This window comes from Aeromonas sp. 130281, assembly GCF_056642115.1.
The window spans coordinates 114227-209691 of record NZ_JBWVQS010000007.1; the positions used below are offsets into that span (position 1 = coordinate 114227).

The following is a 95465-nucleotide window of genomic DNA, read 5'->3' on the forward strand; positions in this document are numbered from 1 at the left end:
CTCCCTGGTGGCCATCATCACCACCATAGGCTGCCTCATCGTCACCGCCCTGTCGGTGGCGCGGGAGCGGGAAGAGGGCACCTTCGATCAGTTGCTGGTCTCCCCCCTCACCCCGGGCTGGATCATGGCGGGCAAGGCGGTACCCGGCATTCTGGTGGCGGTGGGCCAGGGCACCATAGTCGCGCTGGCGGCCCGCTTCCTCTACCAGGTGCCGTTTGGCGGCAGCACCACGCTGCTGATGGCGGGCATGGTCTGCTACGGCCTGGCGCTGGCGGGGATAGGGCTCTTCGTCTCGTCCCTCTGCTCGACCCAGCAGCAGGCGTTTCTCGGGGTCTTCTCCTTCATGGTGCCGGCGGTGATCCTCTCGGGCTATGTCTCCCCCATCGAGAACATGCCGCTGTTGTTCCAGTGGCTGGCGGCCATGGATCCCCTCAGCCACTTCATCCTGCTGCTCAAGGGGGTCTTCCTCAAGGATCTCGGCTGGTCGGCGGCCTGGCCCCTGCTCTGGCCCCTGCTCGCCATCGCCGGTGTCACCCTCTCCCTGGCGCTGGCCATGTTCCGCCGCCATATCGCCTGATGACCCGGCCCCTGCCAGGGGCCGGCCTCTTGCCCGCCAGGCCGGCACTCAACCGGGGCCGCGCCGGGCACGGAAACCGTCAACTGGCATACCCATTTATGTATAAGTTTGAATTTCCTCGAATTACCCCTGAGGAGATATATAAATAGACACTTGATTTGCATCAATCGACCGCCCCCGCCGACTCGGTAGCCTAGCCTCAGAATGATGTTTTATTACTCCAAACTTGAGGCAACTATGAGCAAAGTCAGACTGGTCGTTGTGGGCAACGGCATGGTGGGGCACCGCTTCATCGAAGAGCTGATCGAGCGGGCCGACCCGGGCCGCTACGAGATCACCGTCTTCGGTGCAGAACCCCGTCCCGCCTACGATCGTGTCCATCTCTCCTCCTACTTCTCCCACCACACCAGCGAAGATCTCTCCCTCGTCAAACCCGGCTTCTACGACAAGCACGGCATCCGCCTGCTGCTCGGCGAAGCGGTGAAAAAAATCGACAGGGCCAACCGCGAGGTGCACTCCAACAAGGGCACTGTGGTCGAGTACGACAAGCTGGTGCTGGCCACCGGCTCCTACCCCTGGGTGCCGCCCATCCAGGGCAGCCAGCACCACGAGTGCTTCGTCTATCGCACCATCGAGGATCTCAAAGCCATCCGCAGCGCCGCCAGGAGCGGCAAGAGCGGGGTGGTGATCGGGGGCGGCCTGCTTGGCCTCGAAGCCGCCGGCGCCCTCAAGGCGCTGGGTCTCGAGACCCATGTGGTGGAGTTTGCCCCTGTGCTGATGGCCGAGCAGCTCGACGGTCAGGGCGGCCAGCTGCTGCGCCGCAAGATCGAATCCATGGGCGTGCAGGTTCACACCAGCAAGAGCACCAGCGAGATCCTGATGCACGGCGGCCGCGATGCCCAGCATCGCCTCGCCTTCGCCGATGGCAGCCAGCTTGAAGTAGACGTGGTGGTCTTCTCCACCGGCATCCGCCCGCAGGACACCCTGGGCCGTTATTGCGAACTGGCCATAGCCCCGCGTGGCGGCGTACTGATCGACGATCACTGCCTCACCTCAGACCCCGACATCTACGCCATCGGCGAGTGCGCCGCCTGGCAGGGCCGCTTCTTCGGGCTGGTGGCGCCGGGCTACAAGATGGCCCAGATCACCGTCGACCATCTGCTCGGCGGCGACAGCCGTTTCGAGGGGGCGGACATGAGCGCCAAGCTCAAGCTGCTCGGCGTCTCCGTCGGCTCCATCGGTGATGCCCATGGCCGCACCCCGGGCAGCCACAGCTATGTGTTCCAGGACGACCAGGCCGGCGTCTACAAGAAGATAGTGGTGAGCGAAGACAACAGCCGATTGCTCGGCGCCGTGTTGGTCGGTGACGTGGATGACTACGGCAACCTGCTGCAGCTGATGCTCAACGCCATGCCGCTGCCGAGCCACCCGGATACCCTGATCCTGCCTGCCTACGCCGGTGCCAAGCCGACCCTGGGGGTGGATGCCCTGCCCGCCAGCGCCCAGATCTGCTCCTGCTTCGACGTCTCCAAAGGGGACATAGCCCAGGCGGTCGCCGAGGGTCACACCACCCTGGCCGCCATCAAGCAGCACACCAAGGCCGGTACCGGCTGCGGCGGCTGTGTGCCACTCATCAGCCAGGTGCTCAACGCAGAATTAGTGAAGCAGGGCATCGAGGTCAACAACCACCTCTGCGCCCACTTCCCCCACTCCCGTCAGGAGCTGTTCCACCTGGTCAAGGTGGAGGGGATCAGGAGCTTCGACGAGCTGCTGGCCAAACACGGTCAGGGCCATGGCTGCGAGGTGTGCAAACCGACCGTCGGCTCCATCCTCGCCTCCTGCTGGAACGACTATGTGCTGAGCCCGCTCAATACCCAGCTACAGGACACCAACGACATCTTCCTCGGCAACATGCAAAAGGACGGCAGCTACTCCGTCATCCCGCGCATGGCCGGCGGTGAAGTGACGCCGGAAGGGCTGCTGGCGGTGGCCGAAGTGGCCCGCGACTACAAGCTCTACACCAAGATCACCGGCGCCCAGCGCATCGGCCTGTTCGGTGCCCAGAAGGATGATCTGCCCGCCATCTGGCGCAAGCTGCTGGCGGCGGGTTTCGAGACCGGTCAGGCCTACGCCAAGGCGCTGCGCATGGCCAAGACCTGCGTCGGCAGCACCTGGTGCCGCTTCGGCGTGCAGGACAGCGTCGGCCTCGGGGTCTTCCTCGAGAACCGCTACAAGGGCATTCGCACCCCGCACAAGATGAAGTTCGGCGTCTCCGGCTGTACCCGCGAATGTGCGGAAGCCCAGGGCAAGGACGTCGGTATCATCGCCACCGACGCGGGCTGGAACCTCTATGTGGGCGGCAACGGCGGCATGAAGCCGCGTCACGCCGACCTGCTGGCGTCTGACCTCGACCGCGAGACCCTGATCAAGCTGATCGACCGCTTTATGATGTTCTACGTCACCAGCGCCGACAAACTGCAGCGCACCTCGGTCTGGCTCGGCAACCTGGAAGGGGGGATCGACTACCTGCGCGAGGTGATAGTCCACGACAAGCTGGGGCTGGCCGAGACGCTGGAGCGCGACATCCAGCGCCTTATCGACAGCTACGAATGCGAATGGTCGCGCACCCTCAACGAAGAGGAAGCGCTCAAGCGTTTCAGCCACTTCATCAACAGCGACAAGCGCGACCCGGACGTTCAGTTCGTCGCCGAGCGCGACCAGCATCGACCGGCGACCCCGGCCGAGCGCATCCCCGTCTACCAGATCGAGGTGGAGACCAAATGATGATACTTGCCTGCCAACTCAACGACATCCTGCCGGGAACCGGTGTCTGCGCTCTGATCGAGGGGCGCCAGAATATGCCTGTTTCGCTCGATGTGGAGGTTCAATCATGAAATTCGCCTGCCAACTCAGCGACATCCTGCCGGGAACCGGTGTGTGCGCACTCATTGAAGGTCGCCAGATCGCCCTGTTCCGCCCGAGCGCAGCGGACGAGGTGTTCGCCATCGACAACCGGGATCCCTTCTTCGCCGCCAACGTGCTGTCGCGGGGCATTGTTGGTGAACACGAGGGTGAACTCTGGGTCGCCAGCCCGCTCAAGAAGCAGCACTTCCGCCTGCGCGATGGTCACTGCCTCGAGAACGCCGCCATGTCGGTGCAAAGCTACCCCGTTGAAGTACGCGACCAGCAAGTCTGGGTCGCCGTCTAACACCATGCATATCAAGGGCTGCCCGCGGGCGGCCCTCTTGAAGGAAACAAAGATGTATACAGACACCATCAACAAGTGCGCCGCCAACGCGGCCCGCATCAACCGCTTCGAGCGCAGCGACAAGCTCGGCTTCTGGCTCAGCTCCGCCATGGCGGGGGCCTATGTGGGCCTGGGCATCATCCTGATCTTCACCCTCGGCAACCTGGTGGATCCCAGCGTGCGTCCGCTGGTGATGGGGGCCACCTTCGGCATAGCCCTCACCTTAGTTGTCATCGCCGGCTCCGAGCTGTTCACCGGCCACACCATGTTCCTCACCTTCGGGGTGAAGAGCGGCAAGATCACCATGGCCGATCTGCTGCGCATTCTGCCCCAGACCTGGGCCGGCAACCTGCTCGGCTCCATAGCAGTGGCGCTGATCTACTCCTACGGCGGCAGCCTGCTGCCGGACGCGGGCAGCCTGGCCCACAAGGTGGCGCTGGCCAAGACCCAGGCACCGGCCCTGACCCTGTTTATGAAGGGGATGCTGTGCAACTGGCTGGTCTGCCTCGCCATCTGGATGGCGCTGCGCACCGAGGGTGCCGCCAGGTTCATCGCCATCTGGTGGTGCCTGCTGGCCTTCATCGCCTCCGGCTACGAGCACTCGGTCGCCAACATGACCCTGTTCGCCCTCTCCTGGTTTGGTGCCCACTCCGAGGCCTACACCCTGGGCGGCATCGGCCACAACCTGCTGTGGGTGACGCTCGGCAACACCGTCTCCGGCGCCCTCTTCATGGGCCTCGGCTACTGGTATGCCACCCCCAAGGCGGAGCGCCCGGTGGCGGTGAGCGACGCCAGCGCCAGCCAGCGCAAAGCAGCCTAATCAGGAGGCCCCATGGACTACTTGCCCATCTTTTGCCGACTCGACAACAAACCCGTGCTGCTGGTCGGCGGCGGCGAGGTGGCGGAGCGCAAGGCGCGCCTGCTGCTGGATGCCGGTGCCCAGCTCACCGTGGTCGCCCCCGAGCTCGACCCCGAGCTGGCGGAACTGGCTGCCAACGGCAGCATCGAGTGGCTGGCCGGTGAATTTGCATCGGAACAACTGGCGGGCAAGTGGCTGGTGGTGGCCGCCACCGATCGGCGCGAGGTGAATGCGCTGGTCTACCAGAGCGCCAACCGGGCGCGGATCTTTGCCAACGTGGTGGATGACCCGAAGCGCTCCAGCTTCATCATGCCGTCGATCATCGACCGCTCGCCGCTGATGGTGGCCATCTCCTCCGGCGGCAAGGCGCCGGTGCTGGCCCGGCTGTTGCGGGAAAAACTGGAAGCCCTGCTGCCGCAACATCTGGGGGCCGTGGCGACCTTTGCCGGTAGCCTGCGGGAGCGGGTCAAGGCGCGCTTTGCCAGCATGGGGGAGCGGCGCCGCTTCTGGGAGCGGCTGCTCGGGGCGGATCGGCTCGGTCAGGCGCTGGCGCGGGGGGATGGCGCCTCGGCCAACCAGCTCGCCGACAACCTGTTTGCCGACGAGAGCCAGACCGCTGGCGAGGTGGTGCTGGTGGGGGCTGGCCCCGGCGATCCGGGTCTGCTCACCCTGCACGCCCTGCGCCAGATGCAGCAGGCGGATGTGGTGGTCTATGACCGACTGGTCTCGGACGAGGTGATGGCGCTGGTGCGCCGGGACGCCAAGCGTATCTTCGTCGGCAAGCAGGCGGGCAACCACTGCGTGCCCCAGGAGGGGATCAACCAGCTCTTGCTGGAGGAGGCGAAGAAAGGGCAGCGGGTGGTGCGGCTGAAGGGGGGCGACCCCTTCATCTTCGGCCGTGGCGGCGAGGAGCTGGAGACGCTGGTCGGCAGCGGCATCGGCTTTCAGGTGGTGCCGGGGATCACGGCGGCGAGCGGCTGCGCCGCCTACGCCGGTATTCCCCTGACCCACCGCGATCACGCCCAGAGCGTGCGCTTCGTCACCGCCCACGGCAAGGGTGGGGCCCAGGATCTCGACTGGCCCCTGCTGGCCAAAGACAAGCAGACCCTGGTGTTCTATATGGGGCTTTCATCTTGTGCGGTGATCCGTGAGCAACTGCTGGCCCACGGCAAGGGGGGCGACACCCCGGTGGCGCTGATCGAACGCGGCACCCAGCCGAGCCAGCGGGTCATCCGTGGCACCCTGAATGAGCTGCCCGCGCTGGCGGTGGGGGTCGAGAGTCCGGCCCTTATCATGGTGGGATCCGTGGTGACCCTGGCGGACCAGCTCGCCTGGTTCGGGCAAGGATGTGCCGCAGACGCGGCCCTGGCTTCGGCCTGATATCGCTTCATATGCCAACGCCACCTCAGGGTGGCGTTTCTTTTCCTGCATTTACTGTCATAACCTCTTGTTTTGAATTTGGTATCCTATGGAGCAAGGCCATCCGGCCAACCGAATTCAGGAATCTTGCTGCATGTCTCTCCCCCCCAAGAACAGCGCCAAACAGCGTGAACACGACAGAGCCCGCATCCTCACCCTGCTGCTGGCCGACGATGCCCTCACCGACAGCCTGCTCGATCCCCAAGGGGTGCAGGACGCCGAGCTGCGGGATCAGACCAGCGAGCTGACGCGCCTGGTCAACAGCCTGCCGGCCGCCGACGTCGCCGATGCCCTGGAGTCCCTGCCGCCGGACGAGCGCCACGTGCTCTGGCAGCAGGTAGACCCGGAGCGCCACGGCCAGATCCTGGTGGAGGCGTCGGAGACGGTGTGGGACAGCCTGATCAGCGGCATGAGCGACAAGGAGTTGCTGCATGCCCTGCGCACCCTCGACATCGACGACCAGATCTATCTGGGCCAGTACCTGCCCCGCAACCTGATGGGCCGACTGCTCACCTCCATGGCCCCCGACCAGCGCGACCGGGTGCGGGAGGTGATCCGCTACGGCAAACACACGGTCGGCGCCATGATGGACTTCGAGCTGATCACGGTACGGGCCGACATAAGCCTGGCGACTGTGCAGCGCTATCTGCGCCAGCTCGGCAAGATCCCCGCCAACACCGACAAGCTGTTCGTCACCGACAGGCGCAACCGGCTGCAGGGGGAGCTGCCGCTCACCACAGTGCTGCTGCACAGACCCGAGACCCTGGTAGCCGAGGTGATGGAGAAGGATCCGATCACCTTCGATCCGGAAGACAACGACGAGGCGGCCGCCCGTACCTTCGAGCGGGACGATCTCGTCTCCGCCGCCGTGGTGGATGGCAAGGGCAAGCTGATGGGGCGGCTCACCGTCGCCGAAGTGGTGGACCTGGTCTATGAGGAGAGCGACACCGATCTGCGCCGCATGGGGGGGATCAGCGAGGAAGAAGACGTGTTTGCCCCTGTCGCCAAGGCGGTCAAGACCCGCTGGGCCTGGCTCGCCCTCAACCTCTGCACAGCCTTCGTGGCCTCCAGGGTCATAGGCCTGTTCGAGCACAGCATCTCGCAGCTGGTGGCGCTGGCGGCCCTGATGCCCATAGTCGCAGGAATTGGCGGCAACACGGGCAACCAGACCATCACCATGATAGTGCGAGCCCTGGCGCTGCAGCACATCCAGCCGGGCAACGTCTCCTTCCTGCTGTGGCGGGAGCTGGGGGTGGCGCTGATCAACGGCCTGGTGTGGGGCGGCACCATGGGGGTCGCGACCTACTTCCTCTATCAGGATGCGGCCCTGGGCGCCGTCATGACGCTCGCCATGGTGCTGAACCTGCTGGTCGCGGCCCTGATGGGGGTCATCATCCCCATGACCATGAGTCGGCTGGGGCGGGATCCGGCGGTGGGGGCCAGCGTGATGATCACCGCCATCACCGACACCGGCGGCTTCTTCATCTTCCTCGGTCTCGCGACCCTGTTCCTGCTCTAGCCCCAGATGGCAGCCACCAGGGTGCCCGGCATCCTGGTGGCCTCAGACCCCGGCAGGCCCGGAGGGCAGGCCCTTGTCCCACACAGGAATCCGGGGGCGTCGCCGCGACAAAAACGGGGATTACCGCCTCTGGGCAAGGAATAGTCGTTGAAATGCCAACCCCACTCCTTATACTGGATCCACCTGTTTCCAGCGGTGGATCTGACACAATGGAATACAACACTTCAGAACTGTGCGACATCTATCAGGACATGGTGGATGTACTCGAACCCATGCTCTGCTCCTTCGGCGGCCGTGCCTCTTTCGGCGGCGTCATCACCACGGTCAAATGCTTCGAATCGAACGGTCTCATCCGTGAAGTCGTCAAAGAGAACGGCGTCGGCCGCGTGCTGCTGATCGACGGCGGCGGCTCCATGCGCCGGGCCCTGATCGACAGCGAGATCGCCACCACGGCGGCGGAAAACGAGTGGGAAGGCATCGTCTGCTACGGCTGCGTGCGCGAGGTCGACATCCTGGAAGATCTCGACATCGGCATCCAGGCCCTGGCCGCCATCCCGGTCGGTGCCGACCACAAGGATGTGGGAGAGACGGATCTGCCAGTCAACTTCGGCGGTGTCACCTTCCTGCCGGACGATCACCTCTATGCCGACACCACAGGGGTGATCCTCTCCCCCGATGCGCTCGACATCGAATAAGCCGACACAGACTGAAGATGGGAGCCTTGGCTCCCATTTTTTATGGCTGCAACTTGCTGAAAAACAGACAAAAAAAGAGGGCCAGTAAACAACTGGCCCCTTAACTGGAAGCAATGTGAGCAATGTCGTGCCTTCACAAGAAGTCCATCACGTTGGAACGAATGAAGTCTTTCCCGGAAAACAAGGTAACAATAATCATTCTCATTTAACTGTGCAAGCCTTATTTGTAAAAAGTGCAAAAAAAATGACCACCGCTCGGGTGGTCATTCTCGTCAGGCTTGTCGTGTGGCCGTTTGCAGACTGGCCAGGCCGGCCTCCCCCACCAGCTTGCGGCTGAGGTAGCGCAGCAGCACGCCGTAGAGTGGAACAAACAATCCCAGGCTTATCAGCAGCTTGAATACGTAATCCACGGTCGCGATCTCGACCCAGTGCTCGGCCATGAAGGGATCCGTGCTGCGCCAGAAGGCGATGCTGAAGAAGGCTATGGTATCCACCAGGTTGCCAAACAGGGTCGAGGCGGCCGGTGCCACCCACCAGGCCCTGAGCAGCCGCAGGCGGTTGAACACCACCACGTCCATGAACTGGCCCACCAGATAGGCCATAAAGCTGGCCAGGGCGATGCGCGCCACGAAGAGGTTGAACTCCGCCAGGTTGCCCATGCCCTGATAACTGCCTTCGAAGAAGAGCACGGAGAGCACATAGGAAACGGCCAGGGCTGGCAGCATCACGGTCTGGATGATCTTGCGGGCCAGCCCGGCGCCGAAGATCCGCACCGTCAGATCGGTGGCCAGGAAGATGAACGGGAAGCTGAAGGCACCCCAGGTGGTGTGGAAGCCAAAGATGGTGATCGGCAGCTGCACCAGGTAGTTGCTGCTGGCGATGATCAGGATGTGGAACAACGAGAGACGCACCAGCGCCGTCTGGTGCTGAGCAGGGGTCAGATTCATGTTGTGACCTTTTTGGTTAATGGGGTTAGGGAACCCATACCGCCACCATGGCGATAATTGAGGGGCGAGATTATACGCCCCGACGCGGATAGTTCAATCCTTATGCTATGAGGCGGCTGAGTGCTGACGGCCGAGCCAGAGCACCACCTCCCTGTCGTCCGGGTGCGTCGCCTCCAGCCAGCAGCCGCTGTGCTGCTCATACTCCAGCCGCAACCGGCTGCCTTCGAACTCCAGCAGCCAGCTGTGGCGATCCGCTCCCCACTCCCGCTCGAGCGGTATAAGCTCCCACCCCTCGACCAGCTCTTTGGCAAGAGCCGGGAAGCTGTCCCAGTCAAGGCCCGGGCAGGCCAGCAACACCACCCCGGCCTCCCGATCCGTCTGCATGACACGCCAGCTCATCTGTTGTTCCTCAACTGCTGCAAGAGAGCTCGCCACCGCAATACCACTGGGGAACCGGGGTCGCCAGATCCTCGTATTCCGGCTGCTCGTCATAGGGGCGCTGCAGGGCGGCAAACAGCCGCTCGAACGGCGCCATGTTCCCCGTCTCGGCGGCGTCTATCACCTGCTGGGCCAGGGCATTGCGCAGCACGTACTTGGGATTGACGGCATCCATCCGCGCCTTGCGCGCCGCATCCTGGCTCCCTTCACGGGCCAGCCGGGCCCGATAGGCTTCGAGCCACTCCTGCCAGGGGGCCGGGTCCGGCAGCAGCGCCAGCAAAGCGGCGGGCCACTCCCCCTGGGCGGTCAGCTCACCCAGGCGACGCAGGAAGAGGTGATAGTCCACCCGATGTGCCGCCAGCGACTGGAACAGCTGGCGGAACAGGGCAGGATCTTCATCCTCCCAGGTCTCCAGGCCAAGCCGGGCGCGCATCAGTTCGGAGTAGTGCAGCATCAGCTGATGCTCGTACTGGGCCAGGGCCACCGCCAGCGCATCCCCATCGACGTGGCCAGCCAGCGCCTGGGCCAGCTTCTGCAGGTTCCAGTAACCCACCGCCGGCTGCTGATCCAGGGCGTAGCGACCACCCGGATCCGAGTGGTTGCAGACAAAGTCCGGCACGTAGGCATCGATGAAACCGTAGGGGCCGTAATCCAGGGTCAGCCCGAGCAGGGACATGTTGTCTGTGTTCATCACCCCGTGACAGAAGCCCGCCGCCTGCCACTTGGCGATGAGGCGCGCGGTGCGGCGCACCACCTCGGCGAACAGCTCGGCACCGCTTTCCAGTTCGGGAAAGTGGTGACGCAGCAGATAATCGATGAGAGCCGGGATCTTCTCCCCCTGGCCGCTCCAGGCGAAGTACTCGAAGTGACCGAAGCGCAGGTGGCTGGGCGCTGTGCGCAGCACTGTCGCCCCGCTCTCGACCTGCTCCCGGTAGACGGGTTCGTCACTGCCCACCAGCACCAGGGCCCGGGTGGTCGGAATGCCGAGGGCATGGAGCGCCTCTGAGGCGAGGTATTCGCGGATGCTGGAGCGCAGCACGGCGCGGCCGTCGCCGAAGCGGGAAAACGGCGTCTTGCCCGCCCCCTTCAGGTGCAGATCCCAGCGCTGGCCATCCGGCGCCTGCTGCTCCCCCAGCAGCAGGGCGCGGCCATCCCCCAGGCGCGGGCTGTAACCGCCAAACTGATGCCCCGCATAGACCTGGGCCACCGGCTGCATGCCCGGCAACGGCTGCCCCAGTCCGCAGCAAGCGAGCCAGTCTGCCTCGCTCACCTCACCGAGCCCCAGCTCCCCAAGCAGTGCACGGTTCAGATGCAGCAACCTGGGGGCATGCAATGGCTGGGGGACCACGGGCTCGCAGGCCCAGGGCAGTTCGGTGGCGAAAGTGTTGATCAACTTCATGGTGATGGGGGTTGTCCCTGCGTATGCTCGTGTCACTCTTTATACCGCCGTCTGCCCGCACAGGCTAACAGGCGATCGCGCTATTTCATTTCACGGAGAAAACAATGCAAAAATGGATATATGCCCTGCCCCTGCTGGCACTGGCCTGGGGACATCAGGTCAAGGCCGCCGACATCGAAGCGGGCAAGGCCAAGGCTACTGTCTGCGCCGCCTGCCATGGAGTGGATGGCAAGGCGAGTGTCCCCGTCTATCCCCATCTGGCCGGACAGAACTCTGCCTATCTGCTGAAACAGATGAAAGCCTTCAAGGAGGGCAGCCGCACCGAGCCCCTGATGGTCCCCTTCATGGCGATGCTGACCGAGGCGGATATGGAGAACCTGGCGGCCTATTACGCCAGCCTGAAGTAGCCTGGCGGCACCCTATCCCCGATGCGGTCGATTACGCTGCGCTAATCGACCCTAGCGGCGGCAATACTCGATGATAAGGTCCATAAAGGCCTCACCGAAGCGCTCCAGCTTGCGGTGACCGGCGCCGTGGATGGCCAGCATCTCGTCCTCGGTCATCGGCATCGCCGCTGACCCCAGCTCCACCAGGGTCGACCCTGGCGGCGGCAATACTCGATGATAAGGTCCATAAAGGCCTCGCCGAAGCGCTCCAGCTTGCGGTGGCCGACACCGTTGATGGCCAGCATCTCGTCCTCGGTCATCGGCATCGCCGCTGACCCCAGCTCCACCAGGGTCGACCCTAGCGGCGGCAATACTCGATGATAAGGTCCATAAAGGCCTCGCCGAAGCGCTCCAGCTTGCGGTGGCCGACACCGTTGATGGCCAGCATCTCGTCCTCGGTCATGGGCATGAGCTGTGCCATCTCCACCAGGGTGGCGTCGTTGAACACCACGTAGGGCGGCACCTCTTCATCCTCGGCAATCTGCTTGCGCAGGGCCCGCAGCTCCTTGAACAGCCGCTTGTCGTAGTTGGCATTGTCGAGCAGGCCGCTGCGCTTCTCCTTGCGGCTGGAGATGGGCTGCAAGCGCGGCACCGCCAGGGCCAGCGTCGTCTCGCCGCGCAGCACGGGGCGGGCCGCCTCGGTCAGCTGCAGCACCAGGTTGCGGGTGATGTTCTGGGTCAGCAGCCCCTTGTGGATCAGCTGGCGGATCACGCTCATCCAGTATTCGTGGCTCTGATCCTTGCCGATGCCGTAGGTCGACAGCTTGTCGTGGCCATGATCCTTGATGCGCTGGTTGAGCGAGCCCCTGAGCACTTCCACCACATAACCCACCCCGAAGTTCTGCCCCACCCGCCAGACGCAGGAGAGCGCCTTCTGGGCATCTTCGGTGCCGTCATAGCTCTTGGGGGGATCCAGGCAGATGTCGCAGTTGCCGCACGGCTTGTCGTTGTACTCGCCAAAATAGTTGAGCAGCACCTGACGGCGGCAGGTCTGCGCCTCGGCGAAGGCCGCCATCACGTTGAGCTTGTACTGCTCCACCTGCAACTGCTGGGGATTCTCTATGTTGTCGAGCAGGCGTCGCACCCGGCCAATGTCGGCGGGATCGTACAGCAGCAGCGCCTCGGCGGGGGTACCGTCACGGCCGGCACGGCCGGTCTCCTGATAGTAGGATTCGATGTTCTTGGGGATGTCGTAGTGCACCACGAAGCGCACGTTGGGTTTGTCGATCCCCATGCCGAACGCCACCGTCGCCACCACTATCTCGACGTCGTCCTTGAGGAAGGCATCCTGGGTGCGTAACCGCTGATCCAGCGGCAGGCCCGCATGATAGGGCGCCGCCTTGCAGCCGTGGCGGGAGAGCCGCTCTGCGACTTCCTCCACCCGGTTGCGGCTGGAGCAGTAGACGATACCGCAGTTGCCCTTCTGGCTCTGCACATAGCGCAGCAACTGTTCCGCCCCCTTGAACTTCTCCACCAGGCTGTAGCGGATGTTGGGTCTGTCGAAGCTGGCGGTGTGAATGAAGGGATCGTGGAGCTCCAACCGATGCAGCATGTCGCTGCGGGTCGCCTCGTCTGCGGTGGCGGTGAGCGCCACCACGGGCACCTGGGGGAACCACTGCTTGAGCCGCCCCAGCGCCGCGTATTCGGGGCGAAAATCGTGGCCCCACTGGGAGACGCAGTGGGCCTCGTCGATGGCGAACAGCCCGAGGGGCAGCTCCGCCAGTCGATCCAGAAACTCGTGCTGGAGCAGCCGTTCGGGGGAGACATAGACCAGCTTGATCTCGCCGCGGCGCATGGCGGCAAAGTTCTGGATCATCTCCTCCCGGCTCAGGGCCGAGTTGATGTAGACGGCCGCCACACCGTTGGCGCGCAGGCTGTCCACCTGATCCTTCATCAGCGAGATAAGGGGGGAGACCACCACCCCGAGACCGGGCCGCAGCAGGGCCGGGATCTGGTAACAGAGCGACTTGCCGCCACCGGTGGGCTTGAGCACCAGGGCATCGCGCCCCGCCACTATCTGCTCGATGATCTCGAGCTGGCCCGGCCGAAATTGCTGGTAGCCGAAGACCGCCTGCAGCAGGGCAAGGGGGGTATCGGGCAAGGTGTCGGCAATGGCGGTCATGGGCTCTCCTTTGGGGTCGCCATTCTAAAGCAGCCGCCGCCCACAATAAACCTGCCATTGCGACTGTTAAGGAAGTGTTGCAGACTGGCTGGAGTTTTTACTCGGCTTTGATGACAGGGATCGGTATCAGAGAATGAAACAGATGTTGAAGAAGATGGCGCTCAGTGGCATTGCCAACCTGTTCGCCGAGAAGATGCCGTTCAACAAGCTCATCGGCATGCAGGTGACCCACTATGACTTCGAGAAGGTGGAGCTGCGCATCAAGATGGATGACAAGCTGATCGGCAACCCCTTTCACAACATACTGCACGGTGGCGTGACCGCCAGCCTGCTGGACGTGGCGGGCGGCATGATAGTCGCCGCCTCCTGCATCGATGAGCTGGAGGACTTCTCCCCCAGCTACCTCAAGGAGCGCTTCTCCCGCCTCGGCACCATAGACCTGAGGGTCGACTACCTGCGGCCCGGTCGCGGCAACGAGTTCATTGCCACCGCCCACATCATTCGGGCAGGCAGCAAGGTCGCCGTCGCCCGTATGGAACTGCACAACGAAGAGGGGACTCATATCGCCTTTGGTACCGGCACCTACCTGGTCGGCTAATGGCCTTTATTGCATAAAAAGTGCGCTTCTAAGCTGATTTTAATCATTAGAATAGTTACCCCCGCCACCGGTCAGGGTCCATACTGAAAGTCGGGATTGTGTGCAGAGGGAGGATTGCAGACGATGAGCGCGATGCTGGCTACCCAACCATCCAGAGCCTTGTTGACACAGCTCGAGTCCATGCGCGAAGAAGTGCAGACGCCCGAGTGCCGTCACTGGTTGGAACAGGAGCTGGAGGGGTATTCTCTCTGTTCACCCCTGCCTTGGTATCGCATCATTGCCTGTCGGCAACGCGGTCACTTCCTGAATCTGAAGACGGGGAAATATCTGACTTGCCATATCGGCAGCCAAACGCTAAGCCAACGCGACCTGGCCCAAGTTCAGTTCATCTATGCCCGTGAACCCGCCGCCCACTATTTACTGCGTCATGATTCCCATATCGAGCCCTGGCCAGAACAGCTGCTGGAAGCGTATCGAGAGCAGTTGATCCCCGGCCATCTCTGCCTGCAGGCCTGGCACGAGCCCGTGTCTTCTCTGCGGTCACAACTGATGGAGGGAATAGCACATTTCATCAGCGAGTACCCCAAGCATGCGGCTCTGCAAACTCAGCACGGCTTCAAGGCATTGCGGCATCAACACTGGCATATCTGAATCATGCGCCCAGAGCGCAAGGAGGGCACCATCGACAAGACCCACAACGAGATTGCCACAATCTAGAGTGCCGGAGTCAGGATCAGACTCCACCTGTGGGGCCACCGAGCGGTGGCCCTTTTAATGGGTGGCATTCAGTACCAGGCAATCGACCCCATGTACCTCTCCTGCCCGTCTGCCGAGGGCGACCAAGGCAAACGGCCAAATGCGAAAAGGCCGCTCGATGAGCGGCCTTTTCCAATGTGGTCGGTGTGAGAGGATTCGAACCTCCGACCCCTTCGTCCCGAACGAAGTGCGCTACCAAGCTGCGCTACACACCGATGTCTGCGGGGCGAGAATTTACCGAAAGCCCCGACATGACACAAGCCTTTTTTTTGCATCTGCCGTAAAAAAAGGGCTTTACGCTCAATAATCCAGCGTTTCAGGGCGATACGGAGCGCCGGGCTCGCCCAGGTGCTCAGTTACGCCTTTGGCAGCAGCTGAAACTCGGCGGGTCCCAGCAAACGCCGACTCCAATCGGCAACGACCCCGTGCTCCAGCCAGTGGGCCGCATGCTGGCGCCAGTTGGGAGAGAGCGCCGGATTGTCCAGCAGCAGTTGCAGATCCCCTTCGTGACGGGCCTGGTTGAACAGGATGTCGGCGGTGCGCTTCACCGTCAGCTCGGGATAGGGCCTGTCCATCAGCAGCAGTTCATCCACCGGGGCCACACGCCCCTCCTCCAGCACCCGCAGCAGCCAGCCGCAGCGGCCGCTGAGCTGCATCACCTGGGAGAGGTGCGGGTAGCCAAAGCGTTGATTGAGCTTGAAGCAGGGAGATCTTGGCTGACTGATCTGGACCAAGGCGGCACCGAGGCGGTAGACATCGCCGATGCAGGCCTGCGCCTCGGTCAATCCGAGGCCGGAGAGGTTTTCGCCAAAGGCCGCCGGCTGCCAGGAGGCTCGGGGGGCAGGCAGACCCAGCGCGGTTTGCCAGCTCTTCCACCAGGGGTAGTGATCCGCAGGATAGTAATGCAGCGCGCGATCCGGGCCGCCGTGATGGCGCTTGTCGCTCTGCTCATCGCCCTCCAGGCCCGAGAAGCCGCACCACAGGGGATGTCCTGCCTCATGCTTGTCGATGGCACTGACGAGTCCGGGGGCGAGTTCGGCATTCATCTCGGCGCTCTGGCCGATAAAGAGGGAGATCCGCATTCCATTCTCCTGACGGATGAGAGAATGCGGATCTTAGGGGCTGTTGAGCCGTCGACGCAAGCCGCGTGACGGCCTCAACAGCCCCGGGGTCAGGCGACGGCCTGCATCTGGGTGGTCATGGCAATCTCGGCGCGGCGGCGTTTCTCCGCCCTCGCCATCAGATACCAGCTGCCGAAGGTGAACAGCGACACCGACAGCAGGATCAGGCTGGCCACCGCGTTGATCTCGGGTTTCACCCCGAGCCGCACCGCCGAGAACACCTCCATCGGCAGGGTAGTGGAGCCCGGACCCGAGACGAAGCTCGCCAGCACCAGATCATCCAGCGACAGGGCGAACGACATCATGCCCCCCGCCGCCAGCGACGGGGCTATCATCGGGATGGTGATGAGGAAGAACACCTTCCACGGCTTGGCGCCAAGATCCATGGCCGCCTCCTCGATGGAGAGATCCAGCTCCCGCAACCGCGCCGACACCACGATTGCCACATAGGCGGTACAGAAGGTGGTATGCGCAATCCAGATGGTCAGCATGCCCCGCTCGGCGGGCCAGCCCACCAGCTGGGCCATGGCCACGAACAGCAGCAGCAACGACAGACCCGTGATCACCTCTGGCATCACCAGCGGCGCCGTCACCATGCCGCCGAACAGGGTGCGGCCACGGAAGTGCGGGATCCGGGTCAGCACGAAGGCCGCCACTGTCCCCAGCGCCACCGCGGCGATGGCGGTGTAGAAGGCGATCTCCAGGGAGCGGAACACGGAGCCGATCAACTGTTTGTTGTCGAGCAGCCCGAAGTACCACTTGAGGGACCAGCCCCCCCACACAGTCACCAGCTTGGAGGCGTTGAAGGAGTAGATGACCATGATGATCATGGGCAGGTAGATGAACAGCAGCCCCAGCCAGAGCATCAGCTTGGCAAAACCAAAGCGCCTCATACTTTCCCCTCCAGCTCTTTGGCCTGGTTGCGGTTGAACAGGATGATCGGAATGATCAGCACCGCCAGCATCACCACTGCCAGGGCGGACGCCACCGGCCAGTCACGGTTGTTGAAGAACTCCTGCCACAACACCTTGCCGATCATCAGGGTCTCGGGGCCGCCCAGCATCTCGGGGATGACGAACTCGCCCACCACGGGAATGAAGACCAGCATGCAACCGGCGATGATGCCGTTCTTGGAGAGCGGCACAGTGATCTGCCAGAACCGGGTCAGGTTGCGGGCGCCGAGATCAGAGGCCGCCTCCAGCAGGCTCTGATCGTGCTTGACCAGGTTGGCGTAGAGCGGCAGCACCATGAACGGCAGGTAGGAGTAAACGATGCCGATGTAGACCGCCAGGTTGGTGTTGAGGATCTGCAAGGGCTCGTCTATCACCCCTATCCCCAGCAAGACGCTGTTGAGCAGGCCGTTGTTGCTGAGGATGCCCATCCAGGCGTAGACCCGGATCAGGATGGCGGTCCAGGTCGGCATCATGATCAGCAGCAGCAGAACTGTCTGGGTCTCCTTGTTGGCCCGCGCGATGGAGTAGGCCATGGGATAGCCGATCAGCAGGCAGAGCAGGGTGCTGATGAAGGCCATCTTGAGGGAGCCCAGATAGGCCGCGATATAGAGCTCATCCTCCTGCAGCAGCAGGTAGTTGCCCATGTTGAGCAGTATGGTGAGCTGATTGTCGGCCCAGCTCATCACGTCGGTGTAGGGCGGGATCGCCACATCCGCTTCGGCGAAGCTGATCTTCACCACTATGACGAAGGGCAGCAGGAAGAACAGGAACAGCCAGAAGAAGGGGATGCCGATCACCAGCTGGCGTCCCCCCATCTGCTTGAGTCGTCTCAATGCCTTCATGATTGCAGCACCACGCCGCTGTCATCTTCCCAGTAGAGGAACACCTGGTCATCCCAGGTTGGCCGCTTGCCGTGGCGTTCGGCATTGGCGATGAAAGCCTGAACGATTTTGCCCGAGGGCAGCTGGATGTGATAAACCGAGTGGCCGCCCAGATAGGCGATGTCATAGACCTCACCCTTGGTCCAGTTGAAGTCCGGATGCTCGATCTCCTCCGGCTTGTGCAGGCTCATCAGCAATTTTTCCGGCCGCAGGGCGTAGGTCACCTTCTTGTTCTCGGCGCGGGAGCTGATGCCGTGACCCACGTAGATGGGCTGCTCCAGATCCGCGCAGGCGATGGTGGCGTGGTCCTGCTCATCTTCCACCAGCAGGCCGTCGAACAGGTTGACGTTGCCGATGAACTCGCACACCAGCCGGCTGGCCGGGGTTTCGTAGATGTCCATCGGGCTGCCGATCTGCTCGATGCAGCCGAGGTGCATGATGGCGATCCGCTCCGCCATGGTCATGGCCTCTTCCTGATCGTGGGTCACCATGACGCAGGTTACGCCGACTCGCTCGATGATCTCCACCAGCTCCAGCTGCATCTTGGAGCGCAGCTTCTTGTCCAGCGCCCCCATGGGCTCATCCAGCAGCAGCAGCTTGGGGCGCTTGGCCAGCGACCGGGCCAGGGCGACCCGCTGGCGCTGACCGCCTGAGAGCTGGTGCGGCTTGCGACGGGCATACTGGGTCATCTGCACCAGCTTGAGCATCTCCTCCACCCGGGCGTCGACCTCTGCCTTGGGCAGGCCATCCTGCTTGAGGCCGAAGGCGATGTTCTGCGCCACCGTCATGTGGGGAAACAGGGCGTAGGACTGGAACATCATGTTGATGGGACGTTCGTAGGGCGGCATGTCGGTAATGTCGACCCCATCCAGGAACAGCCGCCCCTCGGTGGGGCGCTCGAACCCGGCCAGCATCCGCAGCAAGGTGGACTTGCCGGAACCTGAACCACCCAGCAGGGCGAAGATCTCGCCCTTGTGGATGTTGAGAGACACGTTATCGACCGCCAGCGTTTCGTCGAACTGCTTGCTTACCCTGTCTATTTTGACCAGCACTTCTTTACGCTGCTGGCTGCCCTCGAGGGCTTTCTTGTAGGCACTGGAGGCTATCGCCATTACCAAACTCCCAAAGGTGATACCGGCCGGGGCCGATCCATCAATACAATCTGGCGCCCCGGGATGGGCGCCAAGGTTAGGTTCCGGACTTGATCTTGGTCCAACTCCGGGTGATCAGGCGCTGCACCGAGCGGGGATGTGCTTCCTGCACATACAGACGCTCCAGCACCGCCTGGGGGGGATAGACTGACTCGTCATCGCGCACGGCCTTGTCCATGAACTCTCCCGCCTTGAGGTTCGGGTTAGCGTAGCCCACGTAGTCGCTCACCTTGGCGATGACTTCAGGTTCGAGAATGTAGTTGATCAGGGCGTGAGCCTCTTTGACGTTGGTGGCATCGGAGGGGATCGCCATCATGTCGAACCACAGATTGCCCCCCTCCTTGGGGATGCTGTAGGCAATCTTGATCCCCTTGCCCGCCTCGTCGGCCCGGGCCGCCGCCTGCAGTATGTCACCGGAGAACCCCGCCGCCACACAGATGTCGCCATTGGCGAGATCCCCTATGTACTTGGAGGAGTGGAAGTAGGTCACATAGGGCCGCACCTTGAGCAGTTGCTCCTCGGCACGCTTGAGATCCGCAGGATCGTGGCTGTTGGGATTGAGGCCGAGGTAGTTCAGGGCAGCCGGGATCATCTCGTCCGCCGAGTCGAGGAAGGCCACCCCGCAGTGGGAGAGCTTCTTCATGTTTTCCGGCTCGAAGATGGTCGCCCAGGAGTCAATCTTGTCGACCCCCAGCACGGCCTTCACCTTCTCGACGTTGTAACCGATGCCGTTGGTGCCCCACAGATAGGGCACGGCGTACTGATGGCCCGGATCCACCTTGTCGAGCTGCTTGAGCAGCAGGGGATCCAGGTTGCTCAGGTTGGGCAGCAGGGCGGGATCCAGCTTCTGGAAGGCCCCCGCCTTGATCTGCTTGGCCAGGAAATTGTTGGAAGGCACGACCAGATCGTAACCGGTGCGTCCGGTCAGCAGCTTGCCCTCCAGCGTCTCGTTGGAGTCAAACACGTCGTAGACGGTCTTGATCCCGGTCTTCTGCTGAAAGTCACTGAGGGTGGTCTCGCCGATATAATCGGACCAGTTGTAAAAATGAACCACAGGGGCTGCCTGGGTCAGATTTGCAAACCCCAGGGTCAGGGCCAGCGTTGCCATCTTGGTCATGTGCACGTATCAGTCCTCGTTTGTGTGATTTTGCCAGTCGCGCATCCATACGCGCCGTCCAACCTGTCGGGTGGTCACCACCCTCCCGGCCGAACTGCGGACCGGGAGGGGTACTCGTCACTTACTTACCTGATTTGATCTTGGTCCAGCTGCGGGTCATCAGACGCTGCACCTTGGCCGGCAGATCCGGGAAGGTGTAGATCTTCTTGAGGGTGTCCGCCGTCGGGTAGATGCCCGGATCGTTGCGGATCGCCTCGTCCACCAGCGGAGTCGCCGCCTTGTTGCCGTTCGGGAACTGCACCACGTTGGTAATGTTCGCGATCACTTCCGGCTTCATCAGGTAGTTGATGAAGGTGTGGGCTGCCTCGACGTTCTTGGCATCCGCCGGGATGGCGATCATGTCGAAGAAGCTGCCGGCCCCCTCTTTCGGAATGGTGTAAGTCAGGCTGACACCGTTCTTGGCTTCGGCGGCACGTGCCTTGGACTGCTGCAGGTCACCTGAGTAACCCACTGCCACGCACAGGTTGCCGTTGGCCAGATCCGAAATGTACTTGGAGGAGTGGAAGTAGGCGGTATAGGGGCGGATGGAGAGGAACAGCTCCTCTGCCTTCTTCAACTCGTCCGGCTTCTGGCTATCCGGCTTGAAGCCCAGGTATTGCAGGGCGGCCGGCAGCATTTCGGTCGGCGAGTCGAGGAAGGAGACACCGCACTCCTTCAACTTGGCCATGTTCTCCGGCTTGAACACCAGATCCCAGGAGTTGACCGGCGCATCGGCACCCAGCACGGCCTTCACCTTCTCGGCGTTGTAGGCGTAGCCAATGGTGCCCCACAGGTAAGGGATGGAGTACTGGTTGCCCGGATCGCTCGGTTCGAGCGCCTTGAGCAGATCGACATCCATGTTCTGCCAGTTGGAGAGTTTGGACTTGTCCAGCTTCTGGAAGACGCCTGCCTTGATCTGCTTGGCCAGGAAGGGGTTGGACGGGACGACGATGTCATAACCCGAACTGCCCGCCAGCAACTTGGCTTCCAGCACCTCGTTGCTGTCAAACACGTCGTACACCACCTTGATGCCCGTCTCCTTCTGGAAGTTTTCCAGCGTATCCGGCGCTATGTAGTCGCTCCAGTTGTAGACGTGCAGCACCTTCTCGTCGGCCATCGCCCCGGTACTCATCATGACCAGCGCCACGGAAGCAGCCATCATTCCCTTTTTAAAAGACATAGTCCTTGTCTCCTAAGCAAATTGTATGCGTAAGCCAATCTGCCCGGTTTCAGCCTATTCCTGCAGCTTTGCAGCCGTCAGATCCAGACTGAGCCTGGCCAGTTTGACCAATTCATCCACCTGTTCCTCGGTGATCACCAAGGGGGGCGATATGATCATGGTATCGCCGACAGCCCTCATCACCAAGCCATTGTTAAAACAGAACTCCCGACAGGTCATCCCGGCGTGCAGTTCGGCCGGGAAACGACGTTTCGTCTGTTTGTCCTGGACTATTTCCAGCGCGGCAACCAGGCCTTTACCCCGGGTTTCTCCCACCAGCGGGTGATCGGCAAGCTCGCTCCAGCGGCGCTGCAAATAGGGGCCGATACTATCATGAACGCGCTTAACTATGCTCTCACTTTGCATAAGCTGGATGTTGGCGATGGCCACGGCGCAGGCCACCGGATGACCGGAATAGGTGAAGCCGTGGTTGAACTCGCCCCCCTCCTCCACCAGCACCCTGGCGACCCTGTCCCCCACCATCACGGCCCCCATCGGCAGGTAGCCCGAGGTGATGCCCTTGGCCAGACACATGAGGTCAGGCTTGATGCCGAACCCTTCGCTGGCAAACCAGTGACCGGTGCGGCCGAAACCGCAGATCACCTCGTCGGCGATGAGCAGGATGCCGTACTTGTCGCAGATACGCTGGATCTCTGGCCAGTAGCTATCGGGCGGAATGATGACGCCGCCGGCCCCCTGGATAGGCTCGCCGATGAAGGCGGCCACCTTGTCCACCCCCAGTTTCAGGATCTTCTCTTCCAGCTGGCGGGCACGGGCCAGGCCGAACTCGTGGGCGCTCATGCCCTCCCCCTCGCCGAAGTGATAGGGCTGATCGATGTGGACTATGCCGGGAATGGGCAGGCCACCCTGGGCGTGCATGCCCTTCATGCCCCCCAGACTGGCGCCCGCCACCGTGGAGCCGTGATAGGCATTGTGGCGGCTGATGATCACCTGCTTGTCAGGCTGCCCCTTGCTGGCCCAGTAGTGACGCACCATGCGCAGCACGGTGTCGTTGCACTCCGAGCCCGAGCCGGTGAAGAAGACGTGGTTGAGATGAGGGGGCGTGATCTCGGCCAGCAGGGTCGCCAGTTCGGCGGCGGGGGGATGGCTGGTCTGGAAGAAGAGGTTGTAGTAGGGCAACTGCTGCATCTGTCTGGTGGCAGCATCCACCAGCTCCTGGCGGCCATAACCCAGGTTGACGCACCACAGGCCCGCCATCCCGTCCAGGATACGGCGCCCGTCGGAGTCTTCCAGATAGACCCCCTCGGCCTTGGTGATGATGCGGCTGCCCTTCTTGTTCAGGGCCTGAAAGTCGGTAAAGGGATGCAGGTGGTGGCTGGCATCCAGTTGCTGCCACTCGCGGGTGGTCTGCTTCATTGCTTGCTCCTCGGTTCCTTCGATGTAAGCGATGTTTATTCGTCAATGTCGAGGGCGGCTGGCACTCTCCCGGTCACTGCTACTCACGGGCGGAATGCTGCGTTGCCTGCTCCTCGGTTCCTTCGATGTAAGCGATCGTCGTGCAGGCATCCATGGGCTGGCCCACGGGCACGGTGCGGCCGCGAGCGGGCGCCATCGGCCGCCCCTCACGAGCCAGTGCCATCTTGCTTTGAGAGTGACGGGAGAGGCCTGCGCCCCTCCCGGGACGGGTCAGACGTTCAGCAGCAGGAATTCCCGTTCCCAGCGGCTGATCACCCCGAAGTAGGTCTCGTACTCCTTGCGCTTGACCGCGACGAAGGCGCGGATGAAGCGCTCCCCCAGCATGTCCTTGATGGGTTCGCACTGCTCCAGATGGCTGAGCGACTCCTCCAGGGAACGGGGCAGGCTGTAGGGCAGGTCATAGGCACTCGCCTTCATCTCCTGCATGGGCTCCAGCTTCTCCAGCATGCCGAGGTAGCCGCAGGCCAGGGTCGCCGCCAGCGCCAGATAGGGGTTGGCGTCGGCACCGGCGAAGCGGTTCTCGACCCGGCGCGCGCTCGGCTCGGAGAAGGGCACCCGCAGGCCGCAGGTGCGGTTTTCCACGCCCCACTGCACGTTGCGCGGCGCGCTCTCGCCGAAGGTGAGGCGACGGTAGGAGTTGACATTCGGCGCCAGCAGGGCGGTGACCGCCGGGGTGTACTTCTGCAGGCCAGCGATGAAGTGCATGAACAGGGCGGAGTTGCCACCCTCGCTGGTGCCAAACAGGTTGCGCCCCTCGGCATCTTCCAGGCTCTGGTGGATGTGCATGGCGGAGCCCGGCTCGTCGCTCATGGGCTTGGCCATGAAGGTGGCATAGATGCCGTGACGGTGGGCCGCTTCCCGCATGGTGCGCTTGAACAGGAACACCTGGTCGGCGAGATCGATGGCGTCACCGTGCAGGAAGTTGATCTCCATCTGGGCGGCGCCGGACTCGTGGATCAGGGTGTCCACCTCCAGCTCCTGGGCCTCGCAGTAGTCGTACATGTCCTCGAAGATGGGATCGAATTCGTTGACCGCATCTATGCTGAACGACTGGCGCGCCGTCTCGGGGCGGCCGTTGCGGCCCACCGGCGGCACCAGCGGATAGTCGGGGTCTTCGTTGCGCTTGACCAGATAGAATTCGAGCTCGGGGGCCACCACCGGCTTCCAGCCCTGCTTCTCGTAAAATGACAGGACCCGGCGCAGCACGGAGCGCGGCGCTATGTCGATCAGCTTGCCATTGATGTCGAAACAGTCGTGAATCACCTGAGCCGTGGGCTCCAGTGCCCAGGGCACGAAACGAATGGTGTTGGGATCGGGATAGAGCTGCATGTCCCGCTCCAGCGGGTCGATCATGCTGTCGTCATCCGGGTACTCGCCGGTCACCGTCTGGGTGAAGATGACCTCGGGCAGCCGCATGCCCCCTTCGCGCAGAAACTTGTTGGCTGGAATGATCTTGCCTCGGGCATTGCCGGTGAAATCCGGGAACAGGCACTCCACTTCCGTGATGCGATTGCTCTCCATCCAGCCCTTGATACTGTCCATGTTAAACCCCGACTCTACGGTTGTCATTGGCAAGGGTGTCTAATATAAGGAACACCCTTGTTAAGAAAATGTAATCGACATCACCATAAAAGCCCGTGATAAAGGCCTTTGTCAAGCAGTGGTGTTTAAAAAACTATAAACAACGGCCGGTATAATGACCAATGCGGCACCAAATACTAAACACCCTGTGTCACGATCAGCCTACTGCAAGCTCGATGCCAAGGCTGGACAGAAGCTGCTCGATACTCAGTCAGCCCCTGTCGGAGCGGGCCCATTTCTTTGCAAGGGCGCACAATCCTTATCCAATTCTCTTTGCATACCTGCATTTTTTTGGTACAAGGCCCGCCCTGATTTGCACTCTCCTGCATGGATTTGGTGCAAATCGGACTACAGGGGCTTGGTCTGCGGGCCGACAGCCCCCATAAATGGGAAAAATTGGGAAACTGACTGGTAGCAAACCCTATGTGTGATTTCATGACTGAAGACCAACTGGCCTTTTACAAGGGTCAGATCGAGCGACAAATCCTCGAGCTCGAAGAGCGTCTCAACTCCCAAGCCAGCCAGGCCATCGCCACCGATACCAACGAGATGGCCGATGAAATTGATCGTGCCAGCATCGAGGAGGCCCGCCGTCTGGAGCTGAACCGCATCGAGCACGACAAGCTGCATCTGCGCAAGCTGAAAGGGGCGTTGAAACGCATCAATGAAGGAGACTTTGGCTACTGCGAATCCTGCGGTGACGAGATCTCCCTCAAGCGGCTGCAGGCTCGTCCTGAGTCCCGCTTCTGCGTCGAGTGCCAGAGCACCAAGGAATTCAACGACACCCACGTGTTCCGCCGCGTCGCCTGATGCGCCGGTGAACCGTCACCCCCTTGTCGCACCGGGCCGCAGGCAAGGCAGTGCGCAGGCACCGGCGTCCGTATAGACAGACGAGCATGCCGGGCTGCACATGAACCTTGTTTGCGGCTTCACAGCAAGAGCGTGACAACTTCTGTTAGACTCCGGGCAAGTCCCGGACTCTACAGGAGATCAGAGCGTGAAATGGCTCATCAAGCTGTGTTTGTGCCTGCCGCTGCTGGCACAGGCGCAGACTCTCACCGTCAAGGTCCCCAGCCGACCGATCAATGACCTCGACAGCGAATACCAGCTCAAGCTGCTGGAGCTGGCACTCGACCGTGCCGGGCAGCCCTACAAGCTGGAGCGGGTCGACCTCAATCTCAATCAGTTCACCCTGCAGCAGGAGCTGCGCAAGGGCAAAACCATCAATGTGTTCTGGATGGGTACCTCCAGCGCCCTCGAATCCGCCCTGATCCCCGTCCCCATTCCGCTGTTCCGCGGTCTGGAAGGGCTGCGGCTGTCGTTCATTCACGGCGATGCCCAGGAGAAGTTCAACCAGGTCAACACCCTGGCGGATCTCAAGCAGCTGAAGGCGGCCCAGGGGGTCGGCTGGGCCGACAACAAGATCCTGGAGCAGGCGGGCATAGCGACCTACGCGGGGCGCTACAGCAACCTGTTCCGTCTCATCAACGACGGCGACAAGCTCGACTTCTTCCCCCGTGGTCTGGTGGAGATCTTCGCGGAACGCCGTGAGCTGGCGGCCCAGTACCCCAATCTCGCCATAGAGCAGCACCTGCTGATCCGCTACCCCTTCGCCGAGTTCTTCTTCGTCAGCCCAGAGTCTCCCAAGCTGGCCAAGGCGATCCAGATCGGACTGGAGCGGGCCTATGCCGACGGCAGCTTCATGAAGTTCTTCCACGAGAATCCCAGGGTGCGCGAGGCCCTGGCCAGCGCGAACCTGGAGCAGCGAGTCACCATCTCCCTGCCCAACCCGGACATGACCCCCTTGCTCAGGAGCATTCCAGCCCAATATTGGGATTATCCCCCCAGGCAGTAATGCCGGGATTCCGGAACCCTATTTGCTGGGACTATCCCCCCAGACAAGGGCAATAACGCCGGGATTCCGGGGCCCTATTTGTTGGGACTATCCCCCACAGGCAGGGGCAGTAGTCCCTGACCGCAGGCTCGCAGGGAATAAGCGGGCCGGTTTCAACCGCAGCACCAGGGAGGTGCCATGAAACGACTCGACGACTGGTTCAGCGACTACGGCCAGAGCCACCAGCACCCGGTCAATGTGGCCATCCACAAGGTGGCGGTGCCCGGCATCTACCTCTGTACCCTGGCCCTGCTGTGGTGCCTGCCGGCAGGCCCGCTGCCGCCGTCCCTCAACTGGGCGGCGCTGGTTGCCATTCCGGTGCTGGCCTTCTACCTGCAGCTGTCGTTTGCCCTGTTCGTGGGAATGGCGATCCTGACCGCGCTGGGACTGGCCTTCTGCCACAGCTGGCAAGGCCCCTTGCTGTGGCCGGCCCTGTGCGGCTTCGCACTGCTCTGGGTAGCCCAGTTCGCCGGCCACCGGATAGAGGGGAAGCGCCCCTCCTTCCTCGCCGACCTGCAATTTCTGCTGGTAGGCCCCGCCTGGGTGCTGGCCAGTCTCTATCGTCGCTTGGGCATCCCCTACCGAGGGAAGCCAAAGGAGAAACCATGACACACCATTCCCCCCTCACCCGCGCCCTGCCTCTGCTGCTGGGCATGCTGTTTGCCGGTCCGGCGCTGGCCGACAAGGCCGACCCCGTCGGCGAGGTGAGCACCGCCTTCAAGCTGGTCGGCCCCAATCACAAGATCCTGGTGGAGGCGTTCGACGACCCGAAAATCGCCGGCGTCGCCTGCTACCTGGCACGCCCCAAGACAGGGGGCGTCAAGGGTGGGCTGGGGCTGGCGGAAGATCCCTCCCACGCCTCACTGTCGTGCCACCAGATAGGCCCCATCACCCTGCCCGCCAAGCTCAAAGCCGGGGAATAGGTGTTCGACGTCAGCACCTCGCTAGTGTTCAAGGAGCAGAAGGTGGTGCGTTTTTACGACGAGAAGCGCAATGCCCTTGTCTATCTGACTTACAGCACCAAGTTGGTGGATGGTTCGTACAAGAGTGCAGTGAGCGCCGTTCCCATCATGCCGTGGGGCTGAATCCCCACCATTTATCCCGTGATGACGGTCACTATTTGTTGTAATTTAACCACATCATTATCTGCGGAGAGCGCCCCATGAGAGTCGCCGTTTTCAGTACCAAGAGCTACGACAAGGAACACTTCAATCAGGCCAACAGCCAGTACGGCTTCGAGCTGGAGTTCTTCGACGTGCGGCTGGAGGCCAAGACAGCCCGCCTCGCCCATCACTTCCCCGTGGTCTGCCTGTTCGTCAACGATGACGCCGACCGGGAGGTGCTGACCGAGCTGGCCGCCAATGGCACCAGGGTCATCGCCCTGCGCTGCGCCGGTTACAACAACGTGGATCTGGTGGCCGCCAAGGAGCTGGGTCTGAAAGTGGTGCGGGTGCCCGCCTACTCCCCCGAGGCGGTCGCCGAGCACGCGGTGGGCCTGATGATGACCCTCAACCGCCGCATCCATAAGGCCTACCAGCGCACCCGCGACGCCAACTTCTCCCTGGAGGGGCTGGTCGGCTTCAACATGCACGGCCGCACCGCCGGCATCATAGGCACCGGCAAGATCGGCATCGCCACCCTGCGCATCCTCAAGGGCTTCGGCATGCGCCTGCTGGTGAGCGACCCCTACCCGAACCAGGCGGCCATCGATCTGGGGGCCGAGTACGTGGACATCGACACCCTGCTGCGCCAGTCCGACGTCATCAGCCTGCACTGCCCCCTGTTCAAGGAGAACTACCACCTGCTGAACAAGGAGGCCTTCGCCAAGATGAAGGACGGGGTGATGATCATCAACACCAGCCGGGGCGGCCTGCTCGACTCCAACGCCGCCATCGAGGCCCTCAAGACCTCCCGCATCGGCGCCCTGGGGCTGGACGTCTACGAGGAGGAGGAAGATCTCTTCTTCGAGGACAAGTCCAACGAGGTGATCACCGACGATGTCTTCCGCCGCCTCTCAGCCTGCCACAACGTGCTGTTCACCGGTCACCAGGCCTTCCTGACCCGGGAGGCGCTGCACGCCATCGCCGACACCACCCTCGGCAACATCCAGGCCATCGAGAGCCAGGGCCGCAGCGACAACGAGGTGGAGTGACCCCCCCCTGCAGCGAGGAAAACAGAGGGAGTCACCCCCTCTGTCTCCTGTACCGACAGGCGCCCCGATCGTCCTGTTGCCCCCCGCGAGCGCAATAACCATGGCGCCGGGTTGTGAGACTCGGCGCCTTCGGGTAGGCTACCAGCCCTTTTTTGTACAGGAGTCTGGCAAGCATGTTCATCGGATTTGCTCACTGTACCTCCGACTGTGCGTCGGGTTGTAAGACCCGGCACCTTCGGGTAGGCCAGTCCTCCTTTCTTACTCTGGAGTCTGGCACCCATGTTTATCGGATTTGATTACGGTACCTCCAACTGTGCCGTCGCCGTGATGGAACAGGGCAGCCCCAGGCTGCTGACCCTCTCCGGTTCCCACTACCTCCCCTCCACCCTGCACGCCCCGCACCGGGACGCCATCGCTGGTCTGCTGGCCGAACGGCTGGCCAGCACCCAGCAGGCGGAGTACCTCAAGCTGCGGGGCCCCGTGGTGACCCGGGCCCAGGCGGTGCGTCGCCAGATGCGCGAAGAGGGGCTCATCGACGAGCTCAGCTTCGGCGGCGCGGCGCTGGAGCGCTACCTGGAGGAGCCGGATGACGGTTACTACATCAAGTCGCCGAAATCCTTCCTCGGGGCCTACGGCCTCAAGGCGCCCCAGATAGCCCTGTTCGAGGACATCGTCTGCGCCATGATGCTGCACGTCCGCCACGAGGCGGAGCAGCAGACCGGCGCCCCCGTGCGCCAGGCGGTGATCGGTCGTCCGGTCAACTTCCAGGGGCTGGCCGGGGAGGAGAGCAACCGCCAGGCCATCGCCATCCTGGGTGAGGCGGCCCGCCTCGCCGGCTTCGAGCGGGTGGAGTTTCTCTACGAGCCGGTGGCCGCCGGCTTCGAGTTCGAGGCGCGCCTCACCGAGGATGCCGTGGTGCTGGTGGTGGACATAGGCGGCGGCACCACGGACTGCTCCATGCTGCGCATGGGCCCCAGCCACCGCGACCGGCTCGATCGCAGCGGCGATCTGCTCGGCCACAGCGGCCAGCGCATCGGCGGCAACGACTTCGACATCCGCCTGACGGTGGAGGGCATGATGCCGCTGCTCGGCATGCACGAGACCCTCAAGACCGGCAAGCCGCTGCCCCACCCGCTGTTCTGGGACGCGGCCGCCATCAACGACGTCAGCGCCCAGAGCCGCTTCTACAGCCTGGACACCGCCCGCCAGCTGCAGGATCTGCAGCTCGACAGCCAGCCCGGCAGCAAGCTCTCACGGCTCGCCAGCCTGCGGGCCCACAAGCTGAGCCACCAGCTGGTGTGGCGCGCCGAGCAGGGCAAGATCGCCCTCTCCGACCACGAGCTCAATCACCAGACCCTGAACGAGCTGGAGAAGGGGCTGGAGGCGGAACTCACCCGCCCTCAGCTGGCCAGTGCCTCGGCCCCCCTGCTGGAGAAGATCGGCGAGCTGATGGACGAGGCGATCGCCGCCGCCGGCGTGGCGCCGGACCGGATCTTCGTCACCGGTGGCAGCGCCCGCTCCCCCCTCATCAAGGCCTTCATTCGCCAGAAGCTGCCCGCAGTGCCTCTGGAGGGAGGGGATGACTTCGGTTCCGTGGCCTCGGGTCTCGCCCGTTACGCCGAGCGGCTGTTCGCCGGCTGATCCCCGACACGCCAAAGGCTGCCCACAGCATCCCCTCTGGAAGGAGGGGGTGACTTCGGTTCCGTCGTCTCGGGGCTCGCCCGTCATGCCGAGCGGCTGTTCGCCGGCTGATCCCCGACACGCCAAAGGCTGCCCACAGCATCCCCTCTGGAAGGAGGGGATGACTTCGGTTCCGTGGCCTCGGGTCTCGCCCGTCATGCCGAGCGGCTGTTTGCCGGCTGAGCCCCGACACGCCAAAGGCTGCCAACAGCATCCCCTCTGGAAGGAGGGGGTGACTTCGGCTCCGTCATCTCGGGCTCGCCCGCTATGCCGAGCGGTTGTTTGCCGATGCATAAGCCGGTTCACCGATAGACGTGCAAAAGGGGTCAGATGATGACCCCTTTTGCGTGCAATCCGACTCGCCTGGGGCGGGTGTTGCCATTTGCCGACACCCCCTCTTCCCCCGGGGCGACAGAAGCGGTCGGGCACCTCCCCCCTCGCCCTGCCGCCCAGGCCCGGGGACGGGTATGCTTGTCATACCCACCACCGGAGCCCCTTCAATGCCCAGATTTCTGCTACTGCTGCTCGCCCTGCTCCTGCTCAGTGCCTGCAGCAGTACTCCCCGCTTCGCCTCGCAAGATCTGCAGCACCACCACTGGGTGCTCGACAAGCTGGATGGCCAGGCCATCCCCAGCAGCCGCGTCAATCCCCCCGACATCGAGATAGGGGAGCACTTCACCGTCAACGGCATCGCCGGGTGCAACCGCTACTTCGGCCAGGGCCATCTCGAGGATGACAGGCTCTGGGTCACCAGCCTCGGCAGCACGGCCATGGCCTGCCCGCCCAGGCTCGATCAGATCGAACAGGCGGTGCTCGCCACCCTGATGGAGGGCGCGACCCTGAGCGGCACGCCACAGACCCTGATCCTGACCGGAAAACGGCACCGTTTGGAATACAGACTGCGAGACTGGGTGTACTAGGGCTCACAAAACCACTCGCCGACAGGAACAACTGGCCCAGCTGTGGCACAATATGAGGCACTGTTCGCAATGGAGGCTGCCTCAGCCATGTCGATGGATCGCCTGTTTGGCAAGATCAAACAACTGCCCACAATCCCGCAGCTGCTGCACGAGCTGATGCAGAGTTTCAACGATGAGAATGCCCGCATCGACGAGATCGCGGCCAAGATCGCCATGGACCAGGTGATCAGCGTCAAGGTGCTGCGGATGGCCAACTCCGCCGCCCTGCGCCGGGGCAACGAGGTGACCTCCATCGAGCAGGCGGTGATCCGCCTCGGCTTCAACCGCTTGCGCTCCGTGGTGGTCGCCTCCGGCATCATCAGCAGCTTCAAGGCCCCCCCGGGCTTTGACAAGCACCGCTTCTGGACCCAGACCTTCCAGGTCGCCACCATAGCCCGCACCCTGGCCCAACAGACCAGGGCGGTGGATCCGGAGAGCGCCTTCACCTGCGCCCTCATTCACAACATCGGCGAGCTGCTGATCCAGAGCACCCTGCCGGAGGAGGCCGGGCTCATCAACCTGGCCATCGAGAAGGGGAGCAGCCGGGTCGAGGCCCAGCGGGAGATGCTGGGGTACGACTATGCCCAGCTCGGCGCCGAGCTGGCGAAGCGCTGGAACCTGTCGGCCTCCTTCGTCGATGCCATCGCCCAGCAGCTGGATCCCCTCTCCCACGATCCCGTCAGCAAGGAGGCGGTGCTGATCCGGCTCTCCGTCTTCGTCTCCTTCGCCTGGCACGCCGGGGTACCGGCCCAGACCATCATAGCGCGCTTCCCCAAGCCGCTGGCCGACCAGCTCGGGCTGGATCCCGCCACCCTGGCGGATCAGCTGGAGCAACTCCACGAGCAGGGCAATGCCCTCGCCGACCTCCTGACCCAGTAGCCTCTGGCCACCCTCTGATGCAGTAGATACCATGACCCATCCCTTCCTGTTTCATCCCCAGGTGGCACCCTGGTTCAAAGAGAGTGCCGATACCCTGTTGCTCACCCTGTTCAGCGAGCTGGACGCCCCCATCCGCGAGGTGTGGCTGCGTCACGAGCCGGACAACGAGGAGTACCTGGTAGCCATGCGCCCGGTCTCGACCCGGGACAGGCTGCAGGTCTGGCAGGTCGAGCTGCCGCTGGCCAGGGGGCAGGAGATCCACCTCTACTGCTTCAAGTGCCTCACCGACCAGGAGCAGTGGTGGCTGCACGGGGCGGGCGTCAGCGCCGCCATGCCGCCGCGGGAGCAGCATTTCCGCTTCAACAGCCGCCACCAGCCGCCGGCCTGGGTACAGGATCAGGTGTTCTACCAGATCTTCCCCGACCGCTTCTGCAACGGCGATCCCTCGCTGAGCGTCAGGCATCACGAGTACGAGTACCGCGGCAAGGCGGTCATCAGCAAGGCCTGGGGGGAACCGGTCAGTCGCCACGAGGAGGGGCACGGCGCCTGCGAGTTCTACGGCGGGGATCTGGCGGGGATAGACGCCAAGCTGCACTACCTGCAATCCTTGGGCGTAACGGCACTCTACCTCAACCCCATCTTCGATTCGCCGAGCAACCACAAGTACGACACCCAGGACTACTTCAAGGTGGATGCCCACCTCGGCACCAATGCCCAGTTTGCCGAGCTGACCCGCAACCTGCACCAGCGCGGCATGAAGATCATCCTGGACGCCGTGGTCAACCACACCTCCACCGACCACCCCTGGTTCTGCCCGCCGCTGGGGGCCCAGAGCAATCCGGACTCCCCCTGGCGCAGCTTCTACACCTTCGATCAGGAGGGGGATTATGTCAGCTGGAAGGGCATTCGCAGCCTGCCCAAGCTGGACTTCTCCAGCGAGCAGGTGCAAGACGCCGTGTATCGGGCAGACAACGCCATTCTGCGCTACTGGATGCGGGCCCCCTACCAGATCGATGGCTGGCGCTTCGACGTCATCCACATGCTGGGGGAGCGGGGCTCGGCCATGGGCAACAGCGGCCATGTGCGCGCCATTCGCGGTGCGGTGAAGCAGGAGAACCCTGACGCCTACGTGCTGGGCGAGCACTTCTTCGAGGCGAGTCAGTGGCTGCAGGGGGATCAGGAGGACGGCGCCATGAACTACTACGGCTTCGCCCACCCCATACGCGCCTTCCTGGCGGGACAGGACATCGCCTATCACCCCATCCGGATCAGCGCCGAGGAGCTGGACAGGTGGCTCAAGCTGGCTCGGGCCCATATCCCCTTCAAGAACCAGCTGGCCCAGTTCAACCTGCTGGACAGCCACGACACCGCCCGCTTCCTGCACCTGCTGGGGGAGGACAAGCAGCGGATGCGGCTCGCCGCCACCCTGCTCATCACCTATATCGGCGTGCCCTCCATCTACTACGGCGACGAGGTGGGGCTCTCCGGCGGCAACGATCCGGACTGCCGTCGCTGCTTCCCCTGGGACACCACAGACTGGGATCATGTGCTGCACGATCACTACCGCCGCCTGATCCAGCTGCGCCGCCAGCGTCCGGCCCTGCGCCGGGGTGACATCCAGACCCTCTACGCCGGCCCTCACAGCTATGTGTTTGCCCGCACCCTGCAAAGCGATCAGGTAGTGGTGGCCTGCAACCGCCACCCCACGGAGCCCCGCACCATCAGCCTGCCCCTGTGGCAGACCGCCAGCCCCGCCAGCCGCTTCACCGACGCATTCAACGGCGACAAGTTCGAGGTGGTGCAGGGGGAGGTGCAGCTCACCATACCGGCCAACTCGGCCAGGGTACTGCTGTCGAGCTGACAACAAAAACCGGAGCCCAAGGCTCCGGTTTTTCTTCATGTTGCTTCGGCAAACCCCGGCAACCTCAGTAGTTGATGCTGACGTAGGGGACTTCGGTCACCTCCCAGGCCTGCTTGAGGTAGACGGTCAGCACGAAGAAGAAGTTGGCCAGCAGGTTGGCGAAGCGATAGAGGATGGGGTCGAAGCGCACGCCGCTCTCTTCGAGGCGCACCAGCAGGCGCACCACCTTCTTGCTGCCGCAGCGGCACAGGTGCAGGGTGGGAATGGGCTGGGGCCCCTGGGGCAGTACGAAACCGGTCACCCGACCGCGGCTCGCCTCGTTGTAGTGATCGTAACGCCCCTTCAGCCAGTCCAGATCCTCCTCGAAGATCCCGAGCCTGCCACGCACCGAGCCGTTGAGGTTGTAGATGAGTCGCTGCAGCGCCGCGAGATCCGCCAGCACGGGGCGGGTATCCTCATCCGGCACCAGATGGGAGAGCACGGCCCCCACCTGGCAGCAGAGCTCGTCGGTGGCGATCTCGTAGTCGCACTGGAACTGGGTCTCGAAGATGAAGGGGTAGCAGAGCTCGCGCTTGTCTCTTGGCTTCTTGGGGTTCATGGCATCGTCTGGCTGGAGAAAAAGGCAGTGTGCCAGCCCGGGCCCGGGCTGGCAAACGCCGCATCAGAGAGGTGACGAACCGGGATCAGGTGGTCGCCATCTGCTGGCCGAGCAGCCTCATGGCCTCCAGCATCCGCTGGTTGAAGCCCATGAAACCGGCCCCCTCGCTCTGGCCTCGCGCCGCCAGCACCGCAGGGGTCAAGGCCTGCTGCTGGGCAGGGGGCAACAGGGCATCGGCCTGCTGCTGCAGCTGGCTCAGCTTCGGCAGGTAGTCCGCCAGGGGCTTGAGCCCCTCCTGCAGCGAATGGGCCCCCTGATAGGTCTGGCTCAAGCGGGCCGACTGCTTGAGCTTGAGGGAATAGGCGGCCAGCTGGCTGTCGTCCAGTTGCAGGCCGTCCAGCCTGTCGGCCAGGGTCTTGCCCTCCCCGCTGCCAAAGAACTGGCCAGCCAGCTCGTCCAGCCCCTTGACCAGCTTGCCGATGGCCTCCATCTCGCCACTGTCGAGATCCCCCTCCAGGGAGAAGTCGAAGCTCTGGCTCGACTTGAGGCTGAACTGGCTGCCGCTCCCGTCGTTACGGGACTTGAACTGCCAGCTGTCGCTGAACCTCAGCATCACCTTGTCCCCGTCCCGGGTCTCGATCTCGAGGAAGGCCTGCTGCCGGCTGGCCATCTTGGCCGCCCCGAGATCCGTGGTCGAGACCTCGCCGAAGAACTCTTGTTCGAAGGACTCCAGCCCCTCCTGGATCAGCTTGTAGCTCTGATCCATGCCGGTCTTGATGTCCTCGTTGTCCGCCCAGTCCCCGAGCTGCTTTCTGGCGTCGCCGAAGCCCATCTCCACGCCCTTGCGGGCCTGCTCCATCATCTTGGCCAGATCCTCATCCGACTTGCCGTCGGCACGGGCCGCCCCCAGCCGTCCGGTGACAAACTGCAGCACGTTGTCCGCCACCGTCTCGTAATCGAACAGGGTCTCCGGGGTGATCGCCTCTGGCGGATCCAGCTTGAACTCCTGACTCTTGGGGGCCTGATAGTGCTGGCCGTTGATCTCCAGCGCGAATTGCAGCGCCTGCTGGATCAGCACCTGGGCCCACTTCGGGGGCTTGTTCAGGGAGACCTCATCCCCCTTGTCCGCCGTTTTCGACTCTGCCTGTTGAGGCGATTTGGGAGCAATGCCCACTCCCTTGGGTTGGGCTGCGCCCATGCCATCGATCTGCATCATCACTCTCCCGCCATACTGGTGGATCGGTTATCGGCCCGACTGACCACTTCTTGACCACAAAAAACTTGGACAATCCGCGACGGCCTTTTAAAATCCCCACCCTTTGGTTGGCTGCGGCCTTCCCCGGTTTCTGCCCGGCCCTGCCGGTGTGCATCTGAGGTATCTATGACCCAATCCCAGCGGACCCCCGCCGACTACCAGGCCCAGCTCGACGAGAAGCGCGATCGCCTCACCCAGCTGTTCGCCGACTTCAATCCGCCCGCGCTTGAGGTCCATGCCTCCCCCGCCGAGCACTACCGGATGCGCGCCGAGTTCCGCATCTGGCACGAGGGGGATGACCTCTTCCACTGCATGTATGCCCAGGCTACCAAGGAGATCATCCGGGTCGACAGTTTCCCCATCGCCAGCCTGCTCATCAACCGGCTGATGCCGGTGCTGCTGGCAGGGCTGCGCCCGCACCCTGTGCTGCGCCGCAAGCTGTTCCAGATAGACTATCTCTCCACCCAATCCGGCCAGCTCTGCGTCAGCCTGCTCTACCACCGCAAGCTGGAGGCGGAGTGGCAGCAGGCCGCAGCGGCACTGCAAGCCGATCTGCGGGCCCAGGGGTTCGATCTGCAACTGATTGGCCGCGCCCACAAGCAGAAGATCTGCCTGGGGGAGGAGTTCGTCATCGAGCGGCTCAAGGTGCAGGGGCGCGAGCTGGTCTACAAGCAGGTGGAGAACAGCTTCACCCAGCCCAACGCCGCCATCAACGAGCAGATGCTGGGCTGGGCGCTGGATGTGACCCGCGGCAGCGAGGGTGACCTGCTGGAGCTCTACTGCGGCAACGGCAACTTCTCCATCGCCCTGGCCCAGAACTTCCGCAAGGTGCTGGCCACCGAGATCGCCAAGCCGAGCGTGGATTCCGCCCAGTACAACATCGCCGCCAACGGCGTCGACAACCTGATCATCCTGCGCATGTCGGCGGAGGAGTTCACCATGGCGATGCGCGGCGAGCGGGAGTTCAACCGCCTCAAGGGGGTCGATCTCGGCGCCTACCAGTGCAACACCATCTTCGTCGACCCGCCCCGTGCCGGTCTGGACGACGCCACAGTCCGGCTGGTGCAGGAGTACGACAATATCCTCTACATCTCCTGCAACCCCGAGACCCTGCAGGCCAACATGGCGGTCCTCGGCGAGACCCACGAGCTGGCCCGCTTCGCCCTGTTCGACCAGTTCCCCTGGACCCACCATATGGAGGCCGGGGTCTATCTCAAGCGCAAAGTGAGCTGATGCCGCCGGGGAGACCGTTTCGCCCTGTCCGAGCCACTTCACCCTGGACCCACCATATGGAGGCCGGGGTCTATCTCAAGCGCAAAGCGAGCTGATGCCGCCGGGGAGACCGCTTCGCCCTGTCCGAGCCACTTCCCCCTGGACCCACCATATGGAAGCCGGGGTCTATCTGCGCCGCAAGGCAGGCTGATGCCGCAGGGGAGACACCGATACCCGCTCGACAGGCAGAATCACAACAGGGCCCGCGGGCCCTGTTTTGATTAGTTATCCCGGTGCAGAGCGCTGGCGCAGCCGTTATGCTGGCGACACACGCATTCGCGCCATCGCCGGGGGCCACGCCATCATGCCACGCGTTCTGTTTGTTGAAGATGATCCCGACATAGGCCAGCTCATCAGCAGCTGGCTAGGCCGCCACGACATCGAAGTGCTGCTGGAGACCCGGGGGGATCTGGCGCTCGCCAGGGTGGAGGCCGAACAGCCCGATCTGGTGCTGCTCGACATCATGCTGCCCGGGCAGGACGGCCTCTCCCTGTGCCGGGATCTGCGCCCGCGCTTTGCCGGCCCCATCGTCATGCTCACCTCGCTGGACAGCGACATGAACCAGATCCTCAGCCTGGAGCTGGGTGCCAACGACTACATCCTCAAGACCACGCCGCCCCCGGTGCTGCTGGCCCGGCTGCGGGTCCAGTTCCGCCAGCAGGGGCAGGCGTCGCAACCGGCCGCTCCCAGCGCGCCCCCCCAGCGCCTGCAATTCGGCCGCCTGCGGATCGACGGCCCGGGGCGGGACGTGCGTCTCGACGGCAACAGCGTCCCCCTCTCCACCGCCGATTTCGACCTCCTGTGGGAGCTGGCCTGCCACGCCGGCCAGATCCTGGGGCGGGAGGCGCTGTTTCGCAGCCTGCGGGGCCGCGACTACGACGGCCAGGACCGTAGCATGGACGTGGCCATCTCCCGCCTGCGCCGCCGGCTGGGGGATGACAGCAACAACCCGACCCGGATCAAGACGGTGCGCCAGAAGGGTTATCTGCTGGTGCCCCAGGCCTGGGAATAAGCAATTACCGAATGACCTTGATGCTCTCCGCTCCCTTCTCCCCTTGCGGGAGAAGGGTTGGGGATGAGGGGACAACAAAACAACGCCAAGACGCAATCCAGGTTAAGAGGAGAGCCTCCATGCGACGCCTGTTTATCCAGTTCTACCTGCTGCTGATCGGCTGCTTCGGCCTCGCCATCCTGCTCATCGGCCAGGTCTATCAGGTCAGTGCCGAGCGGGCGGGGGACCGCTATCTGGAGCACATGATGCAGGGCTCCCTGGGGCTGCTCACCGGCGAGCTGGCCCGGCTGCCCCCCGCGCGCTGGCCCGCCCGCATGGGGGAGCAGAGCCACCAGCTCAACCTGCCGCTGCAACTCGGCGCCCTCGCCAACCAGCCCCTGGCCAGGGAGGATCAGGCCTTCCTCGAGGCGGGCAACATCGTCATCGTCGAGGAGGATGACACCTTCCTGCAGCGCATCCCGGGCACCGATCAGGTGCTGATCGTCGGCCCTGTCCCCTATCTCTCCTACCTGCACGAGCTGCACTGGGTCGACGTGGGCCTGCTGCTGCTCATCGGCCTCTCCCTCGGCCTGCCCATCCTGCTCTGGCTGCGCCCCCACTGGCACGGCCTGCAACGGCTGGAGCAGACAGCCCGCCGGGTCGGTGACGGGGATCTCTCCTGCCGCACCGGCCTGCCCCCCGGCAGCAGCCTGGGCCGGGTCGGTCGCACCTTCGATCAGATGGCCGAGCAGTTGCAGACCATGCTGGCCAGCCGCAAGCAGCTGACCGACGCCATCGCCCACGAGCTGCGCACCCCGCTGGTGCGGCTGCGCTACCGGCTCGCCATGCTGGCCGAGCCTCCCACCACCGAGGAGCAGCAGGGGCTGGAGCGGGATCTCGGCGCCCTGGACGCCCTCATCGAGGAGATGCTCACCTACGCCAGGCTGGATCGCCCAGAGCTGCCGCTGCAATGCAGCGATCTGGAGCTGGGTCGCTGGGCCGGGGAGCGGCTCCCGGACTGGCAGGCGCTGCGCCCGGACAGGCGGCTCGCCCTCCAGCTGCCCGCCCATCCCCTGCCCTGGCGCGGCGACATCCGCCTGCTGGACAGGGCGCTGGAGAATCTCATCGGCAACGCCCTGCGCCACGCCACCAGCCGGGTGAGCCTCGCCATGAGTCGGCAGCAGGATCACTACCTGCTGGAGGTGGCCGACGACGGCCCCGGCATAGATCCGGCGCTGGCGCCCCAGATCTTCGAGCCCTTCGTGCGGCTGGATCAGAGCCGGGACAGGCGCACCGGCGGCACCGGCTTGGGTCTCGCCATAGTGCGCAGCATAGCGCGCCACCACGGTGGCGAGGTGCAGCTGCTGCCCGCCGAGACGGGAGCCCGCTTCTGCCTCAGGCTGCCCGTACATTTGGATACAAACCGTCACCAGTCCCTCACTGAAGTACAGGCCCTGCAGTCCTAGGATGACGTCATGGAGAGCCGCTCCATGTCATCAAACCGAACGAGGAACTGGAATATGAAAAAGCTGATCCCCCTGAGCCTGGCTGCTGTCTTCGCCCTGACCTCCGGCTTCACCATGGCTGCCACCCCGACCAAGGCTGCCGCGCCCCACGCGACCCAGACCAAGGTGGTGAAAAAGCATCACAAGGCGACCCATGCCGCACCGGCCGTGAAAGTGGCCCCCAAGACCAAGTAACAGGCGCACAAGCTCCCAATGAAAAGGGGCCCCATCATGGGGCCCCTTTTGTCGTGCTCAGGCGGATCAATCTTGCATGTAATCTGCCGGCAGCGCGATGCGTGCCACGCCGGAGGCCACCGCCGCCAGCGCCACGGCGCGGGCCACGCGGGGCAGCAGACGGGCATCCATCGGCTTGGGAATGACGTACTCCTTGCCGAAGGTGAGCGCACTCACCCCGGCGGCGGTCAGCACCTCGGCCGGGACCGGCTCCTTGACCAGGCCGCGAATGGCCTCCACCGCCGCGACCTTCATGGCATCGTTGATGCGGCTGGCGCGCGCGTCCAGGGCACCGCGGAAGATGAAGGGGAAGCAGATGACGTTGTTGATCTGGTTCGGGTAGTCGGAGCGACCCGTGCCCATGATGAGATCGCTGCGCACCGAGTGCGCCAGGGCAGGCTTGATCTCGGGATCCGGGTTGGAGCAGGCGAAGATCACCGGATTGGGTGCCATCAGGGCCACCGCCTCGGCAGGCAGCACGTCCGGGCCGGAGACGCCGACGAACACATCCGCCCCGTCGATCACCTCCATCAGGGTGCGCAGGGGGGTGTCGTTGGCGAAGCGCTGCTTGTACTGGTTGAGATCGGTGCGACCGCTGTGGATCACCCCCTGACGGTCCAGCATGAAGATATTCTGTGGCGCGGCGCCGCACTTGATCAGCAGGTCCATGCAGGCGGTGGCGGCAGCACCGGCGCCCATGCAGACGATGCGGCTCTGTTCGATGCGCTTGCCCTGCACTTCCAGCGCGTTGAGCAGGCCGGCGGCGGTGACGATGGCGGTGCCGTGCTGATCATCGTGGAACACCGGGATGTCGCAGCGCTCGATCAGCGCCTGCTCTATCTCGAAGCACTCGGGAGCCTTGATGTCTTCCAGGTTGATGCCACCGAAGGTGTCGGCGATGGCGGCGACCGTATCGATGAACTGCTGGCTGGTCTCGTGCTTCACCTCGATGTCGATGGCATCGATGCCGGCAAAGCGCTTGAACAGCAGGGCCTTGCCCTCCATCACCGGCTTGGAGGCCAGCGGCCCCAGATTGCCCAGCCCCAGGATGGCGGTGCCGTTGGAGATGACGGCCACCAGGTTGCCCTTGCCGGTGTAACGGTAGGCATCGGCCGGATTGGCGGCGATCTCGCGCACCGGCTCGGCGACACCCGGACTGTAGGCCAGGGCCAGATCCCGGGCGGTCTCTGCGGGTTTGGTGAGGGCGATGGCTATCTTGCCGGGAATGGGCTGGGCGTGGTAATCGAGCGCTTGTTGACGAAGATCGTGACGCAGATCGGACATGGGGGACCCCGATACGGAAGTGAGTGAGTGGTGCATTGGCTCGCCTGTGGCGAGGGCTCGGGATCATAAAGAAAACCACCGGGCTTTCACAGCAGAAAATATCGCCAAATCCCACTGATAGCCGACTCAGCAGCATCTCCCGCCACGCAAAGATACCCATTTAGTTATAGATCCGCTTTCAGTCCATCACGGGAATACCGGCCCTCGCCTCCGCCTGGCGGGCGATGGCCTCCGTCATCCCCTGGAAGATGAAGAGGTGGAAGGGCAACATGGCGAGCCAGTAGGCCAGCCCCCAGGCTCCCTGGGGGTGCCAGTGGGCGGTCACCCGCAGCCGGGTCAGGCCGGACTCCTGGGGCTGGATGTTGAACTCCAGCCGCCCGACGCCGGGGGCCTTCATGTTGAACAGCAGATCCAGCCTGCGCCCCTCGTCCACCCCGAGGATCTGCCAGGAGTCCAGCATGTCCCCCTTCACGAAGCGATCCGGATTGGTGCGGCCCCGGGTGAGCGCCGGGCCCCCGATCAGGTGATCCATCCATTCGCGCACCACCCACAGCTCGTTCATGTAGAAGTAGCGCTGCTCGCCCCCCAGCTGCTGCAGCACCTGCCACACCACCTCGGGGGAGGCGAGGCACTCGGCCTCCCCGCTGGCGGTGCGGTCGTAGAAGCCGTACTCGGGATGGCGCCAGCGCAGGCCGAGCGGCGTCTCCTCCCCCTGCTGCTCGGCGCCGAGTTTCTGCTCCAGCGCCAGGCTCTCCGTCAGCGCCTCGTCGAAGCTGAGCAGGTGCTGGGGCAGCAGGGCCCGCAAGGGGCCATCGTCGGCCGGGATGTCGTGCTTGAGGCCGCCCACCAGCGCCTTGGCGATGGGTTGGGGCACAGAGGTGGCAAACTGCAGCCACCAGGCGGAGAGCCGGGGGCTCAGGAAGGGGATGGGAATGATGGGGCAACGCTTGCCGATGTGGGCGGCAAACTTCTGCAACTGCTGCTGGTAGCTGAGCAGCTCGGGGCCCACCGCGTTGAAGATGCGACCATCCACCCCTTGCGCCTCCACCAGGCCGCCCAGATAGTGCAGCAGGTTGGAGAGGGCTATGGGGGGCGTGCGGGAGCGCACCCACTTGGGCGTCACCATCATGGGCAGGTTGAACACCAGATCCCGCATCACCTCGAAGGCGGCCGAGCCCGGCCCTATGATGATGCCGGCCCGCAGCTCCACCGTGGGCACGCCCGCGTCCCGAAACAGCTCGCCGCAGTGACGACGGGAGTTGAGATGGCGACTGTTGCAGGGGATCGGCTGTATGGCCCCGAGATAGATGATGCGGCGCACCCCGGCGGCGCGGGCGGCGGCGGCGAAGTTCTTCACCCCCTGCTGCTCCAGCCGGTGAAAACCGGCGCCTGCCCCCATGGCATGCACCAGATAGAAGACGGTATCCACCCCGGCCAGGGCCGGCAGCAGGGTGATGGGCTTGAGGCTGTCGGCGAGACGGAACTCCACTCCCTCCGGCAGGCGGCAGGGACGGCGCGCACCGGCGATCACCCTGTAACCCAGCCCCTGCAGATGAGGCACCAGGTAGGAACCTATGTAACCCGCCGCACCCATCACCAGACAGTTTCGCATTCCGACACTCCTCATCCCCCATGGACTCGCACCACCATAGGGCAAAGCGCCGCATTACAGAACGTCCACAAGCAAAAAAGGCGCCCGATGGGCGCCTTTTTCAGAATTCTTCAGAAGCAAGATTACTTCTTGGTGGTCATCGCACCGAAACGCTTGTTGAACTTGTCTACGCGGCCGCCGCTAGAAACTTCTTTCTGCTTGCCGGTATAGAACGGGTGGCACTCGGAGCACACGTCCAGGTTCAGATCTTTACCCAGGGTAGAGAAAGTGTTGATGACGTTACCGCAAGAGCACTTGGCGGTGATGGCTACGTAGTCAGGATGGATACCAGCTTTCATGGACAACCTCAATTGATAGGCCGTGTCGCCATCCGATCTCTTGTCGGACACCACACGATTGTTGAACACAGTTTCAAAGGCTGCGAATAATATAGGAAATGCCTGAGTTCAGGCAAGTGGCTTCGCAGAAAAAATAGGCAACCTTTTGGTGGATTCATCGCAAACGCTTGATCTGGTTCGTGTCGCTGTCCCGGTGCCCTTGCGCCGTCACTTCGACTATCTTTCTCCCCTGCCTTTACCTGCCCCCGGCTGCCGGGTCGAGATCCCGTTCGGCCCCCAGACCCTGGTCGGTCTGGTGGTGGATCACCCGACCGAGAGTCAGGTGCCCCGCGCCAAATTGAAGCCCTTGAAGCGGGTACTCGACACGGCCCCTGTGCTCGGGCCCGACATACTGGCGCTGATGGCCTGGAGCGCCAGCTACTACCAGCACCCGCTGGGGGAGGTGCTGCCTCACGCCCTGCCGGTGCTGGTGCGCAAGGGGGAGCCCGCCGCCTATCGGGAGCTGGAGTTCTGGTTTGCCACCGAGGCAGGCATGGCGCTCGATCTCAACGAGCTCAAGCGGGCGGCCAAGCAGCAACAGGCCCTCGCCCTGCTGCGCAAGGGGCCGCAGACGCCGTCAGCGCTCAAGCAGGAGGAGATCCAGAGTGCGGCCCTCACCGCGCTGGAGAAGAAAGGACTGCTGGAGAAGCGCAGCCTGGAGCCGAGCCACGACGGCGACTGGGCCACCCATTTTGACGCGGGGGAAGGGCTGCGCCTCAACGGCGAGCAGGCCCTGGCGGTGGCCGCCGTCACCAGCCAGAGCGACAGGTTCGGCGCCTTCCTGCTGGACGGTATCACGGGCTCCGGCAAGACCGAGGTTTACCTGAGCATCCTCGAGCCGTTGCTCAAGGCGGGCAAGCAGGCGTTGGTGATGGTGCCGGAGATCGGTCTCACCCCCCAGACCATCAACCGCTTCCGCCGTCGCTTCAAGGTGCCCGTGGTGGCGATGAACTCCGCCATGAACGACAGGGAGCGGCTCGATGCCTGGCTCGCCTGCCGCGACGGTGGCGCCGCCATCCTGATCGGCACCCGCTCCGCCGTGTTCACCCCGTTCAAGAACCTCGGCATCATCATCATCGACGAGGAGCACGACGGTTCCTTCAAGCAGCAGGACGGTTTTCGCTACCACGCCCGGGATCTCGCGGTGATGCGGGCCCATCGTGCCGGCATCCCCATACTGCTCGGCTCCGCCACCCCGTCGCTGGAGACGTTGCACAACGCCCGCAGCGGCAAGTATCACCACCTCAGCCTGACGCGGCGTGCCGGCAACGCCCAGACCGCCCGCCAGGTGATCCTGGATATCAAGAGCGTGCGGCTGCAGGCCGGGCTCTCCCCCCAGCTGGAGCAGCTGATGGCGGAGCATCTGTCGGCGGGCAACCAGGTGATGCTGTTTCTCAACCGGCGCGGCTATGCCCCTGCCCTCATCTGCCACCAGTGCGGCTGGAGCGCCGCCTGCGAGCGCTGCGATGCCTGGTACACCTGGCATCAGGCCGGGCGGCGCCTGCACTGCCACCACTGCGACAGCGTGCGCCCCCTGCCCCACCACTGCCCCGAGTGCGGCAGCCCCGAGCTGATCGGCTCGGGGGTCGGCACCGAGCAGCTGGAGCAGCTGCTCACCACTGTGTTCCCTCAATATCCTGTGGTGCGCATCGATCGGGACAACACCCGCCGCAAGGGGGAGCTGGAGACCCACCTCGGCGACATCAAGGCAGGCAAATACAAGATCCTGATCGGCACCCAGATGCTGGCCAAGGGCCACCACTTCCCGGATGTGACCCTGGTCGGCCTGCTGGATGTGGATGGCGCCCTGTTCAGTGCCGATTTTCGCGCCGCCGAGAAGCTGGCCCAGCTCTACACCCAGGTGGCGGGCCGGGCCGGTCGCGCCAGCAAACCAGGGCTGGTGGTGCTGCAGAGCCACCACCCCGAGCATGCCCTGCTGCAGGATCTGACCCAGAACGGTTACGGCCACTTCGCAGACACCGCGCTCAAGGAGCGCCGCCTGCTGGGGCTGCCGCCCTTCAGCTATCAGGGACTGTTCCGGGCCGAGGCCAACGGCCGGGACGAGGTGCTGCTGTTCCTCTCCCGTCTCGCCGATACCCTGCGCAGCGCCCGCTACCCCCAGGTGCAGGTGCTCGGGCCCATCAGCGGCTTCATGGAGCGCAAGGCGGGGAAGTTTCGCATGCAGTTGCTGGTGCAGGGGCCGAACCGGGCGCCGTTGGCCCAGCTGCTGGATTGGGCGGTGAAGGAGCTGGACGGCTGGCCGGAGACCAAGAAGGTGCGCTGGAGCCTGGACATAGACCCCACGGAGTTGAATTAAACCACCACCATCACGCGCCGCCAGTGGCGTTTCCCTTACCGTGTGTCTGACTACGCCGCTTAGCGGCGAAATACGGGCCTGGCGATAGTGCGCACCCGCCATGGCGTGTTTGCTCCCTTCTCCCCTCGTGGGAGAAGGGTTGGGGATGAGGGGGGGGAGCCAGAACGCGACGAGGGGGCCTGGGGCCCCCTCTTCGTTGTCACTGTCTGGCTGCGATGGCTTATTCGGCGACCTGGGAGACCCCGGTCAGGCGCACCTCGACCCGGCGATCCGGGGCCAGACAGGCGATCATCTGCGCCTTGGCGCCGTCCGGGCAGCTGCCCCCCGTCACCGGTGACGACTCGCCCTGCCCCTCGGCCCGCACCTTGTCGGCAAACAGCCCCTTGGCAATCAGGTAGTCGGCCACAGTGCGGGCACGCTGCTCCGAGAGGGCCTGGTTGTAGGCATCGGATCCCAGCCGGTCGGTATGACCGATCACCGTCGCCACCCCGTCTTTCGGGTTGGCCGCCAGGATCTGGGCAAAGAGGTTGTCGAGGGCCTGGCTCGCGGCCGGCTTCAGGGTCGCCTTGTTGAATTCGAACAAGACGTCCGAGTCCAGGCTGAACTGCTTCTCCACCAGCACGGGAGCCGGGGCGGGCGCAGGCTCGGGCGCGGGGGTCGGCGCCACCGGCTCGTCACCGACCTGACCGAAGCGATAGAGCATGCCCACCGACAGCAGGCCGTTGTCCATCTCAATGCCGGATTCATCCAGCGAAGTCTTGCCGAGGGGGGTGGTGTACTGGTATTCGAGGCGCGCGGCCCAATCCCTGTCGATGGCGTATTCGATGCCCAATGCCCCCACAAAGGCGGCGCCGTGATACTTGCCCCCACCCGATGCCGAGAGGTTGCTGGTGCCATCGTTGGCCCAGGCACTGATGGAGCTGTCGGTCCAGGCGTAGGCGCCCCCGAGGCGGCCGTAGATATCCAGGGCCTCGGTCGCCGGGAAGCCGATCTTCATGGTGGCCTGGATCATCTGGGCCTTGGCCTCCCCATCCAGTCCTGCTTCCACCCCGTTGCCGCTGAAGCGCTGATCGACCTGATACTTGCCGAGCCAGTCATAGCCGAGCTCGACGGCCACGTTGCGGTTGACCTGATAGCCGGCGAAGGCCCCCAGGCCGAGGTCGCTGTGATCCTGGCCGGGATCAAAGGCATCGAACAGCTCCTTGACCTGCTCGTCGTAATCCACCCCGTAAAAATTGGACCAGCCGGCCTTGCCGCCGACATACCAGGTGTTGTCCTGGGCGGCAGCCTGCACCGTCCCCGTTGCCATCAGAGCGCCGACGAAGACGGCGAGCATAGATCTGTTCATGGATGAGCCCCTGCAATGAATTGTTATGACGCGACTGCGCCTCTCTTCCCTGACGGGGCCCTGAACCCAAGCCCCGCACTCAGATTATCCCATCTGCAACCAGCCTCAAACGACCAGGGACTCAGGAGTGTGATATTGGCGACATTATCGGTAGATGCGCCCCCTGGCGCGCCCATAAAAAAACGAAGAGCCAGGCTCTTCGTTTGCATCTCGAGGCGGGATGGTCAAGCCGCCGTCACTGACTGCCCTGGCTCGCCAGGAACAGGCGGTAGGCGGGATCCTCACTCACCTCCTTCCAGCCGTAGCCAATCTCGTGCAGGTAGTCGTGGAAGGCGGCCACGTCCTCGTCTGGCAGCTCGAAGGCGCAGAGCACCCGGCCATAGTCGGCGCCGTGGTTGCGGTAGTGGAACAGGCTGATGTTCCAGCGGCAACCCAGGGTCTCGAGGAAGCGCATCAGGGCGCCCGGCTGCTCCGGGAACTTGAAGCTGTAGAGACGCTCACCGAGGGGCCGGGCCGGGCGGCCGCCAATCATGTAGCGCACGTGGTTCTTGGCCAGCTCGCTCTCGGTCATGTTGACCACGGGGTAGCCGTTTTCCTCCAGCTGCTGCTGGATCTGGCCCAGCTCCTCGTCACCCCCGGTGAGGCGCACCGAGACGAACAGGGAGGCCTGGGCCGCATCCGCGTAGCGGTAGTTGAACTCGGTCACCATGCGGGGCCCAAGCTGACGACAGAAGTCGAGGAAGGCCCCCTTGCGCTCGGGTATGGTCACCGCCAGCATGCCCTCGCGCTTCTCGCCGATCTCGCAGCGCTCGGAGACGTAGCGCAGGCTGTGGAAGTTGACGTTGGCGCCGGACAATATGGCCGCCATCCGGCCGCCCTTGACCTGTTCCCGCTCGCTGTAGGCCTTGAGGCCGGCCAGGGACAGGGCGCCCGACGGCTCGGCGATGGCACGGCAATCATCGAAGATGTCTTTCAGCGCCGCGCAGATCTGGTCGTTGGAGACGGTCACCACCTCGTCCAGATACTGGTTGCACAGGCGGAAGGTCTCCTCGCCGATGCGCTTGACCGCCACCCCGTCCGCAAACAGGGAGACCCGCTCCAGGTTGACCGGCTCACCGGCCTCCATGGCAGCCTTGAGGCAGGCGGAGCCCTCGGCCTCCACTCCGATCACCTTGACGTCCGGCAGCAGCTGCTTGATGTAGACAGCCACCCCGGCGGCCAGGCCGCCGCCGCCCACAGGCACGAAGACGTGGGTCAGGTGGGTGTCCTGCTCCAGCAGCTCCTTGCCTATGGTGCCCTGGCCCGCGATCACCTCGACGTCGTCGAACGGCGGTATCAGGGTATAGCCCTCGGTCTCGGCGAGGCGCCGACTCTCCGCATAGGCCTCGTCGAAGCTGTTGCCAAACAGCAGCACGTTGCCACCCAGGCGGCGCACCGCATCGATCTTGATGTCCGGCGTGGTCTTGGGCATCACTATGATGGCCTTGATGCCGAGCTTGGCCGCCGACAGCGCCACCCCCTGGGCATGGTTGCCGGCCGAGGCCGCCACCACGCCGTGGGATTTCTGCTCGGCGCTCAGGGTGGCGATCTTGTGATAGGCACCCCGCAGCTTGAAGGAGTGCACCGGCTGCAGGTCTTCCCGCTTGAGCGCCACCTGGTTGCCGAGTCGCTCGGAGAGTTTTTTCAGGGTCTGCAAGGGTGTCACCCGCGCCGCCTCATAGACGGGGGAGAGCAACACCTTGCGTAGATAATCAGCCGCAGAGACCATGTCTTACTCCTCCAGCTTGCTGAGGTCGCGCACCGCGCCTTTATCTGCGCTGGTTGCGAGCATGGCGTAGGCACGCAGGGCGTAGGAGACCTGACGCTGACGGTTGAGCGGCTTCCAGCCACGGGCCTCGACCGCGGCGCGGCGAGTGGCCAGCACGCTGTCCGCCACCTCCAGCACCATGCTGCGGGCCGGGATGTCGATGTTGATGATGTCCCCATCCTCCACCAGCCCTATGGTGCCGCCGGAGGCCGCCTCGGGGGAGACGTGACCGATGGAGAGGCCAGAGGTGCCGCCGGAGAAGCGACCGTCTGTGATGAGGGCGCAGGCCTTGCCGAGGCCCATGGACTTGAGATAGGTGGTGGGATAGAGCATCTCCTGCATGCCGGGGCCCCCTTTCGGGCCCTCGTAGCGGATCACCACCACCTCGCCTGCCTGCACGGTGCCGTCCAGGATGCCGGCGACCGCCGAGTCCTGGCTCTCGAACACCCGGGCCGGGCCGCGGAAGCAGAGGTTCTCGTCATCCACCCCGGCAGTCTTGACGATGGCACCATCGAGGGCCAGGTTGCCGGAGAGCACCGCCAGTCCCCCTTCCAGGCTGTAGGCGTTGTCCAGGGAGCGGATGCAGCCTTCGGCTCTGTCCAGATCCAGCTCTGGCCAGCGGCAATCCTGGCTGAATGCCTTGGTGGTGCGAATACCGGCCGGACCGGCGCGGTAGAAGTCGTGCACCGCCTTGTCATCGCAGCGGCTGACGTCGTACTGCTCCAGCAGCTCGTGCAAGCTGGTGCCGAGCACGTTGCGGGTATCCCCGTGCACCAGCCCGGCCTTCTCCAGCTGGCCCAGGATGGCGACCACGCCACCGGCGCGGTGCACGTCTTCCATATGGTACTTCTGGGTGGACGGGGCCACCTTGCAGAGCTGGGGCACCTTGCGGGACATGCGGTCGATGTCGGCCATGGTGAAGTCCACCCCGGCCTCCTGGGCCGCCGCCAGCAGGTGCAGCACCGTATTGGTGGAGCCGCCCATGGCGATGTCCAGGGCCATGGCGTTCTCGAACGCCGCCTTGGTGGCGATGTTGCGCGGCAGGGCGCTCTCGTCATCCTGCTGGTAGTAGCGATTGGCCAGAGCGACGATGCGCTGACCCGCCAGCTTGAACAGCTGCTCCCGATCGGCATGGGTCGCCAGCAGGGAGCCGTTGCCCGGCTGGGAGAGACCCAGCGCCTCGGTCAGGCAGTTCATGGAGTTGGCGGTGAACATGCCGGAGCAGGAGCCGCAGGTGGGGCAGGCGCTGCGCTCGATCTGATCGCTCTGGGCGTCGGACACCTTGGGGTCGGCACCCTGGATCATGGCATCCACCAGATCCAGCTTGATGATCTGATCGGAGAGCTTGGTCTTGCCCGCCTCCATGGGGCCGCCGGAGACGAAGATCACCGGTATGTTGATGCGCAGGGCGGCCATCAGCATCCCCGGGGTGATCTTGTCGCAGTTGGAGATGCAGACCATGGCGTCGGCGCAGTGGGCGTTGACCATGTACTCCACCGAGTCGGCGATCAGCTCCCGGGACGGCAGGGAGTAGAGCATGCCGCCATGGCCCATGGCGATACCGTCATCCACGGCGATGGTGTTGAACTCCTTGGCGACGCCGCCGGCGGCCTCGATCTCCCGGGCCACCAGCTGGCCCAGATCCTTGAGGTGGACGTGACCGGGCACGAACTGGGTGAAGGAGTTGACCACGGCGATGATGGGCTTGCCGAAATCCTGATCTGTCATGCCGGTGGCACGCCAGAGGGCGCGGGCCCCGGCCATGTTACGTCCGTGGGTGGTGGTGGCGGATCTCAACTTCGGCATTGTCTCTACTCCCTGAATGCCCCTGGGGCGCATTGTCTTTCAACATGAATGTGTGATTCGCGGATCGGGAATCGATCCTGGTGAAGGCGCCACAGGGAGCCTTCACCGGAAGCGACTCGGGGAGGCGTGACGCCTCCCCTCTCTCATCAGTCGTTGACCGGCGTCAGCCAGCCCCACTTGTCCTCGGTCTTGCCGTTGAACAGGCCGAAGAAGGCGTTTTGCAGCTGCTCGGTCACGGGGCCACGGCTGCCAGAGCCCACCTTCATCCGATCGACGGAGCGCACCGGGGTCACCTCGGCCGCCGTGCCGGTCATGAAGATCTCGTCCGCCACGTAGAGCGCTTCGCGGGGCAATGCCTGCTCGCGCACCTCATACCCCAAGTCACGAGCGAGCGTCATGATGGTGTCGCGGGTGATGCCGGGCAGGATGGCGGCGGTGGCGGGCGGGGTGAACAGCACGCCGTTCTTCACCAGGAAGAGGTTCTCCCCCGCCCCCTCGCTCAGGTAGCCGTTCACGTCCAGCGCCAGCCCCTCGGCGAAGCCGTTGCGCTTGGCCTCGCGACTGATCAGCTGGGACGACAGGTAGTTGCCCCCGGCCTTGGCGCCGGTGGGTATGGTGTTCGGCGCGAGCCGGCTCCAAGAGGTGACGCAGACATCCACCCCGTTCTTCAACCCCTCCTCCCCCAGATAGGCGCCCCAGGGCAGGGCCGCGACCATGAGGTCTGCCTTGGCATCCAGCGGCGGGTGCAGCCCCAGCCCCACGTTGCCGACAAAGGCCAGCGGGCGCAGATAGCCGCTCTTCAGGCCGTTCTCGCGCACCACGGTGCGGCAGGCATCATTCACCTCGGCCTCGCTGTAGGGCACATCCATCCAGTAGATTTTGGCGGAGTCGAACAGGCGGCGGGTGTGCTCCTGCAGGCGGAAGATGCAGGTCCCCCTGGGGGTGTCATAGGCGCGCACTCCCTCGAACACCGAGGAGCCGTAGTGCAGGGCGTGGCTCATGACGTGCACCTGGGCATCCTGCCAGGGCACCAGTTTGCCGTTGAACCAGATGTATTGGGGGTGAGTGGCGGATTGGGAAGGCTGTGACATTGGCTTGGCTCCTTAAGCGCTGATCCGGGGTTGCTGTTCCAGTGCATCGACCCGGGAGACGTCCACCAGCTTGACCAGCTGGATCCACAACTGCTGGATGGGACGCTCCGACTCGACAGTAACCGTGATCCGCAGCTGTTGGCAATCCTGCTCCATGTTCAGAGCGCAGAGAGCGAAGCCACGGTGACGCACCACCCGCAGCACCCGCTCCATCACTTCGGGTCTGGGCTGGGCGTGGATATGCAGGGTGTGTTGGTGAAAGCTGTGCTGCTTCATGGGCGTTGCTCCATCATCTTGTGGTTGGCGACTCCCGGCGGAACCAGGGGCCAGACGTTTTCTTCCTCTGAAATGGCCACATGCAGCAGGTAGGCGCTCTCGCTTGCCAGCAGGCGGTCGAGTGCACCGGCTATCTGCTCCTTGCATGTGATGGTTTCGCCCGGGATGCCAAACGCGGCGGCCAGGGCGATGAAATCCGGGTTGTCGGAGAGTATGGTCTCGCTGTAGCGGCCGTCGAAGAACAGCTCCTGCCACTGGCGCACCATGCCGAGGCGTTGATTGTCGATCAGCACCATCTTCACCTTGAGCTGGGCCCGGCGTATGGTGCCGAGCTCCTGCACGTTCATCATGAAGGAGCCGTCACCGCTCACCAGCACAACCTCGTCATCCGGGCGCGACATCTTGGCGCCGATGGCGGCGGGCAGGCCAAAGCCCATGGTGCCGAGGCCGGCGCTGGAGAGGTGATTGCGCGGACTGGTGAAGCGCATGTGCTGGGCCACCCACATCTGGTGCTGACCCACGTCGCAGGCCACCACGCTGGTCTCGGGCAGCCGTGCCGAGAGCTGCTTGAGCAGGGCCGGAGCATAGATGGGCTGGCCGGGGTGGTCGTAGCGGAAGGCATATTCGCGAGCCATGGCGGCGCAGTGCTCACGCCAGGGATCGATCGCCAGCGCCATGGCCAGGGCGGGCAACACCCGCTTGAGATCCGTGGTGATGCCCACGTCGGCGGCGCGGCGCTTGCCGAACTCGGCGGCGTCCACGTCCAGGTGGATCACCCTGGCCTCGGGAGCGAACTCCTCCAGCTTGCCGGTCACCCGATCATCGAAACGGGCACCCACCACCACCAGCAGATCGCACTGCTGCACCGCATAGTTGGCGGCCTTGGTGCCGTGCATGCCGAGCATGCCGAGGTAGACGGGGCTGTCGGGGTCGAGCGCACCTATCCCCTTGAGGGTGGTGACCGCCGGCATACCGGTGGCGGCGGCAAAGTCCCGCAGCTGCTGCTCCGCATTGGCCATGCCCACACCACCGCCGACGTAGAGCACCGGGCGCTCGGCGGCGGCCAGCAGGGTGCGGGCCAGGGTCAGCTCGGCCGGATTGAGGGGCTCGGGCTCCTCCACCGCAAACAGCGGGCTCTGGGTCGGCACGGCGGCCAGCTGCACATCCTTGGGAAAGTCGATAAGCACAGGACCCGGACGCCCTTCGGTGGCGATGGCGAAGGCTTCCGCCAGCACCCGACCCAGATCGGCGGGATCCGTCACCATAAAGGAGTGCTTGGTGCAGGAGAGGGACATGCCGAGCACGTCGACCTCCTGAAACGCATCCGTGCCCACGGCGGCGCAAGGCACCTGACCGCTGATGGCGACCAGGGGCACGGAATCGAGCAGCGCCTCCGCCAGGCCGGTCACCAGGTTGGTGGCCCCAGGGCCCGAGGTGGCGATGCAGACCCCCACCTGACCGGAGGCGCGGGCATAACCCACGGCGGCCATGGCGGCACCCTGCTCGTGGCGGCAGAGCTGATGGGCCAGGCCACCGTCATACAGGGCGTCGTAGACCGGCATGATGGCCCCGCCCGGGTAACCAAACACCTGGGTCACACCCTGTTTCTTGAGAGCCTGTACCAAAAACTGCGCGCCGTTCATGTGGAAAATCCTGTCCTTTGGTCGAAAAAAAACCCCCGGGCCGTGAGGCTCGGGGGTCGCTTGTTTCGTTCTGTCCGGTGGTGGGTCTATCCCTTGTTCCGTGCAGCTAAACGAGCCCCGAGCGGTGAGATAATAATCACCACTAGGACCACAATAATGCTGACGAAACGGGAGGCCATGTTCATAGTTACAACCGGAAATCCTGTGAAATGGGGGCGGTTTGCACCGCGAATGGCTATTAGAACTAGCACGGTGATTTTTATTGGGCAAGCATTTTTTACCTGACAAGACTCTGATTTTTACTGTTCGGCAAGCTGCTCTCTGGAACAAAAAACTAATAAAAAACGGTTAACCAGCACATACATCAAACCAAGGACGGGATTTATGTCATTAGCTGTGGTTTATAGCCGTGCCAGCCTGGGGATCGCGGCGCCGCAAGTCACGGTGGAAGTCCATTTATCCAACGGGCTGCCCGCCTTCAACATGGTGGGCCTGCCGGAAACCTCGGTGAAGGAGTCGCGGGATCGGGTGCGCAGCGCCCTGCTCAACGGCAACTTCGAGTTCCCCTCCAAGCACATCACGGTCAACCTGGCCCCCGCCGATCTGCCCAAGGAGGGAGGCCGTTTCGATCTGGCCATCGCCATCGGCATTCTCGCCGCTTCCAAGCAAATACCGGCAACATACCTGCTCGATCACGAATTTTTGGGGGAGCTGGCCCTGACCGGCGAGATCCGTCCCGTGCTCGGGGTGCTGCCCGCCGTGCTCGCCTGCCGCGACGCGGGGCGCACCCTGCTGGTGCCGCGGGAGAACGGCCCGGAAGCCTCCCTCATCCAGGATGCCGAGGTGCGCACCGCCCACCAGCTGCTGTCCGTCACCGCCTGGCTGGCGGGCCAGTACGAACTGCCCCTGCCGGAACCCCAGACCACGGACGCCCTGCCCGACGTGCCGGATCTGCAGGACGTGATCGGCCAGTCCCAGGCCAAGCGGGCGCTGGAAATCGCCGCCGCCGGCAGCCACAACCTGCTGTTCATCGGCCCGCCCGGCACCGGCAAGAGCATGCTGGCGAGCCGATTGCCCGGCATACTGCCGCCGCTGAGCGAGCAGGAGGCGCAGCAGACCGCCGCCATCCACTCCATCGGCGGCCTCACCCCCCGCGCCGGCCACTGGCATCACAGGCCCTATCGCACGCCGCACCACAGCGCCTCGGCAGTGGCCCTGGTGGGGGGCGGCAGCCACCCGAGGCCAGGGGAAATCTCCCTGGCCCACAACGGGGTGCTGTTTCTCGACGAGTTGCCTGAGTTCGAACGCAAGGTGCTGGACTCCCTGCGAGAGCCGCTGGAGACGGGCCACATCACCATCAGCCGCGCCGCCCGCCAGGTGGACTTCCCCGCCCGCTTCCAGCTGGTGGGCGCCATGAACCCCAGCCCCTGCGGCCACTACGGGGACGGCCAGACCCGCTCCAGCCCGGATCAGATACTGCGCTACCTCGGCAAGCTCTCGGGCCCCTTCCTCGATCGGTTCGATCTGACGGTGGAGGTGCCGCTGCTGCCCAAGGGGAGCCTGACCGGCAAGGCGGAGCGGGGGGAGTCTAGCCGGCAGATCCGCGATCGGGTACTGGCGGCGCGGGAGCGCATGCAAAGCCGCAACGGTAAACTCAACAACCTGCTTGATAGTCGTGAGATAGAGGATATTTGCCGATTATCGCCGCAAGATGCCGAATTTCTGGAGAACGCCATCCAGAAGCTGGGGCTCAGCATCCGCGCCTGGCACCGCATACTGCGGGTGTCGCGCACCATAGCGGATCTGGCGGGGAGCCCCGCCATCGAGAAGGAGCATCTCATCGAGGCGCTCGGTTACAGGGCCATGGACAGGCTGCTGTCACGGCTGCGCAGCGGCCAGTGATCGCGACATGATGGCGAGGCGATCCCGGCGTCAATGCGGTGCATTCATGGTCTAGCGCCGGATCGGCTGATATTATGGCCACAGATCTGACCACCTGGTTGCCACCCACAGACACGAAAACGGATCCGATTCATGCACAACAAGCTGATAGAGCGGCTGCGCGGCTGCCTCTCGACCCTGCTCTATTTCCTCAACACCCTCTTCTGGTTTGTCCCCATACTGCTGCTCGGCCTCGTCAAGCTGCTGCTGCCGCTCAAGGGCTGGCGCACCCTCTGCAACGCCCTGCTGGACGGCTGTGCCAGCTGCTGGATAGGTTTCAACAACCTGATCCAGAAAACCATCATCAGAACCCCTTTCGAGGTGGTCGGAGTGGACAAAGGGCGCCGGAATGAGTGGTATATGGTGGTTGCCAACCATCAATCCTGGGTCGACATACTGGTACTGCAGCGGATTTTTAATCAAAAAATTCCCTTCCTGAAGTTTTTCCTCAAGAAAGAACTGATTTGGGTACCTTTTCTCGGTCTGGCCTGGTGGGCGCTGGACTTCCCCTTCATGCGGCGATATTCACGCAGCTTGCTGGAAAAGAAGCCGCATCTGAAGGGAAAAGACATAGAAACGACGCGCAAGGCCTGTGCCAAGTTCCGCCACATTCCGGTGAGTGTGATGAACTTCGTGGAGGGCACCCGCTTCACCGCCCACAAGCACGACAAACAGGGCGCGCCCTATCGCCACCTGCTGCACCCGAGGGCTGGCGGCATCGCCTTCACCCTGGCGGCCATGGGGGATCAACTGCACAAGCTGGTGGATGTGACCATCGCCTATCCGGGCGGCATCCCCAGCTACTGGGACTTCATGTGCGGTCGGGTCAAGGAGATCAAGGTTCGGGTCCGCTTTCTGCCGATCGAACGCAATCTGGTGGGGGATTACTTCAATGACCCCGAGTTCCAACAAGAGTTTCAACAGTGGCTGAACGGGATCTGGCGCGAGAAAGACCAGACCCTGGGTCAGCTGCTGGCGGACGAGACGCAGTAAACGACGCCCATGCTAAGCCTGCTCCCCGGCCCCCTGGTGCTGCTCATCAGCGCCGGCCTGACCATATTGTTCACCGCCCTGTGCGCCAGCCTGATCCTGCTGGTCTCCCTAGGGAAATTGCTGTTGCCCATCCCAGCTTTCGGCCGTGCCTGCAGCCGGCTCAACAATGGCTTCATGAGGCTGTGGCTGGGTTGCAACGCCCTGGTGATCCGCCTCACCACCCGCATCGACTGGCAGCTCGAGGATGAGACCCGGCTGCGCAAGGATGGCTGGTACCTCATCATCAGCAACCACATGAGCTGGACCGACATAGTGGTGCTGGGCCATCTGTTCCGGGACAGGCTGCCGGTGCCCAAGTTCTTCATGAAGCACGAGCTCATCTACATACCGCTGCTGGGGCTCGCCTGCTGGGGGCTCGACATGCCCTTTATGCGCCGCTACTCACGGGAATTTCTGCTGCGCAACCCGCACCTGAGGGGCAAGGACATAGAGACCACCCGCCACGCCTGCGAGAAGTTTCGCCACATCCCCACCACAGTCATCAACTTCGTGGAGGGGACCCGCTTCACCGAGGCGAAGCGAGAGGCGACCCGTTCCCGCTACCGCCACCTGATGCCCCCCAAGGCGGCGGGGCTCGCCTTCACGCTGGCGGCCATGGGGGAGCAGTTCGACAGCCTGATCAACGTCACCATCCGCTATCCGGACAACAGCGAAACGCCGTTCAAGGACTTCCTGATGGGGCGGATGAAGCGCATTCAGGTGCGCATCGAGGAGTTGCCGGTGGATGAGGCGCTGGTGGGGGACTACTTCAACGACAAGCAGTTCAAGCGCGGTTTTCAGGCCTGGCTGAACCAGCGCTGGCAGGAGAAGGACGAGGTTCTGGAAGAGTGGCAGCGCGCTCAGGAGCCCGCTGCGGTGGCCGCCAGGGAGAGGGCCGACGCCAGCTCGGGCAACTGATCCTCGCTGAACACCTGAATGCCGTGACGGCGCAGCAGGGCCGTGGTCTTGCCCTCTCCCACCATGGAGACGCCTTCAAAGCGGCCGTTGTAGATGCGACCACTACCGCAGGAGGGGCTCCCCTCCTTGAGCAGGGCAAAGCGAATGCCCTGTGCCAGGCAGAGCCCGAGCGCCAGCTCGGCGCCGCGATCGAACTCGGCCGTTACATCCAGCCCGCTTATCGTCACCACCCGCTCGCCCTGCCGCTCGGCAGGCGGGCGCGGCGTCGGCAAGCCGCCCGCCACCTCGGGGCAGAACGCCAGCGCCCTCCCCTCGGCCCCCAGCGCCTTCAGCCAGTCGCTGACGATCCCCTTGCTCTGACCGTCGTAGCGTACCGGCTGGCCCAGCAGGCAGGCACTCACCAGCACCTTGTGCATTCCCGTCTCTCCCATGCTGTCACTCCCTGTGTGAGGGTGCCCGCGCACCAGACCCGCTATCGGGCGACAATCCGGTTTTCGCAGACACCGGCTTATGCTTCCGCGCCGTGCATCACCTGATCGAACATCACGCAGCAGGGGTTCTCCAGCCGGTAGAGAATGGCGGGCCTCTGCTTGCCGGTGCGCTTGCGGCCGGTATCCACCAGGATGTCGGCGCGATGGATCCGCTTGCGAAACGCCGCCGTGTTCATGGGGGTCTGCAGGACTATCTCGAACGCCCGCTGCACCTCGGAGAGGGTGAACTCGGCCCCCAGCAGTTGCAGCGGCAGTGTGCTGTAGCGGCTCTTGATGCGCAGCCGCTCCAGCCCCATGGCGACCAACTGGCCGTGATCGAAGGCAAGATTCAGGTCGGGCAGGTCGGCAAGCGGGTGCCAATGACCTCGCACGGCTTCCGCTTCCGGCTCCACCAGACAGAGATAAACCAGGGTAGTGGACCAGCCACGGGGATCCCGTTCCAGATTGCCGAGGGTACAGACCTGCTCGCTGTAGCAATGACCCAGCCCCCACTCCCCCAGCAGGCGGTGACGGGCGGCATCCAGATCCCGATCCCGGGTCTCGTCGATGCGCAGGGCCGGCAGCTGCCAGCAGTGGCTAAAGGGGAGGCGATCCCGGGTCTCGAGGAGCAGCTCGAGCCGCTCCTCGTGCAACCGCAGCACCACCATATCCAGACTCATTCTCGGCATCCTGGTCGACCTGCTCGCCTTCTAATAATGTTTGGTAGATAATATCACAAGAATATTATGTGCAGGAGCCACCCATGGGAACCATCGCCAGCCTGGATATAGATGCGCAGAAGGGATTCACTCCCCTCTGCCCGAACGAGCTGCCCGTCGCGGGCGGGGCTGACATAGTGGCCGCTCTCAACGCGCAGGCCGCCCTCGCCAGCCTGCGAATCGGCAGCAAGGACGCCCACCCAGCGAACGCCGCCTGGGTCGTGACAACCCCCGCCGCCATGCTGCAACCGCTGGACCTGCCCAACGCCGACCTCACCTGGCCGGCCCATTGCGTGCCGGGCACCCCGGGCTTCGAACTGCTCGATGGCCTGCCCGCCCCCATCGACTATGACTTCTTCGTCTGGAAGGGGGTCGAGCCGGACCTGCATCCCTATGGCGCCTGCTACCATGACCTGGCCGAGCGGCGCAGCACCGGGCTTATCGAATTCCTGCAAGCACGGGGGGTCAGCACAGTGCTGGTGGGGGGGCTAGCCACCGACTACTGCGTCAAGACCAGCGTGCTGCAGCTGCGCCGCGCCGGTTTCCGGGTGATCGTCCATCTCGATGCCTGCCGTGGCATAGCGCCCGAGACTGTGGCCCAGGCCCGCACCCGGATGACCGAGGCCGGCGCCGAACTGGCCCAGACCCTGGTCGATGTACAACGCCTGCTGGACGCCTGATATGTCACCCATTTTTTCCCGCCAATCCGATACCGGCGCCTGCAATCAACATATGCGGCTGGCGTTCGCCCGCCTGCGGGGAGTCTGATATGCCACCCATCCTCACCAGTCTGCTCGACACCGATGCCTACAAGCTGCACATGCAGCAGGCGGTGTTCCATCGCTATCCGGATGCCGAGGTGGTGGCCGAGTTCCACAGCCGCAACGAGGAAGATCTGTTGCCCATGATGGGCGAGATCGAGGAGCAGCTGCGCCTCGCGGGCTCCCTGCGCCTGACCGAACCCGAGCTCGATTTCCTGGCCGAGCGCCCCTTCTTCACCGCCGATTACCTCGATCACCTGCGCCGCAAGCCGCTGGATGCCTACCTGCTCAAGGTGTTCGAGCAGGATGGCCGCATCAATGTGCGGGTCGAGGGGCCCTGGCAGGATGTGATCCTGTGGGAGATCCCGGTGCTCGCCATCATCAGCGAGATGCGCAACCGCTTCCGCTATCCCCAGTTCGGGGTGAGCCAGGCCCTGGCGCGGCTGGATCAGAAGATCGACAAGCTGGAGCGGGAACTCAGCCCCGAAGAGATGAGCGAGTTCAACCTCATCGACTTCGGCACCCGCCGCCGCTTCTCCCATGCCGTGCAGGATGCGGTGGTGGGCCGTCTCAAGGAGCGGCTGCCGGCATTTCGGGGCACCAGCAACTACCAGCTGGCCCAGAAGTACCGGCTGCCGGCGGTGGGCACCCAGGCCCACGAGTGGTTCCAGGCCCACCAGCAGCTCGGCTTCCCGCTGGAGCACAGCCAGCGGGCCGCCCTCATCAGCTGGCTCGACGAGTTCACCAACCACCTGGGCATAGCCCTGACCGACTGCATCACCATGGATGCCTTCCTGCGCGACTTCGATTTCGAGCTGGCCAGCCGCTATCAGGGGCTGCGCCACGACTCCGGCGACCCCGTGGTGTGGGGCGAGAAGGCCATCAGCCACTACCAGCGACTCGGCATAGATCCCAAGGACAAGACGCTGGTCTTCTCCGATGGTCTCAACCTCGACAAGGCCGTCGAGCTACTGCGCCACTTCCGTGGCCGCATCAACTCCAGCTTCGGCATCGGCACCAAGCTCACCTGCGATCTGCCCGGCGTCAGCCCGATGAACATCGTCTTCAAGCTGATGGAGTGCAACGGCGGCCCGGTCGCCAAGATCTCCGACAGCCCGGGCAAGACCCTGTGCCGGGACGCGGACTTCATCCGCAACCTCAAGCAGGCCTTCCACATCGGGGTGTAAACACCCGGAAACAGCAGACAACAAAAAGCCCGCCGGTTCGCACCGGCGGGCTTTTTTATCGACTCGGGAGAGGTCAGTCTTTCTTGGCCAGCAGGAATTTCACCAGCTGGTTGAACTGCTCCTGGGAGGTGATGGATTCAATCTTCACCATGTATTTGCCGTTCACCAGGAAGGCCGGCACACCGCGCACGTTGTAGCTCTCGGTGTTGCGATCGAACTGGGAGACCATGCCGGAGACGGCGAAGCTGTCGACGGCACCGTCAAACTCTTCGGCCGGTACGCCGTTGTCCACGAAGATCTGCTTCACGTCGGCACGGCTCTGCGGCACCTGACGCTGGGTGTGGATCTTGTCGAAGATGACCGGGGTCAGCTTGCCTTCGACGTTCAGCAGGTTGGCGACGGCATAGGCGCGTTGCATCTCCGGGCCCATCTCGCGGCCCAGGAAGGCCACCGGGTTCTTCTTCATCGGCACGCCTTCCGGCAGGCTCTTCTTCAGATCTTCGGCGATCGGCTCGAACTTGGCGCAGTGCGGGCAGAAGTAGGAGAAGAACTCCAGCACTTCAGGTTGGGCGCTGCCGGTCTGGGTCACCACGTCATAGTTGACGCCTTCCTTGAATTCCGGGGCGGCGTGAACCATGGGGATCATCAGCATGGCAGCGAGGAAAAATAGTACTTTTTTCATGACGTTTCCTGTTAAGGGATCACTGTGAGGCACGCCCGGCGAACCGAAGCAGTCCAAGCCTATTGCCTCACCCTCCCGCCGTCAATGGCAAAGGCGGGTGGCCAAGCCTCTCGCCCCGGCATCCTGAGCCGGGTTGCCGGGGCTTGCCCGGCCGGCATCAGCGTCAGCGGCAGTACCTGGAGCGCATCCTGCTGGCCGTACTGCGGATACCGCGAACTGTCTGATTTACCAGTTCGGCATCAGCGTCAACAGCAGTGCCTGGAGCGCATCCTGCTGGCCGTACTGCGGGTACCGCGAACCGTCTGGCTTACCAGTTCGGCATCAGCGTCAGGGGCGGCGCCTTGAGCGCTTCCAGCTGGTCGTGCAGGGTCGCTATCTGCTGGCGCCAGTAGTGATCCGTATTGAACCAGGGGAAGTGACGGGGGAAGGCGGGATCCTCCCAGCGCCGGGCCAGCCAGGCCATGTAGTGGACGATGCGCATGGCTCGCAGGGGCTCTATCAGCGCCAGCTCCCGCGGGTCGAACTCCATGAACTCCTCGTAGCCGGCCAGCAGGGTGTCGAGCTGGATCTGCTGCTCGTGGCGCTCGCCGCTCAACATCATCCAGAGATCCTGAATGGCGGGACCGGTGCGGCAATCGTCGAGATCGACGAACAGGGGGCCGTCGCGCCACAGTATGTTGCCCGGGTGGCAATCCCCGTGCAGGGAGATCCGCGCCACGTCCAGGCTCATGGCGTCCCCCACATGGCGGATCAGCTCGTCGAGCACCCCGAAGAACTGCTTGGCCAGGCCGCTCGGCACCCACTCTCCGGCCGCCAGCAGCTGACGCGGCTCGTGCAGCATGCTCTCCACGTCCAGCTGGACGCGATGGTGGAAGGAGTGACTGGCCCCGACCCTGTGGATGCGACCGAGATAGCGCCCCACCCACTCCAGCTGATCCAGGTTGTCCACCTCGAACTGGCGGCCACCGACGCTATGCCAGATGGCGAAGGGGTAGCCCTGATGCTCCAGCAGGGTCTCGCCGGCAAAGGCGATGGGGGCGGCGACCGGGATCTCCGTCTCACGCAGGCGAGCGGCAAACTCGTGCTCCTCGAGGATCTGGGCCCGGCTCCAGCGACCGGGGCGGTAGAACTTCACCACGTAACGGCGACGATCCTCATCCTGAAACTGGTAGACCCGGTTTTCATAGCTGTTGAGCTCGATGAGACCGGAGTCGATGCGCAGGCCGCTGAGATCGATCGCATCCATGATGAGATCGGGATTGAGGTCGGAATAGTTGAAACGCATGTCATCCACCATGAGAAAGGGGCGCTGTTGCGCCCCATTCTATCCGAGATAGCCGATCAATGCCGCCCATGATCCCGATCCGGGGCATGCCACGGACGCCCGTGGCACGCTGGGTCAGCCGCCAGGGACGACCCCTCAGAGCCGGCTGATAAACTTGCTGGGCTGGCGCAGGGTGCCCTTGCTGTCGTCCGGTGCGGCCCCTTCCCGTTTGAGCACGAACTGGACATCCAGGGTCGGCCGCTTCAAGTTGAAGGGATCCACCGCCAGGCTCACCGGCAGGGTGAAGATTTCCCCTGGCTTGAGCGTCACTTCCCGCGGGCCGAACCACTGGTGCTCCGGCAACCCTTCCACATCCAGCTGATAGGTCTGGGATTGCAGAGTCTTGTTGAGGATCTTCAGGGTATAGGTGTTCTCGATGAGCCCCTCGCTGTTCTCCCGGAACAGCTGGTTGCGATCCCGCAGTATGTCGAGCCCCATGGGCATGATGGACATGGCGTTGTAGACGAAGACCCCCAGCATGACGACCATCACCAGGCCATAGCCGATCAGCTTGGGCCTGGCCACATGGGTCTGGTTGTGAGCCAGCTTGTGCTCTGTGGTGTAGCTGATCAGCCCCTTCGGATAGCCCATCCGATCCATGGTCTGATCGCAGGCATCGACGCAGGCGCCGCAGTTGATGCACTCGTACTGCAGGCCGTCGCGGATGTCGATGCCGGTCGGGCAGACCTGCACGCAGAGGTCGCAGTCGATGCAGTCCCCCAGCCCCAGCGCCTTGGGATCGGCCTTGCGGCCACGGGCGCCACGGGTCTCGCCGCGCTTGGTGTCGTAGCCGACTATGTAGGTGTCCTTGTCGAACATGGCGGACTGGAAGCGGGCATAGGGGCACATGTGGATGCACATGATGGCGCGCATCCAGCCGGCGTTGCCGTAGGTACAGGCGGCGAAGAAGATCACCCAGAAGATGACCCAGCCGCTCGCCTGCAGGGTGAAGAAATCAGGCACCAGCTGGAACACATCCTGGAAGTAGGCGACGAAGGTGAGGCCGGTGCCCAGGGACAGCAGGATCCAGGCCAGGTGCTTGGCGCCCTTGCGGGCCAGCTTCTCGCCACTCCAGGGGGCGGCATCCAGCTTGCGGCGCTTGTTGGCGGCGCCTTCCAGCTTCTCCTCGAACCAGATGAACATGAAGGTCCACACCGTCTGGGGGCAGAGATAGCCGCACCAGACCCGGCCGAGGAAGGTGGTGACGAAGAAGAGGGCGAAGGCGGCGATCATGAAGACCCAGGCCAGCAGGGTCAGATCCTGCGGCCAGATGGTGGCGCCGAAGATGTGGAACTGCTGATGCTCCAGATCGAACAGTACCGCCTGGCGGCCGTCGTAGCGCAGCAGGGGCAGGGTGACGAAGAGCGCGACGAAGAACCAGCCCATGGCCTTGCGCACCCGCTGCCAGTAGCCGGTCTGGGACCTGACGTAGATGCGGTTGCCGGGATTGAACCTGTCATCGCCCGCCTTGAACGTGTGGGGATTGAAGGTCCCGGTGACGTTCTTGTCGGTCACATCCTTGATATCGATCTTGTCCTGGTCGGCCATTGCAGCACATAGCTCCACTCATATTGTTATGAAGCCGATTATATCTTAAACAGCCTGCTAATTGTGTGGGTTAAATGTATCTATAGTTCGAGTGCCGTCGCAATTTCAGGCAACAAAAAAGGCCCATAGCCAGTTGACTATGGACCTTTTTGGAGATTCTCTTGAAACCTTCCTCTTCCGGCAACCCGGTGGCCGGGTTACTTGATGCCGCGGGCCTTGAGCAGGGCTTCCTTGAAGTCAGGAACATGATCCTTGGCCAGGCCCGGGATCATCGCCTGCTTGTCGGATTCGCGCATCTTGAGGTGGTAGATCAGCATGTCGTCGGTCAGCTCGGACAGGGCGCCCTCATAGCCGGCTTCTGCCGCCAGTTTGGCGATGAATTGCACCAGGCTGAGATCCTGATCCTTGATCCAGGCGGGCTGCAGCAGCTCCAGCAGCTCTTCGATACGATGACATTGCATAGACGACCTCTTTAATCTGTCATGTGAAACTCAGGCAACCTTACCCATCAAGGCTACTTCGATACGATCCCGGCCATTATGCTTGGCCTGATAGAGGGCCGCATCCGCTTTTTGGATGAGCTCGGCGATGGAGTGGTGCTGATCCGGCACCAGGGTCGCGACCCCGAAGCTGCAGCTGACCCGACCGGATACCCGGGACTTGTGGTGGGGAATGCCAAGGGTGCGCAGGGCCGTGCGCACCTGCTCGGCGATCTGCATGGCCCCCTGCAAGGTGGTGCAGGGCAGCAGCAGGGCGAACTCCTCCCCGCCGTAACGGGCGGCCAGATCGTCCTCCCGCCGCAACACCTCGGCCAGCAGGCTCGCCACCTGCTGCAGGCACTGGTCCCCCAGCTGATGACCATAGTGATCGTTGAACTGCTTGAAGTAGTCCACATCCACCAGCACCAGGGAGAGGGGCGCCCTGGCCCGGTGACAGCGGCGCCAGGCCCGCGCCAGGGTATCGTCCAGGTGAGCCCGGTTGGCGATGCCGGTCAGGCCGTCCAGGCGGGAGGTGAGCTTGAGATGCTCGGAGACCGCCTTGAGTTCGGCCACCAGTTCGGCGTTGGAAAAACTGTGATAGAGGGAAGCCACCTGATCCCGGCGCAACCGGCGCAGCAGGGTTGGCAGAAACACGAACAGGTAACCCGCCAGCATGCAGGAGACGATCCGCTCCTGCTCGTTGCCGCCGCTGAGCTCGAACAGCATGGCAAACCCGAGGGGCAGCACGGCGCCGTAGAGGGTGCGGCGACTGCCGAACAGCATGATGGCGCTGCCGGTGAGGATCAGGCTGGTGAGCATCAGCATGGCGGCGCGATAGGTGTCCGGCAGCCTGTCCATGTAGAGCAGCACGCCGAGGGCCCAGATGATGGAGGTGATGGTCACCCCGATGAAGAGCTCCCGCTCCAGCACCGGCAGCGGCAGCTCTGCCAGCCGGGGTTGACGCCAGCGCAGGTGCCACCAGCGTCCCAGCAGCAACAGGAAGACCAGGCCAAGCCAGCCGAGCGCCTCCCTGGCGGGCAGGTAGTCGTGGAACAGCAGGCTCCAGCTGATCGCCAGCAGCGCCAGACAAGGCAGGCTGAAGGAGGCGTGGGTATAGAGCTGGACCATGATGGCCCGCCGCACCTGGTGATTCACACTCTGGGTCAACTGGGTACTCCCCGTACAAGAGCCGCACAGTCTACCACTCCCTTTTCCTGCTCAACAATCAATCGCCCGCTATTAAGCAGCCACTCAGCCCCTGACGCGCCGTGCCACGCCGGCAGGATCCCGGGACACTCCAGCCTGCTCGCGCTCGCCCGGCAACCCCCTCAACCCTTCTCGAGCTCGTCGAGTATGGGGCACTGGGGATTCGCGTCTCCGTGGCAGCACCCCACCACCTCCTCCAGGGAGCTGAGCATGGCCTGCAGACCGGCGATGCGGGCACGCAGATCGACGATCTTCTCCTGCGCAAGCTTCTTCACCTGGGCGCTGGTCCTGTGTTCGTCCCGGTAGAGCGCCAGCAGCTCCTGACACTCCTCCAGGTTGAAGCCGGTCTCCCGCGCCCGCTTGACGAAACGCAGCTCCCGCAGGGCGCCGTCTGTGTAGCTGCGATAGCCGTTGTCACTGCGCACCGGCGCCGAGATGAGGCCGATGCTCTCGTAGTAGCGGATGGTCTTGGCGGACAGCCCAGTGGCCTTGGCAACCTTGCTGATGTTCATGGATGACTCCTCTTAGATTCAGATTGGCGCTGGCTGCCCGCCCTGGGCTGCCAGCGTTTCAGTAACAGGGAATTGCTCAATACCGTGATGCTGCTCAGGGCCATGGCCGCCCCCGCCAGTTCGGGGCTGAGGTAGCCCAGCGCCGCCAGCGGAATGCCGATGATGTTGAACACGAAGGCCCAGAACAGGTTCTGCTGTATGGTGCGCCAGGTGGCCGCCGAGATGTCGATGGCATCGGCCACCAGCCGCGGGTCGGATCGCATGAGGGTGATGGAGGCGGTTTCCATGGCGACATCCGAGCCTGAGCCCATGGCGATCCCCACGTCCGCCGCCGCCAGCGCCGGGGCGTCGTTCACCCCGTCCCCCACCATGGCCACCAGGCCCTGGGTACGGGCGCGCAACGCCTCTACTTTCTCCACCTTGCCGGCGGGCAGCACGGAGTCGAAGGCACCGTCCAGCCCCAGCTTGGCGGCAATGTGGGCCACCGGCGCCGGCGCGTCGCCGCTCACCAGCCAGCTGGCGATGCCGCGCTGGCGCAGGGTGGCGATGGCCTCGGGGCTTTCGGGTCTCAGGGTATCGGCCAGGGCGGCGATCGCCACCGCCACGCCGTCGATGGCGACCCAGACCCGGGTCGCGCCGTCGGCAGGCTGTTCATCCTGTACCGGCACTTCAATGCCGAGCTGGGCCAGCAGGAAGGCGTTGCCGATGGCGACCGAATGGCCGGCCACCTTGCCGAGGATGCCGGCGCCGACCCGCACCTCCACGGCTTCCGGCTGGGGCAGCGCGACCTCCTTGCCGACCGCCTCGCGCATCGCCAGTGCCAGCGGGTGTTCGCTCGCCTGCTGCAGGGCGGCGGCGAGGCGCAACTGTTCGTCGCTGCCGCTCCAGCTCGCCAGCACGGGCCTGCCCTGAGTGAGGGTGCCGGTCTTGTCAAAAATCAGCGCCTTGATGGCGTGGGCCTTCTGCAGGGTATCCACGTCCTTGATCAGAATGCCATGGCGGGCCGCCACCCCGGTGCCGGTGACGATGGCGGCCGGGGTCGCCAAGCCGAGGGCGCAGGGGCAGGCGATCACCAGCACGGCGACGGCGGCCAGCAGCGCCTGACCGAAGTCGTTGCTGGCGGCATACCAGGCCAGCAGGGTGAACAGGGCGATGGCCATGACCACGGGTACGAAGATGGCGGAGACCCTGTCCACCAGCTGCTGCAGCGGCGCCTTGCCCATCTGGGCGCGCTCCACCAGGGTGATGATCTTGCTGAGGCTGGAGTCTTCACCCACGGTAGTGGCCTCTATCTCCAGCACGCCGGAGCGGTTGATGGCGCCGCCCAGCACGGCATCCCCCAGTGCGCGTGGCACCGGCAGGCTCTCGCCGGTGAGAATGGATTCATCCAGCTCGCTCGCACCGCTCAGGATCTTGCCGTCCACCGGCACCCGCTCCCCCACCAGCACCCGCAGCCTGTCGCCGCGCAGCACCTCGTCGATGGCGACGCTCTGCCAGCCCTGGCCGCGCCAGACGGTGGCTGTGTCCGGCCGCAGCGCCATCAGCTCGCGAATGGCGGACTGGGTGCTGCGGCGGGCTCTCGCCTCCAGCAGTTTTCCCAACGAAATGAGCGTGATGATGATGGCGCTCGCCTCGAAATAGAGCTGGCCGCTGGCGGCCATCCCCAGGGTCAGCAACAGATAGAGGCTGTAGAAGTAGGCGGCACTGGTGCCGGTCACCACCAGCACATCCATATTGGCTGCCCTGTTGCGCAATGCGAGCCAGGCGCCGCGATAGAAGCGTCTGCCTACCCAAAACTGCACCGGGGTGGCGAGCACCAGCTCCAGCCAGGCGGGCAGGTGCCAGGGCAACAGGCCGGCCATGGCGATCATGCCCACCAGCAGCGGCAGGGTGAGCAGGGCCGAGATCACCACCTGAGTCAGCGCCTGGCGGGCGGCTGCGGCCTCCTGCGCCTCACGGGCCAGCAATTGCTGACGGCGCTGGCTGACGGAGCCTTGCGCCAGCTGGGCACCGAAGCCAAGGGCTTCTATATGCTCGCGCAACGAGGCTGGTGTCTGCATCCCCGGCACCAGCAGGATGCGGGCCTGCTCGAGGGAGAAATTGACCTCGGCCGAGATGACGCCGGGCAGCGCAGTCAGCATCTTGTTCAGCCGAGCCGAACAACCGGCGCAGGTCATGCCACTGATTTGAAACGACACGGATTCGCTGCCATAGCCGTAGCCCTGCGCGGCTATGCTGTCCAGCACAGCGGGCAGGCGATCGCTGCTGGCAAGCTCGATGGCCGCCTGCTCCAGTGCGAAGTTGACGCTGGCCTGCACCCCGTCGAGTTGATTGAGGGCGGCGGTGATGCGGCTGGCGCAGTTGGCGCAGCTCATGCCGCTGAGCGGCAACTGAAGATGGATGGGATCTTGAATCTGGGTAGTCATGTTGTTCCTCCTCGGAACCCCTCGGCCAGAAAATGCGCCAATGACCAAACCCTAACCTTTACTGTAAGGGCAAGCTCAAGTCAGGATACCCGCTTTTATCAAAAATAAAAAAATGGCGCCGCCCCGAGCCAGGGGCGACGCCATGATGGCAGGCGAGGTCGTCAGATGCCGTACTGGGCGCGATAGGCCTTCATGGCCGCCAGTTGCTCGGCCAGCGCGGGCTGCTCTGCCTGCTTCTCTTCCAGATAGGCGATGAGGTCGCTCATCTGGATGATGGCGATGATGTGGGCGCCGTAGTCACGCTCCACTTCCTGGATGGCGGAGAGCTCGCCCTTGCCCTTCTCCTGGCGATCCAGGGCGATCAGCACCCCGGCCAGGGAGGCGCCGTTGGCCTGGATCAGATCCATGGATTCGCGGATGGCGGTCCCGGCGGTGATGACGTCGTCCACCAGCATGATGCGCCCCTTGAGCGGGCTGCCCACCAGATTGCCGCCCTCGCCGTGATCCTTGGCCTCCTTGCGGTTGAAGCACCAGGGCACGTCCACGTCGTGCTGCTCCACCAGTTGCACCGCGGTGGCGGAGGCGATGGGGATCCCCTTGTAGGCCGGGCCAAACAGCACGTCGAATTCGATGCCGGCATCCATCAGGGCGGCGGCATAGAAGCGGCCGAGGCGGGCCAGATCGCGGCCGCTGTTGAACAGGCCGGCGTTGAAGAAGTAGGGGCTCTTGCGGCCGGATTTCAGGGTGAACTCACCGAATTTGAGAACCTGTTTCTCCAGGGCGAACTCGATAAATTGACGCTGGTAGGCTTTCATTCTGGCTCCTTGCTTGGCTTGTCGTTAACTGGTGTGGGGGTATAAAAAAACGCGGTCGATGCCGCGTTTTTAAAATCAGAAATTCAAGCGAGCGCCTGCTTCTGCAGCGCTATGATGTCGTCGATGCCGCCCTTGGCCAGCGCCAGCATCGCCAGCAGTTCCTCGTGGGTGAAGGGCTCGGCCTCGGCGGTGCCCTGCACCTCTATGATGCGGCCGTCTTCGGTCATCACCACGTTCATGTCGGTCTCTGCGGCGGAGTCTTCCACATACTCCAGATCGCAGATGGCTTCGCCCTGATACATACCGACGGAAACGGCGGCGATCATCTGCTTGAGCGGGCTCTGCTTGAGCATGCCCTTCTCGACCATCCAGTTCAGCGCGTCCACCAGGGCCACGCAGGCGCCAGTGATGGCGGCGGTGCGGGTGCCGCCGTCGGCCTGCAGCACGTCACAGTCCACCGTGATGGAGTGCTCGCCCAGCGCGGTCAGGTCCACGGCGGCGCGCAGGGAGCGGGCGATCAGTCGGGAGATCTCCAGAGTGCGGCCGCTCTGCTTGCCGGCAGCCGCCTCGCGGTTCATGCGCGAATGGGTGGAGCGCGGCAGCATGCCGTACTCGGCGGTGACCCAGCCCTGCCCCTTGCCTTTCAGGAAGCGCGGCACGCTGGTGTCGACGCTGGCGGTGCACAGCACGCGGGTGTGGCCGAACTCCACCAGCACAGATCCTTCCGCATGCTTGGTGAAGTTGCGGGTGATGGTAACCGGGCGCACTTGCGCGGCACTGCGATCGCTGGGACGGGACATGGGACTGACCTCTGGGCTGGCTCAAATTGGCGGGGGATTATAAGTGATCCCGCCCCAAATATCAGCCGCTAAAACCACTGCATCGGCTGACGGGGTAAGCCTGGCTGAGTATACTGGCCGCACACTTCATCAAGCCCGGAACAATCAATGATTCACAGCATGACCGCCTACGCCCGCAAGGAATTCAAGGGCGACTGGGGCACAGCCGTTTGGGAAATTCGTTCGGTCAACCAGCGCTATCTGGAAACCTATATCCGCCTGCCGGAGCAGCTGCGCAGCCTGGAGCCGGTGCTGCGTGAGCGTTTCCGTGCCAAGCTGCAGCGCGGCAAGGTGGAGTGCAACCTGAGGTTCGAGGCAGCGCAAGCCGCCGCCAGCCAGCTGCATATCAATGAAGAGCTGGCCAAACTCATCATCGACAGCGCCAATTGGGTAATGAAAGAGGCAGGCCAGGGCCAGCTCAACCCGGTGGACGTGCTGCGCTGGCCGGGTGTCATGGCCGCCGCCGAGCAGGACATGGACGCGGTCGCCACCGAGCTGCTCGGCGGTTTCGATCTGACCATGGAAGAGTTCCTCGCCTCCCGCGCCAGCGAAGGGGCCAACCTCAAGGCACTGATCCAGCAGCGCCTGGACGGCATCCAGGTGGAAGTGAAGAAGGTGCGCGAGCACCTGCCGCAGATCATCGAGTGGCAGCGCCAGAAGCTCACCGACCGCCTGGCCGAGGCCAAGGTGGAGCTGGATCCGGCCCGCATCGAACAGGAGATCGTGCTGCTGGCCCAGAAGATCGACGTGGCCGAAGAGCTGGACCGCCTGGAGATGCACATCGGCGAGACCATCAAGATCATGAAGAAGGGGGGCGCCTGCGGCCGTCGCCTCGACTTCATGATGCAGGAGTTCAACCGCGAGTCGAACACCCTGGGTTCAAAGTCCATCAACGCCGAGGTGACCCAGTCCGCCGTCGAGCTGAAAGTCCTCATCGAACAGATGCGCGAGCAAATTCAAAACATCGAGTGATCCCTCTCGCCGATGCACCAGCCCCCGCCACCCGGGGGCTTTTTTATGTCATATCCCCGGTGTGATCAACGGCATGGCCCCAGTCGGGCCGCTTGTGGCAAGATAGGTGACTGCCTTTCAACGAGTCCCTGCTCGCCATGAATCTACCCAGTTATGAAGCCATGATGCCTGCGGTGCTCAAGGTGCTGGCCGATAGTCATGCCCGCCCCCTTAGGGACGTATTCGCGCAAGTTTGCCAACACTATACCTTCACCCCGGAACAGCTGGCAGACACCTTGCCAAGTGGCCGCCAAACCACCATCCGCTCCCGGGTCGGCTGGGCCAAGACCTATCCGGTCAAGGCGGGGCGATTCAAACATCCTAAAATGCCTCAACGGCCCTATAACGCTCTCACCCGTTGCCAAGTGCCAGGGTATGGGCTCAGCTCAGGAACGTCGTAGAAGAATCCCGGCCAACCATTTCCACGGAATCCACGACACCAAAGAATCCGCGCTCTTCCGCTCCCGCCTTCCGGCTGTGTGAGTAAAAATTTTGCAAAAACCAGATACCGCAATTCCATACTGCCAGGCCGCGCCACGCCTGGGGTTTAGGGTCAAAACCAAAACTGAAAGCATTGAAAAAATTGAAATAAATTGCAAAAAATGGAAATCATGCCAAAACCGTATGCAATTGATTTTAAATAATTAATTCAATTTTCGTGGAATTTGATCACGATATACTCACGGATTTCGTGGCATGGCTATGAGGCTGAAAACCCTGTCCAGCAAGGGGTGACGGATTTTTTCGGGGATTCAGAAAACTGAAAAAAGGAAACTGTCGAGGGGCTGTTGTCGTGACCGGACGCAATCGAGTGAGAAGGCATTTTCGTCCGGTCACGCCATGTTATCCCAGGCGCTCAATGCGCGAGCCTGCCTCGTTTATGTGCCGGCCAATCGCCTCAAGGCATGGGGTGAAGTTGGCGGAAAAGCCGTCGCAAGCACTTGCCCTAGTAAAGAACTCTCTGGCTAGTCCCAGCGCTTCCCGCCAAGTATCCGCACTGACAACGTCCGAGAGTGTCAGCGATGTGAGCTCGTTCGCCATTGCGCCGCTCGCCTTGGGGGCGAATCCCATAGGTAGAATGTCGTAGGCCGGAGCAAGATGATACGGACGACCATGGCTACTGATGAACGACAGATTGCCGTTGTGCATATCAGTATTACCAATCAGCATCCCGAATGCCCAAAGTCGCGCCGTTTCCGCAGAGGCGTCAGGATGGACAACCTTCTCCGCAATCAGCCTGTTGACTAAGCTCGGCCAGGGGGCCATAGCATTGCCGACAAACTCCGCATCAAGCGCCCGGAGGGAGAACACACCGACACGCCCCAGCTGACCAACCCGGTCGAATCGGGGGATCTCAAGAAAGCGCTGCCCCCCGAAATTGAACACAACTGTCTCTACGCCAAGTACTCCCAGCGCCAGATGTTCAGCCAGCAGGAGGTCGCGCCAACGTTCGCTGATTTGGTTATCTTCTGGTGCCGAAAACTTTACCAGCACATGACCACGGTCTGTATAGGTACAGAACTTCGGCTGTTCACCCCCTGCAGATGAACCAGGTGCTTCGCCGGCACCAGCTGCCTGTGCCATTGTGGGGTACTCTGTGGCGCGAGCAATTGGGGCACTCTCCGGCATCTCCAAAAAATGGGCTAGTGCCTGTTCACCTATCAACAGGTTACCGACAGCATCATGCCCATGAGCAAGTAATGCCCTGAGTACATCCGCGTCAGCCCATTGCTCTGGGTTCGCAGGCAAGCCTAGCTCGGCAGCATACGCCGATGCATAGGCCCGTCCGAGGTACCCCTGCGGCCGCATGTCGTACAACCACCACGGCAACCCGTCACTATGGAAACTCTCGTTGTTGTTCTGCACCATGACAAACCCACCCGGGCGAACTGGGATAAGCTCACCAAGAGACTTGACGCGCCCTTCATTGGAGACACGGTAAATGGGCACCGGTCTGAGGCCTCGATAGGTGTCACGTAGAGCATATTGAATAGATGGGCCAGCACCAATTCGGACGACTTCATCGCCAAGCTCTCGCAATGCACGAGAAACCGTCGGCTGACTAACCCCTAATATTTCAATTAGTTGGCTAGTCTGCATCGGCCCTTGGCTGAGCAACTGGCGTATCGTGTCGGAACGGGTAGACATGATGTTGAATAGCTCCGTGAATGGGTAGGTGAATAGATAGATGAATAGCTATCCTATCAATGAAATGACAACTAGTCACTGCCCTGGATAGCTCCGCATCCAGCCCACCCTGTGCGTGATAGCGTGGAAAAAGGTGTACCCAAAGTTGTCCCAATACAAAAGAAGAGTCACCACAACCCAATACATACAGGGATTTAGCAGTCACACTCAATGATTAAATTCAACATCGAGTGATCCCTCTCATCGATGCACCAGCCCCCGCCACCCGGGGGCTTTTTTATGTCATATCCCCTGTGTGATCAACGGTATGGCTTATGGCGACGCCAGCCCGGCCCTCGCCATGAAGCAGAGAGGGTCTGCCATGCAGACCCTCTCGTTTTTCCGAACCATGCACGCTCGTCGCCGGTTCAGGCTCAGACCGGTGACTTCAGCTTGCGGCTGCGCAGCAGCAGGGGGAGCTGGTAGAGCACCAGGGCCCCCAGCACCAGGCCGGCGCCGGCCAGCTTGGCAGGGCCCAGGGGCTCGTCATAGAAGAGGGTGCTCAGGATCAGGGTCCAGACCGGTTCCAGCAGCATCAGCAGGGCGGCGTGGGCCGTGGTCATCCGGCTCAGGGCGTGGGTGAGCAGCCAGTAGCGCAGGGTGGTGGCGATCAGGACGCTGGCGGCAAACCAGCCCCAGATGCCAGAGCTGATGTCGGCGGGCCACTGCTCGGTCAGCAGGGAGAGCAGGGTGCCGATCAGGCCGGTCACCGCCAGCTGGACGCAGGTGAGCCAGGTGGGGGGAATGGACTGGGCGAAGTGGCGGTGCACCGCGAGCTGTACCCCCAGGGTGGCAGCAGCGGCCAGAAACCAGAACAGGGAGAGCGACACGCCCCAGTGGGTGCTGCTGGAGAGCAGCAGCAGGCCGGCCACGGCGACGGGCAGGGTGAACCAGTAGTGGCGGCCGGGTCTGGCCTTGAAGGCGGCCCAGGCGGCGAGCGGCGCCATCAGGGTGGCCACGCTCATGATGAAGGCGCCGCTGCCCAGGGCATCGCTCTGGCTGATGGCGGTGACCCAGAACAGCAGGCTGGCCCCGAGCAGGGTGCCGCAGCCGGCGGCGCGCAGCAGTTGCGAACGGCTGGGGGGCGGCTCGCGCAGCCAGGCCAGTGGCAACAGCAGCAGGGCGGCCAGCAGGAAGCGGCTGCCGATAAAGGCGGCGGTGGGCAGTTCGCGAATAGCCTCTTTCGAGAAGAGCCAGCCAGCGGCGGCCAGCAGGGTGACCAGTATCATCAGCAGCAGGGGAGCGCGGTTCATCGGGGCATCACAGGGTCAGGGCAAAGGGCAGAGCATAAAGGAAAGCAGGCCGGATTGCCTGCGGCGTTTGCCCCTGCCCCGGGAGGAGGCGGGACGACAGGTGGGTGCAGGATAAGGCACGGGGTGGCCACCAGGGCCACCCGCGCTAGTCGTTTTCCAGTGCGGCGAGGCAGTGGGACAGGGTGCGCGCCAGCGCCCCCTGGTTGCGCAGCACCACGGCACGGGCCTGCTCCCCCATCTGGCGGCGGGCGCCCGCATCGCCGAGCAGTGTATTCACCTTGTCGCCCAGGGCATCGGCGTCCGCCACCACGGCGGCCCCCCCCTGAGCCACCAGCTGGCGGGTGATGTCGCTGAAGTTGAAGTAGGCGGGGCCGGTCAGGCAGGGTTTGCCGAGCGCCGCCGGCTCCAGCAGGTTGTGGCCACCAATCTTCACCAGGCTGCCGCCGACGAAGGCCAGATCGGCGGCCGCCAGCATCAGCGGCAACTCGCCCATGGTGTCGCCCAGGTAGATTTTGTCGCTCTCGCCGACCGCACTGCCCGCCGTGCGCCGCACGCAGCCGTAGGGGGCGCACAGCTCGGCCACCCGGGCAAAGCGCTCGGGGTGGCGCGGCACCAGGATAAGCAAGGCAGACGGATGTACCTTGAGCACCCTATCGAAGGCGGCCAGCACCTGCTCGTCCTCTCCCTGATGGGTGCTGGCGGCGATCCAGACCGGCCGCTCCTGTCCAAGCTGCTGGCGCAGGGCGCGGCCCCTGGCCTGTACCTCGTCGCCAAACTGGATGTCGAACTTGATGGAGCCGGTCACCGCCAGCCGCTCGCGGCCGATCCCCAGACGATGGAAGCGATCCGCGTCGTCCTGGTGCTGGCACAGCAGGTGAGTCAGCGGGCGACTGAGGGCATCGAAGGCGCCCTGGAAGCGGGCATAGCGCTGGCAGGATCGCTCGGAGAGCCGGGCATTGAGTATGGTCACCGGCAGGTGGCGCGCCTCGCAGGCCGCCAGCCAGTTCGGCCACAGCTCGGTTTCCATCACCCAGAGGGCGCGGGGCTTGAAGGTGGCCAGAAACGCCGAGACGGCCCAGGGGTAGTCCAGGGGCGCATAGCGGTGCACCACCAGATCCCCGAGCTTGGCCGCCTGCTCGGCGCCGGTGCGGGTGGTGGTGGTGAGCAGTATGGGCAAGGAGGGCTGCTCCGCCTTGAGGGCGCGGATGAAGGGGCTGATGGCCAGCGTCTCCCCCACGCTCACCGCATGGATCCAGAGTGGCGCCTCCTGCCCGGTGGCAGGAGCCCGTCCCAGGTGCTCGGCCCAGCGCTTGCCGAAGCCGGGCTTGCCTTTTTTGGGCTTGTAGAGCGCCAGCAGCGCCAGCGGCAGGCCCAGGTGGATCAGCAGGTTGTAGAGCAGCCGATAGATCATGCTACTGGCCTTCGCCGCCGGTCGCGTGACCCGCCACCGGTTGCAGCGCTATGGTCAGATCCGCCCCGTCGCTGCGCTCCAGTCGTTTGCCCGCCTCGATGACCTGCTCCGGCATCAGCTCGATCAGGCACTTGAGGTGGCCGAACTTGCAGGTGCGCTTGAAGCAGGGGCGGCATTCGATGTCGGTGTGCACTATCTCCACCCTGTCCGCCAGTGGCGGCGTGTAGAGCGGCGAGGTGGAGCCGTAGACACCGATCAGCGGCCGGTTGAGGGCGGCGGCGACGTGCATCAGGCCCGAATCGTTGGCGATGACCCGACCGGCCAGGGCCATCAGATCGATCGCCTCGTGCAGGCTGGTCTTGCCCGCCAGCACGTGGCAGTTGGGGCGCGACAGGGGGTTGATCCGGTCTCGTATGGTGTTCGCCACCTCCACATCCTTGCCGGAGCCGAAGATCCACACCTGCCAGCCTTCATCCAGATGCTTCTGGGCCACCACGGCGTAGTGCCCCTCGGGCCAGCGCTTGGCCGGGCCGAACTCGGCCCCGGGGCAGAGCACCAGCACGGGGCGGGCGCGATTCAGGCCGAGCCGCTCCAGCGCCTTGCCCTGGTTGACGAGATCCACGTGCAAGGAGGGATGGGGAATGGACGGAATGTCGCTCCGGCTCTTCATCTGCGCCTTGGGGTAGGCCAGCGCCAGATAGGCTTCCACCATCAGCGGGAAGGCCTGCTTGTTGCTGCGCATGTCGTTGAGCAGGCCGAAGCGGTGCTCCCCCTTCCAGCCGGTACGCACCGGGATCCTGGCAAACCAGGGGATAAGCGCCGACTTCATGGAGTTGGGCTGGATGATCGCCTGATCGTACTTTTCGGCAGCCAGCTGCTTGCCGAGCCGGCGGCGGGCCCCCAGCTTGAAGTCGCCGTGGCCGAGCGGCATGGGAATGGCCTTGTCCACCTCGGGCATCCGCTCAAGCAGGGCCACGCACCAGGCCGGAGCCATCACATGCAGCTCGCTGCCCGGGTGGTTGGCCTTGAGTGCCTTGTAGAGGCTCTGGGACATCACCATGTCGCCGACCCAGGAGGGGCCGATCACCAATATCTTCATCGCGCGTCTTCTCTCGGGACTGGCCCGGCTGTTAATCGTTACTGGGCGAGATTATGCCCCAAGAAAGGCCGAAGAAATAACAGAAGATACCTGCCCGATGCGCAAGAGGCCTTCCGGGGCCGCGCTGCGGGAAGTGGATGCTCCCTCTTGTCAGCACCGGCGCCCTGTCCCCCATCGAAAGCGGCTCGACATGGCCAGCGGGCCCATGCCCCCGCCGGGGTTTTAGGCTAGAATGGGCGCCAATCCGAGCATGACCCGCCCGCCGGGCGCCAACAAGAGTCCAGAACCCGTGAAAAAACCGACCCTGGCGGCCGTCCTGATCGTCAAGAACGAAGCCGACAACCTGCGCGCCTGCCTCGCCTCCCTCGATGGCCTGGTGGACGAAATCGTCATCCTGGACTCCGGCAGTCAGGATGAGACCCCCGCCATCGCCGCCGAATTCGGCGCCCGCTTCTTCGTCAACACGGCCTGGCCTGGCTTCGGTCGCCAGCGCCGCCTCGCCCAGTCCCATGTCCAGTCGGAGTGGGTGCTGTGGCTGGATGCGGACGAGCGGCTCACCCCCGAACTCAGGGAGGCCATCAAGGGGGTCATGGCCAATCCGGCCGGCGACATCATCTACTCCATCCCCCGCCTCTCCTGGGTGTTCGGCCGCTTCATCCGCCACAGCGGCTGGTACCCGGATCGGGTGCTGCGCCTCTACCCCAGGGCGCTGACCGGCTACAACGAGGCCCTGGTGCACGAGAAGGTGGAGGTACGCGCCAACATGAAGATCGTCAACCTGCACGGCGACCTGCTGCACTTCACCTACCGGGATCTGGAGCACTATCTGGTGAAATCCGCCGGCTACGCCAGGGCCTGGGCCGATCAGCGCACCGCCCGCGGCAAGAAGGGCTCCCTCGGTCAGGGACTGGTGCACGCCATCGGCTGCTTCCTCAAGATGTACCTGCTCAAGGCCGGCTTCCTCGATGGCAAGCAGGGCCTGCTGCTGGCCATCCTCTCCGCCCACTCCACCTTCGCGAAGTACGCGGACCTCTGGATCCGCCAGCAACCCCAGGCACCGGACCAGGCACCAAAGTAAGCCGGCATGGCGACATCCCCATGACGAGACAGGGCCCCGAGGGGCCCTGTCTGCATTCTCAGCGCTCTGCCCGCCAGAACGGCGGTGCCCAGCGGGCGATCGCCGCCGCCATGGTCTTGGGATCGAGCTGGCTCATGTCTTCCGGGTGATCGCTGTCTTCCGGCGGGCTGAAGGCCAGATGACGCCCCTCGCTGTTGAGCGGACGCCAGCGCAGCGGCGTGGCGGAGCGGTGCGCAGGGAAGAAGCCGATGGTCGGCACGTCCAGCGCCGCGGCTATGTGCAGCGGCCCCGTGCTACCTGCCACGAACAGGGCGGCATTGGCCATCACCTGGCAGAACTTCGGCAGCCCCTCGTCGGAGCGGTAGATCCAGCCGTTGCCGCCGTGGGCCAGCAGCTCGGCCGCCAGCTGCTCCGCCTTGCTCTCCTCCCCGGGCCCCGCCGTCAGCACGCACTGCAGTTCAGGGCAGGCCTGGTTGAGCTTGATGATGAGGCGCGAGTACTGCTCGATGGAGAGGTTATTGGCCGAGCCGCCGCTGCCGGCGTGCACCATCAGCCAGGGGCGGCTCGCATCCAGCCTCAGCCGGCTGGCGACCTGCTCGCGCACCTGTTGCAGGCTCTCGGGATCGAAGCTGAGGTAGGGCCCATGGGGTTCCACCACGCTCAGTTGCTGGTCGGCGAGGAAGCGGCGCACCAGATCCAGGTTGTACTCGTACTCCGGCTTCTGGGAGCGGGAGCGGCGCTGCACCAGCCGCTGGTTGTAGAGCACCTGGGCCAGCTTGGTGGCCGGGGCCAGCCGGTAGGGAATGTGCGCCTTCCACACCAGCTTGGCGTTACGGGTGTTGGAGAAGAGGCAGATGGAGGCATCGAAGGCGGCCGCCTTGATGCGGGCCAGCAAGGCCCGTTGCTGTTCCTTGTCGGCCCGGGCACCCGGATCCAGGATGATCTCGTCGATCCAGGGGCAGAGGCGGGCCAGCGGTGCCGTGTAGGCGGGGACCAGGGCAGTCACATGACACTCCATGGAGCGCTTGAGCATGGCAAAACTCGGCCAGGCCAGCATGAAGTCACCAATCTTGTCATTGCGTACTACCAGAATGCGTTTCATAAAAAATCCCTTTGCTCCCTGTCACCAATGCAGGGAGGCTCGATGCGCGGTGCGGCTATTCTTGCCTGATGCCGGGCTATTCTCAAGCGAAGACGCCGAGGGGCCCTGATTTGGGCGATCCAACCTGGGGCGCCGCGCCAGAAATCCGCGCCATCCCGGTCGCGACAAACCACCAACAGACCCTATAATGCGACCAATTTTCCCGGTTGCAGGAATCAGCAGCATGACCAACAAGGTAATCTATCCCGGCACCTTCGACCCCATCACCAACGGCCATACCGATCTCATTGGCCGGGCCGCCAGGCTGTTTGACGAGGTGGTGGTCGGGGTCGCCAACAGCCCGAGCAAGCGGCCGCTGTTCGATCTGGCGGAGCGCGTCCTGCTGGCTCAGCAGGTGACCGCCCATCTGCCCAACGTCAAGGTGGTGGGCTTCTCCGGCCTGCTGGTGGATTTTGCCAGGGAGCAGCAGGCCAACGTGCTGATCCGCGGCCTGCGCGCCGTCTCCGACTTCGAGTACGAATTCCAGCTGGCCAACATGAACCGCCGCCTGATGCCGGAACTGGAGAGCGTCTTCCTCACCCCGGCGGAAGAGAACTCCTTCATCTCCTCCACCCTGGTGAAGGAAGTCGCCCTGCACGGCGGCGACATCCACCAGTTCGTCGATCCCCTGGTGGCCCAGGCCATCGCCGCCAAACAGGGCAAGTGACAACGCAAACAGGCTACCCCAGGGTAGCCTGTTTGTCGGGGCAGTTGACGCTGCCCCTGTCTCCCGCCCCTGCCATCAGTCGGGCGCGCGGTTCAGCACCTGCTGACAGTTGAGCGCCAGCTCGTCCAGCCAGGCGTAGCGACGCCGGTACATGGCCCGCTTCCTGGCGGCCACCTCCTCCAGCGGCTTGCGCACCACGGGCTGCAACCGCACGAAGTTGGCATCCTGATCCAGGGCACCGAACTCCTGCCACAGCTCGTCATAATCCGCCTGCAGGCAGGCTTTTTTCTTCTTGCTGTAGCGTCTGGCCTGAAAGATGTGCGCCTTCATCCGCACGGCCGAGACACGGCTGGCCCCCATGGCAGCGGCCAGCGCCATCACCAGCATCACCACCAGCGACTTGGGTCTCAGGCCATGGCCCACCTTGGTCAGGGCTCGTACCTGCTCCTGGGGCTGCTCGACACCGGGCTCGGGCCCCTGCACCGAGCCTATCACCAGCGCCAGCTCGTCCTCGCTGCCCGCCAGCGAGAAGGCGCAGCTGTAGAGCCGCTCCCCCTGCTCGTTGACGATGGAGAGGGCCAGTTCGGCCTCCCGGCGGAAGGTGCCGTCGTGGCGCAACACCAGGCGACAGCCCCCCTCGGGGTAGCGGCCGAGTTCGATCCCCTCCCCCAGATAGAGCGGGTCGATAAGGTCCGGATAACGGGCCAGCAGCAGCCGGTAGTGATCCTCCACCATCCTGACTCGCTGGTTCACGGTCGAGCAGGCGAAGCGATAGGGGCGCATCGGCTTGTCGAGCAGCTCGGGATAGTGGGCAGGCAGGGCCCTCAGGGGTTCTGTCTGAAACAGCTCGAACACCCGGTTCAACTGCGGCCGGTAGAGCAGACTGCGCAGCACGAACTTGCCGCGATTGAAGGTCTTGCGGGCGCTGTCATCGGGATAAAGGAAGCGGGCCATTTTCTGGGCGCAATAGTGCCCCTGCCGGGATAAATGCTCCCAGTCTATTGATTCTGCTGTCATTTTTATTACCTCGCAGCCTGAACTGGCGAGATAGTAGTCATGGACGAAAGCTGCATCAACAGACTGGCAATACTCTCTTACAACTTGGCCGGATATGGCCCAGAAAACGGCAATTCAGCGTTGGCAGTGGGAGCAGAACACTGTGGTTCTCTGGCCCATCCTCACCTCGGTCAGCAGGGTATGGCAGTGGAAACAGGGCTGGCCGCCCCGGCCATAGACCTGCAACTGCTGCACGAAATAGCCCGGCTTGCCGTCGGCACTGGTGAAATCCTTGAGGGTGGTGCCCCCCTGGCGAATGGCCTCGGCCAGCACCCGCTTGATCTCTGCCACCAGGGTCCCCAACCGCTCGCCGCTGATGTTGCCCGCCGCCCGCTTGGGGTGAATGCCGGCGGCGTAGAGCGCCTCGTTGGCGTAGATGTTGCCCACCCCGACCACCACCTGGTTGTCCATCAGGAACTGCTTGATGGCGGTGCTGCGCCCCTTGGCTCGCGCCCTCAGATAGTCGGCGCTGAAGGCGTCGGTGAGCGGCTCGGGCCCCAGCTTGGCGAGCAGGGCGTGCGCCTCGGCGGGTTCACGGGTCCACAGCAGGGCACCGAAACGGCGCGGGTCGTTGAGCCGCAGCAGCTTGCCGTTGGCGAGCTCGATGTCCACGTGATCGTGCTTCTCGGCCGGGGTACCTATGTCCAGCACCCGCAGGCTGCCGGACATGCCGAGATGCAGGATGGCGGTGCCGAAGTCGGTCTCCAGCAGCAGGTACTTGGCACGGCGGCTGACCCTGTGGATGACGAGATCCACCAGCTCCTGGATCTCCCCAGGCACGGGCCAGCGCAGCCGGCCATCCCTGACCACCACACGGGTCACCTTGATGCCGGTGAGCCAGGGAGAGATCCCCTGGCGGCTGACTTCGACTTCCGGTAATTCAGGCATAGACAGGTCTCTCGCTCACGGCAGGGTTCAGGGGGTGGGACGCAGCAGGTCGCGGTACTGCTCCTGGCTCAGGGTGAGCCAGGTCGAGGGGGGCAGCAGGGCGGCAAACTTGCCGTCGTCCTGATAGAGCCCCACCTCAACCGGATCGCTCTGGCCGGCGACCCATATCTTGAGGGTGACAGGGGTGCCGCGCACGGCCCCGCCCGGGGGCAACAGCCAGCCTTGCCATGTCTCGATGCGGGCGGCCAGCTGGGCGCTGCTGAGCCCCAGATCCGGCCCGCTGCGCCAGCCCTGGCCGATCCGCTCTATCTGCCAGCTCGGCCCCTGCCAGGTCAACACCACGGCTGATTCGGGCAGCAGGGGACGGGACCGCTGGGCGCTGTTCTCCTGCTGGGCCTGCTCCAGCCGGTGCAGCAGGGTGATAACGATCAGCACCACCACTATGATCACGTTATTCCAGCCTTTACGGCTCAATTTGAACATGGCAAGCCTCCCTTTGAAGCGGCAGTGTACTGAATTCCATCCATAAAAAAACCCGGCACTAAGCCGGGTTTTTTGGGAATGCAGCATCAAGTGATTACTTGATTTTGCCTTCCTTGTAGATCACATGCTGACGAATAACGGGATCAAATTTCTTGATCTCCATTTTTTCGGGCATGGTGCGCTTGTTCTTGGTAGTGGTATAGAAGTGACCAGTACCGGCGCTGGAGTTCAGGCGAATCTTATCGCGAATACCTTTAGCCATGATCTAATTCCTTATACCTTAACGCCGCTGGCACGCAGTTCAGCCAGAACCACTTCAACGCCGCGCTTGTCGATGATACGCATGCCTTTTGCGGATACGCGCAGGCTTACGAAGCGTTTTTCACTCTCAACCCAAAAACGGTGAGTGTGCAGGTTCGGCAGGAAACGACGCTTGGTAGCGTTGTTAGCGTGCGAACGGTTGTTACCAACTGCCGGGCGCTTGCCGGTTACTTGGCATACTCTAGACATGTCAGTCTCTCCAAATCTTACTTCATTGCTCGAGCAAATATCTGCCCCGCTGGCCTTCGATTGCGGGGCAAACAGAAGGCGGCATTTTATACAGCATCCGTGATCAAAGATCAACTAATACAGTGCCAGAGCCCAGTCATAACCAACCACGCTCTGCGAAAGAAACCGTGATGCCGTCACCGATCACCAAGTGATCCAGCACTCTGATATCGACCAAGGCCAGGGCGGCCAGGATCCGATCCGTGATCTGGCGGTCGGCCCGACTGGGCTCGGCTACGCCGGACGGGTGATTATGCGCCAGAATCACGGCGGCTGCATTATGTTTGAGCGCGATCTGCACGATTTCCCTGGGCCAGACGCTCGCCGAATCCAGGGTGCCGTAGAAAAGTTCAACAAATTGAATCACTCTGTGCTGGTTATCGAGCAATAACAGCGCAAACACCTCCCGCGGCCTGTCCCGCAGCTGGGCCTGCAAATACTCCCGGGTCAGCTGGGGGGAGGTGAGGGCCTCCCCCCGTTGCAACTGCTCGGCAAGATGCCGCCTGCCCATCTCCAGCACCGCCTGCAACTGGGCATATTTGGCCGGCCCCAGCCCGTGAGCGCCGCAAAAAGCCTGTTGCTCGGCTCCGAGCAGCGCCCGCAGGGAGCCGAACTGCTGCAACAGCTGGCGGGACAGATCCACCGCGCTCAGGCCGCTGACCCCGGTGCGCAGGAAGATCGCCAGCAATTCCGCATCGGACAGCACCCCCGCCCCACGGCGCAGCAGCTTCTCCCGGGGGCGCTCATCTTCCGGCCACTCCTTGATGCTCATTTGTCTCTCCCCCATGGCTATTGAGAGAAAACATAGCAAAAAATCGCGGGAGCCCGACCACAACTCCCCCATGTCAGCCTCTGTCGTCGCCCATCGCCTGTGCTATCTTAGCCGACCAGTCAGAGTGAGCCGAAAGAGAAGCAGCAGATGAGATTGGCCGATAAACGCATCCTGTTGGGTGTCAGTGGCGGGATCGCCGCCTACAAGAGTGCCGAACTGGTACGTCGCCTGAAAGATCAGGGGGCCGAGGTGCGGGTGGTGATGACCCGCTCCGCCAAGGAGTTCATCACTCCCCTGACCCTGCAGGCCGTCTCCGGCCACCCGGTGGCCGACAGCCTGCTGGACCCGGCCGCCGAGGCGGGCATGGGCCACATCGAGCTGGCCAAGTGGGCGGATCTGGTGCTGATCGCCCCCGCCAGCGCCAACCTGATGGCGCGCATGGCCGCCGGCATGGCGGACGAGCTGCTCACCACCCTCTGCCTGGCCACCCCGGCAACCGTGGCGCTTGCGCCTGCCATGAACCAGCAGATGTATCGCAACGCCGCCACCCAGGCCAATCTCGATACCCTGGCCAGCCGCGGCATCCTGCTGTGGGGGCCGGATTCCGGCAGCCAGGCCTGCGGTGACGTGGGCCCCGGCCGGATGCTGGATCCCCTCGAACTGGTGGAGCGCTGCTGCCAGCAGCTGGCTGACGAGCCATTGCTGGCGGGGGTCAAACTGCTGCTCACCGCCGGGCCGACCCGCGAGGCGCTGGATCCGGTGCGCTACATCAGCAACCACAGCTCCGGCAAGATGGGTTACGCCATCGCCCGCGCCGCCCGCGAGGCGGGTGCCGAAGTGACGCTGGTGAGCGGCCCTGTCGCCCTGGCCACCCCGCAAGGGGTGACAAGAGTCGATGTGGAGAGCGCCCTGCAGATGCACGAAGCGGTGATGAGCCGGGTCGGTGAGTGCGACCTCTTTATCGGCTGCGCCGCCGTGGCAGACTATCGCCCGGCCCAGGTCGCCAGCCAGAAGATCAAGAAGACTGGTGACAACGACCAGATGGCGCTGACCCTGGTCAAGAATCCCGACATCATCGCCGCCGTGGGGGCACTGTCAGACAAGCCCTTCACCGTCGGATTTGCCGCCGAAACCGTGGATGTGGAACAATACGCCCTCGACAAACTGCGACGTAAGCGGCTGGACATGATCGCCGCCAACGACGTGTCCCGCGCGGGTCAAGGCTTCAATGCCGATGACAACGCCCTGACCGTCTTCTGGCAAGGGGGTCAGGCCGCCCTGCCCCTGGCCGACAAGCTGACGCTGGCTCGTCATCTTGTCGCCCTGATTGCACGCCACTATCGACCCTGAGCCCCGGGCCATGACCACTGGCGACGGACTCACGGCGACCGGCATCGCATTGACAACATGCTGGGCGACCCAAGGGCGCCCACTGAACCACTCGATCGCCCCGGGGCGATCCAATTGAAAAACGATTCATGACGACACAAATTGAACTGAAAATCCTGGATGCCCGCATCGGCACCGACTTCCCGCTGCCTGCCTACGCCACTCCGGGTTCCGCTGGCATGGATCTGCGCGCCCTGCTGGATGCACCGATCACGCTGGCACCGGGCGACACCACCCTGGTGCCGACCGGGCTCGCCATCCACATTCAGGATCCGGGTCTGTGCGCCACCATCTTGCCTCGCTCCGGCCTGGGCCATAAGCACGGCATAGTGCTCGGCAACCTGGTCGGTCTCATCGACTCCGACTATCAGGGCCAGCTGATGGTCTCGGTCTGGAATCGCGGCAACGACAGCTTCACCATGCAGCCAGGCGAGCGCATCGCCCAGCTGGTGATCCTGCCCGTGGTGCAGGCCAGCTTCCAGCTGGTCGACGAATTCAACCAGAGTGAACGGGGTGAAGGCGGGTTTGGTTCTTCTGGTCGCCAATAACAAGACCACACAGCCCCCTGGGGTCTGTGTCTAATAACAGAATCAAGCCATTGTTTTTTTTAGGGGAATCCATGGCAAGCAGTAACCAGAAACAGAGTCGGCGCGATCAGATCCTGCAGGCACTCGCCCACATGCTGGAAACCAGTCCGGGCCAGCGCATCACCACGGCGCGCCTCGCAGCCGAGGTGGGTGTGTCCGAGGCGGCCCTCTATCGACACTTTCCGAGCAAGGCGCGGATGTTCGAGGGACTGATCGACTTTATCGAGGATTCCCTGCTGTCACGGGTCAACCTGATCATGGCCGAAGAGAAGGACACCATGGCCCGCTGCCACCATATACTGCAGCTGCTGCTGGTGTTCGCCGAGCGCAATCCCGGCATCACCCGCATCCTCAACGGCGATGCCCTGCTTGGCGAGCACGATCGGCTGCGGGATCGCATCAGTGCCCTGTTTGACAAGCTGGAGACCCAGCTCAAGCAAGCACTGAGGGAGAAGCGGCTGCGGGAAGGCCAGGGCTTCCAGCTCGATGAGACCATGCTGGCCAACCTGCTGCTGGCCTATGCGGAGGGCCGCATCAGCCAGTTCGTCCGCTCCGAGTTCAAGCTCAAGCCCACCGCCGGCTTCGAGGATCAGTGGCAGTTTATGCGCAGCCAGTTATTGCAAAGCTGAGCCGAGCCAGAGGGACGGATCGACCTACATACCTGCTCCGAATAAAACCTTTACCCATCACCGGGTTAGAGGCTCGGTGGCAATAGATGCGCAACCCATAGCTGCAAAGCTGGACCATACTGGTGGGTGCGAAGCGGGAGGCCTTGGCCTCCCTTGTTTTTTGTGGCAGCTTTTGATGGCAGAGAATAAGCACCAGATGCGACCCAGGTTGTCGCGCTCCGGTGTTAGATTTATCCGCCATAAACCTTCAATACCAACAGGACACCCTATGGAACCCGAGATCATCACAGAAGCGCAGACCTGGCTGGTCAATAACCAGGGACTGATCATCGAGTATTCGGTCAACATCGCCGCCGCCCTGCTCACCCTGCTGGTCGGTTACATCGCCGCCAACATCATCAGCGGCGGCGTGACCAAGGTAATGCATACCCGCAAGCTGGACACCACAATCACCCACTTCGTCGGCAGCATCCTCAAGTACACCATACTGGTGTTCGTGGTGATCGCGGCCCTGGGCCGGGTCGGGGTGCAGACCGCCTCCTTCGTCGCCATCATAGGTGCCGCCGGTCTGGCCATAGGTCTGGCGCTGCAAGGGTCCCTCTCCAACTTTGCCGCCGGTTTCCTGCTGATCATCTTCCGTCCCATCAAGGCCGGTGAGTTCATCGAGGTGGCCGGTACCAACGGCGTGGTGCAGGCCGTTCAGCTGTTCACCACCACCCTCACCTCCGCCGACAACAAGATGGTGGTGGTCCCGAACTCCGCCATCCTCAACGGCACCATAGTCAACTACTCCCGCATGGACACCCGCCGGGTCGACATGACCTTCGGCATCGGCTATGGCTCGGACCTGCGCAAGGCCAAGCAGATCCTGGAGCGTCTGGTGAATGAAGAGACCCGCATCCTCAAGGATCCGGCCGTCACCATCGCCGTCGCTGCCCTGGCCGACTCCTCGGTCAACATAGTGGTGCGTCCCTGGGTCAAGACGGGCGATTACTGGGGTGTCTGGTTCGACTTCCACGAGAAGGTGAAGCTGGCCTTCGATGCCGAGGGCGTCGAGATCCCCTTCCCCCAGATGGTCATGCACATGCAGAAGACCCAGGCCTGAATCCAGTGATGATGGCCACGATGCCAGCCTCAGGGCTGGCATCGTCGTTTCCGGGGCAGGGGAAAAGCCAGCCACGGGCGGCCTGACCCCCGCCCAATACCCGCTCGCCTCACCCCATCTCCGGCCCCGCCTCTCCCCTGCCACATTGAAACCCCTTTCAACCTGACGAGACTGGCGAAGCATGAGCCAACGCAAGATCTCATGACCCCTGCTGACTCATAATCGCAGCGTTTTGGTTGTAAACTCCTTCGATGCAGACAATTGGTAAAGCTCTGTTACACGGGCCGCACCATGTGCCCGGTATAATGGGCCCGGTATAGTGCTCGAATAATAAGGTTTGGCGGGAGCCTTGCCTGCAAGGTTCAAACACAACTTGGAAGACTGATAATCCTATGAAAAACATCAATCCAACCCAGACCCAGGCCTGGCAGGCACTGGAAGCCCACTTTGCAGCGAACAAAGAGACCCGGCTGAAAGATCTGTTCGCCCAGGATCCCCAGCGTTTCGACAAGTTCTCCCTCACCTATCAAGGCGACATCCTGGTCGACTACTCCAAGAACCTGATCACCGAGGAGACCCTCAAGCTGCTCATCGATCTGGCCAAGGAGACCGATCTGCGCAGCGCCATCGATGCCATGTTCAACGGCGACAAGATCAACATGACCGAAGGCCGCTCCGTGCTGCACGTGGCCCTGCGCAACCGCTCCGACCGCCCCATCGAGTGCGACGGCAAGGACGTGATGCCGGAAGTGAACGCCGTGCTGGCCAAGATGAAGGGCTTCTGCGAGAAGATCATCTCCGGCGAGTGGAAAGGCTACACCGGCAAGGCGATCCAGCACGTGGTCAACATCGGTATCGGTGGTTCCGATCTGGGCCCGGTGATGATCACCGAGGCGCTGCGCCCCTACAAAAACCACCTGCAGATGCACTTCGTCTCCAACGTCGATGGCACCCACATCGCCGAGACGCTGAAGAAGATTGATCCGGAAACCACCCTGTTCCTGGTGGCCTCCAAGACCTTCACCACTCAGGAGACCATGACCAACGCCCTGACCGCCCGCGACTGGTTCATCCAGATCGCCGGTGACAAGGCCCACGTTGCCAAGCACTTCGCTGCGCTCTCCACCAACGGCAAGGCCGTGGCCGAGTTCGGCATCGACACCGACAACATGTTCGAGTTCTGGGACTGGGTTGGCGGCCGCTACTCCTCCTGGTCTGCCATCGGCATGCCCATCGCCCTGTCCGTCGGTTTCGACAACTTCGAAGCCCTGCTGCAAGGCGCCTTCGAGATGGACATGCACTTCGCCACCGCCTCCTATGAGCAGAACGTGCCTGTGCTGCTGGCGCTGATCGGCCTCTGGTACAACAACTTCCACGGTGCCGAGTCCGAAGCCATCCTGCCCTACGATCAGTACATGCACCGCTTCCCTGCCTACTTCCAGCAGGGCAACATGGAATCCAACGGCAAGTACGTGGATCGCAACGGGAACCCGGTTGACTACCAGACCGGCCCCATCATCTGGGGTGAGCCGGGCACCAACGGCCAGCACGCCTTCTACCAGCTGATCCACCAGGGCACCAAGCTGATCCCCTGTGACTTCCTTGCGCCGGCCATCAGCCACAACCCGATCGGCGACCACCATCCGAAGCTGCTGGCCAACTTCTTCGCCCAGACCGAGGCGCTGGCCTTCGGCAAGAGCAAGGAACAGGTCGAGGCCGAGTTCCTGGCGGCTGGCAAGACGCTGGAGCAGGTCAAGGATCTGGTGCCGTTCAAGGTGTTTGAAGGCAACCGCCCGACCAACAGCATACTGTTCAAGAGCCTGACCCCGAAGACGCTGGGTGCCCTGATCGCCATGTACGAGCACAAGATCTTCGTACAGGGCGCAATCTGGAACATCTTCTCCTTCGACCAGTGGGGCGTGGAACTGGGCAAGCAGCTCGCCAACAAGATACTGCCGGAGCTGGGCAGCAATGACGCCGTCACCAGCCACGACAGCTCCACCAACGGTCTGATCAACACCTGGAAATCCTGGAAAGCCTGATTTTCCAAGTCTTTCTGAATGCAAAAGCCCCGCTCATTGAGCGGGGCTTTTTGTTGCCGGAAGCCGGCGTTGCCATCCTGTGGAGATCTGGCCAGGTGTCTAAGCCAGCCAGAAGACGGGGATCGTCACCCCCGCCCTTCCATCGCCGGCATTAACCGCCGACGGCGATGCGTTTCATGTCTTTCATGTAGCCACGCAGGGTATGGCCGATCGCTTCGATCGGATGGCTACGAGTCGCCTCATTGGCCGCCAGCAGGGCCAGGTTGTCCACCGCCTTCGGCTCGGCGCGGGCGCTGCCCAAATCACCAGCCTGGAGGGTCGGCATAAAGTGCTCGCGCAGCAGCGGCACGGCGGCGTTGGCGAACAGATAGTTGCCGTACTCCGCGGTGTCGGAGATGACCACGTTCATCTCGTACAGACGCTTGCGAGCGACTGTGTTGGCGATCAGCGGCAGCTCGTGCAGGGACTCGTAGTAGGCGGACTCTTCATAGATGCCGGAGGCCACCATGGTTTCGAACGCCAGCTCGACACCCGCCTTGACCATGGCCACCATGACCACGCCATTGTCGAAGTACTCCTGCTCGGCGATCTTGCCCGCATAGGCCGGGGCATTCTCGAAGGCGGACTTGCCGGTCTCTTCGCGCCAGCCGAACAGCTTGGCATCGTCTTCGGCCCAGTCGGCCATCATGCCGCGGGAGAACTCGCCGGCAATGATGTCATCCATGTGCTTCTCGAACAGCGGACGCATCAGGGTGCGCAGCTGCTCGGAGAGCTCGAAGGCACGCAGCTTGGCCGGGTTGGAGAGACGGTCCATCATCAGGCTGATGCCGCCCTGCTTCAGGGACTCGGTGATGGTTTCCCAGCCGAACTGGATCAGCTTGCCGGCGTAGGCTGGGTCAGTGCCCTCGGCAACCAGCTTGTCGTAGCAGAGCAGGGAACCGGCCTGCAGCATGCCGCAGAGGATGGTCTGCTCGCCCATCAGGTCGGATTTCACTTCCGCCACGAAGGAGGATTCCAGCACGCCCGCACGGTCGCCACCGGTGGCGGAGGCCCAGGCCTTGGCGATGGCCATGCCTTCACCCTGGGGATCGTTCTCCGGGTGAACGGCGATCAGGGTCGGCACGCCGAAGCCGCGCTTGTACTCTTCACGCACCTCGGTACCCGGGCACTTGGGCGCCACCATGACGACTGTGATATCGGCGCGGATCTGCTGACCCTCTTCCACCACGTTGAAGCCGTGGGAGTAACCCAGGGCGGCGCCCTGCTTCATCAGCGGCATGACGGTCTTCACCACGTCGGAGTGCTGCTTGTCCGGGGTCAGGTTCAGCACCAGATCGGCGGTCGGGATCAGATCTTCATAGGTACCGACGACGAAGCCGTTGTCGGTGGCCTTCTGCCAGGAGGCACGCTTCTCGGTGATGGCGGCCTTGCGCAGGGCATAGGAGATGTCCAGCCCGGAGTCGCGCATGTTCAGACCCTGGTTCAGACCCTGGGCGCCACAGCCCACAATCACCACCTTCTTGCCCTTGAGCGCCGCACAACCGTCAGCGAACTCCTCGCGCTGCATGAAACGACACTTGCCCAGCTGGGCCAACTGCTGACGCAGGTTCAAGGTGTTGAAATAGTTAGCCATGGTGATTGCTCCGTTCGATTGATTCCATGCCGGGTAGCGGCGTTGTCCAAACCACTATAGCGCGGGACACTTATTGCCTGAACTGATATATTCGAAACAGTACGTTGCAGAAATTGAAATATGACTCTTGGCATTCTCAGGCCGTTTTTCCCACCCGGTGCATCTCGGGGGCTTGCGGCCTGAAGGTATATGGTCGGCACAAGCGCCGCTGCAGGAATTCAAAGATGGACCTTCGCAATCTCGAACTGTTTCTCCACCTCGCCGACTCCCTCCACTTCGGCAAGAGCGCCGACGCCATGGCGGTCAGCCCCTCCACCCTGAGCCGCGCCATCCAGCGGCTGGAGCAGGAGACCGGCTGCGTGCTGTTCGAGCGGGACAACCGCAGCGTGCGGCTCACCCCGGCGGGAGAGAAGCTGAGGGAGTTCGGTGGCAGCCTGCTGCAGGAGTGGCGGCGGCTCAAGCAGGAACTCAGGCGCAGCGACGAGCCGTTGCAGGGGCGGCTGCGGGTCTTCTGTTCGGTCACCGCCAGCTACTTCCTGCTGCCCGAGGTGCTGGAGCGCTTTCGCCGCCGCTACCCCCAGCTCGAGATCAAGCTGGAGACCGGCGACCCCGCCCTGGCGGTGGACAAGATCCTGGCCGACGAGGCCGATCTCGCCATCGCCGCCAGGCCGGATGCCCTCTCGTCCAAGCTGGAGTTCGCCAGCCTGCAGCAGGTGCCGCTGGTCTTTATCGCCCCCCGCAATGCCCCCCAGCAAAGCCAGTGGTTCTCCCAGGGCGAACCCGACTGGGAGCGACTGCCGCTCATCCTCTCGGAGCAGGGGCTGGCCCGCAAACGCTGTGATCAGTGGTTTCGCAACAAGGGCATAGCCCCCAACATCTATGCCGAGGTGGCGGGCAACGAGGGCATAGTCGCCATGGTGGCCCTCGGCTTCGGCGTAGGCCTGGTGCCTGCCGCCGTGATCGATCACAGCCCCATGGGGGACAAGGTACGCATCGTCGATCCCAAGCCCGCCCTCAAGCCGTTCGATGTCGGCATCGCCGTGCTCAAGAAGCGGCTGGAAGAGCCGCTGATCCGCGCCTTCTGGGACACGGCCCGCGGTCAGGGAGGACTGCGCTGACTCCGGGGCTGCCCCAGCACCAGTGTCAAATGTGTCAGTATGAAAGCCCTGGAGAAGAGGGGACACTGGCCGGCAAATCCATCCACCACAGAGGATCACGCCGTGAGCCAGCATCTTGTCGAAATCCAGAGTGCCATCCTGTTTGCAGAGTACCTGCAGAGCCTCGGAGTTCAGCGCACCTCGCTCGATCGGGAGCAGGAGATCTATGTGCAAGACAGGCACCTGGCCACTGTGCGGCGCATCCAGGGTGAACTGAGATTTTATCTGCGTGCCAATGCCCTGGCCCGGTCGTGATCCGAAATGGGTCACAGAACGAACGCCTGAAGCGTATTAGACTGGCACCATACGTCGCCCTCGCCTCGGGGGTCGCCATGAGGAGTGCCCATGAAACCAAGCGGCCTGGATCGGCTCTTCAAACCCCAATCGATTGCCGTCATCGGTGCCTCCAGTGACCCCCAGAAGGCCGGGCATGTGGTCATCCGGCATCTGCTCGCGGGCCAGTTCAAGGGCCCCATACTGCCGGTCAGCCCTCACTGCCGGGCCGTCGCCGGCGTGCTCGCCTATCCCGATATCGAGAGCCTCCCCCTCTCCCCGGATCTTGCCATCGTCTGCACCCGGCGCGAGCGGGTACTGCCGCTCATCGAGGAGCTCGGCAAGAAGGGCACAGGGGCGGCCATCATACTGGCCGCCCACTTCTCCGGCGACGAGCGCCAGCGGCTCAGGCAGCTCTGCCGGCAATACGGCATCCGCCTGCTCGGCCCCAACAGTATGGGCATGCTGTTGCCCGGGCAGGGCATCAACGCCAGCTTCTCCCCCATTGCCGCCACTCCGGGGCAGGTGGCCTTTTTGTCCCAGTCGGCGGCGGTCAGCACCACCATCCTCGATTGGGCCAAACAGCGGGAGATCGGCTTCTCGGCCTTCGTTTCGCTTGGGGATCACTGCGACATCGACTTCGGCCAGCTGCTGGATCAGCTCTCCCGCGACGGGGCAACCCGCGCCATCCTGATCTACATGGACAAGCTGCACGATGCCCGTCACTTTCTCTCCGCCGCCCGCGCCGCTTCCCGCAACAAGCCCATTCTGGTGCTCAAGAGCGGGCGCCACGATCCGGCCAACGGCCTCGACAACGTCTATGACGCCGCCATCCGCCGGGCCGGCATGCTGCGGGTACGGGACACCCACGAGCTGTTTGCCACCGTCGAAACCCTGAGCCACTCCCTGACCCTCAAGGGGGAGCGACTCGCCATCCTCTCCAACGGGCGCGGTCTGGCCAACATGGCCGCAGACGTGCTGCTGGCACGCGGCGGCAAGATGCCCATGCCCCCTCTGGACATAGGCAGCGATGCCGATGTGGAGGCCTACCGAACCGCGCTGGACGAGCTGCTGCAAGGGGACGGAGCCGATGCCATACTGCTGATCCACGCCCCCTCCCTCACCGCTCGCGGTGCGACCCTGGCCAGCAATCTGATCGATTTCCTCAAGCAGCACCCCAGAGCCAGGCGTTTCAACATACTGACCAACTGGGCGGGAGAATACTCGGCCCAGGAGGGTCGACGCCTGTTCAATGAAGCGGGGATCCCGACTTACCGTACTCCGGAGAGTGCCGTCACCGCCTTCATGCACATGGTGGAATACCGCCGCAACCAGAAACAGTTGATGGAAACCCCCGCCTCCCTGCAAGGGGACAGACTCGATGTCGAGCGCTGCCAGCAGTTGCTCCGCCAGGCGCTGGATCGCAAGCAGCGGGTACTGGACACCCACCTGGCGCAACCCATCATGCAGGCGGCCGGTCTCTCCACCCTGTCGACCTGGATAGTTTCCGATGCCATCGAGGCGGCGCTGACCGCGGAGCAGATAGGCTATCCGGTGGCGGTGAAGCTGCGATCCCCCGACATCGCCCACAAATCCGAGGTGCACGGCGTCATGCTGAATCTGCGCACCTCGGCGGAAGTGGCCCAGGCGGCGGATGCCATCCTGGATCGGGTCCGCCAGCACGACCCTGGGGCCCGAATAGAAGGCCTGCTGGTCCAGCGCATGGCAAAACGCAGCGGTGGACTCGAGCTGCGCATCCGCCTGCAGCAGGATCCTGTGTTCGGCCCCGTCATCCTGCTCGGGGAGTCCGGTGCCGAACCCCACGAGATGGTCGCGGCCCTGCCACCGCTCAACCAGGCGCTCGCTCGCTACCAGATCATCGGTGCCCTCAAGAACGGCAAGATCCGCGAACAGGCCAGCCCGGTACGACTCGATATCGATGCCCTCGCCCAGGTCTTGTGCCAGCTCTCCGAGCTGCTGCTGGCCTTCCCCGCAATCCAGGAGCTGGACCTGCATCCACTGCAGGCCTGCGGCGAAGAGATGGTGATCCTGGATGCCAGGCTGGTGCTGATGGAAGAGGGTCGGCAGATGCTGCCACTGGCCATTCGCCCCTATCCCACCGAACTGGAGGAGGGTGCCTGGCTGAAAGATCAGAACCATGTGCTGCTGCGCCCGATCCGTCCTGAGGATGAACCGGCCCACAAGCAGTTCGTGCTCAAGGTCTCCGATGAGGACAGATACAAGCGCTTCTTCGCCGACGTGGGAGAACTGGGGCACGAAGAACTGGCCCGCATGACCCAGATCGATTACGACCGGGAGATGGCCTTCGTCGCCGTGGGGCAGGATGGGCCCTACAACCAGCAGATCCTGGGAGTGGTGCGCGCCATCTCCAACCCGGACCAGTCTGACGCGGAATTTGCCATCCTGGTGCGATCGGATATGAAAGGGCTGGGACTCGGCAAGCTGATGATGGAGAAGATAGTGCGCTACGCCAGAGAGCGCGGCATCGGCCAGCTGTCGGGCATGACCATGCCCAGCAATCGCGGCATGATCAATCTGGCCAAGCGGCTGGGTTTCCAGATCGACATCCAGCTGGAAGACGGCATAGTCAATATGGTGCTGCCCTGCGCAGATCAGGGCCGATGAAGAGAGGATGCGGTTGTAAATCAACCGGATATAGATGGATGCAGTGAATGTCAGGCAATAAAAAACCCCGCTCGATTGAGCGGGGTTTCTTGTATTGGGTGCCTGGCAGTGTCCTACTCTCGCATGGCGAATGCCACACTACCATCGGCGCTACCGCGTTTCACTTCTGAGTTCGGCATGGGATCAGG

At 63.5% G+C, this 95465-nt stretch carries 87 protein-coding genes, 1 tRNA gene, 1 rRNA gene and 2 pseudogenes (1 of these 91 cut by a window edge); 41 read left to right on the forward strand and 50 right to left on the reverse strand.

The genetic code is table 11. The annotated features are described in order from the left end of the window. The 7 genes from AC1IN8_RS17260 to rraA form a co-directional block, all read left to right on the forward strand. Positions 1-577, forward strand: partial view of an ABC transporter permease gene (locus AC1IN8_RS17260; RefSeq protein ID WP_479759839.1) — the 3' portion only. It extends 512 nt beyond the left edge of the window; only the last 577 of its 1089 coding nucleotides appear in the window; its start codon lies beyond the left edge, outside the window; the stop codon is at positions 575-577. Between the two features lie 237 nt (positions 578-814). Then, positions 815-3361, forward strand: coding sequence for a nitrite reductase large subunit NirB (nirB, locus tag AC1IN8_RS17265; protein ID WP_479759840.1), 2547 nt, complete (start codon positions 815-817; stop codon positions 3359-3361). Between the two features lie 106 nt (positions 3362-3467). Continuing rightward, positions 3468-3785, forward strand: a complete 318-nt coding sequence (gene nirD / locus AC1IN8_RS17270) for a nitrite reductase small subunit NirD (RefSeq protein ID WP_323884269.1) — start codon at positions 3468-3470, stop codon at positions 3783-3785. Positions 3786-3837: 52 nt separating this feature from the next. Further along, a complete protein-coding gene (gene nirC, locus AC1IN8_RS17275; protein ID WP_479759842.1) occupies positions 3838-4644 on the forward strand; it encodes a nitrite transporter NirC in 807 nt (268 codons plus the stop codon). A 12-nt stretch (positions 4645-4656) separates the two neighbouring features. Further along, the gene (gene cysG / locus AC1IN8_RS17280; protein ID WP_479759843.1) at positions 4657-6063 is read left to right on the forward strand and encodes a siroheme synthase CysG; all 1407 of its coding nucleotides are present in this window, start codon (positions 4657-4659) and stop codon (positions 6061-6063) included. 133 nt (positions 6064-6196) lie between these two features. Then, positions 6197-7621: a magnesium transporter gene (gene mgtE / locus AC1IN8_RS17285; RefSeq protein WP_202047648.1), complete on the forward strand. Its 1425-nt coding sequence runs from the start codon at positions 6197-6199 to the stop codon at positions 7619-7621. Between the two features lie 209 nt (positions 7622-7830). Further along, positions 7831-8316 carry a ribonuclease E activity regulator RraA gene (gene rraA / locus AC1IN8_RS17290; RefSeq protein ID WP_005328442.1) on the forward strand — a complete coding sequence of 162 codons (486 nt, stop codon included), beginning with the start codon at positions 7831-7833 and terminating at the stop codon, positions 8314-8316. A gap of 272 nt (positions 8317-8588) precedes the next feature. Here the strand turns inward: rraA and AC1IN8_RS17295 are convergent, their stop codons facing one another. The 3 genes from AC1IN8_RS17295 to AC1IN8_RS17305 form a co-directional block, all read right to left on the reverse strand. Next, entirely contained in the window at positions 8589-9263 is a 675-nt protein-coding gene (locus tag AC1IN8_RS17295) for a 7-cyano-7-deazaguanine/7-aminomethyl-7-deazaguanine transporter (protein WP_247627556.1), read from the reverse strand. Between the two features lie 105 nt (positions 9264-9368). Further along, positions 9369-9662 carry a DUF3630 family protein gene (locus tag AC1IN8_RS17300; protein ID WP_479759845.1) on the reverse strand — a complete coding sequence of 98 codons (294 nt, stop codon included), beginning with the start codon at positions 9660-9662 and terminating at the stop codon, positions 9369-9371. Between the two features lie 10 nt (positions 9663-9672). Continuing rightward, entirely contained in the window at positions 9673-11100 is a 1428-nt protein-coding gene (locus tag AC1IN8_RS17305; protein WP_479759847.1) for a protein adenylyltransferase SelO, read from the reverse strand. Positions 11101-11204: 104 nt separating this feature from the next. Here AC1IN8_RS17305 and AC1IN8_RS17310 point away from each other — a divergent pair, with 104 nt between their 5' ends. Then, positions 11205-11507, forward strand: a complete 303-nt coding sequence (locus tag AC1IN8_RS17310) for a c-type cytochrome (protein WP_139438022.1) — start codon at positions 11205-11207, stop codon at positions 11505-11507. Between the two features lie 51 nt (positions 11508-11558). Here the strand turns inward: AC1IN8_RS17310 and AC1IN8_RS17315 are convergent, their stop codons facing one another. The 3 genes and pseudogenes from AC1IN8_RS17315 to recQ form a co-directional block, all read right to left on the reverse strand. Continuing rightward, positions 11559-11669, reverse strand: coding sequence for an HRDC domain-containing protein (locus AC1IN8_RS17315; RefSeq protein ID WP_479759850.1), 111 nt, complete (start codon positions 11667-11669; stop codon positions 11559-11561). Beyond that, positions 11660-11842, reverse strand: a pseudogene (locus tag AC1IN8_RS17320) (HRDC domain-containing protein); the annotation flags it as partial. The gene AC1IN8_RS17315 and the pseudogene AC1IN8_RS17320, both read right to left, overlap by 10 nt. Positions 11843-11844: 2 nt before the next feature. Then, a complete protein-coding gene (recQ, locus tag AC1IN8_RS17325; protein ID WP_025328715.1) occupies positions 11845-13668 on the reverse strand; it encodes an ATP-dependent DNA helicase RecQ in 1824 nt (607 codons plus the stop codon). Between the two features lie 133 nt (positions 13669-13801). On the opposite strand from recQ, the gene AC1IN8_RS17330 reads away from it, so the two are divergent. Together AC1IN8_RS17330 and AC1IN8_RS17335 are read left to right on the forward strand one after the other, a co-directional pair. After that, a complete protein-coding gene (locus AC1IN8_RS17330; protein WP_162519265.1) occupies positions 13802-14266 on the forward strand; it encodes a thioesterase family protein in 465 nt (154 codons plus the stop codon). A 123-nt stretch (positions 14267-14389) separates the two neighbouring features. Then, positions 14390-14917 carry an AbiTii domain-containing protein gene (locus AC1IN8_RS17335; protein WP_139438026.1) on the forward strand — a complete coding sequence of 176 codons (528 nt, stop codon included), beginning with the start codon at positions 14390-14392 and terminating at the stop codon, positions 14915-14917. A gap of 243 nt (positions 14918-15160) precedes the next feature. Here AC1IN8_RS17335 and AC1IN8_RS17340 read toward each other — a convergent pair. The 9 genes from AC1IN8_RS17340 to AC1IN8_RS17380 form a co-directional block, all read right to left on the reverse strand. Beyond that, positions 15161-15237: transfer RNA gene (locus AC1IN8_RS17340), tRNA-Pro, on the reverse strand. Between the two features lie 141 nt (positions 15238-15378). Beyond that, positions 15379-16104 (reverse strand): MOSC domain-containing protein, encoded by a 726-nt coding sequence (locus AC1IN8_RS17345; RefSeq protein WP_479759852.1) that lies wholly within the window; start codon positions 16102-16104, stop codon positions 15379-15381. A gap of 89 nt (positions 16105-16193) precedes the next feature. Next, entirely contained in the window at positions 16194-17036 is an 843-nt protein-coding gene (locus tag AC1IN8_RS17350) for an ABC transporter permease subunit (protein ID WP_025328719.1), read from the reverse strand. Then, positions 17033-17938 (reverse strand): ABC transporter permease subunit, encoded by a 906-nt coding sequence (locus tag AC1IN8_RS17355; RefSeq protein WP_139438030.1) that lies wholly within the window; start codon positions 17936-17938, stop codon positions 17033-17035. Before AC1IN8_RS17355 ends, AC1IN8_RS17350 begins: the two co-directional genes overlap by 4 nt. Further along, the gene (gene potA / locus AC1IN8_RS17360) at positions 17935-19089 is read right to left on the reverse strand and encodes a polyamine ABC transporter ATP-binding protein (RefSeq protein ID WP_005328474.1); all 1155 of its coding nucleotides are present in this window, start codon (positions 19087-19089) and stop codon (positions 17935-17937) included. Before potA ends, AC1IN8_RS17355 begins: the two co-directional genes overlap by 4 nt. Positions 19090-19165: 76 nt before the next feature. Further along, positions 19166-20245 carry a polyamine ABC transporter substrate-binding protein gene (locus AC1IN8_RS17365; protein ID WP_282101263.1) on the reverse strand — a complete coding sequence of 360 codons (1080 nt, stop codon included), beginning with the start codon at positions 20243-20245 and terminating at the stop codon, positions 19166-19168. A gap of 121 nt (positions 20246-20366) precedes the next feature. Beyond that, a complete protein-coding gene (locus AC1IN8_RS17370) occupies positions 20367-21464 on the reverse strand; it encodes an extracellular solute-binding protein (protein ID WP_139438034.1) in 1098 nt (365 codons plus the stop codon). Positions 21465-21518: 54 nt separating this feature from the next. Beyond that, the gene (locus AC1IN8_RS17375) at positions 21519-22880 is read right to left on the reverse strand and encodes an aspartate aminotransferase family protein (protein ID WP_479759855.1); all 1362 of its coding nucleotides are present in this window, start codon (positions 22878-22880) and stop codon (positions 21519-21521) included. A 270-nt stretch (positions 22881-23150) separates the two neighbouring features. Next, positions 23151-24482, reverse strand: a complete 1332-nt coding sequence (locus tag AC1IN8_RS17380; protein WP_005328484.1) for a glutamine synthetase family protein — start codon at positions 24480-24482, stop codon at positions 23151-23153. Positions 24483-24944: 462 nt separating this feature from the next. On the opposite strand from AC1IN8_RS17380, the gene AC1IN8_RS17385 reads away from it, so the two are divergent. The 9 genes and pseudogenes from AC1IN8_RS17385 to malZ all read left to right on the forward strand — a co-directional run bounded on the left by AC1IN8_RS17385 (position 24945) and on the right by malZ (position 33946). Then, positions 24945-25331, forward strand: a complete 387-nt coding sequence (locus AC1IN8_RS17385; protein ID WP_005328486.1) for a TraR/DksA family transcriptional regulator — start codon at positions 24945-24947, stop codon at positions 25329-25331. A 187-nt stretch (positions 25332-25518) separates the two neighbouring features. Continuing rightward, positions 25519-26376 carry a hypothetical protein gene (locus tag AC1IN8_RS17390; protein ID WP_479759858.1) on the forward strand — a complete coding sequence of 286 codons (858 nt, stop codon included), beginning with the start codon at positions 25519-25521 and terminating at the stop codon, positions 26374-26376. Positions 26377-26553: 177 nt separating this feature from the next. After that, positions 26554-27024 (forward strand): Mpo1 family 2-hydroxy fatty acid dioxygenase, encoded by a 471-nt coding sequence (locus AC1IN8_RS17395; protein ID WP_342058868.1) that lies wholly within the window; start codon positions 26554-26556, stop codon positions 27022-27024. Further along, positions 27021-27500: pseudogene (locus AC1IN8_RS17400) on the forward strand (CreA family protein). The gene AC1IN8_RS17395 and the pseudogene AC1IN8_RS17400 overlap by 4 nt, the downstream one beginning before the upstream one ends. Before the next feature lie 77 nt (positions 27501-27577). Next, a complete protein-coding gene (locus tag AC1IN8_RS17405; protein WP_139438043.1) occupies positions 27578-28567 on the forward strand; it encodes a 2-hydroxyacid dehydrogenase in 990 nt (329 codons plus the stop codon). A gap of 279 nt (positions 28568-28846) precedes the next feature. Next, a complete protein-coding gene (gene yegD / locus AC1IN8_RS17410) occupies positions 28847-30208 on the forward strand; it encodes a molecular chaperone (RefSeq protein WP_182787209.1) in 1362 nt (453 codons plus the stop codon). A 539-nt stretch (positions 30209-30747) separates the two neighbouring features. Continuing rightward, positions 30748-31167: an META domain-containing protein gene (locus AC1IN8_RS17415; protein ID WP_025328730.1), complete on the forward strand. Its 420-nt coding sequence runs from the start codon at positions 30748-30750 to the stop codon at positions 31165-31167. A gap of 69 nt (positions 31168-31236) precedes the next feature. Beyond that, a complete protein-coding gene (locus AC1IN8_RS17420) occupies positions 31237-32085 on the forward strand; it encodes an HDOD domain-containing protein (RefSeq protein ID WP_041204403.1) in 849 nt (282 codons plus the stop codon). A 31-nt stretch (positions 32086-32116) separates the two neighbouring features. Next, entirely contained in the window at positions 32117-33946 is a 1830-nt protein-coding gene (gene malZ / locus AC1IN8_RS17425) for a maltodextrin glucosidase (protein ID WP_479759860.1), read from the forward strand. A gap of 64 nt (positions 33947-34010) precedes the next feature. Here the strand turns inward: malZ and AC1IN8_RS17430 are convergent, their stop codons facing one another. Further along, positions 34011-34544 (reverse strand): ATP--cob(I)alamin adenosyltransferase, encoded by a 534-nt coding sequence (locus tag AC1IN8_RS17430; RefSeq protein ID WP_205642902.1) that lies wholly within the window; start codon positions 34542-34544, stop codon positions 34011-34013. A gap of 85 nt (positions 34545-34629) precedes the next feature. Continuing rightward, positions 34630-35757, reverse strand: coding sequence for a DUF5610 domain-containing protein (locus AC1IN8_RS17435; RefSeq protein ID WP_479759919.1), 1128 nt, complete (start codon positions 35755-35757; stop codon positions 34630-34632). A 168-nt stretch (positions 35758-35925) separates the two neighbouring features. Between AC1IN8_RS17435 and trmA the strand changes: the two genes are divergently transcribed. The 4 genes from trmA to AC1IN8_RS17455 all read left to right on the forward strand — a co-directional run bounded on the left by trmA (position 35926) and on the right by AC1IN8_RS17455 (position 39762). Continuing rightward, a complete protein-coding gene (gene trmA, locus AC1IN8_RS17440) occupies positions 35926-37032 on the forward strand; it encodes a tRNA (uridine(54)-C5)-methyltransferase TrmA (RefSeq protein WP_479759862.1) in 1107 nt (368 codons plus the stop codon). Positions 37033-37375: 343 nt separating this feature from the next. Next, positions 37376-38083, forward strand: coding sequence for a two-component system response regulator RstA (gene rstA, locus AC1IN8_RS17445; protein ID WP_479759921.1), 708 nt, complete (start codon positions 37376-37378; stop codon positions 38081-38083). A gap of 119 nt (positions 38084-38202) precedes the next feature. Continuing rightward, positions 38203-39528, forward strand: a complete 1326-nt coding sequence (rstB, locus tag AC1IN8_RS17450; protein WP_479759864.1) for a two-component system sensor histidine kinase RstB — start codon at positions 38203-38205, stop codon at positions 39526-39528. A gap of 54 nt (positions 39529-39582) precedes the next feature. Then, on the forward strand, positions 39583-39762 hold the full coding sequence (locus AC1IN8_RS17455) for a hypothetical protein (protein ID WP_042649209.1): 180 nt from the start codon (positions 39583-39585) through the stop codon (positions 39760-39762). Between the two features lie 66 nt (positions 39763-39828). Here the strand turns inward: AC1IN8_RS17455 and AC1IN8_RS17460 are convergent, their stop codons facing one another. The 3 genes from AC1IN8_RS17460 to rpmE form a co-directional block, all read right to left on the reverse strand. Beyond that, positions 39829-41085, reverse strand: coding sequence for a malic enzyme-like NAD(P)-binding protein (locus AC1IN8_RS17460; protein ID WP_319913895.1), 1257 nt, complete (start codon positions 41083-41085; stop codon positions 39829-39831). Between the two features lie 178 nt (positions 41086-41263). Next, positions 41264-42697, reverse strand: coding sequence for a DUF2867 domain-containing protein (locus AC1IN8_RS17465; protein WP_479759866.1), 1434 nt, complete (start codon positions 42695-42697; stop codon positions 41264-41266). A gap of 122 nt (positions 42698-42819) precedes the next feature. Continuing rightward, the gene (rpmE, locus tag AC1IN8_RS17470; RefSeq protein WP_016352348.1) at positions 42820-43035 is read right to left on the reverse strand and encodes a 50S ribosomal protein L31; all 216 of its coding nucleotides are present in this window, start codon (positions 43033-43035) and stop codon (positions 42820-42822) included. A 148-nt stretch (positions 43036-43183) separates the two neighbouring features. Here rpmE and priA point away from each other — a divergent pair, with 148 nt between their 5' ends. After that, complete coding sequence (gene priA, locus AC1IN8_RS17475) at positions 43184-45391, forward strand: primosomal protein N' (RefSeq protein ID WP_479759869.1); 2208 nt, start codon at positions 43184-43186, stop codon at positions 45389-45391. A gap of 220 nt (positions 45392-45611) precedes the next feature. On the opposite strand, the gene ompA is transcribed toward priA, so the two are convergent. From ompA to ilvG, 6 genes are all read right to left on the reverse strand, one after another. Further along, positions 45612-46739 (reverse strand): porin OmpA, encoded by a 1128-nt coding sequence (gene ompA / locus AC1IN8_RS17480; RefSeq protein WP_139438070.1) that lies wholly within the window; start codon positions 46737-46739, stop codon positions 45612-45614. 235 nt (positions 46740-46974) lie between these two features. After that, positions 46975-48507, reverse strand: coding sequence for a threonine ammonia-lyase, biosynthetic (gene ilvA / locus AC1IN8_RS17485; RefSeq protein WP_202047679.1), 1533 nt, complete (start codon positions 48505-48507; stop codon positions 46975-46977). Between the two features lie 3 nt (positions 48508-48510). Then, positions 48511-50352, reverse strand: coding sequence for a dihydroxy-acid dehydratase (gene ilvD / locus AC1IN8_RS17490; RefSeq protein ID WP_479759872.1), 1842 nt, complete (start codon positions 50350-50352; stop codon positions 48511-48513). A 146-nt stretch (positions 50353-50498) separates the two neighbouring features. Beyond that, positions 50499-51443: a branched-chain amino acid transaminase gene (locus tag AC1IN8_RS17495; RefSeq protein WP_479759874.1), complete on the reverse strand. Its 945-nt coding sequence runs from the start codon at positions 51441-51443 to the stop codon at positions 50499-50501. 12 nt (positions 51444-51455) lie between these two features. Then, positions 51456-51719: an acetolactate synthase 2 small subunit gene (gene ilvM / locus AC1IN8_RS17500; RefSeq protein WP_479759876.1), complete on the reverse strand. Its 264-nt coding sequence runs from the start codon at positions 51717-51719 to the stop codon at positions 51456-51458. Then, the gene (ilvG, locus tag AC1IN8_RS17505; protein WP_479759878.1) at positions 51716-53362 is read right to left on the reverse strand and encodes an acetolactate synthase 2 catalytic subunit; all 1647 of its coding nucleotides are present in this window, start codon (positions 53360-53362) and stop codon (positions 51716-51718) included. Before ilvG ends, ilvM begins: the two co-directional genes overlap by 4 nt. A gap of 384 nt (positions 53363-53746) precedes the next feature. On the opposite strand from ilvG, the gene AC1IN8_RS17510 reads away from it, so the two are divergent. From AC1IN8_RS17510 to AC1IN8_RS17520, 3 genes are all read left to right on the forward strand, one after another. Further along, entirely contained in the window at positions 53747-55264 is a 1518-nt protein-coding gene (locus tag AC1IN8_RS17510) for a YifB family Mg chelatase-like AAA ATPase (RefSeq protein WP_479759880.1), read from the forward strand. Between the two features lie 132 nt (positions 55265-55396). Next, positions 55397-56296, forward strand: a complete 900-nt coding sequence (locus tag AC1IN8_RS17515; protein ID WP_479759882.1) for an acyltransferase — start codon at positions 55397-55399, stop codon at positions 56294-56296. A 9-nt stretch (positions 56297-56305) separates the two neighbouring features. After that, a complete protein-coding gene (locus tag AC1IN8_RS17520) occupies positions 56306-57253 on the forward strand; it encodes an acyltransferase (protein WP_319913886.1) in 948 nt (315 codons plus the stop codon). Here the strand turns inward: AC1IN8_RS17520 and AC1IN8_RS17525 are convergent. Then, a complete protein-coding gene (locus AC1IN8_RS17525) occupies positions 57196-57684 on the reverse strand; it encodes a 2-thiouracil desulfurase family protein (RefSeq protein WP_479759884.1) in 489 nt (162 codons plus the stop codon). The two genes, AC1IN8_RS17520 and AC1IN8_RS17525, sit on opposite strands and share 58 nt — an antisense overlap. Before the next feature lie 77 nt (positions 57685-57761). Continuing rightward, positions 57762-58412 (reverse strand): NUDIX hydrolase, encoded by a 651-nt coding sequence (locus AC1IN8_RS17530; protein ID WP_479759886.1) that lies wholly within the window; start codon positions 58410-58412, stop codon positions 57762-57764. 74 nt (positions 58413-58486) lie between these two features. Here AC1IN8_RS17530 and AC1IN8_RS17535 point away from each other — a divergent pair, with 74 nt between their 5' ends. Together AC1IN8_RS17535 and pncB are read left to right on the forward strand one after the other, a co-directional pair. After that, complete coding sequence (locus tag AC1IN8_RS17535; protein ID WP_342058850.1) at positions 58487-59122, forward strand: nicotinamidase; 636 nt, start codon at positions 58487-58489, stop codon at positions 59120-59122. An 89-nt stretch (positions 59123-59211) separates the two neighbouring features. Continuing rightward, positions 59212-60390 carry a nicotinate phosphoribosyltransferase gene (pncB, locus tag AC1IN8_RS17540; RefSeq protein ID WP_479759888.1) on the forward strand — a complete coding sequence of 393 codons (1179 nt, stop codon included), beginning with the start codon at positions 59212-59214 and terminating at the stop codon, positions 60388-60390. 73 nt (positions 60391-60463) lie between these two features. Here pncB and AC1IN8_RS17545 read toward each other — a convergent pair whose 3' ends face one another. From AC1IN8_RS17545 to rph, 9 genes are all read right to left on the reverse strand, one after another. Next, positions 60464-61072: a thiol:disulfide interchange protein DsbA/DsbL gene (locus AC1IN8_RS17545; RefSeq protein ID WP_139438094.1), complete on the reverse strand. Its 609-nt coding sequence runs from the start codon at positions 61070-61072 to the stop codon at positions 60464-60466. Between the two features lie 307 nt (positions 61073-61379). Then, on the reverse strand, positions 61380-62369 hold the full coding sequence (locus AC1IN8_RS17550) for a serine/threonine protein kinase (protein WP_139438096.1): 990 nt from the start codon (positions 62367-62369) through the stop codon (positions 61380-61382). 123 nt (positions 62370-62492) lie between these two features. Then, complete coding sequence (ccoG, locus tag AC1IN8_RS17555; protein WP_139438098.1) at positions 62493-63944, reverse strand: cytochrome c oxidase accessory protein CcoG; 1452 nt, start codon at positions 63942-63944, stop codon at positions 62493-62495. 197 nt (positions 63945-64141) lie between these two features. Beyond that, complete coding sequence (locus AC1IN8_RS17560; RefSeq protein WP_139438101.1) at positions 64142-64405, reverse strand: YihD family protein; 264 nt, start codon at positions 64403-64405, stop codon at positions 64142-64144. Positions 64406-64435: 30 nt separating this feature from the next. Beyond that, a complete protein-coding gene (locus tag AC1IN8_RS17565) occupies positions 64436-65590 on the reverse strand; it encodes a GGDEF domain-containing protein (RefSeq protein WP_162519267.1) in 1155 nt (384 codons plus the stop codon). A 161-nt stretch (positions 65591-65751) separates the two neighbouring features. After that, entirely contained in the window at positions 65752-66141 is a 390-nt protein-coding gene (gene cueR, locus AC1IN8_RS17570) for a Cu(I)-responsive transcriptional regulator (protein ID WP_005323722.1), read from the reverse strand. Beyond that, positions 66138-68567: a heavy metal translocating P-type ATPase gene (locus AC1IN8_RS17575; RefSeq protein ID WP_479759890.1), complete on the reverse strand. Its 2430-nt coding sequence runs from the start codon at positions 68565-68567 to the stop codon at positions 66138-66140. Before AC1IN8_RS17575 ends, cueR begins: the two co-directional genes overlap by 4 nt. A 161-nt stretch (positions 68568-68728) precedes the next feature. Continuing rightward, positions 68729-69382, reverse strand: coding sequence for an orotate phosphoribosyltransferase (gene pyrE, locus AC1IN8_RS17580; protein WP_043128766.1), 654 nt, complete (start codon positions 69380-69382; stop codon positions 68729-68731). A gap of 83 nt (positions 69383-69465) precedes the next feature. Then, on the reverse strand, positions 69466-70182 hold the full coding sequence (gene rph, locus AC1IN8_RS17585) for a ribonuclease PH (RefSeq protein ID WP_041997563.1): 717 nt from the start codon (positions 70180-70182) through the stop codon (positions 69466-69468). A gap of 147 nt (positions 70183-70329) precedes the next feature. Here rph and AC1IN8_RS17590 point away from each other — a divergent pair, with 147 nt between their 5' ends. After that, on the forward strand, positions 70330-71193 hold the full coding sequence (locus AC1IN8_RS17590) for a YicC/YloC family endoribonuclease (RefSeq protein WP_479759893.1): 864 nt from the start codon (positions 70330-70332) through the stop codon (positions 71191-71193). 164 nt (positions 71194-71357) lie between these two features. Beyond that, the gene (locus tag AC1IN8_RS17595; RefSeq protein WP_479759922.1) at positions 71358-71633 is read left to right on the forward strand and encodes a winged helix-turn-helix domain-containing protein; all 276 of its coding nucleotides are present in this window, start codon (positions 71358-71360) and stop codon (positions 71631-71633) included. 442 nt (positions 71634-72075) lie between these two features. On the opposite strand, the gene yjjJ is transcribed toward AC1IN8_RS17595, so the two are convergent. The 4 genes from yjjJ to waaF form a co-directional block, all read right to left on the reverse strand. Continuing rightward, a complete protein-coding gene (gene yjjJ, locus AC1IN8_RS17600; protein WP_479759895.1) occupies positions 72076-73380 on the reverse strand; it encodes a type II toxin-antitoxin system HipA family toxin YjjJ in 1305 nt (434 codons plus the stop codon). 413 nt (positions 73381-73793) lie between these two features. Beyond that, positions 73794-74672 (reverse strand): DMT family transporter, encoded by an 879-nt coding sequence (locus AC1IN8_RS17605; RefSeq protein WP_479759897.1) that lies wholly within the window; start codon positions 74670-74672, stop codon positions 73794-73796. Positions 74673-74817: 145 nt separating this feature from the next. Next, positions 74818-76083: a lipid IV(A) 3-deoxy-D-manno-octulosonic acid transferase gene (waaA, locus tag AC1IN8_RS17610; RefSeq protein ID WP_479759899.1), complete on the reverse strand. Its 1266-nt coding sequence runs from the start codon at positions 76081-76083 to the stop codon at positions 74818-74820. Between the two features lies 1 nt (position 76084). Further along, the gene (gene waaF / locus AC1IN8_RS17615) at positions 76085-77182 is read right to left on the reverse strand and encodes a lipopolysaccharide heptosyltransferase II (RefSeq protein ID WP_479759901.1); all 1098 of its coding nucleotides are present in this window, start codon (positions 77180-77182) and stop codon (positions 76085-76087) included. A 289-nt stretch (positions 77183-77471) separates the two neighbouring features. On the opposite strand from waaF, the gene AC1IN8_RS17620 reads away from it, so the two are divergent. Then, the gene (locus AC1IN8_RS17620) at positions 77472-78260 is read left to right on the forward strand and encodes a glycosyltransferase family 2 protein (RefSeq protein ID WP_479759902.1); all 789 of its coding nucleotides are present in this window, start codon (positions 77472-77474) and stop codon (positions 78258-78260) included. 58 nt (positions 78261-78318) lie between these two features. Here the strand turns inward: AC1IN8_RS17620 and AC1IN8_RS17625 are convergent, their stop codons facing one another. Continuing rightward, on the reverse strand, positions 78319-79362 hold the full coding sequence (locus AC1IN8_RS17625; protein ID WP_139438116.1) for a glycosyltransferase family 9 protein: 1044 nt from the start codon (positions 79360-79362) through the stop codon (positions 78319-78321). Positions 79363-79585: 223 nt separating this feature from the next. On the opposite strand from AC1IN8_RS17625, the gene coaD reads away from it, so the two are divergent. Next, on the forward strand, positions 79586-80068 hold the full coding sequence (gene coaD, locus AC1IN8_RS17630) for a pantetheine-phosphate adenylyltransferase (protein WP_139744767.1): 483 nt from the start codon (positions 79586-79588) through the stop codon (positions 80066-80068). 75 nt (positions 80069-80143) lie between these two features. Here coaD and AC1IN8_RS17635 read toward each other — a convergent pair whose 3' ends face one another. The 6 genes from AC1IN8_RS17635 to radC form a co-directional block, all read right to left on the reverse strand. Next, positions 80144-81022 (reverse strand): VirK/YbjX family protein, encoded by an 879-nt coding sequence (locus AC1IN8_RS17635; protein WP_479759904.1) that lies wholly within the window; start codon positions 81020-81022, stop codon positions 80144-80146. 177 nt (positions 81023-81199) lie between these two features. Next, positions 81200-82012 carry a bifunctional DNA-formamidopyrimidine glycosylase/DNA-(apurinic or apyrimidinic site) lyase gene (gene mutM / locus AC1IN8_RS17640; RefSeq protein WP_163137455.1) on the reverse strand — a complete coding sequence of 271 codons (813 nt, stop codon included), beginning with the start codon at positions 82010-82012 and terminating at the stop codon, positions 81200-81202. Positions 82013-82039: 27 nt separating this feature from the next. Next, complete coding sequence (locus tag AC1IN8_RS17645) at positions 82040-82495, reverse strand: hypothetical protein (protein WP_042648922.1); 456 nt, start codon at positions 82493-82495, stop codon at positions 82040-82042. 94 nt (positions 82496-82589) lie between these two features. Next, on the reverse strand, positions 82590-82757 hold the full coding sequence (gene rpmG / locus AC1IN8_RS17650) for a 50S ribosomal protein L33 (protein ID WP_005323752.1): 168 nt from the start codon (positions 82755-82757) through the stop codon (positions 82590-82592). 11 nt (positions 82758-82768) lie between these two features. Then, on the reverse strand, positions 82769-83005 hold the full coding sequence (gene rpmB / locus AC1IN8_RS17655; protein WP_005307492.1) for a 50S ribosomal protein L28: 237 nt from the start codon (positions 83003-83005) through the stop codon (positions 82769-82771). A 136-nt stretch (positions 83006-83141) separates the two neighbouring features. Then, positions 83142-83816, reverse strand: a complete 675-nt coding sequence (gene radC, locus AC1IN8_RS17660; RefSeq protein ID WP_042648929.1) for a RadC family protein — start codon at positions 83814-83816, stop codon at positions 83142-83144. Between the two features lie 147 nt (positions 83817-83963). Between radC and coaBC the strand changes: the two genes are divergently transcribed. The 5 genes from coaBC to pgi all read left to right on the forward strand — a co-directional run bounded on the left by coaBC (position 83964) and on the right by pgi (position 89568). Continuing rightward, complete coding sequence (gene coaBC, locus AC1IN8_RS17665; protein ID WP_479759907.1) at positions 83964-85166, forward strand: bifunctional phosphopantothenoylcysteine decarboxylase/phosphopantothenate--cysteine ligase CoaBC; 1203 nt, start codon at positions 83964-83966, stop codon at positions 85164-85166. Between the two features lie 128 nt (positions 85167-85294). Then, on the forward strand, positions 85295-85753 hold the full coding sequence (dut, locus tag AC1IN8_RS17670) for a dUTP diphosphatase (protein ID WP_025328776.1): 459 nt from the start codon (positions 85295-85297) through the stop codon (positions 85751-85753). A gap of 71 nt (positions 85754-85824) precedes the next feature. Continuing rightward, positions 85825-86421, forward strand: a complete 597-nt coding sequence (gene slmA / locus AC1IN8_RS17675; RefSeq protein ID WP_005323760.1) for a nucleoid occlusion factor SlmA — start codon at positions 85825-85827, stop codon at positions 86419-86421. A 268-nt stretch (positions 86422-86689) separates the two neighbouring features. Then, positions 86690-87526 (forward strand): mechanosensitive ion channel domain-containing protein, encoded by an 837-nt coding sequence (locus AC1IN8_RS17680; protein ID WP_139438123.1) that lies wholly within the window; start codon positions 86690-86692, stop codon positions 87524-87526. Between the two features lie 392 nt (positions 87527-87918). Beyond that, positions 87919-89568 (forward strand): glucose-6-phosphate isomerase, encoded by a 1650-nt coding sequence (gene pgi, locus AC1IN8_RS17685; protein WP_479759910.1) that lies wholly within the window; start codon positions 87919-87921, stop codon positions 89566-89568. A 151-nt stretch (positions 89569-89719) separates the two neighbouring features. Here pgi and ilvC read toward each other — a convergent pair whose 3' ends face one another. Next, entirely contained in the window at positions 89720-91201 is a 1482-nt protein-coding gene (gene ilvC / locus AC1IN8_RS17690) for a ketol-acid reductoisomerase (protein ID WP_479759912.1), read from the reverse strand. A gap of 224 nt (positions 91202-91425) precedes the next feature. On the opposite strand from ilvC, the gene ilvY reads away from it, so the two are divergent. From ilvY to AC1IN8_RS17705, 3 genes are all read left to right on the forward strand, one after another. Then, positions 91426-92319, forward strand: a complete 894-nt coding sequence (ilvY, locus tag AC1IN8_RS17695) for an HTH-type transcriptional activator IlvY (protein WP_247627608.1) — start codon at positions 91426-91428, stop codon at positions 92317-92319. Positions 92320-92421: 102 nt separating this feature from the next. Then, complete coding sequence (locus AC1IN8_RS17700; protein ID WP_106887833.1) at positions 92422-92613, forward strand: hypothetical protein; 192 nt, start codon at positions 92422-92424, stop codon at positions 92611-92613. Positions 92614-92703: 90 nt separating this feature from the next. Next, entirely contained in the window at positions 92704-95277 is a 2574-nt protein-coding gene (locus AC1IN8_RS17705; protein ID WP_479759914.1) for a bifunctional acetate--CoA ligase family protein/GNAT family N-acetyltransferase, read from the forward strand. Between the two features lie 100 nt (positions 95278-95377). Here AC1IN8_RS17705 and rrf read toward each other — a convergent pair. Further along, positions 95378-95465, reverse strand: a 5S ribosomal RNA gene (rrf, locus tag AC1IN8_RS17710); the annotation flags it as partial.

Bases quoted from the DNA above. Each gene is read 5' to 3' on its own strand.
- nirB (WP_479759840.1), top strand. From the start codon at position 815: ATGAGCAAAGTCAGACTGGTCGTTGTGGGCAACGGCATGGTGGGGCAC.
- nirD (WP_323884269.1), top strand. From the start codon at position 3,468: ATGAAATTCGCCTGCCAACTCAGCGACATCCTGCCGGGAACCGGTGTG.
- nirC (WP_479759842.1), top strand. From the start codon at position 3,838: ATGTATACAGACACCATCAACAAGTGCGCCGCCAACGCGGCCCGCATC.
- cysG (WP_479759843.1), top strand. From the start codon at position 4,657: ATGGACTACTTGCCCATCTTTTGCCGACTCGACAACAAACCCGTGCTG.
- mgtE (WP_202047648.1), top strand. From the start codon at position 6,197: ATGTCTCTCCCCCCCAAGAACAGCGCCAAACAGCGTGAACACGACAGA.
- rraA (WP_005328442.1), top strand. From the start codon at position 7,831: ATGGAATACAACACTTCAGAACTGTGCGACATCTATCAGGACATGGTG.
- AC1IN8_RS17295 (WP_247627556.1), bottom strand. From the start codon at position 9,263: ATGAATCTGACCCCTGCTCAGCACCAGACGGCGCTGGTGCGTCTCTCG.
- AC1IN8_RS17300 (WP_479759845.1), bottom strand. From the start codon at position 9,662: ATGAGCTGGCGTGTCATGCAGACGGATCGGGAGGCCGGGGTGGTGTTG.
- AC1IN8_RS17305 (WP_479759847.1), bottom strand. From the start codon at position 11,100: ATGAAGTTGATCAACACTTTCGCCACCGAACTGCCCTGGGCCTGCGAG.
- AC1IN8_RS17310 (WP_139438022.1), top strand. From the start codon at position 11,205: ATGCAAAAATGGATATATGCCCTGCCCCTGCTGGCACTGGCCTGGGGA.
- AC1IN8_RS17315 (WP_479759850.1), bottom strand. From the start codon at position 11,669: ATGCCGATGACCGAGGACGAGATGCTGGCCATCCACGGCGCCGGTCAC.
- recQ (WP_025328715.1), bottom strand. From the start codon at position 13,668: ATGACCGCCATTGCCGACACCTTGCCCGATACCCCCCTTGCCCTGCTG.
- AC1IN8_RS17330 (WP_162519265.1), top strand. From the start codon at position 13,802: ATGAAACAGATGTTGAAGAAGATGGCGCTCAGTGGCATTGCCAACCTG.
- AC1IN8_RS17335 (WP_139438026.1), top strand. From the start codon at position 14,390: ATGAGCGCGATGCTGGCTACCCAACCATCCAGAGCCTTGTTGACACAG.
- AC1IN8_RS17345 (WP_479759852.1), bottom strand. From the start codon at position 16,104: ATGCGGATCTCCCTCTTTATCGGCCAGAGCGCCGAGATGAATGCCGAA.
- AC1IN8_RS17350 (WP_025328719.1), bottom strand. From the start codon at position 17,036: ATGAGGCGCTTTGGTTTTGCCAAGCTGATGCTCTGGCTGGGGCTGCTG.
- AC1IN8_RS17355 (WP_139438030.1), bottom strand. From the start codon at position 17,938: ATGAAGGCATTGAGACGACTCAAGCAGATGGGGGGACGCCAGCTGGTG.
- potA (WP_005328474.1), bottom strand. From the start codon at position 19,089: ATGGCGATAGCCTCCAGTGCCTACAAGAAAGCCCTCGAGGGCAGCCAG.
- AC1IN8_RS17365 (WP_282101263.1), bottom strand. From the start codon at position 20,245: ATGACCAAGATGGCAACGCTGGCCCTGACCCTGGGGTTTGCAAATCTG.
- AC1IN8_RS17370 (WP_139438034.1), bottom strand. From the start codon at position 21,464: ATGTCTTTTAAAAAGGGAATGATGGCTGCTTCCGTGGCGCTGGTCATG.
- AC1IN8_RS17375 (WP_479759855.1), bottom strand. From the start codon at position 22,880: ATGAAGCAGACCACCCGCGAGTGGCAGCAACTGGATGCCAGCCACCAC.
- AC1IN8_RS17380 (WP_005328484.1), bottom strand. From the start codon at position 24,482: ATGGACAGTATCAAGGGCTGGATGGAGAGCAATCGCATCACGGAAGTG.
- AC1IN8_RS17385 (WP_005328486.1), top strand. From the start codon at position 24,945: ATGTGTGATTTCATGACTGAAGACCAACTGGCCTTTTACAAGGGTCAG.
- AC1IN8_RS17395 (WP_342058868.1), top strand. From the start codon at position 26,554: ATGAAACGACTCGACGACTGGTTCAGCGACTACGGCCAGAGCCACCAG.
- AC1IN8_RS17405 (WP_139438043.1), top strand. From the start codon at position 27,578: ATGAGAGTCGCCGTTTTCAGTACCAAGAGCTACGACAAGGAACACTTC.
- yegD (WP_182787209.1), top strand. From the start codon at position 28,847: ATGTTTATCGGATTTGATTACGGTACCTCCAACTGTGCCGTCGCCGTG.
- AC1IN8_RS17415 (WP_025328730.1), top strand. From the start codon at position 30,748: ATGCCCAGATTTCTGCTACTGCTGCTCGCCCTGCTCCTGCTCAGTGCC.
- AC1IN8_RS17420 (WP_041204403.1), top strand. From the start codon at position 31,237: ATGGAGGCTGCCTCAGCCATGTCGATGGATCGCCTGTTTGGCAAGATC.
- malZ (WP_479759860.1), top strand. From the start codon at position 32,117: ATGACCCATCCCTTCCTGTTTCATCCCCAGGTGGCACCCTGGTTCAAA.
- AC1IN8_RS17430 (WP_205642902.1), bottom strand. From the start codon at position 34,544: ATGAACCCCAAGAAGCCAAGAGACAAGCGCGAGCTCTGCTACCCCTTC.
- AC1IN8_RS17435 (WP_479759919.1), bottom strand. From the start codon at position 35,757: ATGCAGATCGATGGCATGGGCGCAGCCCAACCCAAGGGAGTGGGCATT.
- trmA (WP_479759862.1), top strand. From the start codon at position 35,926: ATGACCCAATCCCAGCGGACCCCCGCCGACTACCAGGCCCAGCTCGAC.
- rstA (WP_479759921.1), top strand. From the start codon at position 37,376: ATGCCACGCGTTCTGTTTGTTGAAGATGATCCCGACATAGGCCAGCTC.
- rstB (WP_479759864.1), top strand. From the start codon at position 38,203: ATGCGACGCCTGTTTATCCAGTTCTACCTGCTGCTGATCGGCTGCTTC.
- AC1IN8_RS17455 (WP_042649209.1), top strand. From the start codon at position 39,583: ATGAAAAAGCTGATCCCCCTGAGCCTGGCTGCTGTCTTCGCCCTGACC.
- AC1IN8_RS17460 (WP_319913895.1), bottom strand. From the start codon at position 41,085: ATGTCCGATCTGCGTCACGATCTTCGTCAACAAGCGCTCGATTACCAC.
- AC1IN8_RS17465 (WP_479759866.1), bottom strand. From the start codon at position 42,697: ATGCGAAACTGTCTGGTGATGGGTGCGGCGGGTTACATAGGTTCCTAC.
- rpmE (WP_016352348.1), bottom strand. From the start codon at position 43,035: ATGAAAGCTGGTATCCATCCTGACTACGTAGCCATCACCGCCAAGTGC.
- ompA (WP_139438070.1), bottom strand. From the start codon at position 46,739: ATGAACAGATCTATGCTCGCCGTCTTCGTCGGCGCTCTGATGGCAACG.
- ilvA (WP_202047679.1), bottom strand. From the start codon at position 48,507: ATGGTCTCTGCGGCTGATTATCTACGCAAGGTGTTGCTCTCCCCCGTC.
- ilvD (WP_479759872.1), bottom strand. From the start codon at position 50,352: ATGCCGAAGTTGAGATCCGCCACCACCACCCACGGACGTAACATGGCC.
- AC1IN8_RS17495 (WP_479759874.1), bottom strand. From the start codon at position 51,443: ATGTCACAGCCTTCCCAATCCGCCACTCACCCCCAATACATCTGGTTC.
- ilvM (WP_479759876.1), bottom strand. From the start codon at position 51,719: ATGAAGCAGCACAGCTTTCACCAACACACCCTGCATATCCACGCCCAG.
- ilvG (WP_479759878.1), bottom strand. From the start codon at position 53,362: ATGAACGGCGCGCAGTTTTTGGTACAGGCTCTCAAGAAACAGGGTGTG.
- AC1IN8_RS17510 (WP_479759880.1), top strand. From the start codon at position 53,747: ATGTCATTAGCTGTGGTTTATAGCCGTGCCAGCCTGGGGATCGCGGCG.
- AC1IN8_RS17515 (WP_479759882.1), top strand. From the start codon at position 55,397: ATGCACAACAAGCTGATAGAGCGGCTGCGCGGCTGCCTCTCGACCCTG.
- AC1IN8_RS17520 (WP_319913886.1), top strand. From the start codon at position 56,306: ATGCTAAGCCTGCTCCCCGGCCCCCTGGTGCTGCTCATCAGCGCCGGC.
- AC1IN8_RS17525 (WP_479759884.1), bottom strand. From the start codon at position 57,684: ATGGGAGAGACGGGAATGCACAAGGTGCTGGTGAGTGCCTGCCTGCTG.
- AC1IN8_RS17530 (WP_479759886.1), bottom strand. From the start codon at position 58,412: ATGCCGAGAATGAGTCTGGATATGGTGGTGCTGCGGTTGCACGAGGAG.
- AC1IN8_RS17535 (WP_342058850.1), top strand. From the start codon at position 58,487: ATGGGAACCATCGCCAGCCTGGATATAGATGCGCAGAAGGGATTCACT.
- pncB (WP_479759888.1), top strand. From the start codon at position 59,212: ATGCCACCCATCCTCACCAGTCTGCTCGACACCGATGCCTACAAGCTG.
- AC1IN8_RS17545 (WP_139438094.1), bottom strand. From the start codon at position 61,072: ATGAAAAAAGTACTATTTTTCCTCGCTGCCATGCTGATGATCCCCATG.
- AC1IN8_RS17550 (WP_139438096.1), bottom strand. From the start codon at position 62,369: ATGGTGGATGACATGCGTTTCAACTATTCCGACCTCAATCCCGATCTC.
- ccoG (WP_139438098.1), bottom strand. From the start codon at position 63,944: ATGGCCGACCAGGACAAGATCGATATCAAGGATGTGACCGACAAGAAC.
- AC1IN8_RS17560 (WP_139438101.1), bottom strand. From the start codon at position 64,405: ATGCAATGTCATCGTATCGAAGAGCTGCTGGAGCTGCTGCAGCCCGCC.
- cueR (WP_005323722.1), bottom strand. From the start codon at position 66,141: ATGAACATCAGCAAGGTTGCCAAGGCCACTGGGCTGTCCGCCAAGACC.
- AC1IN8_RS17575 (WP_479759890.1), bottom strand. From the start codon at position 68,567: ATGACTACCCAGATTCAAGATCCCATCCATCTTCAGTTGCCGCTCAGC.
- pyrE (WP_043128766.1), bottom strand. From the start codon at position 69,382: ATGAAAGCCTACCAGCGTCAATTTATCGAGTTCGCCCTGGAGAAACAG.
- rph (WP_041997563.1), bottom strand. From the start codon at position 70,182: ATGTCCCGTCCCAGCGATCGCAGTGCCGCGCAAGTGCGCCCGGTTACC.
- AC1IN8_RS17590 (WP_479759893.1), top strand. From the start codon at position 70,330: ATGATTCACAGCATGACCGCCTACGCCCGCAAGGAATTCAAGGGCGAC.
- AC1IN8_RS17595 (WP_479759922.1), top strand. From the start codon at position 71,358: ATGCCTGCGGTGCTCAAGGTGCTGGCCGATAGTCATGCCCGCCCCCTT.
- yjjJ (WP_479759895.1), bottom strand. From the start codon at position 73,380: ATGTCTACCCGTTCCGACACGATACGCCAGTTGCTCAGCCAAGGGCCG.
- AC1IN8_RS17605 (WP_479759897.1), bottom strand. From the start codon at position 74,672: ATGAACCGCGCTCCCCTGCTGCTGATGATACTGGTCACCCTGCTGGCC.
- waaA (WP_479759899.1), bottom strand. From the start codon at position 76,083: ATGATCTATCGGCTGCTCTACAACCTGCTGATCCACCTGGGCCTGCCG.
- waaF (WP_479759901.1), bottom strand. From the start codon at position 77,182: ATGAAGATATTGGTGATCGGCCCCTCCTGGGTCGGCGACATGGTGATG.
- AC1IN8_RS17625 (WP_139438116.1), bottom strand. From the start codon at position 79,362: ATGAAACGCATTCTGGTAGTACGCAATGACAAGATTGGTGACTTCATG.
- coaD (WP_139744767.1), top strand. From the start codon at position 79,586: ATGACCAACAAGGTAATCTATCCCGGCACCTTCGACCCCATCACCAAC.
- AC1IN8_RS17635 (WP_479759904.1), bottom strand. From the start codon at position 81,022: ATGGCCCGCTTCCTTTATCCCGATGACAGCGCCCGCAAGACCTTCAAT.
- mutM (WP_163137455.1), bottom strand. From the start codon at position 82,012: ATGCCTGAATTACCGGAAGTCGAAGTCAGCCGCCAGGGGATCTCTCCC.
- AC1IN8_RS17645 (WP_042648922.1), bottom strand. From the start codon at position 82,495: ATGTTCAAATTGAGCCGTAAAGGCTGGAATAACGTGATCATAGTGGTG.
- rpmG (WP_005323752.1), bottom strand. From the start codon at position 82,757: ATGGCTAAAGGTATTCGCGATAAGATTCGCCTGAACTCCAGCGCCGGT.
- rpmB (WP_005307492.1), bottom strand. From the start codon at position 83,005: ATGTCTAGAGTATGCCAAGTAACCGGCAAGCGCCCGGCAGTTGGTAAC.
- radC (WP_042648929.1), bottom strand. From the start codon at position 83,816: ATGAGCATCAAGGAGTGGCCGGAAGATGAGCGCCCCCGGGAGAAGCTG.
- coaBC (WP_479759907.1), top strand. From the start codon at position 83,964: ATGAGATTGGCCGATAAACGCATCCTGTTGGGTGTCAGTGGCGGGATC.
- dut (WP_025328776.1), top strand. From the start codon at position 85,295: ATGACGACACAAATTGAACTGAAAATCCTGGATGCCCGCATCGGCACC.
- slmA (WP_005323760.1), top strand. From the start codon at position 85,825: ATGGCAAGCAGTAACCAGAAACAGAGTCGGCGCGATCAGATCCTGCAG.
- AC1IN8_RS17680 (WP_139438123.1), top strand. From the start codon at position 86,690: ATGGAACCCGAGATCATCACAGAAGCGCAGACCTGGCTGGTCAATAAC.
- pgi (WP_479759910.1), top strand. From the start codon at position 87,919: ATGAAAAACATCAATCCAACCCAGACCCAGGCCTGGCAGGCACTGGAA.
- ilvC (WP_479759912.1), bottom strand. From the start codon at position 91,201: ATGGCTAACTATTTCAACACCTTGAACCTGCGTCAGCAGTTGGCCCAG.
- ilvY (WP_247627608.1), top strand. From the start codon at position 91,426: ATGGACCTTCGCAATCTCGAACTGTTTCTCCACCTCGCCGACTCCCTC.
- AC1IN8_RS17705 (WP_479759914.1), top strand. From the start codon at position 92,704: ATGAAACCAAGCGGCCTGGATCGGCTCTTCAAACCCCAATCGATTGCC.